We start from the raw sequence: 115343 nt of genomic DNA, 5'->3' as shown, positions 1-115343 counted from the left end.
CCAAGGACATCGCGGTGGAGTTCTTCACCCTGTCCAAGAGCTACAACATGGCCGGCTGGCGCATCGGCTTCATGGTCGGCAACCCGGAACTGGTCAATGCCCTGGCGCGGATCAAGAGCTACCACGACTACGGCACCTTCACCCCACTGCAAGTAGCCGCCATTGCCGCTCTGGAAGGCGACCAGCAATGCGTGCGCGATATCGCCGAGCAGTATCGCCAGCGCCGTAACCTGCTGGTCAAGGGCCTGCACGAGATCGGCTGGATGGTCGAGAACCCCAAGGCCTCAATGTACATCTGGGCCAAGATTCCCGAGGCCTATGCTCACCTGGGCTCGCTGGAGTTCGCCAAAAAGCTGCTGGCCGAGGCCAAGGTCTGCGTATCACCAGGCCTGGGCTTTGGCGATTACGGTGACGACCATGTGCGCTTCGCCCTGATCGAGAACCAGGATCGTACTCGTCAGGCACTGCGGGGCATCAAGGCCATGTTCAGAGCAGATGGATTGTTGCCGGCGAAAAAAGCCAAAGCCGATAACGAGTGAAACGAGGGCGCCGCACAGGCGCCCTTTTCATTTCAGCCGGAATAATCCAGAGCCGTCCAATTGCGACTCAGCGCCTGAGACAACACGCACTGCGGGCTCTCCAGTGCCTCATTGAACACCAGGGTCGTTTCACCCTCGGCCTCGCCATGGCGCTCGGTGAGCCACTGCAACTTGCCGCAGTTAGGGGTCTCGATTACATAGCTGGCCGCCACGGCCGAGTGGTACCCAGGCAAGTGGATGACATCCAGCACCTTGCCCGCCTCTTCTATGCGCCGACCGTCGGAAACCAGGACGGCCCAGGCCTGCTCGCCATCAATGACCAAATAGGCACCATTGGCCTGGGGGCGCTCGACCTGGGGTTGCGCGCACCCACCCAGCATCGCCAATAGCACAATCGTCATGAGCATCTGTTGCATTGCCTGTCACTCCTCTCATCAGGGCGCCCTTCAGGGATCGGGCGGGTCGATGTTGCTGCAGTGACCCAACTATTACTCGATACTGTTTATTTGTACAGTACTTTTAGTTTAGGCTTGAACGACAGATCAATGACCGTTTGCACAGGAGCATCAACATGCTGGACGTATTGCAGGTGAAGCATCAGGTGAACCGCATGCCGCTGGAACGAGTGCGTGGCATGGTCGAGGAACTGCAGCGAGAGGGCCTGGTAATGGAAGGCCGCACGCCCTTCAATCGCCTGCACTTCAATACCTGCTTCGCCGAGATCGAGGCCCTTCTGCAACGTGCCGGCTACCACCGGCAACTCGATGTGGTTGGCTATCAGGGGCAGGCCTATGCCTTGTTCGATCCCGCCCGCTGGGAGGCGGTCGAGGTGCTGCGCTGGCTACGCGACTTCGTCGACGAGGCGCGCAGCGTGCCTGCTTCCTGAAAGCATCTGGAACCCGTCCGCGGCCAGAGGCGAACGCGAGCGTCCATCGCTTGCGCCTTCGAGCAGCTATTGGCCACTATCGAAGCGCTCTAAATCGGGCATGAGCAGCGGAACCAATCGCTTCGCCGAGACACGAAAGGGAGTTTCCGATCCTCAAGAAAGGCCCTCAGCGTGCTCGATCTCACCACCTGGAACCTGTCGATTCCAACCGACTCAACACCGACCACCATTAGCACCGAACGCCTGAACAATGGCTATCAAAGCCAGTATTTCAGGCGCAATGACGACGGTAGCGTCACCTTCTGGGCGCCGGTAACCGGCTCGACCAGCGAGGATGCCATCTACCCGCGCAGCGAATTGCGCGAAACGCAAAGCGACGGTGCCCTGGACAACTGGCTCTACGCCGGTGCCGACAACTATCTCAGCGCCGTACTCACGGTCAATCAGATACCCAGCCGCAGCAAGGTCGTGGTGGGGCAAATCCATAGCACCGACGCCGCAGGCAGCCAGAACGATCCACTCGTCAAGCTGCAGTACTACCGCAACAGCGCCGGAGTCGGCCGCCTGGAGGCGTTGCTGCGTCTACACCCGGGCGACACCCAGGTGAAGAACATCCTGATCGCAGACGGTATCGACCTGAACGAGCGCTTCAGCTACGAATTGCGCCTGACATCGAGCGGTCGCCTGGGCATTCGGGTCGAGAGCGCCGACGGCGACAAAGGCTCGTATTACCGCCAACTGAGCAGCGCCTGGAGCAATGATTTGCTGTATTTCAAGGCTGGCGCCTACATTCAGGACAACAGCGGCCCGAGCAACGAGGGTGGCCGCGTCACGTTTTATCACCTGAACACCTTGCACCGTTGAGCGTAGCGGCGGCTTACAATCGCCACTTTGCCCCGGATAAAACTGAACATGGCCCGTCTGACGCTGGACTTCCCCGAAGATCAATACTGCTACAGCACTCACCTCACCGTACGGGTCACCGATATCAACGGCGCCAACCATCTGGGCAATGATTCGATGATCTCGATGATTTCCGAGGCGCGGGCGCGCTTTCTCTTCGAATTCGGCATCCGCGAGACCGATGGCAGCGGTACCGGCATCATCGTCACCGACCTGGCCACCACCTACCGCGCCGAAGCCCATGCCCGTGACCAGTTGCTGTTCGAGGTCGGCGTGATGGACTTCAACAAGTACGGCGGCGACATCACGTTTCGCATCAGTCGGCCAGCAGACGGCGCACTGGTGGCAATGGCCAAGTCGGGATTCGTCTTCTTCGATTACCAAGCCTCGAAGGTGGTGCCGATGCCGGAAACCTTCAGCGCCAAGTTCCCCAAGGTCAATCGCATAACGGGCTGAGCCACCGCTTGGCCTGACACTTGCTCCGGGGTGCCTGAACACATCAGCACAATGCTCGCCTGATAGGGGCGGGCTCCCTGGGAGCGACAGCAATGCCAGCCATGCGCAAACGAGCTCAACGTGCCGCCCTGATCGCCAGCCTGTCGGCCTGGCCACTTCTCGTCATGCCCCTGCCCACGCACGCAACCGCGACCGCCACCGGCAGCGCAACGGTGCAAACGCAGCGCTGAGCGCCCCAATGCGGAGCAGAAGGCATCGCACATCGACGGCCTGCACATCCAGGAAACCCGCGCCAGCGGCGCTAGCATCTTCTGGCGCGCCTCTTGCTAGATTGGTTTCAAGGTAGCCAACGGCGGCCACCTTCCGCACGACAACGACGTCGCCTCACCCAGCCTCAGGGCTTGTGGTGGAGCGGCGTTTTTTGTGCCTGCCCCAATGCTCGGGGCTGGCGTCGGTCTCCTGATACGAGCCCTCGCCATTCGTTCGAACCTGCCGTGGCCCTGGCCACGAACTGCGCCAATACGCGTAGCTCAGCAGGCAAGGCCGCCGTGTCCACTCTCACGCGTCCCTGTCTGTCGGGCTCATCAAGCTGACGAGGTGATCGATGAACACGAGTTTCTGGAAGGCCGGCCATGCCCCAACCCTGTTTGCAGCATTTCTCTATTTCGACCTGAGTTTCATGGTCTGGTACCTGCTCGGCCCGCTTGCCGTGCAGATTGCCACCGACCTGCAACTGAACGCCCAGCAACGCGGCCTGATGGTGGCCACACCGATTCTCGCCGGGGCGGTACTGCGCCTGCTCATGGGTTTTCTCGCGGATCGACTTTCGCCAAAAACCGCCGGGCTGATCGGCCAGGTGATGGTCATCGTGGCGCTGTTCGGTGCCTGGCGAATCGGCATCGGCAGCTATGAACAGGCCTTGCTGCTGGGGCTGTTCCTTGGCTTCGCGGGGGCTTCCTTCGCCGTGGCCTTGCCACTGGCCTCGCAGTGGTACCCGCCACAGCATCAGGGCAAGGCCATGGGCATCGCCGGCGCGGGCAATTCCGGCACCGTGCTGGCGGCGTTGTTCGCTCCGGGCCTGGCGGCACTATTCGGCTGGCAGAACGTTTTCGGCTGGGCCCTGCTACCGCTGCTGGTGACGCTGGTGGTCTTTGCCTTGCTGGCACGCAACGCCCCCAACCGCCCCAAACCCAAAGCGCTCGCTGACTACCTCAAAGCCCTGGGTGACCGGGACAGCTGGTGGTTCATGTTCTTCTACAGCATCACCTTTGGCGGCTTCATCGGCCTGGCCAGTGCCCTGCCCGGCTACTTCAGCGACCAATACCAGCTCAACCCGGTGACTGCCGGCTACTACACGGCGGCTTGCGTCTTCGCTGGCAGCCTGCTGCGCCCACTGGGCGGCGCGCTGGCCGATCGTATCGGCGGCATTCGCAGCCTGCTGATGATGTATGCCATCGCCTCATCGTGCATTGCCGTCGTTGGCTTAAACCTGCCCAGTTCCAACGCGGCACTGGCTTTGTTCGTCGTCGCCATGCTCGGCCTCGGCGCCGGTAACGGAGCAGTGTTCCAACTGGTGCCACAGCGTTTCAGCAAGGAAATTGGCGTAATGACCGGCCTGATCGGCATGGCGGGCGGCATTGGCGGTTTCTTGCTGGCGGCCGGCCTGGGCGCCATCAAGCAGCATAGCGGTGACTATCAGCTCGGTCTGTGGCTGTTCGCCAGCCTGGGCGTGCTGGCCTGGGTCGGCCTGCATGGCGTCAAACAGCGCTGGCGCACCACCTGGGGCAGTGCCGCCCTCACCGCCGCCAGGGTCTGATGAGCCGCCTGCAACTGGCCACCGGCGAAGCCAGCGCCAGTGGGCCACGCAATGAAAATCAGGATGCCCTGCGCGTGGTCACGCCCGCTCCGGCACTGGCAGCCAGCAAAGGCTACCTCTGTGCACTGGCTGACGGCGTCAGTCAGTGCACAGATGGCGGTCTTGCCTCGCGTGCCACTCTGCAGGCGCTGGCCCTGGACTACTACGCTACGCCGGAAACCTGGCCGGTGCAGCACAGCCTGGATCGCCTGCTGCTGGCCCAGAACCGTTGGCTGCAGGCCAACGGCGGCGGCCAGCCGCTGCTCACGACGCTAACGGCACTGGTGCTGCGCGGGCGGCATTATTTTCTCGCCCATGTCGGCGACTGCCGCGCCTATCTATGGCGCGACGGCCAGTTGTTGCGCCTGACCGAGGAGCATGTGTGGGAACAACCCGGCATGCAGCACGTGCTGACCCGCGCGCTCGGCCTGGATCAGCATTTGGTGGTGGACTACCGGGACGGCGAGCTGCAGCCTGGTGATGCCTTCCTGCTGCTCAGCGACGGCATCTGGGCCACACTCGGCGAACCGGCACTGACCCTCGCCCTGCAGCGCGAGGATGCGCCAGAGGCCATCTGCGCCAGCCTGGTCGAAGAGGCGCACCATGCAGGCAGTCAGGACAACGCCAGCGCTTTGCTGGTCAGGGTCGAACGACTGCCAGACGCCTCTCTCGCCGATACCCTGGCACAACTGGAACACTGGCCGCTGCCCCCAACCCTGCGCGCTGGCCAGCGCTTCGAAGGCTGGCACATCGCGGGCCTGCTCAACGCCTCACGCCAATCGCTCATGTACCGGGTACGCGATGATCAAGGTCAGTCATGGCTGCTGAAGACTCTGCCCGTGGAGCGCCACGATGAGGCCGAAGCCGGCCCCGCACTGCTGCAGGAAGAGTGGTTTCTACGCCGCATCGCAGGCCCCCACTTCCCGCAACTGCACACCTTGCCGCAGCGTCAGCACCTGTACTACGTGCAGCGCGAGTACCCTGGCCAAACCCTAGCTGCACGCTTGCAGAATCAGGGGCCAATGCAACTGGCGGACTGGCGCCTGCTGGCTGCAGACCTGATCAAGGCCATCGGCCTGCTGCACCGGCGCAACATCCTGCATCGCGATATCAAGCCGGAAAACCTGCTGCTCGGCGATGACGGCGTGCTGCGCGTGCTGGATTTCGGCCTGGCCTACTGCCCCGGCCTCTCGACCGAGGACGCTCATGGCGTGCCTGGTACGCCCAGCTATATCGCCCCAGAAGCCTACGCAGGCGCACCGCCAAGCGCTGCGCAGGATCTGTACGCCACCGGCGTGACGCTTTATCGACTGCTGACCGGGCACTATCCACAGGGTGAAGTGGAGGCTTTTCAGCGCCCACGCTTCGGCCAAGCCATCGCCGCCAGCCGCTACCGGCCAGATCTACCGGCCTGGCTTGACGATATCCTTGCACGCGCTCTGGCCAATGATCCGGCACAGCGCTTCGAAACCGCCGAGCAATGGCTGCTGGCCCTGGAACAAGGCGAGCGCCTGTCACTGTCAGTTCGCCCGCGTCCCTTGCTCGAACGTGAACCGTTAAAGGTCTGGCGCACCCTGGCACTCGTCTCGCTGCTGCTGAACCTGAGCCTGGTGATTGCGCTATTGCTCTAGCCGCCACGGCCTGCCTCACCGACAGGAAACGCACCAGCCCTGCGCAAAAAGATTCAAAATAGTGCACGAAAAGCACAATAGCGCCTTCAGTCAGGCAGCAACTCCCTGAAAAAGCGAGGGGATCAGCAACTTGGCACAAGGGCTGCATCGCGATAGGCACAACCGATTAAAGCGCGCTTTCAACGAAGAAAGCGCTCCCCGACAACTCGGGATCTGGACAAAGGCGTCCTCGCTAGGCAACTGGCGGGACGCCTTTTTTGTTCCCGGCGGTTCCTGGCGGCAACCCTTTCTGGCTCGTCATTACGGCGACCAGGTTTCCGTGATTTTTCCTCCAGGAGACAGCCGGCATGCAAAAACTCAAGCTGGTGATGATTGGCAACGGCATGGCGGGTGTGCGCACCCTCGAAGAGCTGCTCAAGCTCGCCCCCGATCTTTATGACATCACCGTGTTCGGCGCCGAACCGCACCCCAACTACAATCGCATCCTGCTCTCGCCGGTGCTGGCTGGCGAGCAGGCATTCGAGGAGATCGTACTCAACGATCTGAACTGGTACGCCGATAACGGCATCAAGCTGCTGCTCGGACGCAAGGTGGTGAAGATCGACCGCAAGGCGCGCCGGGTGATCGCCGACGATGGCAGCGAGGCCGAGTACGACCGTCTGCTCATCGCCACCGGCTCCACACCCTTTATCCTGCCGGTACCCGGCAAGGATCTGGCCGGGGTAATCGGCTACCGCGACATCGCCGACACCCGCATGATGATGGACACCGCCAAGACCCATAAGCATGCCGTGGTCATCGGCGGCGGCCTGCTCGGCCTGGAAGCGGCAAACGGCCTCAAGCTGCGCGGCATGGACGTGACCGTGGTGCACATCGGCGACTGGCTGCTGGAGCGTCAGCTCGACCGCACCGCCGGTGAGCTGCTGCAGAAATCCCTGGAAGATCGCGGCCTGAAGTTCCTCCTGCCCAAGCACACCGCCGAACTGCTGGACAACGGCGAAGGCCGCGTCTGTGCAGTGAAGTTCAAAGACGGTGAGGTCATTCCGGCCGACCTGGTGGTGATGGCCGCCGGCATCCGACCCAACAGCGAACTGGCTGAAAGCGCCGGCATCGCCTGCAACCGTGGCATCCTGGTCAACGACACCCTGCAGACCTTCGACCCACGCGTCTACGCCATCGGCGAATGCGCCAGCCACCGTGGTATCGCCTACGGCCTGGTGGCGCCGCTGTTCGAGCAGGCCAAGGTCTGCGCCAACCACCTGGCCCAGTTCGGCTACTCGCGCTACCAGGGCTCGGTGACCTCGACCAAGCTCAAGGTCACCGGCATCGACCTGTTCTCCGCCGGCGAATTCATGGGCGGCGAAGGCACCGAGACCATCACCCTCTCCGACCCCATCGGCGGCGTGTACAAGAAGCTGGTGATCAAGGACGACGTGCTGGTCGGCGCCTGCCTGTATGGCGACACCGCCGATGGCGGCTGGTACTTCCGCCAGATCCGCGAGGGCCACAATGTCAGCGAAATTCGCGACCACCTGATGTTCGGCGAGGGCGCCATCGGCGACGTCGGTCACCAGGGCGCCGACAAGACCGCCAACATGCCCGACAGCATGGAAATCTGCGGCTGCAACGGCGTGTGCAAGGGCACCATCGTCAAAGCCATCCAGGAAAACGGCCTGTTCTCTGTCGACGAGGTGAAAAAGCACACCAAGGCGGCCAGTTCCTGCGGTTCCTGCACCGGCCTGGTGGAGCAGATCCTGATCAGCACCGTGGGCGGCGCGGCAGACGTCAAGCCCAAGAGCGAGAAGGCCATCTGCGGTTGCTCCGACCTCAACCATGGGCAAATCCGCAAGGCCATCCGCGACGAGCATCTGACCTCCATGGCGCAGACCATGGTGTTTCTCAACTGGAGCACGCCCAACGGCTGCGCCACCTGCCGCCCGGCGCTGAACTACTACCTGATCTCCACCTGGCCAGGCGAGGCCAAGGATGACCCGCAGTCGCGCCTGATCAACGAACGCGCCCACGCCAATATCCAGAAAGACGGCACCTATTCGGTGGTGCCGCGCATGTGGGGTGGCGTGACCAATCCGTCCGAGCTACGGCGCATCGCTGATGTGGCCGACAAGTACAACGTGCCCATGGTCAAGGTCACCGGCGGCCAGCGAATCGACCTGCTCGGCATCAAGAAGGAAGACCTGCCAGCGGTATGGAAGGAGCTGGACATGCCCTCCGGCCACGCCTACGGCAAGTCCATCCGCACCGTGAAGACCTGTGTCGGCAGCGAGTTCTGCCGCTTCGGTACGCAGAACTCCACCCAACTGGGCATCGACCTTGAGCACGACCTGTTCAACATGTGGTCTCCGCACAAGGTCAAGCTGGCGGTCTCCGGCTGCCCGCGCAACTGCGCCGAGGCCGGCATCAAGGACGTTGGCATCATCGGTGTGGACTCGGGCTTCGAGCTGTACATCGGCGGCAACGGCGGGATCAAGACCGAGGTCGCCGAGTTCTTCGTCAAGGTGAAGACCGCCGAAGAGGTACGCGAATACAACGCCGCCTTCCTCCAGCTGTATCGCGAGGAGGCCTTCTACCTCGAACGCACCGTGCACTACCTGCAGCGCGTCGGCATGGAGCACATCAAGAAGGCCGTGCTGGAAGACGAAGCCAACCGTAAAGCCCTGGCTGCGCGCCTGCACTACGCTCTGTCGTTCGAGCAGGATCCGTGGAAGCAGCGCATCGAAACGCCGCAACTGAAGAAGGAATTCGACCCCATCAAGGTCGTGCAACTCGAGGAGGCCACGGTATGAACTGGCTGGATATCTGCGCCCTGGACGAAATCAACCCGCTCGGCTCACGCATCGTCGCCGGGCCTAAAGGCGATATCGCCGTCTTCCGTACTGGCGACGACGAGGTTTTCGCCCTCGACGACCGCTGTCCGCACAAGGGCGGCCCGCTGTCCCAGGGACTGATCTATGGCAAGCGCGTGGCCTGCCCGCTACACAACTGGCAGATCGAGCTGGACAGCGGCACCGCAGTGGCGCCGGACGTGGGCTGTGCCCATCGACACCACGCCCGGGTGGAAAACGGCCGCGTACTGCTGGCCTTCGCCTAACGCCGTGTGGGAGGGGCTTTAGCCGCGACACCTCCCACTCTTTTCCCGTTTTCCGCAGGAACCACGACCATGGCCAGCCCCACCCAAGTCACCGCCTCGACCTGCTGCTACTGCGGCGTGGGCTGCGGCGTGCTGATCGAGCACGACGGCGAGCAGATCCTCGGCGTCACCGGCGACCCCAGCCACCCGGCCAACTTCGGCAAACTGTGCAGCAAGGGCTCCACACTGCACCTGACCGGCGACCTCGACGCCCGCGCCCTCTACCCCGAGCTACGTCTGGGCAAGGGCCTGGCCCGTACCCGCACGGACTGGGACAGCGCCCTCGATCACGCCGCGGCAATCTTCGCTGAAACCATCCGTGAACATGGCCCGGACAGCGTCGCCTTCTACATCTCCGGCCAGTTGCTGACCGAGGACTACTACGCCTTCAACAAGCTGGCCCGCGCCCTGGTTGGCACCCACAACATCGACTCCAACTCGCGCCTGTGCATGTCCAGCGCCGTGGTCGGCTACAAACGCAGCCTCGGCGCCGACGCTCCGCCCTGCAGCTACGAGGACATCGAGCAGAGCGATTGTGTGCTGATCGCCGGCTCCAACATGGCCTACGCCCATCCGGTGCTGTTCCGCCGCCTGGAAGAGGCCAAGGCGCGCCGCCCGGAGATGAAGGTGATCGTCATCGACCCTCGGCGCACCGACACCTGCGAGCTGGCCGATCTGCACCTGGCGATCCTGCCCGGTACCGATGTCGCGCTGTTCCACGGCATCCTGCATATCCTGCTCTGGGAGGGCTGGATCGACCGCGCCTACATCGACGCCCACACACAGGGTTTCGAGGCACTGAAGGATCTGGTGCGCGACTACACCCCCGCCGCGGTCGCCGACATCTGCGGCATCGACCGCGAGGCGCTGCAGACCTGTGCCCGGTGGGTCGGCCAGGCACCCAGCTTTCTCTCGCTGTGGTGCATGGGTCTGAACCAGTCCAGTGCCGGCTCGGCGAAGAACAGCGCGCTGATCAACCTGCACCTGGCCACCGGGCAGATCGGCAAGCCCGGTGCCGGCCCCTTCTCCCTCACCGGCCAGCCCAATGCCATGGGCGGCCGCGAAACCGGCAGCCTGAGCAACCTGCTACCGGGGCACCGTGAGGCCAACAATACCGAGCACCGCGCCGAAGTGGCCCGCTACTGGGGCGTTGACGCCCTGCCGGAGACGCCTGGCCTGTCCGCCATCGAGCTGTTCGACGCGGTGCACGACGGCCGTATCAAGGCGTTATGGATCGCCTGTACCAACCCGGCACAGTCGCTGCCGAACCAGAGCAAGGTGCACGAAGCCCTGGCTGCCTGCCCCTTCGTAGTGGTGCAGGAAGCCTTCTTCACCACCGAAACCTGCCGCTACGCCGACCTGCTGCTGCCCGCCGCCAGTTGGGGCGAGAAGGAAGGGACGGTGACCAACTCCGAGCGCCGCGTCAGCCACGTGCGCCGCGCCGTGCCAGCGCCCGCAGAGGCGCGGCCAGACTGGTCGATCACCTGCGACTTTGCCCGTCGCCTGGAAACTCTTCTCCGCCCCGGCCTGCCCAGCCTGTTCGATTTCGCCGATAGCGAAGCGCTGTTCGAGGAATACAAGCACCTGACCGCTCAGCGCGACTTAGACCTCTCGGGGCTGAGCTACGCGTTGCTGGATGACCAGGGCCCCCAACAATGGCCATTTCCGCCCGGCGCACGCCGGGGCACCGAGCGTCTCTATGGCGACGGCCGCTTCCCCACCGCCAGCGGGCGCGCACAGTTCCATGCCGACCCGTACCACGCGCCGAAGGAGAAGCGCGAGGCGCGCTATTCACTCACGCTCAACACCGGTCGCCTGCGCGATCAGTGGCACGGTATGAGCCGCACCGGCACTGCCGCACGCCTGTTCGGCCATGTCGAGGCTGCCGTGCTCGGCCTGTATCCGGACGAGCTGCGGCGCAGACGCCTCAACGATGGCGATCTGGTCAAGTTGCGCAGCCGTCGCGGCAGCCTGATCCTGCCGGTACAAGCCGACGAATCGGTACGCCCCGGCCAGGCCTGGCTGCCGATGCACTGGGGTGATCGTTTCCTCAAGGGGCTGGGCACCAATGTGCTGACCCAGCCAGCCTTCGACCCGCTGTCCAAGCAACCGGAGCTCAAACATGCCGGCGTCGAGGTGGATAAGGTTGAGTTGCCCTGGCAGCTGTTCGCCCTGGTCGAGGGCGAGGTGCAGACACGCTTCGAGGCCCTGCGCCCGCTGTTCGAAGACTTCGCCTATGCCAGCCTCACCCCTACCGGCCGCGAACGCCCGGCCCTGCTGATCCGCGCCGCCTGTGCCGTGGCGCCTCCGCCCGAGCTGTTGGCGCAGATCGACCGCCTGCTGCGCCTGCACGAAGGGCCGGTTCTAGCCTACGACGACCCGCGTCGCGCAGTCGGCAAGCGTGTGCGCATCGAGGACGGCCGTATCCAAAGTATCCGCCTGGCCGGCGAAACCGCCGCCAGCGAATGGCTCAAGGGACTGTGGCGGGACGGCCAGGCCGATGCCGAACTGCGGCGCTGGCTGCTCGCCTCGGTTTCCGCGCCGCCAGGCAATGCCGAAGCAACCCCGCGCGGCAAGATTCTGTGCAACTGCCTGAACGTCAGCGAAGGCGCGGTGTGCGCCGGCATCGAACGCGGCCTGGATCTCGATGGCCTCAAACAGACGCTCAAGTGCGGCACCAGTTGCGGCTCCTGCGTCCCCGAAATCAAGCGCCTGCTGGCTCGCCAGCCGGTAGCCGTACACGCCTAGAGGAACCTGATATGAGCGCAAAAGTCTGGCTGGTTGGTGCCGGCCCCGGCGACCCCGAACTGCTGACCCTCAAGGCGGTGAAAGCATTGGGTCAGGCCGAGGTGGTGATGATCGACGATCTGGTCAACCCCGTCGTGCTGGAGCACTGCCCCGGCGCACGCATCGTTGCCGTGGGCAAGCGCGGCGGCTGTCGCTCTACTCCGCAGGCCTTCATCCATCGCCTGATGCTGCGCTATGCGCGCCAGGGTAAATGCGTGGTCCGGCTGAAAGGCGGCGACCCGTGCATCTTCGGTCGCGGCAGCGAAGAAGCCGAGTGGCTGCAAGCACATGGCATCGAGGTGGAATTGGTCAACGGCATCACTGCAGGCCTGGCTGGTGCCACACACTGCGGTATCCCCCTGACCTTGCGCAGCGTTGCACGTGGCGTCACGCTGGTCACCGCCCATACCCAGGACGACAGCTCGCTGAACTGGCAGGCCTTGGCCCAGAGCGGTACGACGCTGGTCATCTATATGGGCGTGGCCAAACTGGCGGATATCCAGAGCGGTCTACTCGCAGGCGGCATGAGCCGCTCGATGCCGGTGGCGATGATCGAGAACGCCTCGCTGCCGCAGCAGCGTGAATGCCGCAGCAGCCTCGCAGCCATGCAGGATGACGCCACGGCATTTGCCCTGAAGAGCCCGGCCATCCTGGTGATAGGCGAAGTCGCCCGAGCCAGCACAGCACGTGGCATGCACCAGCGTCTGCATGCCTGAGCAGGTGCAACCATCGTTTGCTCGCCGCCACTTGGCGGGCCGTTTTTCAGCAGAAAAAGAAAAACCCGACCGAGGCCGGGTTTCTCTTTACAGCACCAGAAGCATTACTGCTTGATCTGGGCTTCTACTTCGGCTTCAACGCGACGGTTGATGGCACGACCAGCGTCAGTAGCGTTGTCAGCTACCGGACGGGTTTCGCCGTAGCCGGCAGTGTTCACGCGGCTGCCGTCTACGCCGTACTGGTTGACCAGTACGTTACGCACAGCGTTGGCACGACGCTCGGACAGCTTCTGGTTGTAGGCGTCGGAACCGACGGAGTCGGTGTGGCCTTCAACGGTGGTGGTGGTCTGCGGGTACTGGTTCATGAAGTCAGCCAGGTTCTTGATGTCACCGTAGCTTTCTTCTTTCACGCGATCCTTGTTGAAGTCGAACTTGACGTCCAGCTCAACACGAACGGTTTCCAGAGCCGGTTCCGGAGCTGGCTCAGGCATCGGCTCCGGAGCTGCGGCTACAGGAGCCGGAGCCGGGGCCGGCTTGCTGCCGCCACCGAAGTTCAGACCGACACCGACGCCAGCTTGCCACTCGGTGTCGCCCTGGTCGATGTTGTACAGAGCCTCAACGCCGGTACGGGCGTAGAAGTTCTCGGTGAAGTAGTACTTGGCACCAGCGCCAGCGATGGCCAGCGTCGAGTGGTTACGACCACCGTCGTTGGCATCACCAATGCTCTGATGGCCGAAGCCGGCAGACACGTAAGGACGCAGACCTACACCCGGCTGGCCGAAGTGGTAGATGGCCTTCAGGTCGGTCAGGTTGCCCTTGATGTTCTTGCTGCCAGCAGCGCCTTCGCCACGCAGGTCGTGGTATTCGCCGTAGGACAGAGCCAGTTCGACATCATCGGTCAGGTAGTAGCCAACGCTGCCGCCGAACAGGTTGCCTTCATCGTGAGCGAAGTCACGCTGAGAGTCGGCGAAGTAGCGATTGACGAAGCCCTCCACCTCGACAGCGCCTTGGCCTTGTGCCAGCGCGCCGAAGGAAGTTGCGGCAACGAGAGAGCCAATGACGACGCCCAAGGTGTTTTTTACTTTCATCCGTTAAATCCCCATCTTGGTGGTTAATAAGTCGCCGGATAATGCGGTCGGCAACTTGGCGGCGATTTTAGCAGGGTTCGCCCTCCCCTTAGTGGTCGGAAAGCTGAACTAAGTTTCGGACGTTTCCGAAAAATTATCCCGCAACCGATCCAATGCTCGCTTGTAGCGCATTTTCGTAGCGCTCAAGCCCATGTGCATGATGTCGGCAATCTCTTGGAACTCGAGCTCTGCGACAAAACGTAGCACCAGAATCTCGCGGTCGATCGGGTTGACGTGCACCAACCAGCGATCCAGACCGCCACGCTCCTCGACCTTGGGAGCCTTTTCCTCGGAAGCTTCTTCGAGCGGATCCAGACTTAGCGCGTCGATCAATCGACGCTTTCTGCGCTCTTTCCGATACTGCGTAATGCATTCGTTGTAAGTGATGCTGTAAAGCCAGGTCTTGAACTTGGATTTACCTTCGAAGTTCTTCAGACCATATAAAACCTTCAGCATCACCTCCTGACAGACATCGTCAGCGTCCCTTTCGTTCCCCAAATAGCGCGCGCACACGTTGAACAGGGTGCGCTGGTAACGGCGCATCAACTCTTCATAGGCACGCGTGATATGAAACAGCTCGTCGTGAGCGCGCGCCACCAGCTCCTCATCGGTGAGCTCGCGGGGGTCATAACGCGTGGGCAGGGTTTGAGCGTTGTTCAAAACAGGTCGGGCCGACGGACAGGACGAAAAGTGCCCGGCAGGTCATCCCACCGGGCAGCTGCATAAAATACCAGATTGCTGTCAGCGACTGTTGACGCGTTGCTCGAGCATCACGCGATTGGCCACCGAAACCAGCTCGCCGGAGTCGGTCAGCAGGATGGTTTTCACCGTACCGATCTCCTCGATCTGTCCTTCGACCTCACCCACACGCACTTGTTGCCCGACCTGGAACAACTCGCGCACATAAATGCCGGCCAGAATCTGGCTGGCGATGTCCCGACTACCGAGACCAAGTGCCAAAGCCACCGCCAGGCCCACGGAAATCAGCACGATGGCGATGACGTTGTTGAGCAGGTCGGTCTTGACCTCCAACTGGCCGATGGCCACGGAGATGCTGATGATGATCACCAGACCTTGGGCCACTCGGCCCAGCCCTTGCGCATAGTCCAGCCCGACACCCTCGGCCGCGCCGCGCACCAGGCTGCTGACCAACTGCGCCAGGAGTACGCCTGCCAACAGCACCAGAGCTGCACCAAACACCTTGGGCAGATACAGCGCCAATACGTCCAGGGTCGAGGAAATACGCTGCAGACCGAGCGATTCGGCTGCCGACACCAGGAAGATCAGCAGCACGAACCAGTAGACGATCTTGCCGATCAGGGTCGAGACCGAAACCTGGATGCCAACGCGCGCCAGCATCTTGGTCAGGCCCGTACCGGCCATCAGGCGGTCAAGACCGACCTTGTTAAGCAGTTTCGACAGCAGCGTATCGAGCAGCTTGGCCACGACGAAACCCAGCAGCACCAGCACCAGAGCGACGAACAGATTGGGAATGAACCCCGCCACCTTGGTCCACAGGGCGGTCATGGCGGAAATCAGGCTTTGAGTCCAGGGGTCGAGTTCCATTTCAATCGGCCTTATCAGCAGAAGCAGAGGATGGTGTACGGCGCACCGGCGCCACATGCGCCGAGCCATTGTTCAAAGCGATCATCAGCGCCTGCAGCCAATGGCCCAGCAGACTGAATAGATCACCGGCACCCACCTGACGGTTGGCGGTTTTCAGCACCCGATGCAGGCAGGCGTCATCATCGCGAGCCGACGGCGTCGACTTGAGCAGATCGCGCAGGGATTCTTCGAATGGATCGTGCATGGGCACCTCACAGGATGTCTGGGCTAGACGCCCGAAGCGCGGGACGGGTCACAGTTCATAGCCAACGCCAGCGGCGATAGAGCAGCAATTGCGCAACGGCCAGCAGCACCATCAGGCCGCAGGCAATGAAGAACCCGGTCGGATTGTCCGCGCCCGGTATGCCGCCTACGTTGATGCCCAGCAGGCCGGTGAGGAAGGTCAACGGCAAAAACATGCCGGTGATCACGGTGAAGCGGTACATGATGCGATTCATGCGTTCGCTCATGCGCTGGCTCTCGGCTTCGAGCACCAGGCTGACGCGCTCGCGAACCAGTTCCAGCTCCTCGAGATAACGCGTCAGACGGTTGTTCAGCTCGTTCCAGTAGTCGTCGTCATCTTCGACGAACCAGGGCTGGCGATTGCGCGCAAGCTGCGCATAGAGATCACGCTGCGGCGCCAGAAAGCGCCGCAGACTGGCGGCTCTGCGCCGAACCTGCAGCATCAGGCCGTGATCGGGCCGATAACGCTCGTCATCATCCAGTCGATCTTCTTCAAGATCGAGCTGCTCGCTGAGTTCGGCCACCAGATCGTCGACGCGACTGGTCAGGTGCCTGGCCAATTCCAGCAGCAGTTCGGACGCCGTACGCGGCCCCTTGCCAGCCTGCAGATCGGCAATCAGCGCATCGGTGGCCAGCAATGGGCGCAGACGCAGCGAGATGACCCGCCGCGCATCGGCGAAGATACGCACCGAAACCATGTCCTCGGGCTCGGCGCCCGGATTACGGTTGATGCCACGCAGGAACACCAGCAACTCGTTGTCCGGCAGCGGCAATAGGCGCGGGCGGGTGTTTTCTTCCAGCAGCAGGTCGCAACTGAATTCGTCCAACCCACTGCGCTCGCGCAACCAGCGCTGCGACTGCGGCTGACTTCGATCCCAATGCAGCCAGAGGCTCTCCTGCTCACCGAGCTGGAGATCATCGAGCGACTGTCGCTCGATACTGCGCGCGCCACCGTGCCCGTCGAGCACGAAGGCATGCAGCAGCGCCGAATCCTGATCCACCATAGGTTTAATCCGGCATGCTCAGGGCTTGCGGGGATACGATCACGCCGTTGTTGTCGGCATACAGATAATCGCCCGGCTTGAAGGTTACCCCACCGAAGGTGACCGGTACGTTCAGGTCACCGATGCCGCGCTTGTCGGTTTTCATCGGGTGGCTGGCCAGCGCCTGCACGCCAAGATCGGTCTGAGCGATGACGTCGACGTCACGGATGCAGCCGTACACCAGGATGCCTTCCCAGCCATTCTTGGCAGCCTTCTCGGCCAGCATGTCACCCAGTAGCGCGCGACGCAGCGAGCCGCCGCCATCGACCACCAGTACCTTGCCCTGACCGGGCAGATCCACCTGCTCTTTCACCAGAGAATTGTCTTCATGGCACTTGATGGTGACGATCTGCCCCCCGAAGGAATCGCGACCGCCGTAGTTGGCGAACATCGGCTCAACCACCTGAACCAGGTCAGGATAGGCATCGCACAGGTCTGGGGTGATGTAGTGCATGGCAAGACTCCTCTTGAGCTGGAGCTGGCGAGCGCGAGCGCGAACCAGGTACCTCGATGAGACAGCGATTGGTGAACATCATCCCGACGGCGCGCCCGGAGAATGACCGGCGCCGCGTCGGGCGTCACATCTTACCGGGATGCCGTGTCCGAAGAAACGCCGTCATGCCATGGCCTTCTCGGGAACCTCGAGCGCCTGGGGCAGTTGCAGATGCCTCAGCCAGTACTCGACCTGAGGCCAAACTTCGGACTGCGCCTCCTTGCTGACCAGCATTTCGATGTGACCGAAGTCGCTGGAAAAACCGCTGTCCTTGCCCAGCAGGAGAAATGCCGTAGACGCCTCGCTGAACTGCTGCAAAAGCTTGCGGCAGGCCCAGGCGGGATCCTGCTGATCGCCGGCCGCACTTACCGCCAGAACCGGCAGACGAACCTCCGCCAGTCCCGCCCACCAGTCATGTTCGCGGTCACCGAAACGACCGAACAGCCCCAGCCAACGCATGGTTTCACGCGCAATGCCGATCGGCTCGTCTTCCGGCCCGCGCTTCAAACGCCTGCCGGACAGATAAGGAAAAGCACGCAACGCCAACCGTGCGCCCCATTCCACCAGCGGAATCTTCAACGGCCAGTATTGCCGGCTGATCTGACTGCCGAACAGGGCAGCAGAGCGAACCCGCCTGTCGTCCAGATAGCGACCACCCAGCGCGGCGGCCAGTATCACCCCACCCAGGGAATGACCCAGCCAATGCGCCGTCTGCCCGGTCTGTTCATAGACGAATTCGGCGATGGCCGGCAGGTCGTAGCGCACGTACTGCGCCACGCTGTTGTCACGATAGTTCTGGTTACGCGGCGACAGGCCGTGCCCCCGCATCTCGGCGATCCAGACGTCGAAACCGGCTCGCGCCAGATAGGCGCCAAGACCAATGCCACGAGGCGAATACCAGAAGCGTCGATTGGAAAAGCTGCCATGCAGCAACACGACCGGCACACCGCGCCCCGCCTCCTCAGTGGCTCGACCCAGTCGAGTCAGTGCCAATTCGACGCTGGGGTCGGGGCTGTTATTGGGTTTGAGGCGATAGACATCTTCACTCAGATCTCCGCGCAATTCGGCGCTGATCAGCGCTACGGGGAAAAGCTCACTGCTGCTTTGCATGAATCGGACGACCGCACCGGCGACTTGCCATGAAAAAAACTCGAAACGGGCATTGAGCCCATTACGCCAAGCACGAAAAAGGGCGGGTTAGACCCGCCCTTTTTCGTCACTACCCGCGACGCTTAGGCCGACGCGCCTTCCGCGAGGAAGAACCAGGTATCGAGCACCGAGTCCGGGTTCAGCGACACGCTCTCGATGCCCTGCTCCATCAGCCACTTGGCCAGATCCGGATGGTCGGATGGGCCCTGACCGCAGATGCCGATGTATTTGCCAGCCTTGTTACAGGCAGCGATGGCATTGGCCAGCAGCTTCTTCACCGCCGGGTTACGCTCATCGAACAGGTGCGCGACGATGCCGGAGTCGCGATCCAGGCCCAGGGTCAGCTGGGTCAGGTCGTTGGAACCGATGGAGAAACCGTCGAAGAACTCGAGGAATTCCTCGGCCAGGATGGCGTTGGACGGCAGCTCGCACATCATGATGACCTTCAAGCCATCCTGACCACGGGCCAGACCATTGCTGGCCAGCAGTTCGACCACTTGCGACGCCTCGCCCAGGGTACGCACGAAGGGCACCATGATCTCGACGTTGGTCAGGCCCATCTCGCCCCGCACCTTCTTCAGCGCACGGCACTCCAGCTCGAAGCAGTCGCGGAAGGATTCGCTGATGTAGCGCGAAGCACCACGGAAGCCCAGCATCGGGTTCTCTTCTTCCGGCTCGTACAGCTTGCCACCAATCAGGTTGGCGTATTCGTTGGACTTGAAGTCCGACAGGCGCACGATGACCTTCTTCGGCCAGAAGGCGGCGGCCAGGGTGCTGATCCCCTCGACCAGCTTCTCGACGTAGAAGTCGACCGGATCACCGTAACCGGCGATGCGCTTCTCGACGCTGTCCTTGATCTCCGCCGGCAGGCTGGCGAAGTTCAGCAGCGCCTTGGGGTGCACGCCGATCATGCGGTTGATGATGAATTCCAGACGGGCCAGGCCCACACCTTCGTTCGGCAGTTGGGCGAAGTCGAAGGCGCGATCCGGGTTGCCGACGTTCATCATGATCTTGAACGGCAGATCCGGCATGGCGTCGACCGAATTCTTGCGAATGTCGAAGCCCAGCTCGCCTTCGAAGATGAAGCCGGTGTCGCCTTCGGCACAGGAGACGGTGACGCCCTGGCCATCCTTCAGCACGCTGGTGGCGTTGCCGCAGCCGACCACGGCCGGAATACCCAGTTCACGGGCGATGATCGCCGCGTGGCAGGTACGGCCGCCACGGTTGGTCACGATGGCGCTGGCGCGCTTCATCACCGGCTCCCAGTCCGGGTCGGTCATGTCAGAGACCAGCACGTCGCCCGGCTGCACCTTGTCCATCTCGGATACGTCGTGGATCACGCGCACCTTGCCGGCGCCGATGCGCTGACCGATGGCACGGCCTTCGACCAGCACGGTGCCCTTCTCTTTCAGCAGGTAGCGCTCCATCACGGTGGCGCTGGCGCGGCTCTTCACGGTTTCCGGACGGGCTTGCACGATGTACAGCTTGCCGTCGTCACCGTCCTTGGCCCACTCGATGTCCATCGGGCGGCCGTAGTGTTTCTCGATGATCAGCGCCTGCTTGGCCAGCTCGCTGACCTCGGCGTCGGTGATGCAGAAGCGCGCGCGCTCGGCACGGTCGACTTCCACGGTCTTGACCGAACGACCGGCCTTGGCTTCGTCGCCGTAGACCATCTTGATCGCCTTGCTGCCCAGGTTGCGACGCAGAATGGCCGGGCGGCCGGCTTCCAGGGTCGGCTTGTGCACGTAGAACTCGTCGGGGTTCACCGCGCCCTGCACCACGGTCTCGCCGAGACCATAGGCGCCGGTGATGAACACCACGTCACGGAAGCCGGACTCGGTGTCCAGGGTGAACATCACACCGGCGGTGCCGGTTTCCGAACGCACCATGCGCTGCACACCAGCGGACAGGGCGACCAGCTTGTGGTCGAAGCCCTGGTGCACGCGATAGGCGATGGCGCGGTCGTTGAACAGGGAAGCGAAGACTTCCTTGGCGGCGCGAATCACGTTGTCAACGCCACGGATGTTGAGGAAGGTTTCCTGTTGGCCGGCGAAGGAAGCGTCCGGCAGGTCTTCGGCGGTGGCGGAGGAACGCACGGCCACGGCCATGTTGTCGTTGCCGGCGCTCATGGTGGCGAAGGCTTCACGAATCTGCTTGTCCAGCTCGGCGGGGAACTCGGCGTCCATCACCCACTGGCGAATCTGCGCACCGGTCTTGGCCAGGGCGTTGACGTCATCGACATCAAGGCTGTCCAGCGCTGCGTGAATCTGCGCGTTCAGGCCGCTTTGCTCGAGAAAGTCGCGATAGGCCTGAGCCGTAGTGGCGAAACCGCCAGGAACCGATACGCCGGCGCCGGCCAGGTTGCTGATCATCTCGCCGAGGGATGCGTTCTTGCCCCCCACATGCTCAACATCGTGATTGCCGAGCTTATCGAGGGAAACTACGTACTCTACCAAGGTGATCTCTCCACTAAGATGTTGGAAAAGCTCAGAATTCGCGTAAAGCCAATTGCGCTTCGACCCTGCTGCATTAAAAGCAGGCTCTAGCTCGCAAGCCTTTGCACAAATTCTTGGGGGGCTGGATGCTCTGGCGGCTTACTCCGCAAGATTGTCGCCTTGCCCTTGAATAAGTAACAATGCCGAAACCCATAGGGCCGGCGAAAAACGCGGCCTATCATAGCCAAGAATCGAACTCAGCTTAAGGCCTTTGGCGCAAATGAAACGTACCGCTTTCTTCATCTCCGACGGCACCGGCATCACGGCCGAAACCCTGGGTCAGAGCCTGCTCGCGCAGTTCGAGAATATTCAATTCACCAAACTCACGCGTCCTTATATCGACAGCGTCGATAAAGCGCGCGCCATGGTACAACAAATCGATGCCGCCGCTGAAAGGGACGGCGTGCGCCCGATCATCTTCGACACCATCGTCAACCGCGATATTCGTGCGATCCTCGATACCGCAAATGGTTTCATGATCGACATCTTCTCCACCTTTCTCTCGCCGTTGGAGCAGGAGTTGAGCTCCCACTCCTCCTACTCCGTGGGCAAGTCGCATTCCATCGGCCAGAACTCCAACTACATGGAGCGTATCGAGGCGGTGAACTTCGCCCTCGACAACGACGATGGTGCCCGTACCCATTACTACGACAAGGCGGATCTGATTCTGGTCGGCGTGTCGCGCTGCGGTAAAACGCCCACCTGCCTTTATATGGCCATGCAATACGGCATCCGCGCAGCCAACTATCCGCTAACCGAAGACGACATGGAGCGTCTGCAACTGCCCGAGTCGCTGAAGAAATACCGCGACAAGCTGTTCGGTCTGACCATCGACCCGGATCGCCTCACCGCTATTCGCCATGAACGCAAGCCCAACAGCCGCTACGCCAGCTACGCCCAGTGCGAGTTCGAAGTCCGTGAGGTGGAAGGCTTGTTCCGCCGCGAGAACATCGCCTTCATCAACTCCACGCACTTCTCGGTCGAGGAAATCTCGGCCAAGATTCTGGTGGAGAAAGGTGTTGAGCGACGCCTTAAATAATCACCGCAAGCTCATGTTTTAAAAGAGAAAGGGCTCGAAACTTCGAGCCCTTTCTAGCTTCCGCCGTCAGAAACTTCCGCCCGGCACCCGCACCCAGCCTTCCATCAGGATGCGCGCGCTGCGGCTCATCACCGCCTTGGTCACTGTCCACTGGCCGTCGACCAGACTGGCCTGCGCGCCGACCTGCAAGGTGCCGGATGGATGACCAAAGCGCACCGCCTCGCGCTCACCGCCCCCCGCAGCCAGGTTGACCAGCGTCCCCGGTATGGCCGCCGCCGTGCCGATGGCCACCGCGCAGGTGCCCATCATCGCGTGGTGCAGCTTGCCCATGGACAGCGCGCGCACCAGCAGGTCGACGTCGCCGACCTTGATGTCCTTGCCGCTGGACGTGCGGTAATCCTTGGGCGGACTGACGAAGGCGATCTTCGGGGTGTGCTGACGTGTCGCAGCCTCCTCGGCGCTTTTGATCAGGCCCATGCGCAGGGCACCGGCAATGCGTATCTGCTCGAAGCGCGCCAGTTGCGCCGGGTCACCATTGATGTCCTCGCGCAATTCGGTGCCCTGATAACCGATGTCCTCGGCATTGACGAACACCGTGGGAATACCAGCCGTGATCATGGTTGCCTTGAAGGTGCCGATGCCGGGCACTTCCAGATTGTCTACAAGGTTGCCGGTGGGAAACATCGAACCGCCCTCCTCGCCGTCGTCGGACGGGTCGAGGAATTCCAGCACGATCTCCGCGGCCGGGAAGGTCACGCCGTCTAGCTCGAAGTCACCGGTTTCCTGCACCTGGCCACCCGTGACCGGTACATGGGCGATGATGGTTTTCTGGATATTGGCCTGCCAGATGCGCACCACGCAGGTGCCGCTCTCGGGGATCCGCGCGGGGTCGACCAGGCCGGCATGAATGGCAAACGCGCCGGCTGCGGTCGAGAGATTGCCGCAGTTACCGCTCCAGTCGACGAAAGCCTTGTCGATGGAAACCTGGCCGTAGAGGTAGTCGACATCGTGCTCGGGCTGGCTGCTCTTCGACAGGATCACGCACTTGGAAGTACTCGAGGTCGCACCACCCATGCCGTCGATCTGCGCGGCGTAGGGATCGGGGCTGCCGATCACGCGCATGAACAGCTTGTCGCGCGCCTCGCCCGGCACCTGGCAGCGCTCGGGCAGATCCTGCAGGCGGAAGAACACGCCCTTGCTGGTGCCGCCACGCATATAGGTGGCGGGGATTTTCACTTGCGGCAGATGAGCCATAGATGCAGTCCTGAAGTAGCCCGGATGCAATCCGGGGAGAATCATTCGACCTTGCCCCGGATTTCATCCGGGCTACGCGCTTGTCTCCCCTCTCCCGCTTGCGGGAGAGGGGCCGGGGGAGAGGGTCAATCAGACAACACCGAGCCGCCTGCACCACCCTCTCCCCAGCACTCTCCCATAAATGGGAGAGGGAGCTATCACGCCACCGCGCCCTCGAGGAAGTCCTTGGCGAAGCGCTGTAGCACACCGCCGGCCTTGTACACGCTGACATCGGCAGCGGTATCCAGGCGGCAGGTCACTGGCACCTTGATCGTCTCGCCGTTACGGCGATTGATCACCAGGGTCAGATCGCAGCGCGGTGAGATATCACCCTCGATGTCATAGGTTTCGGTGCCATCCAGACCCAGGGTCAGGCGCGTGGTGCCCGGCTTGAATTCCACCGGCAGCACGCCCATGCCCACCAGGTTGGTACGGTGAATGCGCTCGAAGCCTTCAGCGACGATCACTTCCACACCCGCCAAACGCACCCCCTTGGCCGCCCAGTCGCGGGACGAGCCCTGGCCGTAGTCGGCACCGGCAACGATGATCAGGTTCTGCTTGCGGTTCATGTAGGTTTCGATGGCTTCCCACATGCGCATCACCTGACCTTCCGGCTCGACGCGGGCCAGCGAGCCCTTCTTCACCTGGCCGTCGACCACGACCATTTCGTTGACCAACTGCGGGTTGGCGAAGGTGGCGCGCTGCGCGGTGAGGTGATCACCACGGTGGGTGGCATAGGAGTTGAAGTCCTCCTCCGGCAGGCCCATTTTCGCCAGGTACTCGCCCGCTGCCGAGTCCGCCAGGATGGCGTTGGACGGCGACAGATGATCGGTGGTGATGTTGTCCGGCAGGATCGCCAGCGGCCGCATGCCCTTGAGCGTGCGCTCGCCAGCCAGCGCACCTTCCCAGTACGGCGGGCGGCGGATATAGGTGCTCATCGGGCGCCAGTCATACAGCGGACTCTCGGCCTCCTGCACGCTGCCCAGGTCGAACATCGGGATGTAGATCTGCTTGAACTGCTCAGGCTTCACCGAGGCGGCGACGATCGCGTCGATCTCCTCGTCGCTCGGCCACAAATCCTTCAGCGTGATCGGATTACCCTGAGCATCGGTACCCAGCGCATCCTGCTCGATATCGAAGCGCACGGTACCAGCGATGGCATAGGCCACCACCAGCGGTGGCGAGGCGAGGAAGGCCTGCTTGGCGTAAGGGTGGATACGACCGTCGAAGTTGCGGTTACCACTCAGGACTGCGGTGGCATACAGGTCGCGGTCGATGATTTCTTTCTGAATCACTGGGTCGAGCGCGCCGGACATGCCATTGCAGGTGGTGCAGGCGTAGGCAACGATGCCGAAGCCAAGCTTTTCCAGCTCCGGCAGCAGGCCGGCCTCTTCCAGATAAAGCTTGGCGACCTTGGAGCCCGGCGCGAAGGACGTTTTCACCCAAGGCTTGCGCACCAGCCCCTGCGCGTTGGCCTTCTTCGCCACCAGACCGGCAGCGATGACATTGCGCGGGTTGGAGGTGTTGGTGCAACTGGTGATGGCGGCGATGATCACTGCGCCGTCCGGCATCAGACCTTCGGCCTCTTCGACCTTGCCGCTCTGCAGCTTGGCTTCGTCGGCAATGCCACGCTCGACCAGCGCCGAGGTCGGCAGGCGGCGATGCGGGTTGCTCGGGCCAGCCATGTTGCGCACGACACTGCCCAGGTCGAAGCGCAGCACGCGCTCATACTCGGCGGTTTTCAGTGCGTCGCTCCACAGGCCCAGGGTCTTGGCGTAGGTTTCCACCAGCGCCACCTGCTCCGGCTCGCGGCCCGTGAGCTTGAGGTAGTCGATGGTCTGGCCGTCGATATAAAACATCGAGGCGGTGGCACCGTATTCGGGGCACATGTTGGAGATGGTCGCACGGTCGCCGATGGACAGGCTGTCCGCCCCCTCGCCGAAGAACTCGACCCAGGCGCCCACTACCCTTTCCTTGCGCAGGAATTCGGTGATCGCCAGCACGATATCGGTGGCGGTGATGCCGGGTTGGCGCTTGCCGGTCAGCTCGACGCCGACGATATCAGGCAGGCGCATCATCGACGGATGACCGAGCATCACCGTCTCGGCCTCCAGACCACCGACGCCAATGGCGATCACGCCCAGGGCATCGACGTGCGGGGTGTGCGAGTCGGTGCCGACGCAGGTGTCGGGGAAGGCGATGCCACCGCGCGCCTGGATCACCGGGCTCATCTTCTCCAGGTTGATCTGGTGCATGATGCCGTTGCCGGCGGGGATCACGTCGACGTTCTTGAACGCGGTTTTCGTCCAGTCGATAAAGTGGAAGCGATCCTCGTTGCGGCGATCCTCGATGGCGCGGTTCTTCTCGAAGGCGTCCGGGTCGAAGCCCGGCGCTTCCACGGCCAGCGAGTGATCGACGATCAACTGGGTCGGCACCACCGGGTTGACCTTGGCCGGGTCACCGCCCTTTTCGGCGATGGCGTCACGCAAACCTGCCAAATCGACCAGTGCGGTCTGGCCGAGAATGTCGTGGCAGACCACGCGCGCCGGGTACCAGGGGAAATCCAGATCGCGTTTGCGATAGACCAGTTGCTCCAGCGCGGCGCTCAGGTCCTGCGGGTCGCAGCGGCGCACCAGTTGCTCGGCGAGCACGCGCGAGGTGTAGGGGAGCCTCGCCCAGGCGCCGGCCTGGATCGCCTCGACCGCCTCGCGGGCATCGAAGTAATCCAGCGCGGTGCCGGGCAGGCGCTTGCGGTATTGGCTATTCACGGTTTCAGTCATTTTATTTACGGTCCTTGAGCGGCACGAACTTCAGGTCTTCGGGGCCTGTGTAGTTGGCGCTCGGGCGGATGATCTTGCCGTCGATGCGCTGCTCGATGACGTGCGCCGACCAGCCGGCGGTACGGGCGATGACGAATAGCGGGGTGAACATGGCGGTGGGCACGCCCATCATGTGGTAGCTTACGGCGCTGAACCAGTCGAGGTTGGGGAACATCTTCTTGATGTCCCACATCACGCTTTCCAGGCGCTCGGCGATGTCATACATCTTGGTATTGCCCTGCTCCACGGACAGCTCGCGGGCCACTTCCTTGATCACCTTGTTGCGCGGGTCGCTGACGGTATAGACCGGGTGACCGAAGCCGATCACCACTTCCTTGCGCCCTACCCGCTCGCGGATATCGGCCTCGGCCTCGTCCGGGCTGTCGTAGCGTTTCTGCACCTCGAAGGCCACTTCGTTGGCGCCGCCGTGTTTCGGCCCGCGCAGTGCGCCGATGGCACCGGCGATGCAGGAGAACAGGTCGGAGCCGGTGCCGGCGATCACCCGCGAGGTGAAGGTGGAGGCGTTGAACTCGTGCTCGGCATACAGGTTCAGCGAGGTGTGCATGGCGCGCACCCAGGACTCGCGCGGCTTCTCGCCATGCAGCAGGTGCAGGAAGTGGCCACCGATGGAGTCATCGTCGGTGTCCACCTCGATGCGCTTGCCGTTGTGGCTGTAGTGGTACCAGTACAGCAGTGCCGAACCGAGGGAAGCCATCAGTTTATCGGCGATGTCGCGGGCGCCCGGATGGTTGTGGTCGTCCTTCTCCGGCGCCAGGCAGCCGAGCACGGATACCGCAGTGCGCATCACGTCCATCGGGTGCGCCGAGGGCGGCAGTTGCTCGAGCGCCGCCTTCACCCCGGCCGGCAGGCCGCGCAGGGCCTTGAGCTTGGCCTTGTAGCCGGCCAGCTCGGCCACATTGGGCAACTTGCCGTGCACCAACAGATGGGCGATTTCCTCGAACTCGCAGCGGTTGGCGAAATCGAGCACGTCATAGCCGCGGTAGTGCAGGTCGTTGCCGGTGCGACCGACAGTGCACAGCGCTGTGTTGCCGGCGGCAGTGCCACTGAGGGCGACGGATTTTTTCGGTTTGAAGCCAGGGGTGGTTTCGGTGGCACTCATGGTTATCTCCTCGACTCTTTTTGTTCTGCTGTGCTCTGGGTAGGGTGGGCTTCAGCCAACCGGCAGCGCTGATGCGGTGGGCTGAAGCCACCCTACGACCTCGCTGGTTTTACTTCTTGCCGGCGGCGAACAGCGCATCGAGCTTCTGCTCGAAGGCGTGGTAACCGATGCGGTCGTAGAGTTCGGCGCGGGTCTGCATCAGCTCGATCACGTCCTTCTGGTGGCCATTCTGGCGAATCGAGGTGTAGACACTTTCGGCCGCCTTGTTCGCCGCACGGAAGGCCGACAGCGGATACAGCTGGATGGCCACGCCGACCGAGGCCAGTTCGTCGCGGGTGAACAGCGGCGTAGCGCCGAATTCGGTGATGTTGGCCAGTACCGGCACCTTCAGCGCCTCGACGAAGCGTTTGTAGGTGGGCAGGTCGTAGGCCGCCTCGGCGAAGATTGCATCGGCGCCGGCCTCGACATAGCGCAAGCACCGTTCGATGGCGGCGTCCACGCCTTCAGCCTGGATCGCGTCAGTACGGGCGATCAGGAAGAAATCCGGATCAGTCTTGGCATCAGCGGCGGCGCGCACCCGGTCGCACATTTCCTCGCAAGAGACGATCTCCTTGCCCGGACGGTGACCACAGCGCTTGGCGCCGACCTGATCCTCGATATGCGCGGCGGCGGCACCGGCCTTGATCAGGTTCTTGATGGTGCGTTCGATATTGAAGGCGCTGGGGCCGAAGCCGGTATCGACATCCACCAGCAGCGGCAGATCGCAAACATCGGTGATACGGCGTACGTCGGTCAGCACGTCATCCAGGGTATTGATGCCCAGATCCGGCAGACCCAGGGAGCCGGCCGCGACACCACCACCGGACAGGTAGATGGCGCGAAAGCCCGCGCGCTTGGCCAGCAATGCATGGTTGGCGTTGATCGCACCGATCACCTGCAGCGGTTGCTCTTCGGCGAGGGCCTGGCGGAAACGCTGGCCGGCGGAAAGCTGGGTCATGAATCACCTCGGGTCTGGGATGAAGTGGCGAGCGCTTCGGTGTAGTGGCGCTCGATATTGCGCTTGGAGGCGCCGATGTGACGGCGCATCAGCAGTTCGGCCAGCTCGCCGTCACGTTCGGCGATGGCATCGAGAATGCGGTGATGTTCGGCGAAGGCCTGGTGCGGCCGGTTGGGCGTGGCGGAGAACTGCAGGCGGTACATGCGCACCAACTGGTACAGCTCGTCGCACAGCAGTTTGGCCAGGGTGCGGTTGCCGCTGCCCTGGATGATCCGGTAGTGGAAATCGAAGTCGCCTTCCTGCTGGTAGTAGCCGACGCCAGCCTTGAAGGCAGCGTCCTGCTCGTGCAGCTCCAGCACCCGGCGCAGCTCGTCGATCTCTTTTTGCGTCATGCGCTCGGCCGCCAGGCGGCAGGCCATGCCTTCGAGGGACTCGCGAATCTCGTACAGCTCGATCAGCTCGGCATGGCTGAGCGACACCACCCGGGCACCGACATGCGGTACGCGCACCAGCAGCTTCTGACCCTCCAGGCGGTGGATCGCCTCGCGCAGCGGACCGCGACTGATGCCGTAGGTACGCGCCAGCTCTGGCTCGGAAATCTTGCTGCCGGGGGCGATCTCGCCTCTGACGATGGCAGCCTGGATCAGGCGAAAGACATGCTCGGAAAGTGTTTCCGAATCCACCTGAGGCGCAGCAGCTATATCTGATTCGAGCAGCATGATTGTCGACACTACATCCACTTGATGACCGTAAAGCTACGCCTAAAAGCGAATATCGTCAAAGCAGACCAAAGTATTGTCGACAATGTTTTCAGCAGAACCAGCATCGGTTCTCGCGACCTTACTTGCAGAAAGCTACATAAGCGTCTGTCGGCACGGAAATTCCCCATGTTAGAATCCGCGCCTCGACGCCCGGCCATGCCTTTTGCCGTGCCTGCTAGACTCCAAAGCAGGTAGCGATATGGCAGGATGCCGCCAGACGCTGCCGCCGACCCGCCCCTGGCAATACCTCTCAAGGACACATGAGACTGAAACCCTTCTCCTTCTTGCTCTGCCTGCTCACCTTGTCCTGCCCGGCTTTGGCCATGGGCAAGAGCGTCTATGGCCTCAACGAATACATCCATATCGAAGAGCTCGACCTGATGGTCGCCGCCAAGCTCGATACCGGCGCCAAGACCGCTTCGCTCAGTGCGCGCGACATCAGGCGTTTCAAGCGTGATGGAGAAACCTGGGTCAGCTTCATTCTGGCCATCGACGATACTCACGAACGCACTTTCGAACGCCCGCTGGCGCGCATCAGCAAGATCAAGCGCCGCGCCGCCGACTTCGATGAAGAAGATGGCAAGAGCTACACCGCACGCCCCGTGATCGAGCTGGAATTGTGCATGGGTAACACCCTGCGCAGCATCGAAGTGAACTTGACCGACCGAAGCGCATTCCAATACCCGCTTCTGATTGGCTCCGAAGCACTCAAGCACTTCGAAGCCATGGTCGATCCGAGCCTTAAATATGCAGCCGGCAAGCCTGGCTGCACCAACGACGCAACCCCTGGCGAGTAATTCCCATGCGCTCTCTGAACCTGCATCTGAAAGTCCTGATCACCCTGCTGGTGACCCTGGGCGTTCTGATTACGGCATATCAAATCTTCATCCTCGGCATCCCGGTGACCGAAGACGAGACCGATGACCTGTGGAATATCGACGCCAAGGTCGAATTCCAGGCCAACCCACGTGAGCCGGTGAAGCTGCAGATGTTCGTGCCGCCGCTGAACCAGGACTACGTCAGCCTCAACGAGAGCTTCATCTCCAACAACTATGGCGTCAGCGTCAACCGTGTCGACGGCAACCGTCGCGTGACCTGGTCGGCGCGCCGGGCTAGCGGCAAGCAGACGCTGTACTACCGTCTGGTGCTGACCAAGCGCTACAGCGGTGAGCAGACTCAGGCCAAGGGCCCGATCTTCCGCGACAGCCTGCCGGTCGAAGGTCCGGAGAAGATCGCCGCCGAGGCGCTGCTGGCGCCTATCCGCCAGCACTCGGCAGACGTCGAGACCTTCATCAGCGAGACCATCAAGCGCGTCAACAACAGCAACGACGACAACGTCAAGCTGCTGCTGGGTGGCGACGCCTCCAGCATGAAAAAAGCCAAGGTCGTGGAGCTGCTGCTGTCCATTGCCCACGTGCCGATGGAGCGTGTGCACACCATTCGCTTGCTGAGTGAGGTGGCGCAGTCGCCGGAGCTGTGGCTGCGCAGCTTCAATGGCCAGAAGTGGCTGTACTTCAACCCGGAAACCGGCGAGCAAGGCCTGCCGGTTGACCGCCTGGTCTGGTGGACTGGCGACAGTGACCTGATCAACCTCGAGGGCGGCAAGCAGGCGCAAGTCAGCTTCAGCCTGAACAACAGCGAAATGAACGCCATCCGCCTGGCCAAACTGACCGACGAGAACACCGACGCGACCTTCCTCGAATACTCGTTGTACGGCCTGCCGCTGCAGACCCAGCAGACCTTCATGATCATGGTGATGATCCCGATCGGCGTGCTGGTCATCCTGATCCTGCGCAACCTCGGCGGCCTGCAGACCCTGGGTACCTTCACCCCGGTGCTGATCGCCCTGGCCTTCCGCGAGACCCAGCTGGGCTTCGGTATCTTCCTGTTCACCATCATCACCGCGCTCGGCCTGTCGCTGCGCTCGTACCTCGAACATCTGAAGCTGCAGATGCTGCCGCGCCTGTCGGTGGTGCTGACCTTCGTCGTGGTGCTGATCGCCACCATCAGCCTGTTCAGCCACAAGCTGGGGCTGGAGCGTGGTCTGTCGGTAGCGCTGTTCCCGATGGTGATCCTGACCATGACCATCGAACGCCTGTCGATCACCTGGGAAGAACGTGGCGGCAGCCATGCCTTCAAGGTCGCCATCGGCACCCTGTTCGCTGCCACCATCGCACACCTGCTGATGACCGTGCCGGAGCTGGTCTACTTCGTGTTCACCTTCCCGGCGATCCTGCTGATCCTGGTGGGTTTCATGCTGGCGATGGGTCGCTACCGCGGCTACCGCCTGACCGAACTGTTCCGCTTCAAAGCCTTCCTCAAGGACTAAGACCATGTTCGGCCTGATCAAGACGTGGAAGGCCCTTGAAGCCAAAGGCATCATGGGCATCAACCGACGCAATGCGGACTACGTGCTGAAGTACAACAAACGGCACCTTTACCCCATCGTCGACGACAAGATCATCACCAAGGAACGCGCCATCGAGGCCGGTATCGACGTGCCCGAGCTGTACGGCATCATCGATACCGAAAAAGGCATCGACAAGCTCGACGAGATCATCGCCGGGCACAATGACTTCGTCATCAAGCCGGCGCAGGGCGCCGGCGGTGACGGCATCCTGGTGATCGCCGACCGTTTCGAGGATCGCTTCAAGACGGTGTCCGGCAAGATCGTCAGCCACGAGGAGCTGGAGCAGCAGATTTCCAGCATCCTCTCCGGCCTGTATTCGCTCGGCGGCCATCGCGACCGCGCGCTGATCGAGTACCGCGTGACCCCGGACACCATCTTCAAGAGCATCAGCTACGAAGGCGTGCCGGACATCCGCATCATCGTGCTGATGGGCTACCCGGTGATGGCCATGCTGCGCTTGCCGACTCGCCAGTCCAATGGCAAGGCCAACCTGCACCAGGGCGCCATCGGTGTCGGTGTCGACCTGGCCACCGGCGTGACCCTGCGCGGCACCTGGCTGAACAACAAGATCAGCAAGCACCCGGACACCACCAATGCAGTGGACGGTGTGCAACTGCCGAACTGGGACGGCTTCATGAAGCTCGCCGCCGGCTGCTATGAGTTGTGCGGCCTGGGTTACATCGGCGTGGACATGGTGCTGGATCAGGACAAGGGCCCGTTGATTCTCGAACTCAACGCCCGCCCCGGTCTGAACATCCAGATCGCCAACGATTGCGGCCTGACCCATCGCGCCCATGCGGTGGAAGCACGCCTGGAAGAACTGAAGGCCAAGGGCATTCAGGAAAGCGCCGAAGAGCGCGTGCGCTTCTCCCAGGAGCTGTTCGGCCACGTGGCTGTCAAGCAGGACTAACCGTCCAGACAGGAGCCCATCCGGGCTCCTGCCCCCTCCCCCCAGCGCAGCCTTTCAGCCTGGCGACGTTGCCTAGCAGGCGACAACGCCGCTTAACGCACCACTGCCAGCTCGAACTCGCCCTCATCGCCATGGGCATGGCGCTGCATCCCCGCCTCATCCACTGCCAACGCCTGCAGCGGCCGCTTGAACGGCTTGTTATCGAGCGTCTGCAGGCCACGATCTTCATTGGTGGTCAGCAGCAGTACGTAGCGCTCACCGCGCTCGGCACGCACCTTGACCGTGCCTTCGATGAAGGCGTAGCGGTACCAGGTTTCCGGATACAGCTGGTACACCGCATCGCTGACCAGGCGCGTCGGACGTTTGTTCTCGTCGAGAAACAGCAGCGAGGGGTAGACCACTTGGCGATTGGCGAAGCTGCGAATACGCAGGCCGTAGGTCTGCCTCGAAGCCGGCAAGCGCACGGCTGCGTAGTAGCTGCGCCCCATGGGGAAGTCGAAGCTGGGCGAGTAACGGCCCAGCTCTTCGTAGCGCGGCTCCTCCGCTGAAAGCTCGGTGAAGTCACTCTCGCGCATCTGCCCGCAGCAGCGCGCCAGCAATTCCGCGTACAGGCCCGAGCCGCGTTCCGAACTGCCTTTGAGCAACGCCTGCATGGCCGCTGTCGGCTGGCCATCGAGCATGGGCAAGCCGGGTGTCGCGCGCTCGAAATCGACCTGGCGGCCCTCGCTGTAGCGCACCGTTTGCGTGCCCTCGGCACGTTCGCCCTTGGCACGCGTGGCAACCGGCGAGTTGTGTACCCGCCCCTGCTCGTCGACCCAGGTGTAATAAGGGCTGTCGTACTCGCTCCGGGAAAACCCGCGCCCCTCCAGCTCATCGGCATCGATGTAATCACCGACCCGCTCGCCACTGCCGAGCAGTTGATCGCGCTCGGCGCCTTCGCGCTTGGCGTCGCCGAGGTAGAAGCTGTTGCGCAACTGACCCCCGCTATCGACCCAGGTGTAATAACGGCGCTTGCTCTCGCCAGCGCCCGGGGCATCACCCGCTGTTTTCGCCGCATCGGCCAGACGCGCACGATCGCTCTGTTCGGCACGCTGCTGCGCCAGGCGCTGCTGCTCGGCGAAACGCTCGTCGACGAAGGTGTTGTGCACCCGCCCCAGGTCGTCGACCCAGGTCAGGTAACGGCTGGCGGCCAGCAGCGGCAGGCTGGCCAGGAGCAGTGCGAAGCACAGCAGCAGGCGCATGGCGTCAGAACCTCGAGGTGTAGGTCAGGGCGAAGATGTAGGCCTTCACCGTGGTCTCGATATTGAGCCCGGCATAGGGGTTGTAGACCAGGTTGTCCAAGCCCTCGCAATTGGCGTTGCAACTGCTGCCGGCGGGGATTTTCTGCTTGGAGACGAAGTAGTTGAAGCCGGCATCGATGGTGGTGTCGCGATCCCAGCGATAGCCGAAGCCGAGGCCGTAGAGATCGGCATCACCGACTGGCGCGAGAACATCGGCCTTGTCCTTGGGAATGGCCGAGGGGCGGTATTCGTAGCCAGCGCGCAGCGCCAGGCGGTCGTTGAGGTCGTACTGCACACCAGCACCCCAGCTCCAGGTGGCGCGGTAGCCACGGTCGAGAATGATGCTGCGCTCGGTGGCATTGCCGCCACCGAAGGTCTTGGCGATGCGCAGGATGTCGAGTTCGCGGTCGAACTCGATCTCGAACTTGTTCCAGTCGCTGTAATCGACCCAGCGCAGGTCGAAATTGAATTGCCACTTGTCCCAGGGCCGCAGCTTGATACCGGTGCTGAAGGCATCCGGGTAGGTCAGCTTGAGCGAGGCATTGCCGCTCTCTTCCTTCGCCCCATAAGGGAACAACGGGCTGAAGATGGCGCCGAACAGCGAACTCTGCAGACCGCTCCAGAAGCCCGACCAGTCCTTCGAATACTCGACGCGGTACTTGCCCTGCAGATTCATCCGCGACTCGCTCTGGTAGGTGGCACCCCAGGAGAACCAGTCCGTAGGCTCCCAAAGAACGCCCAGGTTGTAGCTCGGCGCCAAACTCTGCTGCAGATCGAGGTCGAGGTTGGCCAGCGAGTCGAACGGCCCAATGCTGCCGCCGCAGACGTTGAAGAATGATCCGATGACCTCATCCAGGCCGGGCAGGCACAAGGCTTTGTTGAGCATGCGGGTCAGCCCGGTGAGCATGCCGGGGTTGCGAAAATCCTGGTTCAGCGCCATCGCCTGGTGGGAAAAACCGATGGAAAGCCCCAGCGACAGCTCGTCGTTGACCTGGTAGGCCAGCGATGGCGAGAAGTAGGTGATGCGCTGCAGGGCCACCTGGCGCCCCTGGAAGCGCCCCGGATCGCTGTCCGAGTCCCGTGAATAGCCCAGCGCCATCGGCGCATAGACATCGGTGGCGAAGGTGAACTTGGAGCCTGGCGGGCTGATCGACAGACCAGCCATGGGCGCCACCAGCATGGGCAACTCGGTCATGCCGCCCAGGCCGGGCAGGTACATGGTCGGCGTCAGCGTTCGGCTGCTGGAGTTCTTGTAGGGATCGTCGTCATAGCCCATGAAGTTGTAGCCGGCGCGCGGGTCGAAGTCGGCGCGGATGTCCATCACCCCGCTGATCATCTTGACCATGGTCTGGCGCCCCTTGAGCTTGCTCAGCGCGGCCGGGTTGTAATGCACGGCATCGATACCGGTGGTATCGGCCGTGACGGCATTGCCCATGGCCATGGCCTTGGGGTTGCCGATGGTCAGGTTGTTGGCCAGCTGCGCCTGGGCCGGCTGCCAGCCGAGCAGGATGACCCCACCCAGCAGCGAAGCGCGCAGCGTTGCACGAGAATTCATGGCGGTCGCACTCGCTGCTTATTCGGCCTTCAGGCCCTTGATGTCCAGAGGCAGGGAAAAGCCCAGCAAAACGTCGGGCGAATCCTCGGTCATACCGAATCCGGCATTGATGTTGATGATGCGATCAGGCGAGGTGCGCAGGCCCAGGGAGAAGTTCATAACCGCACTGGTCTGCTCGGTGCCCTCCAGCGTGGCGTCCTGGAACTTGAAAGTAGGCGCCAGGTTGTGCGCCATCTGCAGCGAAGTTGCCAGCGATACGTCATAGGACAGCGCATAGGCGAAGCCCATGCTCATGGACAGACTGGAGCCCGGATCCACCTCTTCCAGCAGACGACCGCCGCGCACCTGATCGGCATCGCGAATCGGCAGGTTGTAGGTGTAGCCGAGTGAGCCAAACAGCACGACCGGATCGACCACATAGGACATGTTGGCGCCGACGCCCAGGCTGTAGTAGCCGTTGCCGGTGGCCATGCCATCGTCGACCTTGACGTCGTAAGGGCTTTCGCCAGTGGGCAGGCCGAGGGTAGCGAACAGGGTGGTCACCGGACGCCCACGCACCGAGGACCAGGGCTGCCAGCGCAGGCTGAGCGACAAATCGCCCAGGCTGTTGGTGTTGATGTCGCGCTCGGTGTCGTACTTGGCGACAAAGGGCACGCGCATGCTGAACGTCAGGTTGTCCCAGACGCCGTAGTCGAAGGTGAAGGAGTTGGTGAAGGTATGCTGCGCCTCGCTCTGGCCAATCACGCTGAATACGTTGTTGCCGGTGCGCACCGTCTGGATCTGCATGTCGCGCAGCAGCGAGTAGTCGAAGCCGTAGGTCAGCGTACGCTCGCCCTTCTTGAGCAGCGTGTAGCTCTTCTCCGCCGCCTGGAACACCTCTTCCAGCGCCTTACCGCTGTCGGCATCCTCCTCCTTCTTGGTCAGCGCCTCGCGGGCGTCGTCGACCGAGGTCTGTTCGGCAAGTACCTGCTGCGTCTGTGCTACGGCCAACAGCACGAATGCCAGCCGCGCATACCCCCAAAATCTCATGACGCTATCCCCAGATCGTTATTGTTATGCCGGGTGAATCACTTGCGGCGGATGTACTGGATGTCCCCGTCCGAGCCCAATCGGTCGGCCTGATCCGTCGTGAACTTGGCCACCTGGGGAAACTCGCGAAAAGCCAGCAGACTGATGGTGCGATCATCGATGGTACGCAGATCGCGGTCGTTCAATGCCAACGCGTTGACCGGCTCGTTGCCACTGGGAAAGATCACGAACAGCACGTTCTGATCCCAGATTTCCTCGAAGCGCACTCGGGTGAAACTGATGTTGCCCAACGATGGATCGGCCACGAAGACGTGGTCGTTGTAGACGTCACGCACCACCACGAAATGTTTGAAGCCGGCGTACTCGATCGGCACGATGGCCGGGTGTTCCAGCGCATCGAGATCGCTGAACGCAGCGCGGAAGCCACCGCTCTTGTAGCCCAGCGCGGCAACGAAGCGCTTCATGTCCAGCAACGAAAAGCCACGACGTTCGACGATCTTCTGCGCCTCGCCGAAGCGCAGCAGCCCCTCCATCACCTGGCGTTCTTCAAGATTGCGCCCCAGGTAGTAGTCCAGCAGCGTGGTCAGCGCCGCAGAGCCGCAGCTGTAGTCGTAGGCCTGGCGGATGACGTTGCGAAATTGCAGCTGGCTCATCGGCTCGAGCACCACCGACTCGCGCAGGGGGCCGTTGGGCAGTAGCGGCTGGCTGATGTTCACGGTGCCGGCGGGAGGCGGTTTGGTGTCGACGGCCTCGGTGAAACCGAACAGGCCGATGAGGCTGCCCACGAGAATCTCGATCATATCGCTGTCCGCCTACTGCACATCCGCGAACGGTGGCCCGCCCCCATGGGGAGCGAGCCACCGGCTGCCGGTCAACTCGGGATCAGTGACCCCAGACCTTGACGGTGGAACCCGCCATGTTCAGGTCGTTGATGGCGACGCCACCGATGCTGGTGTTGCCGATGTTGACGGCACCGACCTTGACCTCGCCGTTGATGGTCGGCAGGCCGATCTGCAGCTTGTTGTCAGCCACGTCGATGGTCAACGGAGCGTTCTCGTCGATGTTGAAGCCCGACAGGCTGACGGTGTTGAGGCTGAGGCTGTTGCTGCCATCAGTCACGTTGGCTTCGGTGTCGGTGTAGACGATGGAGCCGATGGTCGCGTTGAAGTTACCGGCGATGCTGATGCCGGCCTGACCGGTCACGTCCGCCAGATCGGTGTCGTCCAGCGCCTTGAGATCGGCGTGAGCGACGTAGGGAAGCGCCATGACAGCAGCGGCAAGAGCGATTTTCTTCAGGGTCATCATTGTTGTTATCTCCACAGTTCGAATGGGGGTTCCCCGGGCTCTGCCGGTGACATCCTGTCACCGCCAGGCGGATCGGCTCGTGCCGACCACCAGCCCTGTCGCGGCTTCCCTAGGAGCGCCAGGCCTGGATTCGCGAAACGCGGTGCGCTGCGCGATGGCTACAAGCTACTAATCCGCGATCACGCTGCCAGCCCATCCAAGGGATGGCGCTTTGACAGCTCAAGCTCGCGGGTTTGCCCTCAGGCCTCACTCAACAGCCCCAGGCTTTTGCCCTTGAGTACCGCCTGGGTACGACTGCGCACCCCCAATTTGGCGAACAGGTTGTGCAGGTGCCATTTGATGGTGGCCTCGGACAGGTGCACGGTCTGCGCGATATCGCGGTTGGACAGCCCCGCCGCCACGAGCCGCAGAATCTCCCGCTCTCTGTGGCTAACCCCTTGATTTTCCTCGAACTCCTGTGGATCTACAGCCAGGCGCCGACACTGCTCACGCAGCAGTTCCGCCACGCCTTGCCAGGCAACGGCCTGCCTGGGATGCGCTGCGCTCCACGCCTCCCAGAGGGGCAGCAGCCACAGAGCGTCGTCCTGGAACAGGCGGCGATACCCCCGTGCCCATGCATCGGCCAGGGTATTGGCGAAAAGTTCGAAGGCCTTGTCGCTGTTACCTTTGCGCCAGTACGCCACAGAAAGTAACAGCGCCAGACGCAAACGTCGGTCACGCTGGTGCTCGGCATTCTGCTTGAGCAGGCAGGTCTCCAGGCTCGACACTGCCTTGTCCACCTGCCGCTCGCTCAGAGCCAGGCGTGCCTGCGCCAGGGCCAGCGCCGTATGCGCATCGCCGTAGCGCTCGATGGGCAACGCGGCGAGGTGCCGTTCCAGTTGCAAGAGGATGCGCTGCGCCTCATTGGGGCGGCGCAGCCACAGCAGAAACTGCACCTTGCAGCCCATGCCGAGGGCAAACACCCGCTCGTAGCCCGGCCCCTGAAGACCGACCAGCCACTCTTCCAGTTGCCCCGGGCCCTGCTCCGCCTCACCGGCGAAGAAACGCGCCCGCGCCATCACCAGTTGTCCACGGCTGATCAGCTCCACCGGCGTCGCCACATCGCGCCAGGTGGTGGCCAACGGCAATTCGGCGAGAATCGCACCATGGCGGTCCTGCTCATACAGCAGATCGGCATAGGCCAGCGCCAGCGGCCCGCCTACCCGGCTGCGCCGGCCGAAGACCTGGGCCACCCGTGCCCGCGCGCTTTCGGCCTGGGAGCGGCCGCGCTCCAGCTCGCCGTACTCCTTGCAGATCAGTGCCTCGATCAGGCTGGCCATGACATGCAGGTATTCACTTTCGCAATCACGCAGGCTTTCACGTGCCACGGCGATGGCCTTGGCGGCCTCGCCGAACTCGCCGAGCAGGGCGAACGCCGCCGCCTGCACGCAGGCCAGGCTGGCGCGGAACACCGGCTGGTTGTGCGGCACCATGGCCAGCCACTGGCCGGCGACCTTGAGGCAGGCCTCGAGCTTGTCCTGGTACAACAGTACCAGCGCCTTGAGCACCTGCGCCGCGGCCATCAACTCGATCAGACCGAAATGCATGCCTTTGCCCCGGCCCTGCGCCAAACGCACGCTGACTTCTTCGATCAGCGCCTCGGACTCGGCGAATTTCTGCTCGAAGGCCAGTTGCCAGGCATAGAAGATCTGGAACACCGGCTGTTCGGCGATCACCAGCGGCGGAATGTCCTTGAGAATGGCGAGGATGCCGTACACCCGGTTGCCGGCGATCAATCTGGCACCCTGGCGCTCCAGCAGTTCGGCGGCGAAGGTGTAGTCACGCGCGCGCAATGCGTACTTGATGGACTTGTCGGCCAGTTCGTGCGCCTCGCACCAGCGCGCAGCGGCATGCAGCAGGTGGGCGGGATCACCGCGCTTGATCACCCGCTCCTGAAGAAACTCGGCGAACAGGTGGTGATAGCGGAACCACTCGCCCTGCTCGTCCAGCGGGATGATGAACAGTTGCTCGCCCTGCAGGCGACGCAGCATGTCGCGCCCATCCTGACGCCCGGTCAGGGCGTTGCACAGCTCGGCATTGAACTCGTCGAGCATCGAGGTCTGGTCGAGAAACAGCTGCAGACTCTCCGGCAGGCTCGCCACCACATCCTCGGCGAGGTAATCGGCGATGTCGCGCTCGGCGCCGGACAAACCGGCGAGAAAGGCGGCGCGATCCCGCTGCCTGGGCAATGCCAGTGCAGCCAGGTGCAGCGCCGTGATCCAGCCTTCGGTGCGGGCATAGAGCTGGTTCAGCTCGCCGTCTTCGAGCTGCATGTGTTTGATGTCACGGAAATAGGCTGCCGTTTCCTCACGATTGAGGCGCAGGTCTTCGGCCAGCAACCAGAACGCCCATTTGCCGAGCACGGGCTGGCCATCGAGAAACCTTGGGTGATAGCGCGTACTGACCACCAGATGCACGTGTTCGGGCAGGTGTTCGAGCATGTAACGCGCGCCCTCGCCCAGCGATGGGTGGCGCACCCGATGGAAGTCGTCGAGCATCAGATGCAGCGGATGGCCGAGGGTCTTGAGATCCTCGATGAAAGCGTCGATCACCGCTTCCAGGGGCCAGTTGATCTCTCCCTGCAGCAGGCTGGCGGTACCGCTGCCGAACCCCGGACAGGTGGCCTCGATGGAAGCGACCAGATACTGCAGAAAGCGCGTCGGCTCGCTGTCTGCCTCATCGCACGACAGCCAGGCGACAGCCGCTCCCTGCTCCAGCAGACGGCGGCGATACTGGCTGAGCACGGTGCTCTTGCCGAAGCCGGCCGGGGCACTGAGGATCACCAGGCGATGATCGCGCGCCGTCATCAATCGTTCGAGCAACGCCACGCGCTCGAGCAGCGGCGTGCCTTCGCCATGATGGGGATGCAGCTTGGTGCGTAGCAGCGCGAAGGCATGCAGACGAGGCTGGGATTGATCGTTCATGGTTCCAGTAGGCTCAGTTCACGGGCGCGACGGATGGCTTGGGTGCGGTTACGCACCTTGAGCTTTTCGTAAATGTTGTGCAGGTGCCATTTGACGGTGCCCAGGGCCAGCGCCAGTTGCTGGCCGATTTCCTCGTTGGACAAGCCCTTGGCCGCCAGGCAGACCACCTCGCGCTCGCGCTCGGTGAGCCCCTCCTCGAGGCTGTCTGTGGCCTGTTGTGCGGCTCGCCCGGGCCAGATCGCCAGCAGGCTGCGCAGGAAATTCTGCAGCGCCGGCTGGCGCTCGGCCGCCTCGAGCTGTTGCAGCAACTGGCGGATCGCCTCCCCCTCTTCGATGAACAGGCTGCGCACCTCCTCGCGCTCGGCACCGATCAGGCATTGCGCCAACAGGCTCTGCGCCCGTTCCTGATATCCCAGGCGCTGGTAACTCAGGGCTGAGAGCAGATCCAGGCGCAGGTGATGCAGATCGTGCATGCCCTGCTGCAACTGGCTGCGCAGTTGCGCGATCTCGTGCAGCGCCTCGCTGTAGTGACCACGCGCCTGCTGCAGGCGGATACGCGACAACCCCTGCACCCAGAGCACCTGATTGAATGCACGGGTGCGGTAATGACCGGCCAGCTTGGCCCAGTCCACCGCCTTCAGGCGTTGCTCAGCGCGTTTGCTGCGGTCGGTGGCCGGTTCCTGCAGGATCAGTGCAACCTCCTCGCCGACCGCCTGCACGTAGAAACGCCACGACTGGTGCCGCGCCGCCAGATTCTGCATCAGCACCAACGTGGCACCCGCCTCCTTGCCGCGCCCCTGCATGCGCTGCACCCGCGCCAGACAGAGCATGGCCTGGGCGTACAAATCGATGGGGTTGATCACATCCACGGTGGCCAGTGCCCAGCGCAAGCGTTCCTCGAGGCCTTCCAGACGTCCCTGGCGGTAATCGATCAGTGCCTTGGTGATGGTGGGCAATACCACCGCCCGCGAACGCGCGCCGAACCAGGGCGTGAAACGCTCGCGCAATTGCTGGAACAACAGCTGCGCCTGCTTGACCCGCCCCTGCTCCAGGCACAGAAGCACCTCGACGTTGGCCAGTTGCATGTCGAGGTAGCGCCCTTCGAGGAAATGGTTGCGCTGCTGCGCCAAGGCCAGCAAGCCACGCGCGGCACTGGCCTGGCCCAGCATCACCAGCGCCATGGCGCCGACGATGAGGATGGCCACCTCGAGAAAGGCGGTGTGCTGCCCCAACTGCGCCTCGATGCGCCGCGCCAGCGCCACGCAGGTGTCGAGATCGTCCTTCTGCAGGGCGATGACGGCCTTGATCGCCAGCGTCGCCAGCAGCCGCTCGCTGAGCGGGCCATTGCCACGGCTATCGCCCCAGCGCTGCAGCAACTCGTCGAGCAGGCGATTGGCTTCGCTCAGCCCCATCTCGGTCGCACGTGTCCAGACATCCGCCAGCACCAGTACCGGATAGCGCGCGGCCACGTCATCGGGCACCTGCTTGCGCCATTTGTAGATCAGGCCGAGCTGGCCGCGATTGATCAGCTCCAGACCACAGCCATCGAGCAGTGCGGCCAACATTTCCGCGTCTTCGGCAAGGCTGGCATGCTCGATGGCAAGGTTCTGCATGTGGTGGTTGGTGAACCACAGGCTGGCGTTGAAATGCAGTTGGCGGAAACGCTCGAGATCGCGCTCGCGCAGGCGGGCCCGCAGGAAATCGGCGAACAGGTTATGGAAGCGATACCACTGCCGTCCGCGATCCAGCGGCAGCAGAAACAGCTGCAGCGACTCCAACTCCTCCAGGAGCCGCTGGCCGTCCGGGCGACCGGTCAGGGCGCTAGCCAGATCGCCACTGAGCTGCTGCGCCACGCCGAGCGCCAGGAGCTGATCCTGGCGCTCGGCCGGCAGTTGTTCGAACACCGAGCGCAGCAGGTAATCCCCCACGACCCGCTGCGGATCGTCCAGCTCCACCATGCCGGTTTCGGTCTGCGGGCGATTGCGCAGCCACAGGCTGGCCAGGTGCACGCCGACCATCCAGCCTTCGGTGTGCCCGTAAAGCGTCTTGAAAGTCTCATCGGCCAGTTGCAGCCCGTCACGCTGCAGGTATTGCCGGGCTTCGTCGGGATCCAGGCGCAGCTCTTCGGCACCCAGTTCGAGCAGCAATCCCTTGGCGCGCAGCGTGGCGACATTGAGCGCAGGCTGCGAGCGACTGCCAATGGCCAGTGTGAAGGTCGGCGGTGCCAGCTTGACCATCCGGTTGAGCGAGGCCAGCAGTTCGCAGTCCTGGATCAGGTGCACATCATCGATCACCAGCAGCAGCGGTTCCTGCAGTTGCCCCAGCTCCATCAGCAGGCTCTCCATCACCGCGGAGGCCGGCACACGCATGGCGTTGCGCAGATAACCGGCGGCATCCTGGCCGAGGCCGGGGATGGCGCAGCCAAGTGCATCGATCAATTGCTGGAAGAAGCGCACCGGCTCGTCGTCATCGACATCCAGCGAGAGCCAGGCCACGTGCGCGCCCTGCTCGCGGCGCTGGGCGTAGAAATCGGCCAGCGCGGTCGTCTTGCCGAAACCGGCCGGCGCGCACACCAGCAGGAGATTGACATGCGGGTTGGCGGCCAGTGCAGCGGCGACACGCGGCCGTGCCAGGTGATCGGCACTGACCGGAGGAGGTGAAAGTCTGGAGCGCAACAAACTTCCGGCAGCAGGATCTCGAACTACGTCCATGGCCTGGGTCCCTTCGTCAATTATTGTTATGGCGCGACCGTTCAACGTCTGGGAAACCTCATACTAATCAGCGCCCGCTGTTCGAGTAAACCGGCAGGAGAAGCTCTAGGATGAATGTTGGCCGCACATTACAATCGCTGCTCCGCCTCCCTTGACCGACACGCATGCCCACCTGCCAGATTCACTCGCTGCCTTATCGATCCGATCCCGGCGACTACTTCGAGCGCATTCGCCAGGCTCCGGGCGCCGTACTGCTGGATGCCGGCCGGCCCACGGCCACACGCGGACGCTATGACCTAATGAGCGCCTGGCCATTGGCAGAACTGGCGCCGCTGGCCGACGAATCGGCCAAGGACTTTCTGCAGCGCCTGCGCAGCGCCCTTGGCGGCCTGGGCCATGCCCAGCCGCCAGCAGCGCTGGAGTTGCCCTTCGTCGGCGGGTTGATCGGTTACCTGGCCTATGACTTCGGCCGTCGCCTGGAGCACCTTGCCGAGGGCAGCCAGGACGACCTGAACCTGCCGGATGCCAGCTTCGGCCTGTATGCCTGGGCACTGGTCAGCGACCACCACCTGGGCACCAGCCAACTGGTCTTTCACCCCCGCCTGCCGGCTGAGGAGCGCCAGCGCCTGCAGGCGCTGTTCGAGCATGCGAGTGAGGCGGCGCCCTCGCCTTTTCGCCTGCATGCGCCTTTCCGTGCGGATCTGCAGCCCAGCGAATACCAGGCCGCCATCGAGCGCATCCAGGCCTACATCCTGGCCGGCGACTGCTATCAGGTGAACTACACCCAGCGCTTCCAGACCACCTGCGAGGGTGATCCCTGGGGTGCCTATCGCGCCTTGCGCCAGGCCTGCCCGACGCCATTTGCCGGCTATCAGCGTCTGGCGACGGGTGAAGCCATCCTCAGCCTGTCGCCGGAGCGTTTTCTCAAGGTCAACCAGGGCCAGGTGGAAACCCGCCCGATCAAGGGTACCCGCCCACGCGGCGAGACCCTGGCCAGCGATCAGGCGCATGCCGAGGCACTGCTCGGGAGCCGCAAGGATCGGGCAGAAAACCTGATGATCGTCGACCTGCTGCGCAACGATCTTGGCCGCAGTTGCCGCACCGGCTCGGTACGCGTGCCCGAGCTGTTCGCCCTGGAGAGCTACCCCAACGTCCATCACCTGGTCAGCAGCGTCACGGGTGAACTGGCAGCGGACAAGGACGCACTGGATCTGATTGCCGGCAGTTTCCCCGGCGGTTCCATCACCGGCGCGCCGAAGATCCGCGCCATGCAGATCATCGACGAGCTGGAGCCGACCCGGCGCGGGCCCTACTGCGGCTCACTGCTCTACCTCGACGTGCGCGGCGAGCTGGACAGCTCCATCACCATCCGCACCTTGCTGGTCAAGGACGGGCGCATCAGTTGCTGGGGCGGCGGCGGTATCGTCGCCGACTCGGACTGGCAAGCCGAATACCAGGAGTCGATCACCAAGGTGAAAGTGCTCCTAGAGACGCTGGAGGGGCTCTAGATACGCAGGGCGGATCCACGCCAAATCGTGATGGCGGGTTGCACCCGCCCTACGTCGACTGATCCAAATGAACAACGCCGCGAAATCGCGGCGTTGTCGTTATAGGCTCAGCTTACGGTTGGAAGCCTTGAGGAACTCCTGCTTGAGGTCTTCATAGGTGTGCACTGCGGGGAATTGGGGGAACTCACGAATCACGTTGTCCGGCGCATGGAACAGGATGCCGGCATGGGCTTCGCTGAGCATGGTGGTGTCGTTGTACGAATCACCGGCCGCAATTACGCGGTAGTAAAGGCTCTTGAAGGCAATCACCGACTGACGCTTGGGATCCTTCTGGCGCAGTTGATAGCTGACTACACGATCGTTCTCGTCGGTGATCAGACGGTGACAGAGCAGCGTCGGGAAACCGAGCTGACGCATCAACGGCTGGGAGAATTCGTAGAAGGTGTCGGAGAGAATCACCACCTGGAAACGCTCGCGCAGCCAATCGACGAACTCGACGGCGCCGTCCAGCGGCTTGAGCGTGGCGATCACGTCCTGAATGTCCTTCAGCTTCAAGCCATGCTCATCGAGGATGCGCAGGCGTTGCTGCATCAGCACGTCATAGTCGGGAATGTCGCGGGTAGTCGCCTTGAGCGACTCGATGCCGGTTTTTTCCGCGAAGGCGATCCAGATTTCAGGAACCAGTACGCCTTCCAGGTCGAGACACGCGATTTCCACAGGACACTCCTCGGTTGAGCTGAAAGATGCGGCACTCTATCGGCTCGCTTTGACGGGTGCAACGCGCCTCTTATAACCATAAGAAAGGTTGGCTGGCTCCTTAGTTATTTAGCCGCATAACCCGCCTTTGCTACCATCGACGCCCTCACGCACACTCGACCTGGAGTCCGCAACATGGAACTCGACCTGGACGCGCTCAACGCCGAATACGGCCGCCAGCCGGAAAAACTGGTGCAATGGGCCATCGGCCTCGGCAAGCCGGCCATCTGCACCACCAACTTTCGCCCCTTCGAAGCGGTGATCCTGCACATGGTCAGCCAGGTCAAACCGGACATTCCGATCGTCTGGATGGACAGCGGCTACAACACCGAAGCCACCTACCGCTTCGCCGATGAAGTGACGCGCAAGCTGGGCCTGAACCTGATCACCTACCTGCCCAAGCGCTCGCGCGCGCACCGCGAAGCCATCGACGGCCCGCTGCCGGGGCTGGACGATCCGCGCCATGCCGCCTTCACCGAAGAAGTGAAGCTCGAACCCTTCGCCCGCGCCCTGCGCGAGACGGCACCGAGCGTCTGGTTCACCGCATTGCGCGCTACCGACACCGCCGTACGGGCGCAGATGGAGCCAATCAGCATCAACCCGGACGGCCTGATCAAGGTCGCCCCGCTGCTGCACTGGACGTCCAAGGATCTGTATCAGTATCTGGTCGCCCATGACCTGCCGAACGAGTTCGATTACTTCGATCCGACCAAGGGCGAAGAAAACCGCGAGTGCGGCCTGCACCTGAGCCACTGATCAGCAGCTCGCAACGAAAAATGGCGCCTGATGGCGCCATTTTTCATGGGATCGAGAAGTCAGTGCATCGGCAACTCGACGCCATCGAACAGCTCTTCCAGCTCGGACTTGTTGTGGCACTGCACCGCCTTGGTCAGCATGTCGCGGGTCAGGTGCGGGGCGAAACGCTCGATGAAATCGCACATGAAGCCACGCAGGAAGGTGCCACGACGGAAGCCGATCTTGGTCACGCTGGGCTCGAACAGATCATCGGCGTCGAGCACCACCAGATCCGGATCCAGCTTGGCGTCGACGGCCATCTTGGCCACGATGCCCACCCCCAGATTCAGGCGCACGTAGGTCTTGATCACGTCGGCATCGGCGGCGGTGAATACCACCTTGGGCGTCAGGCCGCGATGGCTGAAGGCTTCGTCCAGCTTCGAACGACCGGTGAAACCGAACACGTAGGTGACGATGGGATGCTCGGCCAGCGCTTCGAGGGTCAGCTTCGGCAGCTTGGTCAGCGGGTGCCCCTGGGGCACCACCACGCAGCGGTTCCAGCGGTAGCAGGGCATCATGATCAGGTCGTTGAACAGCTCCAGGCCTTCGGTGGCGATGGCGAAGTCGACGCTACCATCGGCGGCCATTTCGGCGATCTGGGTCGGCGTGCCCTGGTGCATGTGCAGGGCGACGTCCGGGTACTGCTTGATGAAGGCGCTGATCACGGGCGGCAAGGCATAGCGCGCCTGCGTGTGGGTGGTGGCGATGGACAGCGTGCCTTTCTTCTCGTTGGAGAACTCCTGGGCGATCTGCTTGATGCTCTCGACCTTGCGCAGGATTTCGCCGGCGGTGGTGATGATGCGCTCGCCCGCCGGAGTAACCCGGGTCAGATGCTTGCCACTGCGAGCGAAAACTTCCACGCCCAACTCGTCCTCCAGCAAGCGAATCTGCTTGCTGATCCCTGGCTGCGAGGTGTAAAGGCTCTGTGCGGTAGCCGATACGTTGAGATCGTGATGCGCGACTTCCCAGATGTAGCGCAGTTGCTGAAGCTTCATAGATTTCCCTCAAAGCTGAACGGCCAGCTCATGACGGCCAGCACTTATATAACCATATTACTGGTTTAGGTCTTAAGCATAGATCATTTCTTTGTGTTGCTCCTGTTTCCCTCTACAACTCACCATGCCCACGATGCTGCAGCATCGGCACCAGGTACACCGGCACCTCGGACAATTGCAGCAACCTGGCTGCCGTGCGCCCCAGCGGCACCGCCAGTTCGGCGCCATGGCTGTGACTGCCTACGACCAGCAGATCGACGCCTAGTTTCTGGGTTTCCTCAAGAATCACCGTGGGTGGATCGCCCTGCAGCACCCGCACGGCACGAATCAGATGAAGATCCGCCACCCCATCGCCCAGTTCGTCGCGAAAGCCTTCCAGCACCCGCTGCTCGATACTCGACATCACGGTACCCAAGCCATTGCGCCGCAGTTCGCCGAGGGTGTCGTCATCCAGATAGGTTTGCAGCACGGATTCGGCGAACAGCCCCATGGGCTCCACCGCGTGCACCACGTAGAGATCGGCGTTGAAGCTGCGCGTCATTGCCAGCGCATGCTGCAGCACGTAGGAGGCATAGAGCCCAAGATCGGTGGCGTAAAGTATCGAGCGGATCATGCGGCCTCCTTGACTGCTGACTAGGGCCCGTATCTGAGCTTAGCAGTACGGCAGACAACGCAAGGTAGGCCGCGCTATTTAGGACGAATGGCTATATGTGCGCCACTCATGGCTGGGGCTCGTTGCTGACCCCATGAGGTACATGGCCGGTGGCCACAACCTGGCGTGCCGCCTCACAGTGGCCGGTCTGGTCATCGAAGAACACATCGGCGGCGAAGGCCTCGAGCACGGCGGACTTGTCCAGGCCACCGAGGAAGAAGGACTCATCCAGACGAATGTTCCACTCGCGCAAGGTGCGGATCACACGCTCATGAGCCGGTGCGGAACGGGCTGTCACCAACGCAGTGCGAATCGGGCAGGCCTCCTCCGGAAACTCCTGCTGCAGTCGGTGCAGGGCCGCCAGGAACGGCTTGAATGGTCCACCCGGTAACGCCTGGCGCGCGGCGTCGCGCTCGTGGCTCTGGAAAGCGTGCAGGCCGCCACTCTGGTAGACCCGCTCGGAGTCATCGGAAAACAGCACGGCATCGCCATCGAAGGCGATGCGCAACTCGTTGCTCGAGGCCCGCCGTGAGCCACCGGAGAGCAGCGTCGCCGCGCCGAAACCGGCCTTCAGCGCACTGCGCACGTCGTCAGCGTGGGTGGAAAGGAACAGGTGGCAACCAAAGGCCGCCAGATAGGGATCGGGGCTGCGCCCGCCGACGAACGCGGCACGGGAGATGCCCAGGCCATAATGCTGGATCGAATTGAAGGCACGCAGACCGGTATCGGCACTGTTGCGCGACACCAGGATCACCTCGACACGCTGATCACTCAGTCGGGCGTTGAGCCCCAGCAGTTTCTCCACCAGGGGGAAGGCGTCGCCGGGCATCAGTACCTCGTCTTCATGCTCGATCTGATAGCGCCGGTAAGCTTCCACGCCCTCTTTCTCGTAGATCTGGTGGCTCTCGCTCAAATCGAACAGTGCTCGTGAGGAAATCGCCAGCACCAGCTTGTCACCCAGCCCCTTGCCCATGTCTAAGCCTCCCGACGGGCCTGAATGAAACGCAGCGCCTGATACAGGGCGCGCACCTTGGGCATATCGCAGCCCACGCTATCAGCCGCCGCCAAAGGCGCTTCGTAGATAGCCTGCAGCTCCGCCGGGCGCCCCTGGGCGAAATCGTGGTACATGCTCGGCAGGTAATCGGGCATGCGATCGGTGGCCGCCAGCAGCTTGTCGGCGTAGTTGTTCGGCATGCCATGGCCAAGCGCCTGGGCCGCCTGCACCACTTCCAGCATCATGTCGCGGATCAGTGTGCGGCTGTCTGGGTTAGCCATCATCGTCCGGGTATCGGCATCCAGCAGCACGGAGAGGCCGTTATAAGGCACGTTCCACACCAGTTTCTGCCAGCGCGTCTGCTCCAGGTTGGCCATGGCCTGCGAATCCAGCCCGGCAGTGCGGAACATCGCCGCGCCCTCTTCAACCAGCGCCTGGCGCACGTCTTCGGCAATCGCAGGCCCGCTGTGATAGGCCAGGTTGATCGCACCCAGGGCCTGATGCTCGACGACGCCGGGAGCACTGCGATGAACGCAGATGTAGCAGAGACCGCCGAGCAGGTGCAGACCGTCGTCCAGCAGCGGCCGCAGCTGCGCCTCCACACCGAGCCCGTTCTGCAGCAACACGACGCGGGCTTCGGGAGCGGCAACCTGTTGAATCAGCGGTGCCAGCTCGGTATTGGCCGTGGTCTTGGCGCCCACCAGCAGCCAGTCGCACGCGGGCATGTCCTCGGCACGGGCGTAGGCCTGCACCGATGGCAGTTGTATCGCCCCGTGCACCAGACTGTTGACCTGCAAACCGTGCTCCGCAACCGCCGAGTATTCGCTGCGCAGCAGAAAGTGCACATCGAAGCCGGCTCGTACCAGCATCGCACCGTAAAAACCGCCAATGGCGCCCGTGCCGATGATGCCGATACGCGGTGGGTTGTTCAGGGACATCAGGGAAGCTCCTCAGCCGGACTGCGCAGGGCGCGGTCGATGGCGGTGATCAGTTCGTTCGGATTGAGAGGCGCGCGCAAGGCGCCATGAAATTGACCATTGCGTACGACAAACAGGGCGGGCAGGTGAAACACCTCGTAGCGCGTCACCAAACCGGCATTATGCCCGGCATCGACCCAGCACAGCCTGTCCACCGGCAGGCCCATGCCTGGCAGGGTCTGACGCGCCCAGCGGCAGCTGGCACAGCCCATGCTTGTGAAGATCAGCAACGATGTGCCGTCGAGGTCGAGCAGACGTCGGTCGGCATCCAGGTCAGTCAGTTCCAGCTGCGCGGCTATACTGGACTCACTGATATCAATTGGCCGGTAGTCGAGGTCGGTGCTCATGCGTAAGTTTCTGCGTCATCCCAGCGACATGCCGGTGGAACTGGTGCTGCGCAAACAGCCCAACGTACCTCGGCAAAGGCTGCACAATATCAGCCTCGGCGGGGTCGCTTGCAACTCGAGCCGCGCCTTTCGCCGTGGTACTTCGGTCGAGATGCGCATTCCACTGCTTGGCGAGCAGGCACGCTACCCCGGCGTGGTCGCCTGGTGCCAGCGCCAGGCCGAAGGCTATCTGGTGGGTATCGCCTTCACCGACGAGGACACGCTGTTTCGCGCGCGCATGGTCGAGCAGGTATGCCAGATCCAGCATTACCGCCTCCTGCTTGAGAAAAACAGCGGCGCCCCGGTCGCCATCGAACACTGCGCCCGCGAATGGATCGCGCAGCATGCCGCGGAGTTTCCCCAGCTGTCCTGAAAGTCCCGTCTATCGGCCTCATTAGACCTCCGGGGCATTGTCGCGCCGCGCCTTACGCGCTAAGGTTCGGCACCCCCTGCGCAAACTGGCCGTGATCACCTCAGGGGAGCGCCGACGGCCTGCACCCGTGACCTGACGACCCTGACCTGATGACTAGCACGATGGCTGATTTACCGATCAACGACCTCAACGTCGCCTCCAACGAAACGCTGATCACTCCCGACCAGCTCAAGCGCGAAATCCCCCTGACCGACGTGGCGCAACAGACCGTCGCCAATGGCCGCCAGGTAGTACGTGACATCCTCGACGGCACGGATCATCGCCTGTTCGTCGTGGTCGGCCCCTGCTCCATCCATGACATCAAGGCCGCGCACGAATACGCCGAGCGCCTCAAGGTGCTGGCTGCCGAGGTCTCCGACACCCTGTTCCTGGTAATGCGCGTGTACTTCGAGAAGCCGCGCACCACCGTTGGCTGGAAAGGTCTGATCAACGATCCCTACCTCGACGACTCGTTCAAGATTCAGGATGGCCTGCACATCGGTCGCAAGCTGCTGCTCGACCTCGCCGAGATGGGCTTGCCCACGGCCACCGAAGCACTGGATCCGATCTCCCCGCAGTACCTGCAGGATCTGATCAGTTGGTCTGCCATCGGCGCGCGCACCACCGAATCGCAGACCCACCGCGAAATGGCCTCGGGTCTGTCCTCGGCTGTCGGTTTCAAGAATGGCACCGACGGCGGCCTGACGGTTGCCATCAATGCGCTGCAATCGGTATCCAGCCCGCACCGTTTCCTCGGCATCAACCCGCAGGGTGGCGTCTCCATCGTCACCACCAAGGGCAATGCTTACGGCCACGTGGTACTGCGTGGCGGCAACGGCAAGCCCAACTATGATTCGGTCAGCGTCGCCATCTGCGAGCAGGAACTGACCAAGGCCGGTATTCGCCCGAACATCATGGTCGACTGCAGCCACGCCAACTCCAACAAGGATCCGGCCCTGCAGCCGCTGGTGATGGAAAACGTCGCCAACCAGATTCTCGAAGGTAATAACTCGATCGTCGGCCTGATGGTCGAGAGCCACCTGGGCTGGGGCAGCCAGTCCATTCCGAAGAACCTGTGCGACCTCAAGTACGGCGTATCCATCACCGATGCCTGCATCGACTGGGATACCACCGAGAAGGCGCTGCGCGGCATGCATGCCAAGCTCAAGGACGTACTGCCGAAGCGTCAGCGCGCCTGACTGCCGGGCAGTAAAGAAAACGCCGGGCAATTGCCCGGCGTTTTCATATCCGCTTTGTCTTCAACTGGCCTGATGACGCTGGCGCCGCTCCAGATAACGCTCGACGTAGGAACACGACGGGATCACCGTGTACCCGAGCGCCTCGGCATAACGCAACGCATGCTCGGTCAGGGCAGCAGCGATGCCGCGACCGCGCAGCGAGTTGGGGACGAACGTACGGTAGATATCCAGCGTCTGCTTGCCCAGATCCATGTAGGCCAGGTAGGCACGATCACCGTCGACGGTGGTCACGAACTGATGACTGGCCTGGTCGTGGTGTATGGATAAACCTTCGCTCATTTCGACTCCTCTGTACTTCGCTGTGGTCTCGTCACAGCGGGTCGGTGCAGCGGCAACCGCTCGGTATTCGTACCGACGCTTCAAACAAAGCGCAAACATTTGCCCTGCAAAAATCTGTAACCAATTGAGCTTATCAGGCAAAAGCGCTAACAGCCATGCGCAATCAATCACTTAGGTCAGACTGACGGGCCTGGCCATTGGCCCGGCTACGCCAGGCTCAACGCCGCGATGCAGGCCAGGCTGGCAATGACCGGAATCAGAACGGTGATCACGAAGATATCCTTGTAGGCCTGCTTGTGGGTCAAGCCCATGATCATCAGCATGGCAATCACCGCTCCGCAGTGCGGCAACGAATCCAGCCCGCCTGCCGCGATATTGGCGATACGGTGCAGCACCTGCGGCTCGATGCCCATTTCCAGATAGCGCGGCGCCAGCGTCTGCATGAAGATCTGCAGACCACCGGATGACGAACCGACGATCCCCGACACCACACTGACCGAGGCGAATACCGAGAGCAGCGGCGGCATCTCCACCGCCACGATCCATTGGGCGAACTGAGTGAAACCCGGTGTCTGCGTGACCACACCGCCAAAACCGATGACCGCAGCGGTGTTGAGTAACGGCATGATCGAGTCATCCGCGCCCTGCCCCAGGGTGTTCAGGGTATTGCGCCGCAATGGCGCGAACATCAGGATCGCCAGCCCTGTCGCCAGCACCAGTGCCAGGCTAGGCCAGAGGATCGGTTGAGTCTGGCTGAATGCCAGCAACTGGCCCAACACCCCTTCGCCAGGGATCGCCAACCCAGACAGCGCCAGCATCCGTGGCAGGAGGATGATCCCCAGCACCGCAACGATGGGCATCGATGCCAACACCCAATGCGGCCCCGCGCCGGGCGCCCCGGCCAACTGCTCCATGCGCACGTCTTGCGCATTGGCCTCGAACCCCTCACCGCGCTCGCGCGCCAGGCGCCATTCGCGCTGCAGATAAGCCATACCCAGCCCAACCATCAGCACGCTTGCAAACAGACCGATCCAGGCGCCGGCGAACAGATCCGTACCCAGCGCGCTGGCGGCAATGACGTTGTGAATCGAGGGCGACCCCGGTAGCGCGGTCATCGTGAAGGTACCGGCCCCGAGGGCCAATGCCGCGCAGAACAGACGCTTGGGCAGGTTTGCCTCACGCATCAGCGAAACGCCCAGGGGATACATGGTGAAAATCACCACGAACACCACCACGCCGCCGTAAGTCAGCACGGCACAGACCAGCATGGCGACCCACAGCGTGCGCTGCGTGCCGAGGCCGCGAGTAATTGCCTGGGCAATACTGTTCGCCGCCTGGCTGGCCGCCATTACCTTGCCAAAGATGGCGCCGCACAGAAACAGCACGAAGAACTTGCCGGCAAAGGTGAATGCACCCAGCGGCCCGAATGGAAAATGCTCCAGCAGCGCCTTGGGCACAGAGACGCCGTTGGTCACGGCCACCAACACTGCACAGAGCAATGCGGCGATGAAGATATTGACCCCGCGCAAGGCCATGACGATCAATAACGCGAGCCCCACTAACAAGCCTAAGTTACCCAGCATTGTTTACGTCCTTTGTTGTTTTTAGTTGGATCGCCGGCAACTGGTCGCTTTGCCCGTAAGCACCCTACTGCAGCGGTTCCAGGGCAAGCCAGTGCTTTTTGTTTGTTTTTTGTACAGAGCGCCCCACACAACCTGTGAAAGCCCTTCGAAGAGTGAAAAAAAACTGCAACTCTTGCCCTCCCTCCGTTTACTTACTAAAAGTAATAGGTAGTATGTAGGCCGGCTAATTTCCCGCAGTTGGGGAATTGCTTTTATGGAAAACTCCACCTCAAGGGGAACACGATGAACAACGTTCTGAAATTCTCTGCTCTGGCCCTGGCCGCTGTTCTGGCTACCGGTTGCAGCAGCATGTCCAAAGAAACCGAAGCTCGTCTGACTGCTACCGAAGACGCAGCTGCTCGCGCTCAAGCCCGTGCCGACGAAGCCTACCGCAAGGCCGATGAAGCTCTGGCCGCCGCTCAGAAAGCTCAGCAGACCGCTGACGAAGCCAATGAGCGTGCTCTGCGCATGCTGGAAAAAGCTAGCCGCAAGTAATAGCGACTGGTCTTTTCAAAAGCCGATCCGGGCAACCGGATCGGCTTTTTTATTGCTCGCGCAAACAGCATTGGCCCACAGCCATTAAAAAGCCCGCCGATGCGAACATGGGCGGGCTCGATGACATGGCTGGCTTAGAAAGCCTGCTGCTCGCTGGCAGCCACCACGCTATTGTCGACCTGGGCGATAGGCACCGGCAGCCCATCTTCGGACGCCACCACTTCACGCACCATATCCCAATCCAGACGCAGCCCGGTCAGATCCTCGCGCTTGAGCAGCGAGTTGATCACCGCCGTATGCTTGTCCACCACCGACGGCTCGCCCTGATCGTTCAGCGGAGCATGCGCCTCCAGATACACCTTGCCGCCACTGACGCCGAACTTGTAGGGCTCGTTGATGATGCGCACCGGCGTATTCACCGGGGCCATTGCCGCTAGTTCCAGGACGTTATGGTTGAACATACGGAAGCAGCCATGACTGACCTGCATACCGATACCGAACTTCTTGTTCGAACCGTGGATCAGGTAACCAGGGAAAGACAAAGACATCTTGTAAGGGCCCAGCGGGTTGTCCGGACCTGGCGGCACGACGGTCGGCAGCGGATCACCTTCGGCAGCGTGCTCCTCACGGATCGACTTCGGCGGATACCACGCCGGATTCGGCGTCTTGGCGGTGATACGCCCCGATCCCAGCGGCGAACCCCAGCCATCGCGGCCGATGCCGAGCGGGAAGGTGTACACCACGTTCTTGTCTTTCGGGTAGTAGTAGAGGCGGTATTCGGCGAGGTTGATCACGATGCCCTCGCGCGGGCCAGGCGGCAGGATGAAGCGCGTCGGCAGGACGACCTCCTTGCCCTCACCCGGCAGCCAGGGATCGACGCCCGGATTAGCCGCGACCATTTCCAGGTAGCCCAGGTTATTGGCCTTGCCCAGATCGGCGAAGGTGTCCTCGTACTTGGCCTTGACTACCTGTACCTGGCCGACGATGTCGTCGCCAGGAGCCGGCAGGGGAAATTCGAGTGCCTGCACCGCGGCACTGGAACACAGCGCCAGAGCAGCGAAACAGCGGCTGACCGCAGAGAATCGCGACAACATCCGGGAATCCTTGATGGGTTGAGGTTGAAAGAAGTCGATTGTACACCGCCGCCGAGCGCGTAGGCAGCCGTCAGGCATCCACCCAGTTCGAACATAGCCCCTGGCGCTGAGCGCGCAACGTCGCCAGACAATCAGGGCACAGACGCCTGTCACGCAACAGCAGGTTATCCAATGCACGCCAGCGCGGCTGCGCCGGCAGCAAGCCGCCACACAGCGTACGGTCAGCATGCCCACCCAGGCGCAACTGCCGAGCCACCAGATGCAGACGCACCTCGCGGCAGGCGAACAGATCGAGCTGTTCATCCGGCTCGATGAGCTGGTAGGCATAAAGGGACCAGACGGGACGCGGCATCGCAGGCTCCAGGGCGGGGCGGCCACATTAGCCGAAAGCCCCAGCCTGGAAAAGAGTCAGAGCAATGGCTGCAACGCAGGCCAGGCGTTCTCCAGCAAAAGAGGTTGCGCCGTAATGTTGGGGTGAATGCCATCGGCCTGCATCATGCCCGGCACGCCGCCCACGCCCTCGAGAAAGAACGGCACCAGAGCCACCTGCTTCGCCTGCGCCACATCGCTGAACACCTGGGCGAAAGCCGTGGTGTAACGCACGCCATAATTGGGTGGCAACTTCATCCCCAACAGCAGTACCTTGGCCCCGGCCTGCTGCGACTTCTCGACCATCAACGCAAGATTCTGTTGCAATTGCATGGGCGGCTGACCGCGCAGGCCGTCGTTACCTCCCAGCTCGATGATCACCACTTGCGGCTGATGCTCTGCAAGCAGCGCCGGCAGGCGCGCCAGGCCGCCTGAGCTGGTGTCGCCACTGATCGAGGCGTTGATCACCTGATGGTCAAAACCTTCGTCCTGCAGGCGTTTTTCCAGCAGAGCGACCCAGCCCTGGCGGCTATCCAGGCCAAAAGCGGCGCTGATACTATCGCCGACCACAAGCAGGGTGCCTGCCCACGCCCCTTGGGCCCAGAACAGCAGGGTCAAGGCACCACTCAGCCACCATGCACGCATTGGAATCTCCATGACTTCGAGCATTCTCGCTGCGCGGAACCTTAGCAAAGTGGTCAGCAGCGCGGAAGGCGAGCTGACCATCCTCCACAATCTCGATCTGAATCTGGACAAGGGCGACAGCCTGGCTATCGTCGGCAGCTCCGGTTCGGGCAAGTCCACCCTCCTCGGCCTGCTGGCCGGGCTCGACCTGCCCACGGGCGGCTGCGTCCTGCTGGCCGGCAAGGATCTGAGCCAGCTCGACGAAGACCAGCGCGCCCGCCTGCGTGCCGAACATGTCGGTTTCGTCTTCCAGTCATTCCAGTTGCTCGACAGCCTCAATGCGCTGGAGAACGTCATGCTGCCCATGGAGCTGGAAGGCCATGCTGATGCCCGCCAGCGCGCCCGCGCCCTGCTCGAACGGGTCGGCCTGGGCCAGCGCCTGTCGCACTACCCGCGCCAGCTCTCCGGTGGCGAACAGCAGCGCGTGGCCATCGCCCGCGCCTTCGCGGCCGATCCGGACGTGCTGTTCGCCGACGAACCCACCGGCAACCTCGACAGCCAGACCGGTGAGCGCATCAGTGACCTGCTGTTCCAGCTCAATCAGGAACGCGGCACGACACTGGTGCTGGTCACCCACGACGAACGCCTGGCCCACCGCTGCCACCGCCTGATTCGCCTGGAAGCCGGCCATCTGATCGATCGCGTGGAGCCCTGATGACACGCATGCCCTTTGCTCGCCTGCTGTCGCTGGCGGCCCGCCAGCTTTCCCGCGATGCCCGTTCGGGCGAACTGCGCGTGCTGTTCTTCGCCCTGCTGGTCGCCGTCGCCGCCAGCAGCGCCATTGGCTACTTCAGCGCACGCCTGAACGATGCCATGTTGTTGCGCGCCAGCGAGTTCCTCGCCGCCGACCTGCGCCTCAGTGGCAGCTCGCCGGCCAGCCCGGAACAGATCGATGCCAGCACCCGCCTGGGCCTGATACATTCCCGCGTGGTCGAGTTTTCCAGCGTGGTCGCCGCCGACCAGGGCATTCAGCTCGCCAGCATCAAGGCCGCCGATGGCGCCTATCCGCTGCGCGGTGAACTCAAGAGTGCCGCCGAGCCTTACCAGGCCGAAGAAGTCGGCCAAGTGCCGGCCGCAGGCGAAGTCTGGGCCGAAGCACGCCTGATGGTCGCGCTGGGCCTGAAGGTCGGTGACCAGATCGAAATCGGCGCCAAGCGTCTGCGTCTGAGTCGCGTCCTGACCTATGACCCGGATACCGCGGGCGACTTCTACAGCCTGACGCCTCGGGTGCTGATGAATCTCGACGACCTGGCCGCCACCGAGGTCGTGCAGCCTGGCAGCCGCGTGCGCTACCGCGATCTGTGGCGTGGCGAAAGCGAAGCCCTGGCCGCCTACCGCCAGGCCGTGGAGCCTGGCCTGCAACCAAACCAGCGCCTGGAAGACGCCCGCGATGGCAACCGCCAGGTCGGTGGCGCCCTGGGCCGCGCCGAACGCTATCTGAACCTGGCCAGCCTGGCTGCCGTACTCCTGGCCGGGGTCGCCGTGGCGCTCTCTGCCAGCCGTTTCGCCGCCCGCCGCTTCGATGCCAGCGCCCTGCTGCGCTGCCTGGGGCTGTCGCGCCGCGAGGCACTGAGCCTGTTCAGCCTGCAACTGGCCCTGCTCGGCCTGCTGGCGTGCGTCATCGGCGCCCTGATCGGCTGGCTCGGCCAGTACGTGCTGTTTCATCTATTGCGCGGCCTGGTGCCCGCCGACCTGCCACCTGCCGGCATCTGGCCGGCACTGGCGGGCATGGCGACCGGCCTGGTAGCACTGGCCGGCTTCGCCCTGCCGCCCCTCGCCGCCCTGGGCCGGGTGCCGCCACTGCGCGTGTTGCGCCGCGACATGCTGCCGGTGCCGGCCAGTTCCTGGCTGATCTATGGCGCCGCGCTGTTGGCCCTGGGACTGATCATGTGGCGACTGAGCCTGGATCTGCGCCTGACCCTGTCGCTGCTGGGCGGCGGCCTGCTCGCCACCTTGCTGCTTGGGGGCTTGTTGCTGGCGGGCTTGCAGAGCCTGCGCCGGTTGCTGCAGCGCTCCGCCCTGCCCTGGCGCCTGGGCCAGTTGCTGCGCTACCCGCTGGCCGCCGCCGGACAATCGCTGGCCTTCGGCCTGATCCTCCTGGCGATGGCTCTGATTGCCCTGCTACGCGGCGAACTGCTCGACACCTGGCAGGAGCAGTTGCCGGCCGACGCCCCCAATCACTTCGCCCTCAACGTGCTGCCGGCCGAGCGTGAGGCCTTCGCCGCGCGCGTGGCCGAACTGTCGCCGCATCCCGCACCGCTTTACCCGGTGGTGCCAGGCCGACTGGTGATGATCAACGACGAGCCGGTTCGGCAGATCGTCAGCAAGGACAGCAGAGGCGAGCGCGCCGTACAGCGCGACCTGAGCCTGACCTGGTCGCAGGAATTGCCGGCAGACAACCACATCGTCGCCGGCGCCTGGTGGTCGCAGCGCAAAGCGGACGAGCTGCCGGGCGTTTCGGTCGAATCGGAGCTGGCGCAGAGCCTGCAACTCAAGCTGGGCGACCGCCTGCGCTTCAACGTCGGCGGCATTGAGCGCGAAGCCCAGGTCACCAGCTTGCGCGAGGTGGAGTGGGACAACTTCCAGCCCAACTTCTTCATGATCTTCGAGCCGCACACTCTGCAGGATCTACCGGCCACCTACCTGACCAGCTTCTACCTGCCGCCGGGTCACGACGCCGATCTGGTCAGCCTCAGCCGCGCCTTCCCCAGCGTCACCCTGTTGCAGGTCGATGCTGTACTGGCGCAACTGCGCAGCATCCTCGCCCAGGTCACCCTGGCCATCGAATACGTGCTGCTGTTCGTCCTGGCAGCGGGCGTCACCGTGCTGCTGGCCGGTCTGCAATCCACGCTCGATGAGCGCATTCGCCAGGGCGCCCTGCTCCGGGCGCTGGGAGCAGAGCGACGCCTGCTGATGCAGGCCCGCCGCGCCGAGTTCGGCCTGCTGGGTGGCGCCGCCGGCTTGCTGGCAGCGCTGGGCTGCGAGCTGGTGAGCTTCCTGCTGTATCGCTATGCCTTCGATATCGCCTGGCAACCGCACCCCTGGCTGCTGGTGCTGCCGTTGATCGGCGCGCTGCTGGTCGGTGCTGCTGGGGTGCTAGGCACCCGCCGCGCACTGAATGCCAGCCCGCTGAGCGTATTGCGCGAAGGTTAAGCCGGATGAAGGGGTTTGCTAGACTGGCGCCCCCTTGATCCTGTCGAGTCACCATGAGCCGCTATCGCCCCCCACGCCCTGCCGGTACTCCACTGATCACGCCTGAAGGCGAAGCGCGCCTGCGCGCCGAATTGCACGAGCTCTGGCACGTGCGCCGTCCGCAGGTCACGCAGTCGGTCAGCGAGGCCGCAGCCCAGGGCGACCGTTCGGAGAACGCCGAATACACCTACGGCAAGAAGATGCTGCGCGAAATCGACAGCCGCGTGCGCTTTCTCACGAAGCGCCTGGAAAAGCTCAAGGTGGTCAGCGACAAGCCGTCCGATCCGAACAAGGTGTATTTCGGCGCCTGGGTCACTATCGAGGACGAGGACGGCGAGCAGTCGCGCTACCGCATCGTCGGCCCGGACGAGCTGGATCTGAAGCAGGGGCTGATCAGCATCGACTCACCGCTGGCGCGCGCCCTGGTCGGCAAGCCCCTGGACGCCGAAGTGCGCGTGCACACGCCCACCGGCGAGAAGACCTGCTACATCGTCGAAATCGACTATCCCTGATCGCGCGACGCCTCGACCACGGCCAGCCACTCGGCGAAGGACTCGGCCAGCCATTGGTTACCCGGTTTCAGGTTGGCCGGATCGTAACGGCGGGCACGGCCGCCGAACCAGTTCCACCAGCCCTGCCCCGGTATCTGGGCCAGAGGCACATCGAACTCCTTGATGTAGAAGCAGGTGCCTGGCGGAAAGTCCGTTTCACGCATAGCAGGATCAGCGACGCGTGATCAGGCCCTGGCGCGCCACGCGCACCAGCTCGGCGATGCGTTGTTGCGCCTGCTCGGCTGCCGGCGCCTGCACCACGGCGAAATCGAAGGCGTCGGCAGGAAAGCGTGCCAGCGACTCGTCGCGCTGGACGAACTGAATGCGGAAGGCGCGCGGGCCGCTCCAGCGCTTGGGCCAACCTTCCAGATAACGCAGCAGCGTCGGCTGGTGGCTACCGGCGAGGAGAATGCGAGGATTGCGCAACGGCAGGCCCGAAGTGATGGGCGCCAGGCGAATGTGCGATTGGGGACAGGTCATGGTCGAGTCTCCGCCTCTTCGTTACCGCTGGGCAGCGGTGGGAGGCGACACCGAACCAGCGCTTTAGCGGAATTTCGGGCGTCTTCGACTCCCTCTGGCGCCCCGCAAGTAGCTGTTTAAATCGGCGCAGAGCGGCATCCTAGAGAAGCGGCGCGGCAGCGTCAAGGGCGCGTCAGGTGGCCGCGCGTACCCAACCTTCGATTGGCTGGAGCCTTTTTTGCGCACACCATCCAATCCGTCAGCGTTCCCCCGGCGCGACCCAGAAGGGCTCGCGACGTTTCGCCCTGTAACAGATCGATAGCAGCACGTTAGCCACCAGAACCTGCACGATTATCGCAAAGCCTTACCCTAGAGCCCTGCTCATCGCTATCGCCACGATGGCACGCTTCCTGCCAATAGCCTCATTGACGTACGCGCAACGGGACGAGCGCGCGAAACCGCAGGATGCGCCCAGACTGCCCCCCAACCACGAGAGCGCCCATGAATAAGAACAAGACCCTGCTCGCCCTCTGCCTCGGTGCCGGCCTACTGGTCAGCGGTCATACCCAGGCTGCCAGCTCCGGCTACACGCAAACCAAGTACCCCATCGTCCTCGGCCACGGCATGCTCGGTTTCGACAGCATCCTCGGCGTCGACTACTGGTATGGCATTCCCACGGCCCTGCGCCGCGACGGCGCCACCGTCTACGTGACCGAGGTCAGCCAACTGGACACCTCCGAGGCACGCGGTGAGCAGTTGCTGGCGCAAGTGGAGGAAATCGTCGCCATCAGTGGCAAACCCAAGGTCAACCTGATCGGCCATAGCCACGGCGGCCCGACCACACGCTACGTCGCGGCGGTGCGTCCGGATCTGGTGGCCTCGGTCACCAGCGTCGGCGCCCCGCACAAGGGCTCGGCTGCAGCGGACTTCCTCAAGAGCGTCAGTGATGGCCCGGTCGGCCCGGTCGCCACACCGATCCTGGTGGGCATCACCAACGGCCTGGGGGCGCTGATCAACTTCCTCTCCGGCAGCTCCAGCACCACGCCGCAGAATGCCCTGGGCTCGCTGGAATCGCTCAACAGCCAGGGCGCCGCGCGCTTCAACGCCAAGTTCCCGCAGGGTCTTCCGACCAGCGCCTGTGGCGAAGGCGCCTACAGCGTGGGCGGTGTGCGCTACTACTCCTGGAGCGGCACCAGCCCGCTGACCAACGTACTCGACCCCAGCGATCTGCTGACCGGCGCCGCTTCCCTGACCTTCGGCAACGAGGCCAACGATGGCCTGGTCGGGCGCTGCAGCTCGCATATGGGACAGGTGATTCGCGACAACTACCGGATGAACCACCTCGATGAGGTCAACCAGACCCTGGGCCTGACCAGCCTGTTCGAGACCGATCCGGTGACGGTCTACCGCCAGCATGCCAACCGTCTGAAGAACGCAGGCCTGTAATCCCTCGCCTCGGTCGGGGTCACTCCCGGCCGAGGCGTTGCTCGGGGAAACTCCGTGAAGAAAGCCCTCCTCCTCATGCCGCCCTTGTTTGCGGCCAGCCTGGCGCTGATGCTGTACCTGCAGCCGCCGTCCGATACACAGCCAAGCAGTATCATGCCGCCCAACTCCGCGCCCGCGCAGCCGGAACGCAGCGAGGCGAAAACCTCTGCACCCGCCACAACGTCGAAGCCCGCCAAACCGGCGCCACCGCTGAACCTGCCGCCCTCGTTCGCCGGCACCGAAGTGGATGGCGGTCTGCATGTCGACGCGAGCGGCCAATTGATCATCGACGAAGACATCCGTCGCCTGTTCGACTACTTCCTGGCCAGCCTCGGCGAGGAGAGCCTCGTGACCAGCGTCGAGCGCCTGCGCAGCTATATCGACAGCCGCCTTGACGAGCCAGCCCGCGCACGCGCCCAGACACTGCTCGACCAGTACCTCGATTACAAACGCGAGCTGGTGTTGCTGGAGCGTGACCTGCCACAACTCGCCAATCTCGATGCTCTGCGTCAGCGCGAAGCCGCCGTACAGGCCCTGCGCGCGCGCCTGTTCGACGCCGAGACCCACCAGGCCTTCTTCGCCCAGGAAGAAGGCTACAACCGCTTCACCCTGGAACGCCTCGCAATCGCCCAGGACGCGGGGCTCGACGCCGACGCCAAGGGCCAGGCCATCGACCGCCTGCGCGCCGGTCTGCCGCCAGAGCTGCAGGACGCCGTACTGCCACAGCTGCAACAGGAACTGCGCCAGCACACCGCGCGCCTGCAGGCAGCAGGCGCCAGCGCCGCGCAGATCCGTCAGATGCGCCAGCAAGTGGTCGGTGCCGAGGCCACCGTCCGCCTGGAGGTGCTGGATAACCATCGGCAGAACTGGCAACGCCGGTTGGACGACTACCTCGTAGCCAAGGCGCGGATCGAGGCTAGCGAAGGGCTCAGCAGTAGCGACCAGCATGCAGCCATCGAGGCGCTGGCAACGGAGCGCTTCGATGAGCGTGAACGTCTGCGCCTGGATGCGGCCGAGCAGCTCGCGGCAGCACGCAAGAACGACTGAGCACACCGTCAGCGAGCCATGGCTGGCACCATGGTCCCGATCCGACTCATCGGTTCCAAACCCACTGCATTCCCGCTAAAGTGACATTCCTGTCCGCCTCGCCGATCTTGAGCGACGAGCGAACCGGCAAAAAAGAACAAGAGGCTGCGAGACAACGCACCACTCGAAGGAGTGCCAATGAGCATCCACACCTCGGGATCCTGCCCCAGTGACCTGACTGCCTTCGTTGCGGATCATTTCCCCGAGCGCAACATTCGACCCGACGCGCCCATCGTCCAGTCCTGGTATCGCAGCGTCATGCAACATCGCCTCGATCCACACGGCATCGGCGAAAAGCATGTGCTCACTGCCAGTGAACTGCGTGAACACCAGCGTCTGCATCAGGATTACCTGAGCATCGCCAGCCAAGGCGTCACCGGTCTGGCCAAGCGCGTGGTACCGGCCGGTTTTGCCGTGTTGCTCAGCGACGAGCATGGTGTCACCCTCGATACCCGCCTGCCCCTGCAATACGACCTCTATACCCAGGCCGGACTGATCGTCGGTGCCTGCTGGGACGAGTCCACGGTCGGCACCAACGGCATCGGCACCGCGCTGGCCTCGCGCCAGGCCATGACCATTCATCACCAGGAACACTTCCTGGTGTCCAACTTTCGCCTGAGCTGCTCGGTGGCACCAATCTATGACGCGCAGAACATCCTACGTGGCTGCCTCAATGCCACCTGCCTGAACAGTGCAGGGCCGAAGGAAACGCAGTACCTCACCCTGCAACTGGTACTCATGTACGCACGGATGATCGAGAACGCCAGCTTCCGCCAGCGTTATCGCGACCGCATGACGCTCTCGGTGAAATCCCACGACGACATCAGCGACCTGGCCAATGAACAGTTGCTGGCCCTGGACGAACAGGGCCGGATCATCGGCGCCAACCATGCAGCCTTCGTCAGCTACCAGCAGGAACGCCAGATCGACCTACTCGGCAGCCGCATCGACCAGTTGCTGCCGGCCAGCGTTGACGAACTGCTGAGCCAGAGCAATGGCGGCGCTCGCAGCCTCAACCTGCGCACGTTGCAGGGTGACGCGCCAGTTGGCGTCAGCCTTCGTATCCCGGCCTTGCAGCCACAGACGCGCACCCGCGCTAAACCTGCCGGCAACAGCGAACATCCGGATCTGCAGCGACTGGGCGGCAGCGATTCACGACTGCAGGAAGGCGTGCGTTGCCTGCGCAAGGTACTCGACAAAGACATTCCGATCCTCATCACCGGTGAAACCGGCACCGGCAAAGAAGCCTTCGCCCGCGCCATTCACCAGGCCAGCGCACGCGCTCGCGGCCCATTCGTGGCGCTGAACTGCGCGGCGATTCCGGAAAGCCTGATCGAGAGTGAGCTGTTCGGCTATCGCGGCGGCAGTTTCACCGGCGCCAACAAGAAGGGCATGAAGGGCAAGCTGGAGTTGGCGAACGGCGGCACGCTGTTCCTCGACGAGATCGGCGACATGCCAGCGCATCTGCAGACCCGCCTGCTGCGCGTACTGGCCGAGCGAGAAATCTTCCCACTGGGTGCCGAAACGCCGGTGCCGCTAGATGTACAGGTGGTTTCGGCAACCCACCAGGATCTGACGCAGATGATCGCCAGCAAGGCGTTTCGGGAGGACCTGTTCTATCGCCTGAATGGCATGCCGCTGGCGCTGCCGGCGCTACGCGAGCGCACCGACCGCATGGAGCTGATCGATGACTTGCTGGCCCGCCATGGTCGTTTTCGCCTCAGCGAGACCGCACGTCAATGCCTGCTCGCCCACCCCTGGCCCGGCAATATCCGTCAGTTGTCCAGCTGCCTGCGCTATGCGGCGGCGCTGGCCGAGAATGGCAGCATCAATGTGGACTGCCTGCCGGCAGAACTGCAGCAGGTCAGCCGCAGCGGCGCGCCGGCGCTGCTGCCCGCCAACCAGTTGGCCAGCCGTGTGGAGAACGACGAAGCCCGTCATTTGCACGCTGCACTGCGCGAGCATCGCTGGAACATCAGCGCGGTGGCCGATGCTTTCGGCGTGGCGCGCTCGACCCTGTACCGCAGGATGAAGAAGTACGGGGTCGTGCAGCCCAACGATCTGTTCTGAGCGCGTGCATGGCTGACGTCTCTACAAGCGCACTAGCTTGCATGTAGTGCCGTAGGAGCGGCTTCAGCCGCGATTGTCGCCGCTAAAGTGCCTCCTACGGGTGTCCGCGCCTCGGAACGGCGCTGCACCTGGCGTCCATCCGTCACCGGTGCGCTGCCGTCGAAACAAAGAGGTTCGCGGACAAGTCCTCTCCCACCGGGAAACTGAGCTGCCAGGGGCAACTTGTGGGGGCGGACTTGTCCGCGAAAACTCGTCCCCCCATTCCTACAAAAAAGAGCGGGCCGACGCTACAGCACCGGCCCGCTCAAGCGTCTCTGGTTACTCCTGCGCGTAGATCACATGGGTATGGGTATATTCGTACAGCCCATGCTTGCCATCCGCGCCACCGATGCCGGACTTGCGCGTACCGGCATGGAAGCCCTGCATCGCTTCAAAGTTCTCGCGGTTGATGTAGGTCTCGCCGAAATCCAGCTCACGGCTGGCCTTGAGCGCAGCACTGAGGTTACGGGTGTAGATCGACGAAGTCAGGCCATACTCGCTGTCGTTGGCGCGCACGATGGCCTCGTCGAGGTCATCGACGATCTGGATCGGCAACACCGGACCGAAGATTTCCTTGCGCATGATCTCCATGTCGGTGGCGCAGCCGGCCAGCACGGTCGGCTGGTAGTGAAAGCCCTGGCCCAGATCGGCAACGTTGCCGCCGGTGATCACCTGCGCGCCCTGCCCGACCGCCGTGCGCACCATCTGCGCCACCTTGTCCAGACCGGCCTGATTGATCAGCGGGCCCATGTCCAGATCGGCCTGAGCGGACGGGTCGCCGTAGCGGGTCTCGGCCATCGCCGAGGCGATCTTGTCGATGAACTGATCAGCCACCTTGCGTTCGACGTAGACGCGCTCGGCGCAGTTGCATACCTGCCCGGTGTTGATCACCCGCGAGGCCTTGATGGCGTTGACTGCCAGTTCCAGGTCAGCGTCGGCCAGGACGATGGCCGGCGCCTTGCCGCCCAGCTCCAGGTTGAGCTTGGTGATGTGCGGAGCGGCAGCAGCCATGATCCGCGAGCCGGTACCGACGCTACCGGTGAAGCTGATCAGGTCGACACCGGCATGGCTGGTCAGCGCGCTACCCGCACCTGCACCCGTGCCGCCAACGACGTTGAACACACCAGTAGGCAGGCCAACTTCCGCCACCAGCTTGGCGAACTCGAAGCAGTTGATCGGGGTTTCTTCGCTGGGTTTGATGACGATGGTGTTGCCGGTCAGCAGCGCCGGCGCCATCTTGCGGGCGATGAGGAAGAACGGGAAGTTCCACGGCAGGATGCCGGCCACCACGCCCAACGGCTTGCGCAGCAGGAAGATGTGCTCGCCGGCGCGGTCGCTGGTCAGCACCTCGCCTTCCAGACGACGCGCCCATTCGGCCATGTAGTCGAGGTAATCGGCGGTGAAGTTAACTTCCACCTCAGCCAGCGCCGGTACCTTGCCGCCTTCGCGGGTGATGATCTGCGCCAGGCGCGGCGCATTGGCCCGCACCTTCTCGGCGATACGGCGCAGATAGCCGGCGCGCTCGATGGCCGGTTTGGCAGCCCAGCCTTTCTGCGCCTTGCGCGCGGCGGCGATGGCGCGGTCGACCTGTTCGTTGCTGGCCTCGGGGATACGTGCCAGCAGTTCGGCGGTAGCCGGGTTGCGCACTTCGATCAGCTTGTCGCTGCCGAAGAAGGCGTTGTCGATGTAGTTCTGATAAATGGTGTCGCTCATGGTCGCTCTCGCTATGCGGAGTGGGCGGACGAGCGCATGCCAAACCGGCATGCGCTCGCATGGGTCAGTTGGCGCTGAATTTTTTCCATGCGTCGCCTTCTTCCTGAAGGTCGTGGGCACGCTTGATCAGGTACTGGTGGATCTGATCGACCTGCTTGGCATCGAAGGCCTCGGCGAACGACGGCATGCCGTCCGGCACGCGGCCGCCATAGAGGATGCCGAGGAACATCTGGTGCTGCTCCGGCGCCAGCTTGCGCAGGTCAGGCAGCACGCCACCGCTGACGGCGTGGATACCGTGACACTGCGAGCAGTAGCTGTCGTACAGCTTGCCGCCGGCCTCTACGGTGGCGGCATCGCCGGTCAGCGCCGGTGGCTTCGGTGCGTCGGCCAGCGGTGCCGGCTCCTGCAGCTTGGCGGTGCCTCCGAGCTTGTAGGTCAGCACCTGGGCGTAAGGCTGTACCCCGGCACGCAGCGACAGGGCACCGGCGAAGGTGGAAAAGGCCCCGCCCCAACCGGCCATGAAGGTCACGTATTGCTCACCGTCCACTGAGTAGGTGATCGGCGCGGCCATCACGCCACTGGCGGCGGGTTGCTCCCAGAGCTTCTTGCCATCCTCGGCGGCGTAGGCGATCACCCGGCCATCGGCGCTACCCTCGAACACCAGGTTGCCGGCGGTACTCAGCGTGCCGCCGTTGAAGATGGTGATGTAGGGCACTTCCCAGGCAGCTTTCTGCTTCACCGGATCCCAGGCGATCAGCTTGCCGGACCAGGTCTTGGCCATCTCCAGCAGGCCGTCCGGGCCTTCCGGCATCATGCCGGTGCGCAGGCCGAGCTGGTACATGCTCTTGAACGGGTTACGCGCCGGCGCCTCCGGGATGTGCTCGTAGTAGGCGGACATGATGTGCGCCGGAATGTAGACCAGGCCAGTCTTGGGGTTGAACGACATCGGGTGCCAGTCATGTGCGCCCCAGAACGCCGGGGTGACCAGCTTGCGCTTGCCGTCCTTCCAGTAGGCGGCGGCCTCGTCGTCGACGATGGGCCGGCCGGTCTGCATGTCGATGCCCCTGGCCCAGTTCACCGGCACGATGTTCTCGGCCGACAGCAGCTCGCCGGTGGCGCGGTCGATGACGTAGAAGAAGCCGTTCTTCGGTGCCTGCATCAGCACCTTGCGCTGCTTGCCGTCGATTTCCAGCTCGGCAAGGATCATGTGCTGCGTGGCAGTGAAGTCCCAGGCGTCGCCCGGTGTGGTCTGGTAGTGCCAGGCGTACTCGCCGGTGTCGGCATCGATGGCGACGATGGACGACAGGAACAAGTTGTCGCCCTTGGCCTGGCTGCGCCATTTCGGATCCCACAGCGAGCCGTTGCCGACGCCGATATAGAGCAGGTTCAGCTCCGGGTCGAAGGCGAAGGAGTCCCACGCGGTACCGCCACCGCCCTGCTCGGCGAAGGCATCGCCGTACCAGGTCTTGGCGGCGATCTCCATGGCCTTGTCTTCCGGCGGCAGTTTGGGATCACCCGGCACGGTGTAGAAGCGCCAGGCCTGCTTGCCACTCTCGGCATCATAGGCGGTGACGTAACCGCGCACGCCGAACTCGGCGCCGCCGTTGCCGATGATGACCTTGCCATTGACCACGCGCGGCGCGCCAGTGATGGTGTAGCTGCGCTTGTGATCGGCACGGGTGTCGACCGACCAGGCAAGTTGGCCTGTCTTGGCATCGATAGCCTCCAGTCGGCCGTCTAGCACGCCAACGTAGACCTTGCCCTTCCACACCGCCACGCCACGGTTGACCGCGTCGCAGCAGGCCTCACCAGCGCGGTTGCGATCGGATTTCGGGTCGTATTTCCACAGCAGCTTGCCGTTGCGCGCATCCAGCGCGTAGACCACCGAGAACGGCCCGGTGGTGTACATCACACCATCGACGACGATGGGCGTGGCTTCCACGCCGCGGTCGATGTCCAGCTTGTAGCTCCAGGCCAGGCCGAGCTGCTCGACGTTCTGCTGGGTGATCTGCTCCAGCGGGCTGTAGCGCTGTTCGTCATAGGTACGCCCGTGGCTCATCCAGTTACCGGGTTCCTGGTCGGCGGCGATGATGCGCTTGCCATCAACATCCGCAGCCTGAGCAGCACTGGCCAGCAGTAGCGCGGCGAGCATAGCGGTACGGGGAAGACGCAGGGTGGGTTGCCAGTCGAGAGTCGAGCGGGCGATAGGCATGTTCAGGCCAATCGAACTCATGGTTTTTCTCCAGTTCTTGTTGTGACCGCGAACTTGATATCGCGGCTTGCAACTGCTGGAGCAACGCCTGTGCCAGTGATAACGAGAACAGCCAGAGCCCTGAACTTGCGGGCCTTACCGTTATTAACCGCTTAATCTAGCGTGCGGATGCAATGCAACACCTGTAGCGTTTTCCGAAACAACTGTTGCACTGGCGCTACAACTTCGTCACACACTTTGCGCAACAGTCTGCAAATAAATTCATCCGTTTGCGCAATAGCCGCACAGCGCTTGCCTGCTAACCTGCGAGCCGCAAGACAGAGGGCTCGAAACCCTCAGAAGGGCACAGGCAAAGGCCGGCGCCCCAAAAATCGGCACCAAAGTACAAGACGCAGGAAACCTTATAAGCATGGCCGTCTGGCAATATTTACTGCACAACTTTCGGCACTGTGCTTATTGCCCCGCAAGTTTCAAGCAAACCTGGCACGACCTATGGATATGAGTGAGTCTGGCGAGTATTCGCGCGCCAGCAAGCGGCCATTCTTGCGGCCGCAACCAACAAGAAGAAGCTGAAAAGGATTGGTGCCATGCGTTTCAAGCTGACCTACATCGCCCTGCTGCCGGGCCTGACACTAGCCGAACAGACGCCTTATCAGATCGACGAACTGGTGATCACCGGCAGCCGATACGAAGCCACCGGCTGGCAACTGCCCTTCTCGGTCAACCGTATCGATGCCGAGCAGGCCACACTGGGCAAGCCAGGGGTCAACCTGTCCGAGGCACTCGGCAGCGTGCCCGGACTGGTGGTGCAGAACCGTCAGAACTACGCGCAAGACCTGCAGATCTCCTCACGCGGTTTCGGTGCCCGTTCGGCCTTCGGCATTCGCGGCATCAAGTTGCTAGCCGATGGCGTGCCGCTGTCCAACCCTGACGGCCAGGGCCAGGCAGCGACCTTCGACATCGACACCCTGAAGCGCATCGAGGTGCTGCGCGGGCCGTTCGCCAGCGTTTACGGCAGCAATTCCGGCGGAGTGATCCAGCTGTTCTCGCGTGATGGCGAAGGCGCGCCCAAGGTATCGGTCGACAGCTCACAGGCCGCCTACGGCACCAGCCGTACCCGCATCGCGGCCGAGGGCGGCAACGACAAGGCCGGCTTCATCATCAACCGCTCGCACTTCGAGACCGACGGCTACCGCGACCACAGCGGCGCCATTCTCGACAAGACCTTCGCCAAGTTGACGCTGTACCCGGACGATGTCAGCAAGCTGAGCCTGAGCGTCAGCGAGCTGGATCAGAATGACACCCAGGATCCGCAAGGCCTGACCTGGGCTCAGGTGCAGAGCGACCGCCGCGCGGCGGCGCCCAGCGCCTTGCAGTTCGATACGCGCAAGACCATCGATCATCGCCAGTTAGCACTCAACTACGAACGCAGCTTCGCCGCCGGCACCTGGCAAAGCACGCTCTACAGCGGCACGCGACGGGTGATTCAGTACCAGTCGATCCCCGTGGTCGTGCAGAATCCGGCTTCGCAATCAGGCGGCGTGATCGATTTCGAGCGCCGCTTCCACGGCATCGGCAACCGCTGGATTCAATCCTTCGACCTGGGCAGTAGCCTGCTGACGGTTACGACAGGGCTGGATTACGACTATTCACGTGACGATCGGCAGGGCTTCGAAAACTTCGTCGGCACCACGCTCGGCGTGAAAGGCAACCTGCGCCGTGACGAACGCAACGAGGTCACCAGTCTGTCACCCTACGTCCAGGCCGCCTGGCAATTGGGCAAGCTCGATCTTCTGGCCGGCCTGCGCCACAGCCAGGTGGCATTCGAGGTGGACGACCGTTTTCTGAGCAATGGCGACGACAGCGGCTCGGTCACCTACCGCGAACTGACGCCGACCCTGGGCGCCAGTTACGCCCTGCTGCCCGACCTCAACCTCTACGCCAGCTGGGGCAAGGGCGTGGAGACGCCGACGCTCAACGAGCTGTCCTACTCCGGCCCCGACAACAGCTTCGGCTTCGACCTGAAACCCGCCACCAGCGAACAGATCGAAGTGGGCCTCAAAGCGCGCCTGGCTGAGGCCACCCGCCTGCAACTGGCACTGTTCCAGATCGATACCGACGACGAACTGGTGGTGGAATCGGCCAGCGGTGGCCGTTCACGCTTTCAGAACGCTGCACAAACGCGTCGTCGCGGCGTCGAGCTGGCCCTAGAAAGCCGCCTGAGCGAAACCCTACACGCCAACCTCGCCTATACGCAGATCGAGGCCACCTACAGCAAGGACTTCACCAGCAACGGCCGCCTGATCGAGTCGGGCAACAAGCTGCCGGGCATTCCCGCGCGCACACTGTATGGCGAACTGACCTGGCAGCCGCTGGGCTGGTTCAGCACCGCCGTCGAGGGCCTGTACCGCAGCCAGCTGTACGTCGAGGACAGCAACACCGCCAAGGCGGCGCCCAGTTATGCGCTGTTCAACTGGCAGGCCCGCTTCGAGCAGAAGGCCGGCGCACTGACCTTCAATCAGGTGCTGCGCATCGACAACCTGCTCGATCGTGAATACATCGGTTCGGTGATCGTCGGTGACGGCAACGGCCGCTATTACGAACCTGGCCCGGAACGCGCCTGGTACGTCGGCGCAGGCGTGCAGTACCAGTTTGATTAAGGGACACGCTGTTGTAGGAGGCGCTTCAGCGGCGAGCTTTTGTCGCGGTTTGAGCACATCCAACGCGCCCCATCACAAGCTCCGCGCAATCACCATGCGCTGCACATCGCTGGTGCCTTCGTAGATCTGACAGACGCGCACGTCGCGGTAGATGCGCTCGACCGGGAAGTCCTTGAGGTAGCCGTAGCCGCCCAGGGTCTGGATCGCTGCCGAGCACACGCGCTCAGCCATTTCCGAGGCGAACAGCTTAGCCATCGACGCCTCGGTCAAACAGGGCTGGCCGGCTTCGCGCAGGTTGGCGGCGTGATGCACCATCTGTCGCGCCACGGCGATCTGTGTGGCCATATCGGCAAGGCGAAACGCCACCGCCTGGTGCTCGATGATCGGCTTACCGAAGGTCACCCGCTCGTGGGCGTAATCGCGCGCCGCCTCGAACGCCGCCCGCGCCATGCCTACTGACTGCGCGGCGATGCCGATGCGCCCGCCTTCGAGGTTGGCCAGGGCGATGCGATAGCCCTCGCCCTCCTCGCCCAGGCGCAGATCGGCCGGGATACGCACGCCGTCGAGCTGGATCTGGCAGGTGTCGGACGCATGCTGGCCGAGTTTGTCCTCCACCCGCACCACCGAGAAACCGGGGGTATCGGTGGGCACGATAAAGGCGCTGATGCCCTTCTTGCCCGCTTGCGGATCGGTAACGGCGAAGACGATGACCATGCCGGCGTGGCTGCCGGAGGTGATGAACTGCTTGGCACCATCGAGCACGTAATGCTCGCCGTCTCGCCGCGCACGGGTGCGCAGGTCGCTGGCATCGGAGCCGGCCTGCGGCTCGGTCAGGGCGAAGGCGCCGAGCATGCTGCCCTCGGCCAGCGGGCGGAGAAAGCGCTGTTTCTGCGCCTCGCTGCCGTACTTGAGGATCGGCATGCAGCCCACCGAGTTGTGCACGCTCATGATGGTGGAACAGGCGCCATCGCCCGCGGCGATCTCCTCAAGTGCCATGGCATAGGCCAGGTTACTGGTCTCGGCGCCGCCCCATTGCTGCGGCACCAGCATGCCCATAAAACCAAGCGAGCCCATCTCGGCGATGGCCTCGGCCGGGAAGCGATGCTCGCGATCCCAGTCGGCGGCGAAGGGTTTCAGGCGCTCCTGAGCGAACTGGCGAGCCATGTCGCGGATAAGGATTTCTTCTTCAGTGGGCAGCATGGCTGGCTCCAGTGATGCGGTTCGATCGATCCGTGGGAGGCGCTTCAGCGGCGACAGTCGCGGCTCAAGCCCCTCCCACAGGTCAGGTGCGTAGATAGTCAGTACAACTCGATGGCCACGGCAGTAGCCTCACCGCCGCCGATGCACACGGAAGCAACACCACGCTTGAGCCCACGCTGTTTCAGCGCCGCCAGCAGGGTCACCAGAATGCGCGCACCGGACGCGCCGATGGGATGCCCCAGGGCACAGGCACCGCCATGCACATTGAGCTTGTCGTGAGCGATGCCCAGTTCACGCATGGCCACCATCGGCACTACGGCGAAAGCCTCGTTGATCTCGAACAGATCGACCGTCTCCAGGGCCCACTCGGTACGCGCCAGCAAGCGCTGGATCGCTGCCACCGGCGCGGTGGTGAACAGATTGGGCGCATGCGCGTGGCCGGCATGGCCGACGATACGTGCCAGCGGCGCAAGGCCGCGTTGCTGAGCCTGGGACAGACGCATCAACAGTAGCGCGGCGGCACCATCGGAAATGGAGCTGGCATTGGCCGCCGTCACCGTACCGCCCTCGCGGAACGCCGGCTTCAGGCCTGGAATCTTGTCCGGCCGCGCCTTGGGCGGCTGCTCGTCGCTATCCACCAGGCGCCGATCACGCCCCTGCGGTGCTTCCACGGCGACGATCTCGCTGGTGAAGCTGCCATCCGCAATCGCCTGCTGAGCACGACGCAGCGACTCCAGGGCGTAGGCATCCTGCTCCTCGCGGCTGAAGCGATACTGCTGCGCGCAGTCCTCGGCGAATGTGCCCATCAGCCGTCCACGCTCGTAGGCGTCCTCCAGGCCGTCGAGGAACATGTGATCGAGCACCTGGCCATGGCCCATGCGATAACCGCTGCGGGCACGGGCCAGCAGATACGGCGCGTTGGACATGCTTTCCATGCCGCCAGCCACCAGCACATCGGCGCTGCCGGCGAGCAACTGGTCATGACCGAGCATCAGCGCCTGCATACCGGAGCCACACATCTTGTTAAGCGTGGTGCACTGCACCGCCTGGCTGAGGCCCGCACCCAGCGCGGCCTGGCGCGCGGGCGCCTGGCCCTGGCCAGCCTGCAGCACGCAGCCCATCAGCACGGTATCCACCGCCTCGGCGGCAAGGCCGGCACGTTGCAGCGTGGCGCGAATCGCCGCTGCGCCCAGTTCGGCCGCCGTCAGCCCGGCCAGATCACCAAGAAAGCCGCCCATGGGCGTACGCGCGGCACTGACGATAACGATGGGGTCGAGTTGCTGGTTCATGATTTTCACCTTTTGATCTGCATTATTCCCGGAGCGCGTCCGGGCCATGTCCTGGCAGTAGGAGCGGCTTCAGCCGCGAAGGCTGCGTCATTTATTTCGCGGCTAAAGCGGAATGCCGCCCAACCGCTCCTACAAAAGCTAAAACGCGCTATTTCGCCGCCATACGCAGCGCGCCATCGAGGCGGATCACCTCGCCGTTGAGCATCGTGTTCTCGACGATATGCCGCACCAGCGCAGCGTATTCGTCGGGTCGCCCCAGGCGCGGCGGGAACGGCACGTTGGCCGCGAGAGAATCACGCACTTCCTGCGGCATGCCGGCCATCATCGGCGTCTCGAACACGCCGGGGGCAATGCACATCACGCGGATACCGGAACGTGCCAGATCACGCGCCGCCGGCAGCGTCAGTGCCGCCACTCCGCCCTTGGACGCGGTATAGGCGGCCTGGCCCATCTGTCCGTCGAACGCTGCTACCGAGGCGGTATTGATAATGACCCCGCGCTCACCGCCAGCGTTCGGCGTGTTTTGCGCCATGGCCTCGGCGGCCAGGCGCAGCAGGTTGAATGTGCCGATCAAGTTGACTTCGACCGTACGCCGGAAGCTATCCAGGCCATGAGCGCCGTTGCGCCCCAGCACCTTCTCGGCCGGCGCGACACCGGCGCAGTTGACCAGCCCGTGCAGGGCGCCGAATGCCGCCAACGCCAGCGCCACGGCTACTCGGCCGTCCTCTTCGCGAGTGATATCGGCACGCACGAAACGCGCGTTGTCGCCAAACTCGTCGACGGCCTGCTGCCCCGCCTCGGCGTTGATATCCAGCAGCACCACCTGGCCGCCCTGCCCGACCAGTTCGCGGGCCGTGGCCAGCCCAAGACCGGAGGCGCCTCCGCTGATCAGGAATACGCCGTGTTCGATTTGCATGATGAAGATTCCTCGAATCAGTGACTGGCGGCCGCCTGGACCTTGGCGATTTCCTGGTTGCGCAGCAAGAAGCGCTGGATCTTGCCACTCGGGGTCTTGGGCAGTTCGCTGACGAACTCGATCTCGCGTGGATAGGCATGAGCCGACAGGCGCTTGCGCACGTACTGCTGCAGCGCCTCGGCCAGGGCATCGTCGGCCGTGTGGCCGGCGTGCAGCACGACGAAGGCCTTGACCCGCTCGGTACGCTCCGGATCGGGCTTGCCAATCACCGCCGCCTCGACGACCGCCGGATGCTCGATCAATGCGCTCTCCACGTCGAAGGGGCCGACGCGGTAGCCGGAGGTGGTGATCACGTCATCGGCACGACCGACGAAGCTGATGCTGCCGTCCTCGTTGAGCTCCACCGTATCGCCACTCAGGTAGTAGTCGCCGACGAAGGCTTTGGTCGCCATGCCGCGATAGCCGGGAAACCAGAAAAGCGGCGAGCGCGACCGATCCAACGCCAGGATGCCGGGTTGCCCAGCAGGCAACTCACGCTGCTGCTCATCCAGCACCACCACGCGATGACCAGGCATGGCAAAACCAGCAGCGCCCAGGCGTACCGGGTGCTGCAAGGCATGGTGGTTGCACAGCACCATGCCCAGCTCGGTCTGCCCGTAGTGATCGTGGATGGTGCAGCCAAGGCCCTCGGCGAACCAGCGGATCACCTCCGGCGTCAGCGGCTCGCCCGCGCTGCTCACGGCGCGCAGGTGCCCCTTGATAGTCGCCTCCACCTCGTCACGCGCGGCCAGCAGCAGGCGGAAGGCCGTGGGTGAGCCGGCCAGGTTGGTGACGCCGTATTCACGGATCACCCGGCAGGTGCTCTCCACACTGAAAGCGCCCTCGTAAAAGGTGGTGGCATGGCCCAGCGCCAGCGGGCCGGTCACGGCGTAGTACAGTCCATAGGCCCAGCCGGGATCGGCCAGGTTCCAGAAGCGATCCTGCGGGCGCAGATCCACCGCTTCACGCATGTAACTGACGAAGGCGACGATGGCCCTGAGCGGCACCTGCAGTGGCTTGGCCAGGCCGGTAGTGCCTGAGGTGAACATCAACAGGAAAGGATCGTCGGCCCGGCGCATCACCGGCTCGAAGCGATCCGACTGCCGCTCCAGCTCAGCCCAGAAGTCTTCACCCACCACCAGCGCCGGCGGTGCCTGCTCTACCTCATCGAGCTTGACGCGGTTGAGCACGTCGGTAACCACCAGCTTCGAGCCGGCCGTATGCACCCGATGCTCGATGGCCTTGGGGCCAAAGGCGGTGAACAGCGGCTGATAGATGGCCCCGGCGCGCCAGGTGCCGAGAATGGTGATCAGCAGCTCCGGGGTACGCGGCAGGATGCCCGAGACACAATCACCAGCGCCGATGCCCCGGCTGGCCAGCAGGTTGGCGAAGCGCGCCGAGGCAGCCTGCAATTGCTCGAATGTCCAGGTGGCGCGCTCGCCATTGCGACCCTCCCAGATCAGCGCCGTACGGCTATTGCCGACATGGCGGTCGCAGCATTCGACACAGGCGTTGAGGGCATCGAGACGGCCGGCCAGGGTATTGGCGACGGCCGCGTCGAAATCGAACTCGCGGGCAGCGGTGAAGTAATCGCGCATCGGGGTGATCTCCCGGATTGTTCTTATTGGATGCGCCGATAGTTACCCCAGGCCGGCCGCGCGGCAATGTCGAAAGGTTTCAACCTGCCTGAGCGGAAATGACAAATCCCCTCGGTCAGGCGTGCTCGGCGTGGATCAAGGCGCGGTACTGGCCCGGCGTCGACCCCGTCCACTTCTTGAAGGCCTTGTAGAAGGCACTGCTGTCAGCAAAGCCCAGCTCGCAAGCCAGGTCAGTGAAATTGCTCTCGTCATGGTTCAGGCTGGCAATGGCCAGATCACGCCGCACCTGATCCTTGAGCCCCTGGTAGGACTGCCCGTGCAGCGACAGCTTGCGCCGCAGGGTCGAGGGCGCGATGTGGAAATGCGCGGCCAGCGCTTCCACATCCGGCCACTGCGCAGGACTGAGGCCGCGCAAATGCGCCTTGACGCGTGCGCCCAGGCTTTGCGGGTCGCGATAGCGCACCAGGATATTGCCCGGCGCCCCGGCAAGAAAGCGCTTGAGCTCATGCGGACTGCGTCGGATTGGCACCTGCAGGCTGTCGGCGTTGAACAGCAGGCGGCTCTGTCCGCGCGCGAACTGCAGGTTACGGGTGAACATCACCTGGTAGTCCTCGATGTAATCCGGTTGCGGGCAGCGCAGCTGAATGCCCAGCACGTCGATGCGTCGACCGGCCAGCCAACAGCCCAGACCATGGATGATCAGCCACAAGGTGAAATAGCCGAAGGCGCGGCAGGCCTGCCCAGGCGCCTCGTCGATGACGATGGCGGCCAGCCCATCGCGCACCTCCAGCCTCGGACTGAAATCATCGAAGACCAGGTGCAGAAAGCGCAGCGCGCCTTGCAAGGCCGCGCCCAGGGTCGGCTCCTTCGCTGCAGCACGGGCCATGAAGGCGAAACTGCCCACCTTCATCCGCCGCCGGTTCATGCCGAAGAATTCATCGTCCATCTGCCGGGCGATGGCCAGCCAGAGCCGGGCATAGGCCTCGGACGACACCCGCCCTTCGGGCTGCGCCAGCAGCTCGCCGTCGATACCGGCCTCGGCCAGCAACGCGGTGTCGTCGACGCCTAGCCGACGCAGCTCACATAGCGCTTCGAGTACCAGGCGCACGGAAATCGTGCCTTTTTCAGCGGACGCGCCTGCCATGAGTTCCCTTGTTCGTGGCTACCGACGAGAGCGGCATTCTAGAGGCTTTGCCGTAGCGCTTGTCCAGCCGAGCTGCTCGCTGCCGGCGGCAGCGACGTTGACAGCCTGCAAAAGCCAACTTAACGTTTACGTAAAGGTAAACAACAAGAACATCGCCATGCCCACCACCTACAGCATCTCCGACCTGGCTCGTGAACTGGACGTGACCCCTCGCGCCATCCGCTTCTACGAGGAACAGGGCATGCTCGCCCCCGAGCGCCGTGGCCAGGAGCGCATCTATCAGCCCAAGGATCTGGTGACCCTGAAACTCATCCTGCGCGGCAAGCGCATCGGCTTTTCCCTGGCCGAATGCAAGGAGCTGATCGACCTCTACGACCCCAGCAGCGGCAATCACAAGCAGCTCAATACCTTCCTCGCCAAGATCGCCGAACGCCGCCAGCAACTTGAACAACAGCTGCTGGATATCCAGCAGATGCAACTGGAACTGGATACCGCCGAGGAACGCTGCCTGGCGGCCCTGGCTGATACGACCGCCTAATCGCCCCACTACAAGAACAATCGCAGGTGACCCCATGAGCTACCCCACCCTCAACTTCGGCCTCGGCGAAACCCTCGACATGCTGCGCGACTCGGTGCACCAGTTCGCCCAGGCCGAGCTGGCGCCGCGCGCCGCGCAGATCGACCGCGACAACGAATTCCCCATGGACATGTGGCGCAAGTTCGGCGACATGGGCCTGCTCGGCATGACGGTCAAGGAAGAGTACGGCGGCACCGACATGGGCTACCTGGCGCATGTGCTGGCCATGGAAGAGATCAGCCGCGCCTCGGCGTCGGTGGGCCTGTCCTACGGTGCGCATTCCAACCTCTGCGTCAACCAGATCCACAAGAACGGCAGCGAGGCGCAGAAGCAGAAATACCTGCCCAAGCTGTGCTCCGGCGAGCATATCGGCGCCCTGGCAATGAGCGAACCCAATGCCGGCTCCGACGTGGTGTCGATGAAGCTGCGCGCGGAGAAGCGCGGCGACCGCTACGTGCTCAACGGCAACAAGATGTGGATCACCAACGGCCCGGACGCCCACACCTACGTGATCTACGCCAAGACCGACATCAATGCCGGCTCGCGCGGCATGACCGCCTTTATTGTCGAGCGCGACTTCAAGGGTTTCTCCCGTCACCAGAAGCTGGACAAGCTGGGCATGCGCGGCTCCAACACCTGCGAGCTGGTGTTCGAGGATTGTGAGGTGCCGGAAGAGAACATTCTCGGCGTCGAGGGCGGTGGCGTACGCGTTCTGATGAGCGGCCTGGACTACGAGCGCACCGTGCTCTCCGGCGGCCCCACCGGGATCATGAGCGCCTGCATGGACGTGGTGCTGCCCTACGTGCACGAGCGCCAGCAGTTCAAGCAGTCCATTGGCGAGTTCCAGCTGGTGCAGGGCAAGCTGGCCGACATGTACGCCGGCATGAACGCCTCCAAGTCCTACCTGTACAACGTGGCCCGCGCCTGTGATCGCGGCGAGGAATCGCGCAAGGACGCTGCGGCGGTGATCCTCTACACCGCCGAGATGGCCACCAAGATGGCCCTGGACACCATCCAGTTGCTGGGCGGCAACGGCTACACCAACGAGTACCCGGCCGGGCGCCTGTTGCGTGACGCCAAGCTCTACGAGATCGGCGCCGGCACCAGCGAGATCCGCCGCATGCTGATCGGCCGCGAGTTGTTCAACGAGACCAAATAAGCCTGCGTAGCCCGGATGCAATCCGGGGAAATCCTGTCCCGGATTGCATCCGGGCTACGAAATGGAGCGCCACCGATGGCCATCCTGCACACCCAGATCAACACCCGCTCCCCTGAGTTCGCCGCCAACCAGGCGGCCATGCTCGCCCAGGTGGACGAACTGCGCGCCCTGCTCGCCCGCGTTCACCAAGGCGGCGGCGCCAAGGCGCAGGAGCGTCACACCTCGCGTGGCAAGTTGCTGCCGCGCGAACGCATCAACCGCCTGCTGGATGCCGGCTCGCCCTTTCTCGAGATCGGCCAGCTCGCCGCCCATGAGGTCTATGGCGAAGACGTACCGGCCGCCGGGGTGATTGCCGGCATCGGTCGCGTCGAAGGCGTCGAGTGCATGATCGTGGCCAACGACGCCACGGTAAAAGGCGGTTCCTACTACCCGCTGACGGTGAAGAAGCACCTGCGCGCCCAGGCCATCGCCCGCGAAAACCGCCTGCCGTGCATCTACCTGGTGGACTCCGGCGGCGCCAACCTGCCGCGCCAGGACGAGGTGTTCCCGGATCGCGAACACTTCGGTCGCATCTTCTTCAACCAGGCCAACATGAGCGCGCTGGGCATTCCGCAGATCGCCGTGGTGATGGGCTCCTGCACCGCTGGTGGCGCCTATGTGCCGGCCATGAGCGACGAGACCATCATGGTGCGCGAGCAGGCCACCATCTTCCTCGCCGGCCCGCCGCTGGTGAGGGCCGCCACCGGCGAAGTGGTGACCGCCGAAGAACTGGGTGGCGCCGATGTGCACTGCAAAACCAGCGGCGTGGCCGACCACTATGCTGAGGATGACGAACACGCCCTGGCCCTGGCCCGGCGCTGCATCTCCAACCTCAACTGGCGCAAGCTCGGCCAGCTCGACGCCCGCGCCCCCATCGCCCCACGCTACCCGGCCGAGGAGTTGTACGGGGTGATCCCCGCCGACGCCAAGCAACCCTTCGACGTGCGCGAGGTGATCGCGCGCATCGTCGACGACTCGCAACTGGATGAATTCAAGGCGCTGTTCGGCACCACCCTGGTGTGCGGCTTCGCCCGCATCAACGGCTACCCGCTGGCGATCCTGGCCAATAACGGCATCCTCTTCGCTGAGGCGGCGCAGAAAGGCGCGCACTTCGTCGAGTTGGCCTGCCAGCGCGGCATTCCGCTGCTGTTCCTGCAGAACATCACCGGCTTCATGGTCGGCAAGAAGTACGAGGAAGGCGGCATCGCCAAGCACGGCGCCAAGCTGGTCACCGCCGTGGCCTGCGCCCAGGTGCCGAAATTCACCGTGATCATTGGCGGCAGCTTCGGCGCCGGTAACTACGGTATGTGTGGCCGCGCCTACGACCCGCGCTTTCTGTGGATGTGGCCCAACGCGCGCATCGGCGTGATGGGCGCGCAGCAGGCCGCCGGCGTGCTGGTGCAGGTCAAGCGCGAACAGGCGCAGCGTGCCGGCCAGCCGTACTCCGACGAGGACGAACAGCGCCTGAAGCAGCCCATCGTCGAGCAATACGAGCAGCAGGCGCATGCCTTCTACTCCAGCGCCCGCCTGTGGGACGACGGCGTGATCGACCCGGCGCAGACCCGCGAGGTGCTGGCCCTGGCGCTTTCGGCCAGCCTCAACGCGCCCATCGAGCCGACCTGTTTTGGCGTGTTCAGGATGTGACCCAACACTCCCAATTAACCGTAGGGCGGGTGCAACCCGCCACTTTCCGGCGGGTTGCACCCGCCCTACGCAGGAGTTCAGATGAACGACTTCACCACCGTACAGCTTGAGAAAGACCCGCGCGGCTTCGCCACCCTGTGGCTGAACCGCCCGGAGAAGAACAACGCCTTCAACGCCGAGATGATCCGCGAGCTGATCCTCGCCCTCGACGCCGTGGGCGAAGACAAGAGCCTGCGCTTTCTCCTGCTGCGTGGGCGTGGCAAGCACTTCTCCGCCGGTGCCGACCTGGCCTGGATGCAGCACGCCGCCACGCTCGATTACAACGCCAACCTGAGTGACGCCCGCGAGCTGGCCGAGCTGATGTACAACCTGCACGGCCTGAAGATCCCCACACTGGCCGTCATCCAGGGCGCTGCCTTCGGCGGCGCCGTAGGCCTGGCCAGTTGCTGTGACATGGCCATCGGCAGCGAGGACGCGCTGTTCTCGCTGTCCGAGGTGCGCATCGGTCTGGCGCCAGCGGTGATCAGCCCCTTCGTCGTGCAGGCCATCGGCGAACGCGCGGCCAAGCGCTACGCGCTGACCGCCGAACGTTTCGACGGCAAGCGCGCCCGCGAACTGGACCTGCTCGCCGAGTGCTACCCGGCCGCTGAGCTGGAGGCGCAGGTCGAAGCCTGGGTTGCCAACCTGCTACAGAACAGCCCGCAGGCCATGCGCGCCAGCAAGGACTTGCTGCGCGAAGTCGGCAGCGGCGAGCTGACCCCAGCCCTGCGCCGCTACACCGAGAACGCCATCGCCCGTCTGCGCGTCAGCGCCGAGGGCCAGGAAGGCCTGCGCGCATTCCTGGAAAAACGCCAACCCACCTGGCAGGAGCCATTCGCATGATCGACACCCTGCTGGTCGCCAACCGTGGCGAAATCGCCTGCCGCGTGATGCGTACGGCAAAGGCCATGGGTATTCGCACTGTGGCCGTGCACAGCGCCATCGATGCCAATGCACGCCATGTGCGTAAAGCCGACGTGGCGGTGAATCTGGGCGGCGCCAAGCCTGGCGAAAGCTACCTGCTGATCGACAAGATCATCGCCGCCGCCAAGGCCAGCGGCGCGCAGGCCATCCACCCCGGCTACGGTTTTCTCTCGGAGAACGCCGGCTTCGCCCGCGCCATTGAGCAGGCCGGGCTGATCTTCCTCGGCCCGCCCGCCTCGGCCATCGAGGCCATGGGCAGCAAGTCGGCGGCCAAGTCGCTGATGGAGGCTGCTGGCGTGCCACTGGTGCCCGGCTACCACGGCGAAGCGCAGGATTATGAAACCTTCCGCGAGGCCGCCAAACGCATCGGCTACCCGGTGCTGCTCAAGGCTGCCGCTGGCGGCGGTGGCAAGGGCATGAAGGTTGCCGAATCCGAAGCCCAGCTTGCCGAAACCCTGGAATCCGCGCAGCGCGAAGCGCAGTCGGCCTTCGGCGACTCGTGCATGCTGGTGGAAAAATACGTGCTCAAGCCGCGCCACGTAGAGATTCAGGTGTTCGCCGACCAGCACGGCAACTGCCTGTACCTCAACGAGCGCGACTGCTCGATCCAGCGTCGCCACCAGAAGGTGGTCGAGGAGGCGCCGGCGCCTGGCCTGAGCCCCGAGCTGCGCCGCGCCATGGGCGAAGCAGCGGTCAAGGCCGCGCAGGCCATCGGCTACGTCGGCGCCGGCACCGTGGAGTTTCTGCTGGATGAGCGTGGCGACTTCTTCTTCATGGAGATGAACACCCGCCTGCAGGTCGAGCACCCGGTCACCGAGGCCATCACCGGCCTTGACCTGGTGGCCTGGCAGATTCGCGTCGCCCAGGGTGAGCCGCTGCCGCTGACCCAGCAGCAGGTGCCACTCAACGGCCACGCCATCGAGGTGCGGCTGTACGCCGAAGACCCGGATCACGATTTCCTGCCCGCCACCGGCACCCTGGCGCTGTACCGCGAGGCTGGCAATGGCGACGGCCAGCGCGTCGACAGCGGCGTGGCCGAGGGCGACAGCGTGTCGCCCTTCTACGACCCGATGCTGGGCAAGCTGATCGCCTGGGGCGAGAACCGTGAGCAGGCACGCCTGCGCCTGCTGGCGATGCTCGACGACACCCTGGTCGGCGGCGTGAAGACCAACCTGGCCTTTCTGCGCCGTATCCTCGCCCACCCGGCCTTTGCTGCGTGCGAGCTGGATACCGGCTTTATCCCGCGTCATCAGCAGCAGTTGCTACCGGCCCCCGCTGAGTTGCCGGAGGCCTTCTGGCAACTGGCCGCTGATGCCTGGATACAGAGCGAGGCAGCGCTACAACGCGACGACGACCCGCATTCGCCCTGGGCTGCCCGCAGTGGCTGGCGCGCCGGTGGCACCGCGCAAATCGACCTGCACCTGAGCTGCCAGGGTGAAAGCCGCAAGGTGCGAGCGGCTAACACTGCCTGCTTGCAAGGCGAAGAACTGCTGGTGGACATCGACGGTAAACGTCAGCGCCTGCGCGCCATTCGCCGTGGCGACACCCTCTATCTGCAGTGGCAAGGCAAGCTGTACGCGATCACCCGTTTCGACCCCATCGCCGCCGCAGAAGCCAGCCATGCCCAGCATGGCGGCCTGAGCGCCCCCATGAACGGCAGCATCGTCCGCGTGCTGGTCGAGCCTGGCCAGGCGGTCGAGGCCGGTACCGCCCTGGTGGTGCTGGAAGCGATGAAAATGGAGCACAGCATCCGTGCGCCCGAGGCAGGTACGGTCAAGGCGCTGTATTGCCGCGAAGGGGAAATGGTCAGCGAAGGCACGGTGCTGGTGGAGTTAGAACCGTAGGGCAGGTGCAACCCGCCAGATGATATAGGCGCGTTGCACCCGCCCTACGACGCCGTGCCGCAGACGACGCACCCTACGATGAAAACGAGGACAACCGATGAACCTGCCCAAATCCGTGCGCCTGGTCGAAGTCGGCCCGCGCGACGGCCTGCAGAACGAGAAGCAACCGATCAGCGTCGCCGACAAGGTGCGTCTGACCGATGACCTCACCGCCGCCGGCCTGAGCTACGTGGAAGTGGGCAGTTTCGTGTCGCCCAAGTGGGTGCCGCAGATGGCCGGCTCCGCCGAAGTCTTCGCCGGCATCGAACGTAAGCCGGGCGTCACCTACGTCGCCCTGACCCCCAACCTAAAAGGCTTCGAGGCCGCACTGGAAGCCAAGGTCGAGGAAGTGGCGGTGTTCGCCGCCGCCAGCGAGGCCTTCTCGCAGAAGAATATCAACTGCTCCATTGCCGAAAGTCTGGCGCGCTTCGTCCCCCTGATGGAGTCAGCCAAGGCCGCGAAGGTGCGTGTGCGCGGCTACGTCTCCTGCGTGCTGGGCTGCCCCTACGACGGCGAAATCGATCCGGCTCAGGTCGCCAGTGTCGCCCGCGAGCTATATGCCATGGGCTGCTATGAGGTGTCGCTGGGCGACACCATCGGCACCGGTACTGCCGGCAAAACGCGCAGGATGTTCGAAATGGTTGGCCGCGATATCCCACGCGACAAGCTCGCTGGACATTTCCATGACACCTACGGCCAGGCCCTGGCCAATATCTACGCCAGCCTGCTCGAAGGCATCAGCGTGTTCGACAGCTCGGTCGCCGGATTGGGCGGCTGCCCTTACGCCAAGGGCGCCACCGGCAACGTCGCCACCGAGGATGTGCTGTACCTGCTGCAAGGCCTGGGCATCGAAACCGGCGTAGACATGGACAAACTGATCGCTGCCGGCCAGCGCATCTGCGAGGTACTCGGCAAAACCAACGGCTCGCGGGTCGCCCGTGCTCGCCTGAGTCAATAAGGAGCCGTAGGGTGGATGACGCCGTTTTCATCCACCGATGTGGTGGATCGATGAAGCGTTATCCACCATACGCCTGGCACCCCGGATTGAATCCGGGCTACGGGCTGTAGGAGCGGATTCATCCGCGATTTTCGCGGCTAAAGCCGCTCCTACAAGGGGTTGCAGCGTATCGAACCGTCGTTTCATCCAGAGATTCTGAACCCCGAAAAGGTCGGGGCGATAGCAGCAAAGGTCGCCTGAGTTGAACGTCAAATGCCACGAACGCACTAAGCTGAAGCCTGGGGATCAGAACGACGAGAACTGAGCATGCAGCAACCTCTGTGGGCGCCTTCCGCCGAACGTGTCGCCGCCAGCCGAATGGATGCCTTCCGCCGTTTCGTCAACAAAGGCCACGGCCTGCAACTGGCCGATTACCCTGCCCTGCATGCCTGGAGCGTCGAGCAACGCGAGGCCTTTTGGCAGGCCATCGTCGATGTCTTCCAAATCCACTTCCACACGCCCGCCGAATGCGTGCTGCGCGAAGGCCCGGCGATGCCGGATGCGCAGTGGTTCCCCGGTGCCACGCTGAATTTCGCCGAGCACCTGCTGCGTCGTCGCGATGGTCATCCGGCACTGGTGGCCATTGCCGAGGATGGCAGCCGCGAGCAGCTCAGCCATGCCCAGCTGGCCGCGCATGTCGCAGGTCTGCAACGAGCCCTGCTTAAAGCTGGCGTAGGCATCGGCGACCGCGTCGTGGCGTTCATGCCCAACACCTGGCAAACCGTGGTGGGCATGCTCGCCAGCGCCAGCCTCGGCGCCACCTGGTCGGGCTGTTCGCCGGACTTCGGCACCCAGGGCGTGATCGACCGTTTTGGTCAGATCGAACCCAAGGTGCTGATCGCCGCCGCCGGCTACCGTTACGCCGGCAAACGAATCGACCTGACCGACAAGCTGAACGAAATCCTCCCGCAACTGCCCAGCCTGGAGCAGCTGGTTATCGTGCCCTACTCCCGCGACGAGGCCAGCCCTACTGATTACAAGTCAGTTGCTCTAACCACCCTCTGGCAGGATTTCTACCAGCCCGGCGGTGCTCCCCAGTTCACCCCGGTGGCCTTCGACCAGCCGCTGTACATCCTCTACTCCAGCGGTACCACCGGCGCGCCCAAGTGCATCGTGCATGGGGTTGGCGGCACCCTACTGCAGCACGTCAAGGAGCATGGCCTGCACACCGACCTCGGCGCTACCGACACCCTGTTCTACTACACCACCTGCGGCTGGATGATGTGGAACTGGCTGGTTTCCGGCCTGGCACAGGGCGCTACCCTGGTGCTCTATGACGGCTCGCCCTTCCATCCCGAGCCCACACGTTTGATCGACCTGATCGACGCCGAGGACATTTCCATCTTCGGCACCAGCGCCAAGTTCATCGCCGCGCTGGAAAAGGCCGGCGTCAAACCGCGGGAAAGCCACAAGTTGAATAGCCTCAGGGCCATCCTCTCCACCGGCTCACCGTTGGCCCACGAAAGCTTCGCGTACGTTTACCGCGACGTGAAACGCGATCTGTGCCTGTCATCGATCTCCGGCGGCACCGATATCGTTTCCTGCTTCGCCCTCGGCAACCCCATCCTGCCCATCTGGCCTGACGAGCTGCAGTGCAAGGGCCTGGGCATGGACGTGCAGGTATGGAACGACAGCGGCCAGACCATGACCGGAGAAAAAGGCGAGCTGGTCTGTGCGCGGCACTTCCCCTCGATGCCGGTGGGATTCTGGAACGACGCTGACGGCGAAAAATTCCGCGCCGCCTATTTCGCCACCTTTCCCGGCGTCTGGGCACACGGCGACTATGCCGAAGAAACCGAGCGTGGCGGCCTGATCATTCACGGCCGCTCCGACGCCGTGCTCAATCCCGGAGGCGTACGTATCGGCACTGCGGAAATCTACCGCCAGGTGGAAAAGGTGCCACAGGTGCTGGAGTCCATCGCCATTGGTCAGGACTGGCAAGGCGACGTGCGTGTGGTGCTGTTCGTGCGCCTACGTGAGGGTATGACGCTGGACGACGCCCTGTGCGAGGAGATTCGCCGAATGATTCGCGCCAACACCACGCCGCGCCATGTGCCGGCGAAGATCATCGAGGTGGCCGACATTCCCCGCACCCTCAGCGGCAAGATCGTCGAACTGGCGGTGCGCAACGTCGTCCATGGCCGCCCGGTGAAGAACACCGATGCCCTGGCCAACCCGCAAGCGCTGGAACTCTATCGCAACCTGCCGGCGCTCCAGGAGTAGCGCGCCAATCACGGCACAGCGCCACTAAGACGCTGCATTGCTCCGGCGCCCTCTATACTGGAATGCATAACCCGGACAGGATGTTCCCGATGCGCATCGTTTTCTGCCTGCTGGTTGCACTGTTTCATGCCGGCTCCGGCGTCGCCGATGAACCCCTGCAATTGCACATGCCAGACGCTCCGCCATTAACCCTGCTGCATTACGAAGGTGGGCATGGCATGGTCGGCGACGTGACCCTTGCCGCGATCGCCTTGAGTGGACGCCTGACCCGAGTCATCGCCGAGCCCTGGCCAAGGGCGCAAGCCCGAGTCGCGACTGGCGAGAACCTGCTGATCATCCCCCTTTCGCGTATCCCCGAGCGCGAGGATCGCTACACCTGGATCGCGCCGATCATGGTGCTCGAACGCGCCTTCTTCAGCCTCGATGAACCCGTCACCAGTTTCGCGCAAGCACGCCAGCGCTATCAGCGCATCGGCGTCGGCCTGGGCACCGCGCAGGTGGACATCCTGCGCCGCGAAGGCTTCGCCGAAGAGCAGATCGTTCAACTCAAGCTTGGCGACAACCCGGCCATCCTTCTGGAGCGCGGGCGCATCGACGCCTGGTTCACCGGCATCCCGGAAGCGCTGTACATCTGGGACAGGTATGCAGAGCGGCAGCAGGCATTGCGCATGAGCCCAACCCTCGCCAGCACCGACCTTTACCTGGCGTGCTCCAAGCTGTGCGACCCGCAGTTGGTCGAGCAACTGCGAGCGGCACTTGCGGATCTGGAAGCACGTGGGATCAGCCAGCGCTTGCGCCAGGCCTACTTGCCCGAACTGCCCAAGCCCTGAGCGGCTTCAGATACCTGGCCGACCAGGATCCTCGGGCGGCGCGTCCTCCTCGATGTCCTCGAGTTTCAGCTCCAATCCCCAATCTGCCGCTGCCGGCTGGGGCGCCGCCACCGGCGCGGCGGCCGGGGCAGACACAGGCGCCGCCCGAGTAGCCGCCGGGTTATCACGGTAGAGCTTGAGTTTCAGACGCACGTTGTTCGCCGAGTCGGCGTTCTTCACCGCCTCTTCCTCATCGATGACGCCTTCGTGCACCAGGTCGATCAGCGCCTGGTCGAAGGTCTGCATGCCGAGGTTCTTGGACTTCTCCATGATCTCCTTGAGCTCGGAGAATTCGTTACGCTTGATCAGATCACGCACCGTCGGCGTACCCAGCATCACCTCCACCGCCGCCCGGCGCTTGCTGTCGACGGTACGAACCAGGCGCTGGGAGACGAACGCCTTGAGGTTGTTGCCCAGGTCGTTGAGCAGTTGCGGCCGGCGCTCCTCGGGGAAGAAGTTGATGATGCGATCCAGCGCCTGGTTGGCGTTGTTGGCATGCAGCGTGGAAATCGCCAGGTGCCCGGTATCGGCAAAGGCCAGGGCATGCTCCATGGTTTCGCGGTCGCGGATTTCGCCGATCAGGATCACGTCCGGCGCCTGGCGCAGGGTGTTCTTCAGCGCCGCATGAAAGCTGCGGGTGTCCACACCCACCTCGCGCTGGTTGATGATCGACTTCTTGTGCCGGTGCACATACTCCACCGGGTCTTCGATGGTGATGATGTGCCCGCCGCTGTTGCGGTTGCGGTAGTCGATCAGCGCCGCCAGGGAAGTCGACTTGCCTGAGCCGGTGCCGCCAACGAACAGCACCAGGCCGCGCTTCTCCATCACCGTGCTGAGCAGCACTTCGGGCAGCTTGAGGTCTTCGAAGCGCGGGATGTCCAGCTTGATGTTGCGCGCGACGATGGACACCTCGTTGCGCTGCTTGAAGATATTGATGCGGAAGCGCCCGACGCCGGACAGGGAAATCGCCAGGTTCATCTCCAGCTCGCGCTCGAATTCCTCGCGCTGCGCGCTATCCATGATCGAGTCGGCAATGGCCGCCACGTCGCCGGACTTCAGGGGTTCCTGACTGAGCGCCTTGAGCACGCCGTTGAACTTGGCGCAGGGCGGCGCGCCGGTGGACAGGTAGAGATCGGAACCGTCCTGGCTGGACAGCACCTTGAGCATTGCATGGAGATCCATGGCGACGTTCCCGTGAAGGCGGTTGAATTACCATAGCCAAGATTTGCGGCCATCAGACCGGCGAATCTCGTCTTGAAATTGGCGCCATTCTGCTGGCGCAACGATTACTGGCACAATACGCGCCCGCCGAATTTGAGGAACCCATCAATGGCAAAGGCAATGGCCCGCCACATCCTGGTCAAGACCGAAGCGGAAGCTGCCGCCCTGAAGAAGCGCATTGCCGCCGGCGAAGCCTTCGACGTACTGGCCCGCAAACACTCCACCTGCCCCTCCGGCAAGAAAGGCGGCGACCTCGGCGAAGTGCGCCCCGGGCAAATGGTGCGCGCCGTGGATCAGGTGATCTTCAAGAAGGCCCTGCGCGAAGTGCATGGCCCGGTGAAAACCCAGTTCGGCTACCACCTGATCCAGGTGTTCTACCGGGACTGATCAGCTAATGGCACATGGCCTTTACTGACGCGTTATCATGGCGCCCCTATTTCGCCTGACTCTGGAGCCTGCATGAACGCCAGCCGCCCGCCCGTCTTCGCCCGCGAGTGCGACCTGGTCATGAAGGGCGGCATCACCAGCGGCATCGTCTATCCGCTGGCGATCAGCGAAATCGCCAAGGCCTTTCGCCTGCGCAGCATCGGCGGCACCAGCGCCGGGGCGATCGCTGCGGCAGCGGCAGCAGCGGCAGAACTGGGGCGCCAGCGCCACCTGGCAGGTGAACTGAGCGAAGATCCGCAGGGCTTCGCCGAGATCGAACGCTTGCCCGCTCACCTGTGCACGCCGGCGTCGAGCGGCCAGGGCACCAAGCTGCTGGCGCTATTTCGCCCGGTTCCCAGGCTACGCGGCCTGTTCGACACCTTCATCGCCGTACTCGACGCCAAACGCAACCCCATTGGCCTGTTGCGCGCCGTGCTGCGCCATTATGGGCTGGCGGCCGGTCTCGGCGCGCTGCTGGGCGGCGGCCCGCTGTGGCCGCTGGCGTTCGCCAACCATGGCCTGCTGATCTGGCTGTGGTTGCTGCTGGCCGCCAGCACCGGTGCTCTGGTCGCCGTGGTCATCTGCCTACTGCGCCAGGTCAGCCGAGAACTGCCAGGCAACGGCTTCGGCCTGTGCAGCGGCATGCCCGCTACGCACGAGCCGGCACCGGAGGAAGCGCTGACGCCCTGGTTGAGCGCCTACCTGGATCGTCTCAGCGGCCAGCGCCAGGCCTGTGCGAGCGCTGCTGAGGCGTTTGAACGTGCGCGTCCTCTGACCTTCGGCGATCTGCGCCGGCACGGCATCGACCTGCAGATGATCACCACCTGCGCCAGCATGGCCCGGCCGTTCCGTCTGCCCTTCGGCAACGACGGCAAGGTGCGCGAGAACAACCAGTTCTATTTCTCCGAACAGGAGTTTTCGGCCCTGTTCCCGCAGCATGTGGTGAGCTGGATGTGCGCTCGCCAGCGCCCGGCGCAACAAGGCGAGCGCAGCGATGGCCTGTACCGCCTGCCGCTGCCGGACGACCTGCCAGTGGTGGTGGCCGTGCGCATGAGCCTGAGCTTCCCGCTGCTGCTCAGCGCCGTGCCGCTGCATGCGGTGGACTACCGCAGCACGCACAAACGCCTGGAGCGCTGCTGGTTCACCGACGGTGGCCTCGCCTCGAACTTCCCCATCCACTTCTTCGACCAGGCCCTGCCGACCCGCCCCACCTTCGGCCTCGACCTGGGCAGCACCGAGGATGCCGATGGCCCGCGCGTGCACTTCCCCGCGCGCAACGGTGACGCGCGCCTGGCCTACTGGCGGCGCTTTCCCGACACGGGCCTGGGCGCGCTTGGCGGCTTCCTACGGATCGTGATGAACGTGGCCAAGGACTGGAACCACGAAACCCTGTCACTGCTGCCGGGCTTTCGCGACCGCATCGGCCTGATCCAGCTGACCCGCGAGGAAGGCGGCCTGAACCTGACCATGCCGCCCGAGCGCATCGCCCGCCTGACCGAATACGGACGCCAAGCCGGTATCGAGTTCGTGCGTCGTTTCGGCAATCCGGACTGCTGGCAGACCGGCGCGCAGCCCAGCAAGATGAACTGGGAGAACCACCAGAGCATTCGCCTGCGGCTGATGCTGGCCAGTGTTGCCGAGCAGTTGGCGAGTCTGGAGCGTGCCTGCAGCCGGCTAGCGCAGACGCCCGAGGACTACCGGCGCTTCTTCAGCGAACGCCACAGCTACTCGCTGCAGGGCCTCGGCAACCTCGATGCCGACGAGCACGGTCAATACTCCACCCAGGCCGCACTCGCCCTGGCGCAACTCGACGCCCTGCGCGAGCTGGCACAACTGATAGAAAATCACGCGCAGACCAGCCCTGCCCTGCATCCAGCCGAGGGCGCACCGAAGCCGACGCCGGAGTTGAAGTTGCGCCCGCGTGTCTGAAATCTAAGCAAGGCGGCCAGCGCAATATCGATGCTGGCTCTATGAAACAGGCGAAACAACCGGGGGATTCATACCGGACTGGCAAGTTTGTGTGTTGGCTTGTGTTGGTATTCTAGACGCCGCTTTGGGTGTCTTCAGATATTCCGGGTTTCGCCCCCTCGGGCGACTTACTTTTCTTTGAAATGCGCAAAGAAAACTAAGCAAAAGAAAGCGCACCCCATCATCCGGCCCTGGCTACGCCAGGGTTCGTTCGCTCCATCGTTGCTCCGAGGGTCGGCTTACAAGGGCCATCCCTGGCCCTTTAAGCCTCTCGCGGCATCCATGCCGCTCGCCCCTCTACGCAACGATTCCACTCACCCTCCTGAAGGGGACATTCGCGCGCCTGAACGAACTGGCATTCCAAGGTACGCCCGGCGTGTTCTGGTAGCTGTGAAGTTGTGATGTGGCCGTCGAGTTAAACCAATACTTTCATTCACGTAGTTTTAGCTTGTCGGCTTTCAGCAGGCATTCCGGTCAGCCCTAAGGCTGACACATGTTCAAGCACTCCACGCTAATTCTGGGTTACCTAGGGTTCAGGCGCGTGCAGAGCCCGCCCAGGAGGGCGAACGGAATCGTCGTGGAAGAGGTTGAGCGGCATAGATGCCGCGAGAGCCGCGATGGGCCAGGGATGGCCCACCGCGGCGGGCCTCTGGAACGATGATGGAGTGAGCGAACCCTGGCGCAGCCAGGGCCGGATGAACGGGCGGAAGGGTTTGGTTACTTTGCCCGCAAAGTCACTCGCCCGGGAGGGCGAAACCAAAAGCATCCGCAAAATCGCGGCAATCCGGAACAGACATCGGACAACACTCCAACAAACAGACTTGCCAGTCCGGTATCAACCAAGCTTTCCCCCAAAATCCGAAGACCCCGTTTTAACACCGCGATAGCAATGCACGACTACATGGATACAAGAGGTAGAACACCGAGGCCGCTCTTAGAAGTGCTCTTGAAACTGCCCATCGACCACTCAAATCCCCTAGAATCACCGGCTGCCTACGGGATGAATACCACGAGTCACTGTCGCCCATGCCCACCATCACCCATGACATCGAGCGCTGCGCGCAGCAGCTACAGAGCGGCGAGCTGGTCGCCATGCCCACCGAGACCGTCTACGGCCTGGCCGCCGACGCCCGCAACGGCGACGCCGTGGCCAAGGTGTTCCAGCTCAAGCAGCGCCCGGACAGTAACCCGCTGATCGTCCACCTGGCCGATGCCAGCCAGGCCGCCAATTGGGTCAGCCAGATCCCGCCGCATGCCCAACAGCTGATGGATGCCTTCTGGCCCGGCCCACTCACCCTGGTGCTGCCGGCACGCGACGAGGTGCTGCGCAGCGTCACCGCCGGGCAGGACAGCGTCGCCCTGCGCGTGCCCGCCCATCCCGGCGCGCGAGCGCTGCTGCAGGCATTCGGCGGCGGCCTGGTAGCACCCTCGGCCAACCGCTACATGTCGATCAGCCCTACCAGCGCCGCCCACGTCGCCCAGCAGTTCGCTGACAGCGAGCTGCTGATCCTCGACGGCGGCGCCTGCCAGGTCGGCCTGGAGTCGAGCATCGTCGCCCTGCTCCCCGGCGACGCCCCGCGCCTGCTGCGCCACGGCATGCTCGACCAGCAGCGCCTGCAACAGGTACTCGGTCAGGAGCTGGAAACCCGCGACGGCGGTCTGCGCGCCCCGGGCCAGCACCGCCGCCACTATGCCCCTGGCACCCTGGCCAGCACCTTCGTCGAGGTGCCCGAGGCGGCGCTGGACGCACCCGACTGTGGCTGGATCTGGTGCGGCCAGGCCCGACCAACCCGAGGCCCGGCCATAGATCTGAGTGCAGACCCTGAGCGCTACGCCGCCGGCCTGTACGCGGCCCTGTACCAACTCGACGCCCTGCGACTGCGCCACCTGCATATCGCCCTGCCACCGCAGGGCGCTGCCTGGGCCGCCGTGCACGAACGCCTGCAGCGCGCGACCACCCAGTAGCGCTGCTGCCTGCTCAGCCTGCGTCCAGCGACCGCCAGCCCCGCGCATCGCGAACCTGCAACGGCGCGCCGGGCTGATCGTCCAAACGCAGCAGGTGCAGCCAGTCGTTCTCCACCAGTTCACGCACCACCTGGTGCTCGGCGATGACCCGGTCGATCATCGCGCAAGGCGCGGCGATCACCACACTCAGGCGCAGCGGCCGATGCAGCCAACGCTGACCGTCGTGCAATGACTGCCGTGCCAAGCCGATGCGCAGGTCGCCGCCGTTACCCTCGAACACGCCGATATGCCCGCCCACCACGTTGTGCAGCACCTTGTTGCCGCTGCCGAAGCGCTGGTTGTCGGTGGTCGAGGTCAGGTACTGCAGGTTGATCCAGTGCGCCACCACCATGGGCGCGGTCATGATCAGTTCCAGCACCTTGCCGCCCTCGTCCAGACGCCAGTCATAGTCATGCAGGAAAGCACGACCCTGCAGGTCGAGGCCACGGCTGCGTGCGCGTGGTGCGGCGATAAAGGCAGCGTTGCCGGCCAGGCCCCACTCTGGCCGCGTCTGCGACCAGTCGTTGGCGCGCCGGCGCAGCGCGGCGAACAGCCGCCCAGGGCGCTCGACCAGGTGCTCCAGACCCAGGCGCGCAGCGCGCTCCTGACGCACTTGCACCGCGGCGGCATCAAGCGCTTCACGCAGCCGCAGCCAGTTGGGTGCCAACGCGGCGGGCAAGGCCTGGCTGTCGAATACCTGCACCTCGTCGGTGGTGGTGTTGTGCAAGCCGGCCAGCACGCGGCACTCGGCCGGCAGCTCGATACCCTGCCCGACCAGCCCCTGACGCACCTGCGGATCATTGAGCAGGTCGGCCAGCACGCGGGCGTTGACCTCCCCGCTCTGCCCGCAGCAGGCGCCACAATCGAGCCCGGCTGCCTGCGGATTGTTGGCACTCTGGCTGCCATGGCCGAGCAACAGGATCAGCGGTGGAAAGTCCCGCGTCAGGCTCATCGCCCGCAGGATACGCGCAGCCAGTTCGACCCGCTGGGCATCGGCCTGGGGCGCCAGCACCGGGCGCAAGCGTTGCCACTCGCTGGGCTTCCAGCCCACCTGCTCGGCCGGCAGGCCTGCGCTCAGCAGGCCGCTGGTACGCCCGAGCAGGCTGGCGGCGTAGCCCAGGCCGAGCGACTCGACCAGAGTGAAACCGGAGGCCGGCAAACGCTCGAACAGGCGCCAGCGCCCCTGGCGGGTCAAGCGGGTCTGACGCCGCTCGGCCAGTTGCGCATTGCAGGTTGCATCTGCGCAGCTGTCGCTGATGGTCAGTTGCGGCGCCAGCAAACCGGGCAGCTGCGGACGCGTGGCGCTGGTGCCCAGCGGCGTGTAGGCGATGGGCAGGCCGAAGAAGCCGGCGAAGCCGCCGGTCTGCAACTGCGGGCAGACGGACTCCAGCGCACGGCGCAGCGGCTCGGAGCGCACGTCGATGCAGAAGTACACCTTGGCCAGCGGCGTCTCGATTGCCTGCTGCGCCGACTGGCTGCCCAGCAGCCTTTGCAGATGCGCCTGCCAGGCCAATTCCTCGGCGCGCTGCCACAGTTGCAGCGCCTGCCAGGCCGCTGAGGGTGCCTGGCTGCGTGCACCCTGCCAGGCCCGGCGCCAGTTATCCCAGCGACTGCCCGGCTCACGCCGGCGATCATCCACCAGCCATTCCCAGGCGGCGCGGATGGCCAGCAGATCGAACAGCGTGGCATCGTCGCCACCACCTTGCCGAGCCTGCCAGCGCTGGTAGGCGCACCACGAGGCCCAGCCCAGGTTGCGCAGCAGCAGGCAATCGAACCACTCCTCCAACTCCGCCGCCTCCAGCCCCAGGCGCTGCACCGCCACTTCCAGGGCTGCCTGGGGTTGCTGCGGCAGTTCAGCAATACGGGCGCCCAGTTCCGGGCAGGCACTGAGCACGCTGAGGCCCCGGTCATCCTGCATGGCCTGGCGCCAGGCCTGGTAGAGCCCCCCTTGACGATCCACATGCCAGTCCGCCTGGCTGTCGTCGAACCAGGCGGCGCAGCACTGGCCGATCTGCTGGGTGATCAGCGTCGGCCAGCCCGGCAGCGCGATCTCCGCGTCGGCGATGTCCTCCAGCAGCAGCAGGCCGCGCGTGTATTCATCCATGTCCTGCAGCGCCTGCACAAGCTGCGCCACCGTCCAGCCATGAGCCTCGTCGGCCAGCACCTGCTGCAGGTGGTGCTCGCCAATCTCGCCGCTGGCCCAGGCCTGGCGATAGTCTGCAGCGGCCAGGGTCAGGCGGCTGCCGGCGCGGCGCCAGAGTTGCTCGGCCACTTCGCCCCAGCGCTGCTGGCGGCGCTCCCACAGGGGGCTGACCGCGATCAGGCGATCCAGCGGCCAGGTCGGGGCAATCCGTTCGCAAGCCCGCGCAGCAGCGGCCTGCAGGGTGTCCCGGTCGATCACGGCGAAGTATTCGATAGCGGTCATGAGTGCTCTCCATTAACGGCGACGGTGGACTGCAGTGGGCGTACCGGCATCAGGCGTACCGGCCACAGGCGAAAGGTCAGGCGAGTGAAGTGTTCGTCGAGGAAGAAACCGGCAAATGCCGCCGGATACAGCCGCCGCGCAAGCGCACCGTGCGGCCGCGCGACGATCCAGGCCTGCAGCAGGTACAGGGCAAGGAACAGGCCCAGGGCGACCAGGCTCAACGCCAGCGGCGCGCCCGGCAGCTGCGTGCCGCTGGCGAGAATCCAGCTCGCCGCCAGGTGCCACAACAGGTACAGCCCCAGCAGCAACGCGAGGGTGATGCTGGCGTACAGCGTGCTGCCACGCCGCAGGCACCAGGGCGCCAGGCCCACGGCGAGGATGACCAGTGCCTCCAGCGGCAGCGGATGCTGCGGCAGCACTTGGCGCCACAGCTGATCGAGCCCCACCACCGCCAGCGCTGCCAGTGCCAGCGCCAGCAGCAACGCGCCCAGCCCCGGCGCCGGGCGCGCCGGCTGCAAAGCCTGGTGACGCACCTGCAGCACCGTCTCGCCGGACGCCAGGAAGGCATGCGCCTTGTACAGCGAGTGCGCCAACAGGTGCACCAGCGCCAGTTCGTAGAGGCCCAGGCCGCATTCAAGGAGCATGAATCCCATCTGCGCGCAGGTCGACCAGGCCAGGCGCACCTTGATGCTGATCCGGGTCATCATCACCAGCGCCGCGAGCACGGCCGTCAGGCCGCCGACCAGCACCAGCAGGGTCTGTGCGACCGGCGCAGAGGACAGCAAGGGCGCAAAGCGCAGCAGGACGAAGCCGCCCAGATTGACCACCCCGGCATGTAACAGCGCCGATACCGGCGTCGGTGCCTCCATCACCTGGATCAGCCAGCCGTGCACCGGCAACTGCGCGGACTTGAGGATCACCGCCAGCACCAGCAGTACGGCCGCCAGGTGCAGCTCCCAGCCCAGTGCGCCGCTGCCCTGCTGCACCGCCACCTGCTCGAGAATCGCCGTCAGTTCGCTACTGCCCGCCGCCCGCACCAACAGCACGCTGGCCAGCAGCAGGCAAACGTCAGCCAGGCGACTGGCGAGGAATTTCTTGTGCGCCACCACCAGCGCCATGGGCCGGTCGCGGTAGAAGGTCAGCAACTGGTGCAGGCACAGACTGGAAACGATCCAGGCCGCGACCAGCGCATACAGGTCGCGGCTGGTGACCACCAGCGCCACCGCTGCCAAGGTGCCGAGCAGCGCCAGCAGGTAACGACGCTGGCCGGGTTCACCCTGCAGGTAGCGCGCGGAAAACTGGATGATCACCAGCGCCAGCAAGCTGATCAGGCTGGCCATGGCCAGCCCGAGACGGTCGGCCGGTTGATCATCCAGTCCAGCCTGCAACAGCGCAGCCAGCACCAGCGCGAGACCCGTGATGGCGGCCAAACGACCCGGCCACCAGAGGCTGGCCTGCCGACTGCGCGGCCACAGTGCCACGGGCAGCAGCGCCACGGCGTACAACCAGGGCAGCCAGGTGGCCAGTTGAGAAAACAAAGGGAGCATGAGCGATCTCCGGAGATGAGCGATGACGATAGTCTCCGGTAGTGCTTTATTTATTTAAAATAGATTGATAAGAATCTAACGTTCACTTTTAGAGAACCACCCATGCGCCGTCTCAATTTCCATCATCTGCACTACTTCTGGGTCGTGGCCAAGGAAGGCAATCTGACCCGCGCCGCGCAATCCCTGCATGTGGCACAGTCGGCGCTGTCGACGCAGATCCGCGCGCTCGAGGAGCAACTCGGCCACGCCCTGTTCATCCGCTCCGGGCGCAACCTGCTGCTGACCGAGGCCGGGCAACTGGTACTGGATTACGCCGACAGCATCTTCGCCCTCGGCAGCGAGTTGCAGATGACTTTGCAAGGTGCGCTGCAGGCCAATCAGCAATTACGCATCGGCGCTGTCGCCACGCTGTCGCGGAATTTCCAGGAGAACCTGCTGCGGCCCTTCCTCGGTCGCGGCGAACTGCGCATCGTGCTGGAGTCGGGCAGCTTGGGCGAATTGCTGGAACGCCTGGCCCTGCACAAGCTGGATGTGGTGTTGACCAACCAGGCGGTGAGCAGCGATGCCCAGCGCTCCTGGCGCTGTCGTTTGCTGGATCGGCAGAGCGTGTGTCTGGTCGGCCCGCCGCGCGCCGGCGAGTTCGACCTGCAGCGCGACCTCCAGCAGGCGCGTCTGATCGTGCCGGGGCGCAGCAGCGACATCCGCAGCCAGTTCGACCTGTTCTGCGACAGCCGAGGTCTGCGCCCGGACATCTGCGCCGAAGTCGACGACATGGCCATGCTGCGTCTGCTCGCGCGCGACTCCGGCGACATGGCGCTGTTGCCGGCGGTGGTGGTGCAGGACGAACTGCAAGCTGGCGTGCTGCAGCTCTATGCCGAGATTCCGGAGATCGCCGAACAGTTCTTCGCCGTGACCCTGCAGCGCCATTTCAACCTGAGCATTCTCGAAGAGCTGCTGGCCTGACGAGTCCGTTGCACCGCTACGACGATGCGAGTGCCTGGTGAAACGCCCGCACGTTGGCGAAGGCCTCGCCGAAATAGGCCTCGTAGCTGTGTTTCTCGACATAGCCCAGGTGCGGCGTGCAGAGCACGCGCGGATGGGTCAGCAGTGGATGATCAGCCTGCAGGATAGGCTCCTGCTCGAACACATCCAGCGCGGCCTGGCCTGGCCGGCCGCGATCCAGCGCCTCGAGCAGCGCCCCCGGTGCGATCAGCTCGGCACGGCTGCTGTTGACCAGCAGCGCGTCGGACTTCATCCGCGTCAGGTCGTCGGCAGTCACGCAATGCCGCGTGGCGTCCACCAGGCGCAGGTGCAGGCTGACGATATCGGCCTGCGCGAAGAAAGCCTCGCGCGTCGGCGCGGCCTCATGGCCATCAGCGACCGCTGCCTGGCGCGACGTCTCGCTGCCCCACACCAGTACCTGCATGTCGAAGGCCCGCGCATAGCGCGCCAGGCGCTGGCCGATCTTGCCGTAGCCCCAGATACCCAGCGTCTGGCCGTACAGACGTTGCCCCAGGTTGACCTGCCATTGCCCGGCATATAGCCCGTTCATGGCCTCGCGCAACCTGCGTCGGGCGTTGAGAATCAACGCCCAGGTCAGCTCGGCGGCGGCAATCGGCGAGCCGGTGCCTTCAGCGACCGTCACGCCACGTGCGCGACAGGCCTCAAGATCGAGATGCGGCCCTGCCCGCCCGGTCTGGCTGATCAGCTTGAGCCTGGGCAGACGCTGCAACAGCGCGGCGTCGATGCGTGTGCGCTCGCGGGTCAGCACCAGTGCGTCGGCCTCGGCGAAACGCTCGGCCAGCACGTCCGGGTCACTGACGGGATCGTGATACACGCGGACATCGAAGCCTTCCAGCAGGCGGAAACACTCCAGCTGCTGCACGACGTGCTGATAGTCATCGGGTATCACGATACGCATGCAGCTTCTCCTCCGTCGGTATCAGGCGACGCTGGGGGCGCCAGCCTTCTGACCGCGCGCACGCCAGGCGCGCCAGAACGGCAGCACGGCCATCACCGCCACCAGCGCCCAGACCACCCAGGTAATCGGGCTGGCGAAGAGGATACCGATATCACCGCTGGACAGCGACAGCGCACGGCGCAGGTTCTGTTCCATCATCCCGCCGAGGATGAAGCCCAGCAGGATCGCCGATAGGGGGAAATCCAGCTTGCGCAGCACGTAGCCGAACAGGCCGATGGCGATCATCAGATAGAGGTCGAAGGTGGTCGCGTGCACCGCGTACACGCCGATGGCAGTAATGATCGCCACCGCCGGCACCAGCGCCCAGTAAGGCACGGCGAGCACCTTGGTGAAGATCTTGATCATCGGCACGTTCATCACGATCAGCATAATGTTGGCGACGAACAGCGAGGCGATCAGGCCCCAGACGATGTCCGGCTGATGCTGGAACAGCAGCGGCCCGGGCGTGATGTTGTACAGCGTCAGGGCGCCCAGCATCACCGCCGTGGTGCCCGACCCCGGTACGCCGAGGGTCAGCATCGGCACCATGGAGCCACAGGCCGCGGCGCTGTTGGCGGTTTCCGGTGCAGCCAGGCCGCGCAGGTCACCGTTGCCGAACTTGTTGTCCTTGACCGCCATGCGCTTCTCGCTCATGTAGGACACCGCACTGGCCAGGGTCGCGCCGGCACCCGGCAGCACGCCGAGGACGAAGCCGACCACGCCACTGCGCAGGTTGGTGGCGAGCACGAAGCCGCCCTCCTTGAGGTTGAACAGCATGCGCCCACTGGCCTTGATCGCCTTCTGGCCATGGTGGGTACGCTCGAGCAGCACCAGCAGCTCACTGACCGAGAACAGCCCCAGCACCAGTACCACGAACTGGATGCCGTCGGCCAGCCCGAGGCTGCCGAAGGTGAAGCGGTAGACGCCGCTGTTGGCGTCGATGCCCACGCACGACAGCAGCAGGCCGAGCAGTGCCGCCACAGCGGTCTTCAGCGGCTTGCTGCCGGCCATGCCGGCTAGGCAGGTAATGGCGAAGACCATCAGCACGAAATACTCGGCCGGACCGAAGGCCACCGCCCATTTCGCCAGCAGGGGCGCGAACAGCACCACGCCGATGGTGGCGATCACGCCGCCGATGAACGAACTCCAGGCCGACAGCGACAGCGCCACGCCGGCCTGGCCCTGACGCGCCAGTGGGTAACCGTCCAGGGTGGTCATCACCGCGGACGCCTCACCCGGAATGTTGAGCAGGATCGAGGAAATACGGCCGCCGTACTCGCAGCCCAGATAGACAGCGGCGAGCAGGATCAGCGCCATCTCCGGCGGCAGGCCGAGGGCGAAGGCGACCGGAATCAGCAGCGCCACGCCATTGATCGGGCCCAGGCCCGGCAGCAGACCGACCACGGTGCCGATCAGGGTTCCGCACAGTGCGGTGATCAGGTTGTAGGGACTCAGCGCCACGCCGAAGCCATGGCTGAGATAACCGAGCGTTTCCATGGATCAGCTCTCCAGATTGGCGAGAATGCCGAGCGGTAGCGGTACCGCCAGGGCTTTGTCGAACAGCAGGTACAGGCCGATGGCGAGTACCACGCCACTGATCAGGCTGTGCAGCCAGCGGCCGCCATACAGGCGCGCCATGCCAATACCGAACAGCACGCTGGCGAGGATGAAGCCGAGCGTTTCGAACAGCATCGCGTAAGCGAGCATCAGTCCGAGGAAGGTCAGCGACTTGAGCAGCACCGCCCGATTGAGCGGCGGCTCCTCACCTTCGGCTGGCGCTGGCGGTTTGATCAGCAGCTGCACGCAGCCGAATGCGATCAGCAACAGCAGAAGCAATGGGAAGGCTTTCGGCCCGACCGGTTCATAGGAAAAAGGCGCGCTGTAGCCCCAGGCCAGAACGGCCAGCCCACAGCACAGCAGCAGGGTGATACCTGCAAAGATACGATCTTGCATGGTGTTGCTCCGCAGCGATGCGCCACCCGCAGGCGGCGCATGGGACTATCACTCAACCAGGCCGAATTCTTCGCCCAGCTTGCGGTATTCCTGTACCTGCGCCTTGACCAGCTTCTCCAGCTCCGGGCCGGTCACGTAGTCGGGCAACACATCACGATCAGCCAGGTAGGCCTGGAAGTCCTTGGAGGCGTTGAGCTTGTCGAACTGCGCGTGCCACCAGGCCACGTCTTCGTCCTTCACATCCGGGCCGAGGAAGTAGCCACGGATCAGCGGCCACTGAATTTCGTAACCCTGCTCACGCGCGGTGGGGATCGACGCCAGGTCGCCGTCCAGACGTTTCTCGCTGAAGATCGCCAGGGTGCGAATCTTGTTGCCCTTCTGCGCGCGAATCTCGCTGGCACTGCCAGTAACCAGATCGACGTGCCCGCCCATCAGCGCCATGTAGTGCTCGGCACCACCTTCGAACGCGGCATAGCGCAGTTCACGCGGATCGACGCCAGCGGCACGGGCCAGCAGTGCGATCTTCATCCAGCCCTGACCACCGATGCTGCCGCCACCGCCGACGATGACGCTCTTGGGATCTTTCTTCAGCGCCTGAACCACGTCATCAAGGTTCTTGTAGGGCGAGTCCTCACGCACGGCCAGGGTGCCGTAGTCGTTGCCGATCACGGCCAGCCACTTCACCGCGTTCTCATCGAAACGGCCGTACTTGCCCAACGCCAGGTTGAGCAGCGAGGCGCCGGAGAAGGCCACCAGGGTGCCAGGCTCGGCACGGCGGTTGGCCGCGATGGAGTTGTAGGCCACGGCGCCGATGCCGCCTGGCATGTAGGTCACGCGCATGGGGGCCTTGAGCAGCTTTTCATCCTTGAAACCGGCCTGGGCCAGCTTGCAGGTCAGGTCGAAGCCACCGCCCGGCTTGCTCGGGGCGATGCACTCAGGACGCGCCGGCTCGTTGGCCAGCACGGAGGCACTGGCCAGCAGCGCAGCCAGGGAGAGCGGCAGGATACGGCGAATGGAACGGGTGATCATGATGGGTTCCTCTTATTAGATTTGTAGGCAAAGACGCTGGGTTACCAAATCGGCACGATGTAGCTAAGGATCAGGCGATTCTCGTCCAGATCACGGACGAAGCTGGAGCGATAGGTCGCGTTGCGCCAGGTCACGGTCAGGTTCTTCAGGGCACCCTGGCCGAAGGTGTAGGCGATATCGGTGTTGCGCTCCCATTCATGGCCCTCGCCTGCGGCGAGGTCGACCTGGTCGCCACGCACGTAGCGGGTCATGAACTTCAGGCCAGGCACGCCGACGCTGGCGAAGTCGAAGTCGTAGCGCAGTTGCCAGGAACGCTCATCCGGCCCGGCGAAATCGTTGATCTGCACGAAGTTGGTCAGATACGGCGTGGCGCCATCGACATAGGTGAACGCATCGTCACCGCGCATCTTCTGGTAACCAAGCCCCAGTGCATGACCGGCAAGGCTGTAGGTGAACATACCGTTGAGCGCCTGGTTGTCGATCTTGCCGGCGCGCTCCTGCCCTGCCTCGGCGTTGTTGAAGTAGCGCAGATCGCTCTTCAGCTTGCCTGGGCCCAGCGGCAGGGTGTGCTGCACGCCCGCAAAGTGCTGACGGTAGACGTCGCTCAGCTCGGCGTAGTGGTAGCTGACCACCAGTTGCGGATTGATTGCATAGTCGACACCGCCGAAGCGCAGTTCATCGCTCTCCGGGCTGCCACCGAAACGGCCATTCTTGTTGTTCAGGGCGAGCTTGTCCGAGCCGGACACTTCACGCTGCACCACACGATTGATTTCACCCAGGGTAAAGGTGGCACGTTCGAGATCCTTGCTCTGCAGCTGCCAGCCCTCGTACACCTGCGGCAGCAGGCGCGAGTTGCTGAATTGCAGGTATGGCATTTTCGGCATCAGCGTGCCGACGCGCAGTTGGCTCTCGGCGAACCGCACCTTGCCGGTCACGCCCAGCTTGCTGTAGTCGTCCTCGGGGCGATTCTTGCTGTCACTCGGCAACAGGTCGGTACCGATACGATCCTTCGAGGAGTCGAGCTTCAGGCCGAGCATGCCGATGGCGTCGACACCGAAACCAACCGTGCCCTGGGTAAAGCCGGACTCCAGGTTGAGGATGAAGCCCTGAGCCCACTCCTCGCGCTTGTTTTGTCCCGGAAACTGACGGAAATCCCGGTTCAGGTAGAAGTTGCGCAGCTCCAGGCTGGCCTTGCTGTCTTCGATGAAGCCGGCCGCCTGCAAACTGGGCAGCGACAGTGCCGACACACCGCAAGTGGTCAGCGTCAGGAGGGTCTTTCTTGTCATTATGGTCAAGCCCTTGATGTGGTGGTGAGTGAAGCGGTGTCAGGTTCCGGTTCTACGGCTGACCGGGACGTACACCTCGCCGGAGAACAACCGGCGCGCGGTGCGCACCAGGGAGGCGCGCATGTTCTGGGGCTGCCCGTCTGCTGCGGGCTGCAGGGAGACTTCGATCTGCCCGCCGGGATGTTCGAGGCGCACCAGCGCCTCACCGGAGATGGGGGCGATGTCCTGAGCGATGCTGCCGGCCACCGCACAGGCAGTCGCGAGGCCGATGGCACCGGTCGCGGCCACCGAACGGTGGCAGTTGTGCGGCATGAAGTAGCGCACGCTCAGGGTGCCGCCATGGCGTGCCGGCGCCAGCAGCACCGGCTTGGGAATCACCATCTGCGAAACATCACCGAGGCCCATGGCCAGGCCGGCCTGCAGGCGGATGCGCTCCAGACGCTGGAGAAACGCTGCATCGGCGTCCAGCTCGGCCGGCGACTCGTAACCGGTTTTGCCCAAGGCCTCGGCATGCAGCAGCACCATCGGCATGGCCATGTCGATGCAGGTGGCCTCCACCCCATCGAACTGGTCACGGCAGCGGCCGGTGGGCAACAGGCTGCCGGTCTTGGCACCAGCGGCATTGAGGAAAGTCAGCTGGATCGGCGCGGCCGTGCCCGGCACACCGTCGATGGCGGTGTCGCCGTCGTAACGCACACGGCCACCCGGCGTCATCACGTCGGAATCGACGAAGGTGTTGGTGTTGAGGTTGCGGATACGCACACGGGTCATCGGCGAGCCGGCGTTGACCAGGCCGTGCTCGATGGCGAACGGGCCGATGGCGCAGAGCATGTTGCCGCAATTGGGCGCGGTATCGACACGGCGCTGGGTGACCATGACCTGCACGAACAGGTAATCGACATCGGCATCCGGATGAGGCGAGCGGCTGACGATCGCCACCTTGCTGGTCTGCGGGCTGCCACCGCCGATGCCATCGATCTCCAGCTCATGACCCGAGCCCATGAGGTTGATCAGCAGCTCGTCGCGTTGCTGCGGGTCACTGGGCAGGTGGTTGGCCAGAAATACCGGGCCCTTCGAGGTGCCGCCTCGCATGAGTACGCAAGGTACCGTCCGCATGATGCCTCCAACGCATTAAAACTGTTGATTGTTGCTTTGAGTTGATTATGAGGAGCCTTTGTTTCTTCTGTAAAATGCATATATTTCGCTATTTATTCCAAAATATGCATTAATGCATGAGTCAGCTGCCCTGACTTGCCAGCCATAAGGAGAAAGACTAGGGTTCATTGGTAAAATTCAGGCAAAAATACAGACGACTAATAACGAGCACGCATGAATTACGAACTCCAGGACATCCGTGCTTTCGTGAAAATTGCCGAATTCGGCAACTTTCACGAAGCCGCCAACGCCATTCATCTGTCTCAACCCGCCCTGACTCGGCGCATGCAGAAGCTCGAAGAGAGTCTGGGCACGCAACTGCTCGACCGCACCACGCGGCGTGTCAGCCTGACCGCAGTAGGCCGCGACTTCCTGCCCAAGGCGCAGCGTCTGCTGGACGATTTCGAGCGTTCAATCCTCGGCATTCGCGAACTGGCCGAGCGCCAGTCAGGCCAGGTCACCCTGGCCTGTATCCCGACTGCGGCGTTCTACTTCCTGCCCACGGTAATCCGCGCCTTCAACCTGCAATACCCGAAGATCCGCATCCGCATCCTCGACCTCAGCGCACACGAAGGCCTGGAGGCGGTGATCCGTGGCGAAGCGGATTTCGGCATCAACATGCAGAGCGGCCAAAGTGCGGAAATCGACTTCACTCCGCTGGTCAACGAACCCTTCGTGCTGGCCTGTCGACGTGACCATCCACTGGCCAAGCAGCCGGAAGTGGCCTGGCGCGAACTAAGCGACTATCGCCTGATCGGCGTCGGTCGCCTCAGCGGCAACCGGGTGCTGCTCGACCATGGCCTGGCCCATCTGGACTGGCGGCCGAGCTGGTTCTACGAGGTGCAGCACCTGTCGACGTCACTAGGCATGGTCGAAGCCGGGCTCGGCATCGCCGCCCTCCCCAGCCTGGCCATGCCCGCCGAAGACCACCCGATTCTGGTCAGACGGCCGCTGGTCGACCCGGTCATCAGCCGCACGTTGGGCCTGGTACGACGCCGAGGTTCGTCGCTGTCGCCTGCCGCCGAGCAGTTCGTCGAAACCCTGCTCAGGCAATGGCCAAGCTATACATCGCTGGGTACCGATAGCGAATCGGGTTGAGCAGCCGCGCCCGCTCGGTTGAGCGGGTGCGACGAGCCGGCTCAGAGGTGGGTGAACACGCGCTCGGCCGGCAGGCGCGATTTCGGCAGCGCGGCATTGAAATCGCTGTCGCTGCGATAGCCCAGCGAAACCATCACCAGGCTGCGCAGACCGCGATCAGCCAGGCCCAGCTCGCGATCCAGTGTGTTACGGTCGATGCCTTCCATCGGCGTGGCATCCAGGCCAAGGCTGGCTGCGCCCAGCAGCAAAGTACCCAATGCCAGATAAGCCTGCTGCTCCATCCAGTGCTGCGTATCGCCCGCTTCGCGATGCAGGTTCACGTAGCCACCGCGGACGTTCTGTTGAGTCGTGCGTGCCGCCTCGTCACGGAAGCGTCCGTCGGCGCCCTCCTGATCCAGCACGGTGGCCAGATGCTCGTCACTCAGTTCACTCAGGGTGCAGATCAGAATCACGTGCGAAGCATCGAGCACTTTCCCCTGGTTGGCGGCGAAAACGCCCTGCGTACCCTTGGCCAGGCGCGCCTTGCCCTCGGCGGTGCTGGCCACGACGAAGTGCCAGGGCTGCGAGTTGACCGACGACGGCGCCAGGCGCAACAGCTCCAGCAGTTCGTCGATGGTCGTCTGATCCACCTGGCGCGTCGCATCGTAGGCCTTGGTGGTGTAGCGCTTGCGGGCGAAGGAAACGAGGCTCATGAAACTTCTCCTGAATCAGTGGGTGAAAAAAGATGGCCACTAGTCTGAACCAAGCAGGTAAGTGAAAACAGCCTGCAGGCACGGCAGGAGTTTCAACGCCAACACGAAAATCGCCCCACTGGTCTGAGGGCGATTGGTCAGTGACGACAGGTTCCTGCAAATCGGTCCAACGTGCGCGCCAGGAAGCGGGAAGCCGGCGCCACGATCTGCTCCTGCGCCGCCACCAGCGGCAGGTCACGCGCGCCCTCGGCGGTCTGTTCGACCAGCGCATAGAGCGTCGCGGTCGCCAGTTCCAGGGCCTGCGGCAATGCCTGCCCCGCCAGCAGACGGCCAAGCAAGGTCGCGGAGAACACATCGCCCATGCCATTGGGCAAGGGATGCAGGGCCAGACGCGGCGTACTCACCAGCCAGGCGCCCTCGCCATTGACCGCCAGGGTGCCCAGCTCGCTCTCGGGGATATCCGGCGTCGCCAGGCTGGTGATCACCACGACATCCGGCCCCCGGCCACGCAATTGCCGAGCGATCTTCACCGCCTCCTGCAGGCTGCCCAGCTTCGTGCCGGTGAGCAGCTCGAACTCGAACTGGTTGGGCGTGATGATGTTGGCGAAGGGAATGGCCTGGTCACGCAGAAAGTCCGGAATCGCCGGATTGACGAACACGCCCCGACCGACATCGCCCATCACCGGGTCGCACAGGTAACGCACGTTTGGGTTGTGCTGACGAATCTCGCCGACCGCTTCGAGGATGACTCGACCACTGTCGGCATCGCCCAAGTACCCGGACAGAACCGCCGACAGGCGCGGCAAAACACCACGCTCACGCAACCCCAGCAGCACTTCGCGCACGTGCTCGGCACCGAATACCTGGCCGCGAAATTGCCCGTATCCGGTGTGGTTGGAGAACTGCACGGTATGAATCGGCAGCACCTCGAAGCCCAGGCGCTGCAAGGGAAATACTGCCGCGGCATTACCGACGTGGCCCCAGGCGACATGGGATTGGATCGATAGAACCAGCGGCGGCAAGACGGCACTCATCAGGAGCTCCGGCAGTGAAGGAAGGAGCGGCGATTATTCGTCAAATCGAGGCGGCGTGGCCACTGCCGGCTCGTCCTGCTCTACCCACAGGGTGCTTAGTCCAGCAAGGCCCGACACTAGGTCGGGTCTGCAAGATCAGTCACTGACAAGCGGTTTGATCGCCGCAGCTCATCTACAGCGACAGTAGCCCCAGACAGAGTATCGGGAAGGCCACCAGTAGCACTACGCGCAGCAGATCGGAGGCGATGAAGGGCATGATTCCGCGAGCGGTTTCGACGAAGGGCACGTTACCGGACGCCTTCTGCACGATGAACAGGTTCATGCCCAGCGGCGGTGTGATCAGTCCAATTTCCACCACCATCAACACCAGAATGCCGAACCAAACCGACTTTTCAGAAGCATCGAGCCCGTAGAAGTCCAGGCCCATGATCAACGGATAGAAAATTGGGATGGTCAGCAGGATCATCGCCAGCGAATCCATGACGCAACCCAGCAGCAGGTACAGCACCAGGATCGCCACCAGCACCAGCATCGGGGCCAGGCCCGCCTCGCTGACCCAGCTCGCCAACTCGGCCGGCATCTGCGTCAGGGCCAGGCCGGAGTTGAGCAGGTCAGCGCCCAGCAACACCAGGAAGATCATCGCCGTGGTTTGCGCCGTGCCGAGCAGGCTGACACGCATGCCCGCCCAGCGCATACCACCTTGCAAGACCGCGAGAATGCCGCAGGCTGCCGCGCCGATCGAAGCGGCTTCGGTCGGGTTGGCCCAACCGCCATAGATGCCGACGATGACCACGAGAAACACCCCGATTACCGGCAGCACCTTGACCAGGGCGCGCACGCGCTCAGCAGTACTGGCCTTGGGCACCGACTCGATGCTGTCCTGATCGCGGGCCACCATGATGCGCAGCACGATCATGTAGCCGATCACCGCCAGGATGCCGGGAACGACCGCCGCCACGAACAGCTTGGCAATCGACTCCTGGGTCAGCACCGCATAGATGATCAGCGGCACCGACGGCGGAATCAGGATGCCCAGCGTACCGCCAGCCGCAACGGTGGCGGTGGCCAGGCGCCCCGAATAATGGTGGCGACGCAGTTCCGGCAAGGCGACATGGCTCATGGTCGCCGAGGTCGCCAGGGACGAGCCGCAGATCGCGCCAAAGCCGGCGCAGGCGCCGATGGCCGACAGCCCCAGACCGCCGCGCAGGTGCCCGACGAAAGCCGACGCACACTGGAAGATCAGCCGCGACAGCCCACCGTGCGTGGCGAACTGGCCCATCAGCACGAACAGGGGGATCACCGCCAGGTCATAGTTCGACAGTCGTGAGTAGGCCAGGTTGTTGAGGGTGAACAGCAGCGAACTCCAGTCACCATCGTTCACCGCCCAATAGCACAAGGCGCCACCGAGCAGCATGGTGATGCCGATATGCACCCTCAGCACCAACAACACCATGGTCAAACCAAGAGCCAGAAGCCCCAGAGACAAGCCACTCATTCGGTTACTCCCCGCCCACACGAAATATCGGTAATACGTACCAGCGCACAGATCGCCAGCAACACCAGACTCGGCACGATCATCGCCAGCGGCATCCACAGCGGAATGGCGAGCAAGGTGGTCATGTCGCCGTACTCCTTGCTGTCGAGCATCTGCAAGCCTGTACGCCAGGCCAGCAGGAGGGCGAAGGCACAGCACAGCAGATGCGCCAGCCAGTCGAGGCACAGCTTGACGCGGCGCGGCGCCCACATGGTGAAGGCATCGGCTTTCAGGTGATTGCCGCGCAATTCGCACATCGGCAGGAAGGCGGCGATCGCCACGGCGGCGCCCACCTCCATCAACTCCATGTCGCCGCGAATGGGTGAGGAAAACAATTTGCGCCCGACAATGGAGATCAACGACATGTTCACCAGCACCAGCAACACGCCCCCGCCCGCCAGGGCGAACAGATAGGTCAGGCGCTCGATGGCGCGACGCAGCAAGCTATGTTCCGTAGACTCATCCGCGCTGACGATCAACGACTCTTTCATGACTGCTTACCTGCCCACACTGGAGAGCTGACGGACACCCTCGACCAGCGCCTTGCCGTCGATGCCGCGACCGTCCATTTCGGCGATCCATTGCTCGGATACCTGTTGGGCAGCCGCTTCGATAGCCTGATAGGCCTGCGGTTCGATGACCGTAATGGACGCCTCGGGCGACGCTGCGCGGGCATCGGCGATGTACTTGTCCCAGGCCGTGCTGAAGCGCTCGACCAGTGCCGTACCGCTGTTGCGATCCAGGATGGCCTTGAGATCCGCCGGCAGGCTGTCGTACTTGCGCTTGTTCATCAGCATCGTCAGCACCGTGTAGCCGAACGCCGGCTGCCCTGCCTGATCACTGTGAAAATGGGTCACTTCGTTGAGTTTGGTCGGCGGCACCACCTCCCAGGCGGCCATGGCGCCATCGACGACGCCCTTGGAGATGGCCTCGGTCATCTGCGCGGGTGGCATGCTCACCGGCGTCGCGCCAAGTGCCTCGATGGTCTTGGCAATGGTGCGGCTCGACGCCCGCAGCTTGAGCCCGCGAAAGTCTTCCAGCGTCTTGACCGGCTTGTCGCGGGTATGCACATCCATGCCGCCATCGCCGAACAGTGCCAGCACCTTGAACGCTGCGAAGTCTTGTTTGGCGAAACGCTCGTAGTAGTTCCAGATCACCTCGTTGCCGGCCTGGCCGCCGTATGGCAGCAGGAAGGGCAACTCGAGCGCCTCGACACGGGGGAATTTGCCTGGGGAATAGCCAGGTGCCGTCCAGACGATATCGGCCACGCCGTTACGCGCCATGTCCGCCAGGGTTGCTGGCGTGCCGCCCAACTGCATCGAGGGATAGAGCTGGCACTGGATACGGCCCTCGGACTCCTCGCTCAGGTGCTGGCACCAGGGCTCGATGACATTGGCATGGGCATTGGAATTGGCAGGCAGGAAGTGAGCGATCTTGAGGGTGACGGTCTCGGCTTGCGCAGTGGCACTGAGCAACAGGCAAGCGAAGAAAAACGAACGCGTCGCTGATTTCATGGGGAGGTACTCCGTTTTGTTGTTATCGCCGCACCCAGGAGCTCCCACCCCCAGTCAGTCATTAATTAATAAGTTAACGTTTGTGCGACCGGTGTCAACCTGCAAAATTGCCGACCCATTTCGGCAAGCTGCACGAATACGCCAGGTCACTCGGTTCGAGGCCCACACGCAGTCGCTTGCAGTGCCGTTTTTCAGCGGCTGCCCAAGCCTTTCAGCAGGTTGAAAACCTGCCCCGGCAGCCACTTGAGTCACCCCAGGAGCGTGAAAAAAGAAATAACCACCCCGGATGCTATGCCTTTTGTGACCGAGGCAGGTCTTGCAGGAAATCGTTAATTCATTAACCTGTTCGGGAGTTTCTCATAACAACAAAAGCGAGAACCGCCCCATGCTTAGTCGCGCACGGTCACTGGATCTGCCCCGCTCCCCAAACCTTCCCGGCGTTCTCCTCCCCGGACAGAGCGCTTTGCGCACGGGCAAGGAACTGCTGATACGCGATAGCGAAGAGGCTTCGAGCTATCTCGGCGCACGCTACAGCGCCAACCACCTGCAACTCATCGGCAAGCCGGCCGATTTCGCCATGGAGTTGCGCACCCTGCCCATCGGCGATCTGGAGCTGGCCAGCCTGCGCTTTGGCGCGGAGGTTCACCTGCGGCAGGAGCCTTCACAGCGCACACTGCTGATCAGCACGCAAACCCAGGGCTGGGCCCGGATCCAGACCGGCGCCACCTGCCGTGATGGCGGCACCGGCCTGATCGTGATCGACCCGATGGACGACAGGGTGTGCAAGCGCTTCAGCGCCGATAGCCGGCGCATCCATGTACGCGTCCCTTTCGACGCCCTCGAGCGCAAATGCGCGGAACTGCTTGGCCATCGCCTGCAACGACCGCTGCTGTTCGCCCCCTTCGTCGGCGGCAGCGCCCAGCAACACTGGCTCAACCTGCTGCAGGTGCTGCTGGGGCATCTCGAGTCGCCCATCAGCATCGGCGCTGCGGCCATGCACCGGGCGCTCGAAGAGATGGTGCTGCTGACCCTGCTGACCGAACAACCTCACAACCATCGGGAAGCGTTGCTCGCCAGCACCATGAGCCTGGCGCCACGTCACGTACGCAGGGCCGAAGAGTACATGCGCGAACACGCGACATCGCCCCTGACGCTGAGTGATATCGCCAATGCCGTGGGCGTCAGCGTGCGCACGCTCAGTGACGGCTTCCAGCGCAGCCGCCAGCAAAGCCCCATGCAGTTTCTTCGCGACATTCGCCTCAATGGCGTGCACGCGGAACTGCGCCAAGCCGCACCGGACACCAGCGTCGCCGCAGTCGCCGAACGTTGGGGGTTCAACCACCCGGGCCGCTTCTCCAGCGCCTATCGCACACGCTTCGGGCAATTGCCGTCGCAAACCCTGCGCAAACCCTGAAAACCCTGAAGCCAAGTTTTCGCCGGATCTGGATAGCCATCGCCAGATTCGGCTGCCTGTCAGGCACACGCCTGCTTAATCTGGCCTGCAGATACCTACAACAACAATGAGACGGAGCCCGTTCATGTCCTGCATGCCCAAAGCACTGACACTGACGATCGCCATGAGCCTCTGCGGTGTGGCCAATGCCGCAGACAGCGTCACCTTGAAGATCGCGCACTTCCTGCCTGCCACCTCGAACGTGCAACTGAACGTCCTCGAGCCCTGGTGCAAAACCCTCTCCGACGAGTCCCAAGGTCGCATCAAGTGCCAGCTCTACCCGTCCATGCAACTGGGCGGCACCCCGGCGCAACTGGTCGATCAGGTACGCAACGGCGTGGCCGACATCATCTGGACCGCGCCGGGCTACTCCCCAGGCCGCTTCCCCAAGACCGAGGTCATCGAGCTACCCGGCATGATTCCACTGGGCGGCGTTGCCGGTAGCCAGGTCATCTGGAACTTCTACCAGCAGCAACTGCAGGACGAGTACCGCGACTTCAAGGTGCTGGCCATGCATGCCGATGGCGGCATGAACCTGCACACCCGTGATCGCAGCATCCAGAGTCTGAGCGACTTCCAGGGGCTGAAGCTGCGTGCGCCGAACCGCACCATCTCCAATATCCTCTCGGCGCTCGGCGCTCGGCGCGGTTCCGGTGGCCATGCCGCCGGCACAAACCACCGAAGCGATCTCCAAAGGCGTGGTCGATGGTGCTTCGGCCGTGTGGGAAAACGTGGTGCCCACCAAGATCGACGAAGTGACCCGCTACCACACCGACAGCCCTGCCGATAAGCCGGCTCTGGGTGCAACCGCACTGGCCGTGCTGATGAACAAGCGCAAGTTCGACGCCATGCCCGCCGAGCTGCAAGCCATCATCGATCACAACAGCGGCTCGGCGCTGGTGACCCGTTTCGGCGAGGCCTGGGATGTGCAGATCGAAAAGGCCAAGGCCAAGGTGACCGCCGACGGCGACACCATCACCGTGCTCTCTGACGACGCCTACCAGCAGATCATGCAGCGACTCAAGCCCGAAGAAGAGCGCTGGATCGCTCAGGCCAAGGGCTTCGACGGCAAGGCACTGGTCGACGCCGCGCACGCCCTTTACCCCACCCCATGATTTCCCTCCGCGAGCCGCGCAAGGCGGCTCGCCCCATCACCGCACAAGCAGGAGTAGCCAATGTCCGACACGGCTAAATATTACGAGCGCCCACTCAAGTACAGCGAAGCCGAATGGAAGGCTCGGGTAAAACTGGCCGCTGCCTATCGCATCTTCGACCACCTGGGCTGGTCGGAAGCGATCTACAACCACATTTCGCTGCGCGTTCCGGGGCCGGACAATCATTACCTGATCAACCCCTTCGGCCTGCACTACTCGGAAGTGCGCGCCTCCAATCTGGTCAAGGTCGACGTCGACGGCAACATCATCGGCGAATCCGACTGGCCGATTAACCCGGCAGGCTTCACCTTCCACGGTGCCATCCACAAGAACGTGCCCGACGGTCACTGCGTCATGCACCTGCACACCACCGCCACCCTGTCCGTGTGCTGCCTGGAGGAAGGCCTGTCCTATACCAACTTCTATGCGGCCCAGCTCTATGGCCGGGTGGGCTATCACGAGTTCGAGGGCATCACCACCGATCCGACCGAGGGCGATCGCATCGTCGCTGACTCCGAGGGCAAATCCGTGCTGCTGCTGCGCAACCACGGCCCGGTAGTCATCGGCCACACCCTGGAGCAAGCGCTCTCGCTGATGTGGCTGGTCAACCGCGCCTGCGAAATTCAGGTCTGCTCGATGTCGATGGGCAAACTGCGAGCGATTCCGGAAAGCGTTCTGCAAAGGTGCTCGCGCGACTCCTTGAACTTCGACCCGAAATACGGCGCCGGGGAAGACGTGTTCGCGGCCATGACCCGCATCATCGATCGCATCGATTCGAACTACCGCTACTAAATAGCGGCTTGCACATCCGGGCCAGGCCACCGGCAGTTTCAAACCGGCCTGGCCCCTATAGCCAAACCAACACCTGCAAACCAAACGCAAGACAACAGCGGAGAACCACGCCTTATTAGTTAACAAGTTAACTTTTACTCATTACCGACACACCTGCCATCGATACACATGCCAAAGGAAATAAAAACAATGACCCGGCAAACAGTCCGTTACGCGTTGCTTAGCTTGCCCAGCATGATCGCACTCGCCAACAGTGGCCATGCCTCGGCGGATTTTCTCGCCGACAGCAAGGCGTCACTCGAGCTGCGCAACATGTACATGAACAGAGATTTCCGCCAATCCTCGGCTCCCGCCACCCAGGAAGACTGGGGCCAGGGCTTTACCCTGCGTGCGCAATCGGGCTTTACCGAAGGCGTCGTCGGCTTCGGCGTCGATGCCATGGCGCAACTTGGCGTCAAGCTCGACTCCACCCCTCGTAACAGCGGCACTGGCGTACTGGCCGTCAACACCTCGGGCGAGCCGGAAGACTCGTGGAGTGAACTGGGG

General features: G+C 63.6%; 99 protein-coding genes (2 of these 99 cut by a window edge). 44 read left to right on the top strand and 55 right to left on the bottom strand.

Going from position 1 to position 115343, the window contains the following annotated elements:
- A protein-coding gene (gene alaC, locus VC352_RS00735) for an alanine transaminase (protein WP_322977673.1) crosses the window boundary here: on the top strand, positions 1 to 539 show its 3' portion. The gene continues 691 nt to the left of window position 1, outside the view; the window shows 539 of its 1230 coding nt (coding positions 692-1230); its start codon lies off the left edge, out of view; its stop codon occupies positions 537 to 539.
- 32 nt (positions 540 to 571) lie between these two features.
- Here alaC and VC352_RS00730 read toward each other — a convergent pair whose 3' ends face one another.
- Positions 572 to 955 carry a hypothetical protein gene (locus VC352_RS00730; protein ID WP_322977672.1) on the bottom strand — a complete coding sequence of 128 codons (384 nt, stop codon included), beginning with the start codon at positions 953 to 955 and terminating at the stop codon, positions 572 to 574.
- Between the two features lie 155 nt (positions 956 to 1110).
- On the opposite strand from VC352_RS00730, the gene VC352_RS00725 reads away from it, so the two are divergent.
- The 9 genes from VC352_RS00725 (at position 1111) to cobA (ending at position 12921) form a co-directional block, all read left to right on the top strand.
- On the top strand, positions 1111 to 1425 hold the full coding sequence (locus tag VC352_RS00725; protein WP_322977671.1) for a transcriptional regulator: 315 nt from the start codon (positions 1111 to 1113) through the stop codon (positions 1423 to 1425).
- A gap of 171 nt (positions 1426 to 1596) precedes the next feature.
- Positions 1597 to 2289, top strand: coding sequence for a polysaccharide lyase family 7 protein (locus VC352_RS00720; protein ID WP_322977670.1), 693 nt, complete (start codon positions 1597 to 1599; stop codon positions 2287 to 2289).
- A gap of 48 nt (positions 2290 to 2337) precedes the next feature.
- Positions 2338 to 2784 carry a thioesterase family protein gene (locus VC352_RS00715; protein WP_322977669.1) on the top strand — a complete coding sequence of 149 codons (447 nt, stop codon included), beginning with the start codon at positions 2338 to 2340 and terminating at the stop codon, positions 2782 to 2784.
- Between the two features lie 604 nt (positions 2785 to 3388).
- Positions 3389 to 4600 (top strand): nitrate/nitrite transporter, encoded by a 1212-nt coding sequence (locus VC352_RS00710; RefSeq protein WP_322977668.1) that lies wholly within the window; start codon positions 3389 to 3391, stop codon positions 4598 to 4600.
- On the top strand, positions 4600 to 6270 hold the full coding sequence (locus tag VC352_RS00705; protein ID WP_322977667.1) for a bifunctional protein-serine/threonine kinase/phosphatase: 1671 nt from the start codon (positions 4600 to 4602) through the stop codon (positions 6268 to 6270). Before VC352_RS00710 ends, VC352_RS00705 begins: the two co-directional genes overlap by 1 nt.
- A gap of 347 nt (positions 6271 to 6617) precedes the next feature.
- On the top strand, positions 6618 to 9074 hold the full coding sequence (nirB, locus tag VC352_RS00700; protein WP_322977666.1) for a nitrite reductase large subunit NirB: 2457 nt from the start codon (positions 6618 to 6620) through the stop codon (positions 9072 to 9074).
- Positions 9071 to 9379 carry a nitrite reductase small subunit NirD gene (nirD, locus tag VC352_RS00695; protein WP_322977665.1) on the top strand — a complete coding sequence of 103 codons (309 nt, stop codon included), beginning with the start codon at positions 9071 to 9073 and terminating at the stop codon, positions 9377 to 9379. The genes nirB and nirD overlap by 4 nt, the downstream gene beginning before the upstream one ends.
- A gap of 69 nt (positions 9380 to 9448) precedes the next feature.
- Positions 9449 to 12166 (top strand): molybdopterin-dependent oxidoreductase, encoded by a 2718-nt coding sequence (locus tag VC352_RS00690; RefSeq protein ID WP_322977664.1) that lies wholly within the window; start codon positions 9449 to 9451, stop codon positions 12164 to 12166.
- Between the two features lie 11 nt (positions 12167 to 12177).
- Positions 12178 to 12921 carry a uroporphyrinogen-III C-methyltransferase gene (gene cobA, locus VC352_RS00685; RefSeq protein WP_322977663.1) on the top strand — a complete coding sequence of 248 codons (744 nt, stop codon included), beginning with the start codon at positions 12178 to 12180 and terminating at the stop codon, positions 12919 to 12921.
- A 104-nt stretch (positions 12922 to 13025) separates the two neighbouring features.
- Here the strand turns inward: cobA and VC352_RS00680 are convergent, their stop codons facing one another.
- From VC352_RS00680 to ppsA, 8 genes are all read right to left on the bottom strand, one after another.
- Complete coding sequence (locus tag VC352_RS00680) at positions 13026 to 14009, bottom strand: OmpA family protein (protein ID WP_322977662.1); 984 nt, start codon at positions 14007 to 14009, stop codon at positions 13026 to 13028.
- A 108-nt stretch (positions 14010 to 14117) separates the two neighbouring features.
- Positions 14118 to 14708, bottom strand: coding sequence for an RNA polymerase sigma factor SigX (gene sigX, locus VC352_RS00675; RefSeq protein ID WP_322977661.1), 591 nt, complete (start codon positions 14706 to 14708; stop codon positions 14118 to 14120).
- Positions 14709 to 14789: 81 nt separating this feature from the next.
- Positions 14790 to 15614, bottom strand: a complete 825-nt coding sequence (locus tag VC352_RS00670; RefSeq protein ID WP_322977660.1) for a mechanosensitive ion channel family protein — start codon at positions 15612 to 15614, stop codon at positions 14790 to 14792.
- A 1-nt stretch (position 15615) separates the two neighbouring features.
- A complete protein-coding gene (locus VC352_RS00665; protein WP_322977659.1) occupies positions 15616 to 15858 on the bottom strand; it encodes a CrfX protein in 243 nt (80 codons plus the stop codon).
- A gap of 55 nt (positions 15859 to 15913) precedes the next feature.
- On the bottom strand, positions 15914 to 16900 hold the full coding sequence (locus tag VC352_RS00660) for a zinc transporter ZntB (RefSeq protein ID WP_322977658.1): 987 nt from the start codon (positions 16898 to 16900) through the stop codon (positions 15914 to 15916).
- Between the two features lie 4 nt (positions 16901 to 16904).
- Complete coding sequence (gene rraA, locus VC352_RS00655) at positions 16905 to 17393, bottom strand: ribonuclease E activity regulator RraA (protein WP_322977657.1); 489 nt, start codon at positions 17391 to 17393, stop codon at positions 16905 to 16907.
- 162 nt (positions 17394 to 17555) lie between these two features.
- On the bottom strand, positions 17556 to 18542 hold the full coding sequence (locus VC352_RS00650) for an alpha/beta fold hydrolase (protein ID WP_322977656.1): 987 nt from the start codon (positions 18540 to 18542) through the stop codon (positions 17556 to 17558).
- A gap of 122 nt (positions 18543 to 18664) precedes the next feature.
- Positions 18665 to 21037, bottom strand: a complete 2373-nt coding sequence (ppsA, locus tag VC352_RS00645; RefSeq protein ID WP_322977655.1) for a phosphoenolpyruvate synthase — start codon at positions 21035 to 21037, stop codon at positions 18665 to 18667.
- A 259-nt stretch (positions 21038 to 21296) separates the two neighbouring features.
- On the opposite strand from ppsA, the gene VC352_RS00640 reads away from it, so the two are divergent.
- Positions 21297 to 22115: a pyruvate, water dikinase regulatory protein gene (locus VC352_RS00640; RefSeq protein ID WP_322977654.1), complete on the top strand. Its 819-nt coding sequence runs from the start codon at positions 21297 to 21299 to the stop codon at positions 22113 to 22115.
- Positions 22116 to 22181: 66 nt separating this feature from the next.
- Here the strand turns inward: VC352_RS00640 and prpF are convergent, their stop codons facing one another.
- From prpF to VC352_RS00615, 5 genes are all read right to left on the bottom strand, one after another.
- Entirely contained in the window at positions 22182 to 23369 is a 1188-nt protein-coding gene (prpF, locus tag VC352_RS00635) for a 2-methylaconitate cis-trans isomerase PrpF (protein WP_322977653.1), read from the bottom strand.
- A 197-nt stretch (positions 23370 to 23566) separates the two neighbouring features.
- Complete coding sequence (acnD, locus tag VC352_RS00630; RefSeq protein ID WP_322978135.1) at positions 23567 to 26176, bottom strand: Fe/S-dependent 2-methylisocitrate dehydratase AcnD; 2610 nt, start codon at positions 26174 to 26176, stop codon at positions 23567 to 23569.
- Between the two features lie 13 nt (positions 26177 to 26189).
- Positions 26190 to 27347, bottom strand: a complete 1158-nt coding sequence (gene prpC / locus VC352_RS00625) for a 2-methylcitrate synthase (RefSeq protein WP_322977652.1) — start codon at positions 27345 to 27347, stop codon at positions 26190 to 26192.
- A gap of 109 nt (positions 27348 to 27456) precedes the next feature.
- On the bottom strand, positions 27457 to 28344 hold the full coding sequence (gene prpB / locus VC352_RS00620; RefSeq protein ID WP_322977651.1) for a methylisocitrate lyase: 888 nt from the start codon (positions 28342 to 28344) through the stop codon (positions 27457 to 27459).
- Positions 28341 to 29063, bottom strand: coding sequence for a GntR family transcriptional regulator (locus VC352_RS00615; protein ID WP_322977650.1), 723 nt, complete (start codon positions 29061 to 29063; stop codon positions 28341 to 28343). The genes prpB and VC352_RS00615 overlap by 4 nt, the downstream gene beginning before the upstream one ends.
- A gap of 302 nt (positions 29064 to 29365) precedes the next feature.
- Here VC352_RS00615 and VC352_RS00610 point away from each other — a divergent pair, with 302 nt between their 5' ends.
- From VC352_RS00610 to VC352_RS00600, 3 genes are read left to right on the top strand one after another with little or no spacing between them, the layout of a single operon-like run.
- Positions 29366 to 29902 (top strand): ATP-dependent zinc protease, encoded by a 537-nt coding sequence (locus VC352_RS00610; RefSeq protein ID WP_322977649.1) that lies wholly within the window; start codon positions 29366 to 29368, stop codon positions 29900 to 29902.
- Between the two features lie 5 nt (positions 29903 to 29907).
- A complete protein-coding gene (locus tag VC352_RS00605) occupies positions 29908 to 31434 on the top strand; it encodes an inactive transglutaminase family protein (protein WP_322977648.1) in 1527 nt (508 codons plus the stop codon).
- Between the two features lie 4 nt (positions 31435 to 31438).
- Positions 31439 to 32425, top strand: a complete 987-nt coding sequence (locus tag VC352_RS00600; protein ID WP_322977647.1) for an alpha-L-glutamate ligase-like protein — start codon at positions 31439 to 31441, stop codon at positions 32423 to 32425.
- Between the two features lie 92 nt (positions 32426 to 32517).
- Here the strand turns inward: VC352_RS00600 and VC352_RS00595 are convergent, their stop codons facing one another.
- The 7 genes from VC352_RS00595 to VC352_RS00565 all read right to left on the bottom strand — a co-directional run bounded on the left by VC352_RS00595 (position 32518) and on the right by VC352_RS00565 (position 43268).
- Positions 32518 to 33666: a MalM family protein gene (locus tag VC352_RS00595; protein ID WP_322977646.1), complete on the bottom strand. Its 1149-nt coding sequence runs from the start codon at positions 33664 to 33666 to the stop codon at positions 32518 to 32520.
- A 4-nt stretch (positions 33667 to 33670) separates the two neighbouring features.
- Positions 33671 to 35260 (bottom strand): outer membrane protein transport protein, encoded by a 1590-nt coding sequence (locus VC352_RS00590; protein ID WP_322977645.1) that lies wholly within the window; start codon positions 35258 to 35260, stop codon positions 33671 to 33673.
- Between the two features lie 18 nt (positions 35261 to 35278).
- Positions 35279 to 36289: a transporter gene (locus VC352_RS00585; protein WP_322977644.1), complete on the bottom strand. Its 1011-nt coding sequence runs from the start codon at positions 36287 to 36289 to the stop codon at positions 35279 to 35281.
- Between the two features lie 38 nt (positions 36290 to 36327).
- Entirely contained in the window at positions 36328 to 37089 is a 762-nt protein-coding gene (locus VC352_RS00580) for a C39 family peptidase (protein WP_322977643.1), read from the bottom strand.
- A gap of 82 nt (positions 37090 to 37171) precedes the next feature.
- Positions 37172 to 37594, bottom strand: coding sequence for a DUF6160 family protein (locus VC352_RS00575; RefSeq protein ID WP_322977642.1), 423 nt, complete (start codon positions 37592 to 37594; stop codon positions 37172 to 37174).
- Positions 37595 to 37833: 239 nt separating this feature from the next.
- The gene (locus VC352_RS00570) at positions 37834 to 40557 is read right to left on the bottom strand and encodes a helix-turn-helix transcriptional regulator (protein ID WP_322977641.1); all 2724 of its coding nucleotides are present in this window, start codon (positions 40555 to 40557) and stop codon (positions 37834 to 37836) included.
- The gene (locus tag VC352_RS00565) at positions 40554 to 43268 is read right to left on the bottom strand and encodes a LuxR C-terminal-related transcriptional regulator (RefSeq protein WP_322977640.1); all 2715 of its coding nucleotides are present in this window, start codon (positions 43266 to 43268) and stop codon (positions 40554 to 40556) included. Before VC352_RS00565 ends, VC352_RS00570 begins: the two co-directional genes overlap by 4 nt.
- A 164-nt stretch (positions 43269 to 43432) precedes the next feature.
- Between VC352_RS00565 and pabB the strand changes: the two genes are divergently transcribed.
- Positions 43433 to 44776, top strand: coding sequence for an aminodeoxychorismate synthase component I (pabB, locus tag VC352_RS00560; protein WP_322977639.1), 1344 nt, complete (start codon positions 43433 to 43435; stop codon positions 44774 to 44776).
- A 99-nt stretch (positions 44777 to 44875) separates the two neighbouring features.
- On the opposite strand, the gene thrH is transcribed toward pabB, so the two are convergent.
- On the bottom strand, positions 44876 to 45493 hold the full coding sequence (thrH, locus tag VC352_RS00555) for a bifunctional phosphoserine phosphatase/homoserine phosphotransferase ThrH (protein ID WP_024308402.1): 618 nt from the start codon (positions 45491 to 45493) through the stop codon (positions 44876 to 44878).
- A gap of 174 nt (positions 45494 to 45667) precedes the next feature.
- Between thrH and VC352_RS00550 the strand changes: the two genes are divergently transcribed.
- Positions 45668 to 46288 carry a phosphoadenosine phosphosulfate reductase family protein gene (locus VC352_RS00550; protein ID WP_322977638.1) on the top strand — a complete coding sequence of 207 codons (621 nt, stop codon included), beginning with the start codon at positions 45668 to 45670 and terminating at the stop codon, positions 46286 to 46288.
- A gap of 59 nt (positions 46289 to 46347) precedes the next feature.
- Here VC352_RS00550 and cysB read toward each other — a convergent pair whose 3' ends face one another.
- The 5 genes from cysB to VC352_RS00525 all read right to left on the bottom strand — a co-directional run bounded on the left by cysB (position 46348) and on the right by VC352_RS00525 (position 50292).
- Positions 46348 to 47322 carry an HTH-type transcriptional regulator CysB gene (gene cysB / locus VC352_RS00545; RefSeq protein WP_322977637.1) on the bottom strand — a complete coding sequence of 325 codons (975 nt, stop codon included), beginning with the start codon at positions 47320 to 47322 and terminating at the stop codon, positions 46348 to 46350.
- A gap of 112 nt (positions 47323 to 47434) precedes the next feature.
- Positions 47435 to 47935, bottom strand: coding sequence for a universal stress protein (locus tag VC352_RS00540; protein WP_322977636.1), 501 nt, complete (start codon positions 47933 to 47935; stop codon positions 47435 to 47437).
- 106 nt (positions 47936 to 48041) lie between these two features.
- Positions 48042 to 48947, bottom strand: coding sequence for a 5'-nucleotidase (locus VC352_RS00535; RefSeq protein ID WP_322977635.1), 906 nt, complete (start codon positions 48945 to 48947; stop codon positions 48042 to 48044).
- 2 nt (positions 48948 to 48949) lie between these two features.
- Positions 48950 to 49906, bottom strand: a complete 957-nt coding sequence (locus VC352_RS00530; RefSeq protein WP_322977634.1) for a putative 2-dehydropantoate 2-reductase — start codon at positions 49904 to 49906, stop codon at positions 48950 to 48952.
- Positions 49906 to 50292 carry a thioredoxin gene (locus VC352_RS00525; RefSeq protein ID WP_322977633.1) on the bottom strand — a complete coding sequence of 129 codons (387 nt, stop codon included), beginning with the start codon at positions 50290 to 50292 and terminating at the stop codon, positions 49906 to 49908. Before VC352_RS00525 ends, VC352_RS00530 begins: the two co-directional genes overlap by 1 nt.
- Here VC352_RS00525 and VC352_RS00520 point away from each other — a divergent pair.
- Together VC352_RS00520 and VC352_RS00515 are read left to right on the top strand one after the other, a co-directional pair.
- On the top strand, positions 50291 to 50704 hold the full coding sequence (locus VC352_RS00520) for a PilZ domain-containing protein (protein ID WP_322977632.1): 414 nt from the start codon (positions 50291 to 50293) through the stop codon (positions 50702 to 50704). The two genes, VC352_RS00525 and VC352_RS00520, sit on opposite strands and share 2 nt — an antisense overlap.
- Positions 50705 to 50865: 161 nt before the next feature.
- Positions 50866 to 51942, top strand: a complete 1077-nt coding sequence (locus VC352_RS00515; RefSeq protein WP_322977631.1) for a 3-deoxy-7-phosphoheptulonate synthase — start codon at positions 50866 to 50868, stop codon at positions 51940 to 51942.
- Between the two features lie 60 nt (positions 51943 to 52002).
- On the opposite strand, the gene VC352_RS00510 is transcribed toward VC352_RS00515, so the two are convergent.
- Together VC352_RS00510 and VC352_RS00505 are read right to left on the bottom strand one after the other, a co-directional pair.
- Positions 52003 to 52281: a GNAT family N-acetyltransferase gene (locus VC352_RS00510; RefSeq protein ID WP_322977630.1), complete on the bottom strand. Its 279-nt coding sequence runs from the start codon at positions 52279 to 52281 to the stop codon at positions 52003 to 52005.
- 206 nt (positions 52282 to 52487) lie between these two features.
- The gene (locus tag VC352_RS00505; RefSeq protein ID WP_322977629.1) at positions 52488 to 53864 is read right to left on the bottom strand and encodes a GntP family permease; all 1377 of its coding nucleotides are present in this window, start codon (positions 53862 to 53864) and stop codon (positions 52488 to 52490) included.
- Positions 53865 to 54146: 282 nt separating this feature from the next.
- On the opposite strand from VC352_RS00505, the gene oprI reads away from it, so the two are divergent.
- Positions 54147 to 54398 (top strand): outer membrane lipoprotei OprI, encoded by a 252-nt coding sequence (oprI, locus tag VC352_RS00500; RefSeq protein ID WP_003239826.1) that lies wholly within the window; start codon positions 54147 to 54149, stop codon positions 54396 to 54398.
- Between the two features lie 134 nt (positions 54399 to 54532).
- On the opposite strand, the gene VC352_RS00495 is transcribed toward oprI, so the two are convergent.
- The 3 genes from VC352_RS00495 to VC352_RS00485 form a co-directional block, all read right to left on the bottom strand.
- A complete protein-coding gene (locus VC352_RS00495) occupies positions 54533 to 55492 on the bottom strand; it encodes a L,D-transpeptidase family protein (RefSeq protein WP_322977628.1) in 960 nt (319 codons plus the stop codon).
- A 70-nt stretch (positions 55493 to 55562) separates the two neighbouring features.
- Entirely contained in the window at positions 55563 to 55844 is a 282-nt protein-coding gene (locus VC352_RS00490) for a hypothetical protein (RefSeq protein WP_322977627.1), read from the bottom strand.
- Positions 55845 to 55900: 56 nt separating this feature from the next.
- A complete protein-coding gene (locus VC352_RS00485) occupies positions 55901 to 56506 on the bottom strand; it encodes an arylesterase (RefSeq protein ID WP_322977626.1) in 606 nt (201 codons plus the stop codon).
- A 10-nt stretch (positions 56507 to 56516) separates the two neighbouring features.
- On the opposite strand from VC352_RS00485, the gene VC352_RS00480 reads away from it, so the two are divergent.
- From VC352_RS00480 to greB, 3 genes are read left to right on the top strand one after another with little or no spacing between them, the layout of a single operon-like run.
- The gene (locus VC352_RS00480) at positions 56517 to 57200 is read left to right on the top strand and encodes an ABC transporter ATP-binding protein (RefSeq protein WP_322977625.1); all 684 of its coding nucleotides are present in this window, start codon (positions 56517 to 56519) and stop codon (positions 57198 to 57200) included.
- Positions 57200 to 59698, top strand: a complete 2499-nt coding sequence (locus tag VC352_RS00475) for an ABC transporter permease (protein ID WP_322977624.1) — start codon at positions 57200 to 57202, stop codon at positions 59696 to 59698. The genes VC352_RS00480 and VC352_RS00475 overlap by 1 nt, the downstream gene beginning before the upstream one ends.
- Before the next feature lie 53 nt (positions 59699 to 59751).
- The gene (gene greB / locus VC352_RS00470; RefSeq protein ID WP_322977623.1) at positions 59752 to 60249 is read left to right on the top strand and encodes a transcription elongation factor GreB; all 498 of its coding nucleotides are present in this window, start codon (positions 59752 to 59754) and stop codon (positions 60247 to 60249) included.
- On the opposite strand, the gene VC352_RS00465 is transcribed toward greB, so the two are convergent.
- Positions 60240 to 60452 (bottom strand): hypothetical protein, encoded by a 213-nt coding sequence (locus tag VC352_RS00465; protein WP_322977622.1) that lies wholly within the window; start codon positions 60450 to 60452, stop codon positions 60240 to 60242. The genes greB and VC352_RS00465 overlap by 10 nt on opposite strands.
- Positions 60453 to 60459: 7 nt before the next feature.
- Entirely contained in the window at positions 60460 to 60768 is a 309-nt protein-coding gene (locus tag VC352_RS00460) for a class I SAM-dependent methyltransferase (RefSeq protein ID WP_322977621.1), read from the bottom strand.
- A gap of 480 nt (positions 60769 to 61248) precedes the next feature.
- Here VC352_RS00460 and VC352_RS00455 point away from each other — a divergent pair, with 480 nt between their 5' ends.
- From VC352_RS00455 to VC352_RS00445, 3 genes are all read left to right on the top strand, one after another.
- Positions 61249 to 62193: a triacylglycerol lipase gene (locus VC352_RS00455; protein ID WP_322977620.1), complete on the top strand. Its 945-nt coding sequence runs from the start codon at positions 61249 to 61251 to the stop codon at positions 62191 to 62193.
- A gap of 54 nt (positions 62194 to 62247) precedes the next feature.
- Entirely contained in the window at positions 62248 to 63279 is a 1032-nt protein-coding gene (locus tag VC352_RS00450; protein WP_322977619.1) for a lipase secretion chaperone, read from the top strand.
- A gap of 177 nt (positions 63280 to 63456) precedes the next feature.
- Entirely contained in the window at positions 63457 to 65388 is a 1932-nt protein-coding gene (locus VC352_RS00445) for a sigma-54-dependent Fis family transcriptional regulator (RefSeq protein WP_322977618.1), read from the top strand.
- A gap of 318 nt (positions 65389 to 65706) precedes the next feature.
- Here the strand turns inward: VC352_RS00445 and aldA are convergent, their stop codons facing one another.
- Complete coding sequence (gene aldA, locus VC352_RS00440; RefSeq protein WP_322977617.1) at positions 65707 to 67140, bottom strand: aldehyde dehydrogenase; 1434 nt, start codon at positions 67138 to 67140, stop codon at positions 65707 to 65709.
- A 64-nt stretch (positions 67141 to 67204) separates the two neighbouring features.
- Entirely contained in the window at positions 67205 to 69373 is a 2169-nt protein-coding gene (locus tag VC352_RS00435) for a PQQ-dependent dehydrogenase, methanol/ethanol family (RefSeq protein WP_322977616.1), read from the bottom strand.
- A gap of 566 nt (positions 69374 to 69939) precedes the next feature.
- Here VC352_RS00435 and VC352_RS00430 point away from each other — a divergent pair.
- On the top strand, positions 69940 to 72012 hold the full coding sequence (locus VC352_RS00430) for a TonB-dependent receptor (RefSeq protein ID WP_322977615.1): 2073 nt from the start codon (positions 69940 to 69942) through the stop codon (positions 72010 to 72012).
- Between the two features lie 72 nt (positions 72013 to 72084).
- Here the strand turns inward: VC352_RS00430 and VC352_RS00425 are convergent, their stop codons facing one another.
- The 5 genes from VC352_RS00425 to VC352_RS00405 form a co-directional block, all read right to left on the bottom strand.
- Positions 72085 to 73212 (bottom strand): acyl-CoA dehydrogenase family protein, encoded by a 1128-nt coding sequence (locus VC352_RS00425; protein ID WP_322977614.1) that lies wholly within the window; start codon positions 73210 to 73212, stop codon positions 72085 to 72087.
- A 98-nt stretch (positions 73213 to 73310) separates the two neighbouring features.
- Positions 73311 to 74501, bottom strand: coding sequence for an acetyl-CoA C-acyltransferase (locus tag VC352_RS00420; RefSeq protein ID WP_322977613.1), 1191 nt, complete (start codon positions 74499 to 74501; stop codon positions 73311 to 73313).
- Positions 74502 to 74649: 148 nt separating this feature from the next.
- A complete protein-coding gene (locus tag VC352_RS00415; protein WP_322977612.1) occupies positions 74650 to 75417 on the bottom strand; it encodes a 3-hydroxyacyl-CoA dehydrogenase in 768 nt (255 codons plus the stop codon).
- A gap of 17 nt (positions 75418 to 75434) precedes the next feature.
- A complete protein-coding gene (locus tag VC352_RS00410) occupies positions 75435 to 77054 on the bottom strand; it encodes an acyl-CoA synthetase (protein ID WP_322977611.1) in 1620 nt (539 codons plus the stop codon).
- A gap of 115 nt (positions 77055 to 77169) precedes the next feature.
- On the bottom strand, positions 77170 to 78198 hold the full coding sequence (locus tag VC352_RS00405; protein ID WP_322977610.1) for an AraC family transcriptional regulator: 1029 nt from the start codon (positions 78196 to 78198) through the stop codon (positions 77170 to 77172).
- Between the two features lie 157 nt (positions 78199 to 78355).
- On the opposite strand from VC352_RS00405, the gene VC352_RS00400 reads away from it, so the two are divergent.
- The 8 genes from VC352_RS00400 to VC352_RS00365 all read left to right on the top strand — a co-directional run bounded on the left by VC352_RS00400 (position 78356) and on the right by VC352_RS00365 (position 88513).
- Positions 78356 to 78736, top strand: a complete 381-nt coding sequence (locus VC352_RS00400) for a MerR family DNA-binding transcriptional regulator (protein WP_322977609.1) — start codon at positions 78356 to 78358, stop codon at positions 78734 to 78736.
- Between the two features lie 34 nt (positions 78737 to 78770).
- Positions 78771 to 79934, top strand: coding sequence for an isovaleryl-CoA dehydrogenase (locus VC352_RS00395; protein WP_313406833.1), 1164 nt, complete (start codon positions 78771 to 78773; stop codon positions 79932 to 79934).
- Positions 79935 to 80009: 75 nt separating this feature from the next.
- The gene (locus tag VC352_RS00390; protein WP_322977608.1) at positions 80010 to 81617 is read left to right on the top strand and encodes a carboxyl transferase domain-containing protein; all 1608 of its coding nucleotides are present in this window, start codon (positions 80010 to 80012) and stop codon (positions 81615 to 81617) included.
- 81 nt (positions 81618 to 81698) lie between these two features.
- Positions 81699 to 82499 (top strand): gamma-carboxygeranoyl-CoA hydratase, encoded by an 801-nt coding sequence (locus VC352_RS00385; RefSeq protein ID WP_322977607.1) that lies wholly within the window; start codon positions 81699 to 81701, stop codon positions 82497 to 82499.
- Positions 82496 to 84424, top strand: coding sequence for an acetyl/propionyl/methylcrotonyl-CoA carboxylase subunit alpha (locus tag VC352_RS00380; protein WP_322977606.1), 1929 nt, complete (start codon positions 82496 to 82498; stop codon positions 84422 to 84424). Before VC352_RS00385 ends, VC352_RS00380 begins: the two co-directional genes overlap by 4 nt.
- 97 nt (positions 84425 to 84521) lie before the next feature.
- Complete coding sequence (locus VC352_RS00375) at positions 84522 to 85421, top strand: hydroxymethylglutaryl-CoA lyase (RefSeq protein WP_322977605.1); 900 nt, start codon at positions 84522 to 84524, stop codon at positions 85419 to 85421.
- A gap of 306 nt (positions 85422 to 85727) precedes the next feature.
- On the top strand, positions 85728 to 87683 hold the full coding sequence (locus VC352_RS00370; RefSeq protein WP_322977604.1) for an acetoacetate--CoA ligase: 1956 nt from the start codon (positions 85728 to 85730) through the stop codon (positions 87681 to 87683).
- An 80-nt stretch (positions 87684 to 87763) separates the two neighbouring features.
- Entirely contained in the window at positions 87764 to 88513 is a 750-nt protein-coding gene (locus VC352_RS00365; protein ID WP_322977603.1) for a transporter substrate-binding domain-containing protein, read from the top strand.
- Between the two features lie 6 nt (positions 88514 to 88519).
- Here VC352_RS00365 and VC352_RS00360 read toward each other — a convergent pair whose 3' ends face one another.
- Positions 88520 to 89734 (bottom strand): PilT/PilU family type 4a pilus ATPase, encoded by a 1215-nt coding sequence (locus VC352_RS00360; RefSeq protein WP_322977602.1) that lies wholly within the window; start codon positions 89732 to 89734, stop codon positions 88520 to 88522.
- A 147-nt stretch (positions 89735 to 89881) separates the two neighbouring features.
- Here VC352_RS00360 and VC352_RS00355 point away from each other — a divergent pair, with 147 nt between their 5' ends.
- The 3 genes from VC352_RS00355 (at position 89882) to VC352_RS00345 (ending at position 94132) form a co-directional block, all read left to right on the top strand.
- A complete protein-coding gene (locus tag VC352_RS00355) occupies positions 89882 to 90160 on the top strand; it encodes a peptidylprolyl isomerase (protein ID WP_017362973.1) in 279 nt (92 codons plus the stop codon).
- 72 nt (positions 90161 to 90232) lie between these two features.
- Positions 90233 to 92128, top strand: a complete 1896-nt coding sequence (locus VC352_RS00350) for a patatin-like phospholipase family protein (protein ID WP_322977601.1) — start codon at positions 90233 to 90235, stop codon at positions 92126 to 92128.
- Between the two features lie 1065 nt (positions 92129 to 93193).
- Positions 93194 to 94132: an L-threonylcarbamoyladenylate synthase gene (locus tag VC352_RS00345; RefSeq protein ID WP_322977600.1), complete on the top strand. Its 939-nt coding sequence runs from the start codon at positions 93194 to 93196 to the stop codon at positions 94130 to 94132.
- A gap of 13 nt (positions 94133 to 94145) precedes the next feature.
- Here the strand turns inward: VC352_RS00345 and VC352_RS00340 are convergent, their stop codons facing one another.
- Entirely contained in the window at positions 94146 to 96596 is a 2451-nt protein-coding gene (locus tag VC352_RS00340) for a DUF2309 domain-containing protein (RefSeq protein WP_322977599.1), read from the bottom strand.
- Positions 96593 to 98143 (bottom strand): NADH-quinone oxidoreductase subunit L, encoded by a 1551-nt coding sequence (locus VC352_RS00335; RefSeq protein ID WP_322977598.1) that lies wholly within the window; start codon positions 98141 to 98143, stop codon positions 96593 to 96595. Before VC352_RS00335 ends, VC352_RS00340 begins: the two co-directional genes overlap by 4 nt.
- Before the next feature lie 102 nt (positions 98144 to 98245).
- On the opposite strand from VC352_RS00335, the gene VC352_RS00330 reads away from it, so the two are divergent.
- The gene (locus VC352_RS00330) at positions 98246 to 99106 is read left to right on the top strand and encodes a LysR family transcriptional regulator (RefSeq protein ID WP_322977597.1); all 861 of its coding nucleotides are present in this window, start codon (positions 98246 to 98248) and stop codon (positions 99104 to 99106) included.
- Between the two features lie 16 nt (positions 99107 to 99122).
- On the opposite strand, the gene VC352_RS00325 is transcribed toward VC352_RS00330, so the two are convergent.
- The 6 genes from VC352_RS00325 to VC352_RS00300 are packed head-to-tail and all read right to left on the bottom strand — an operon-like array spanning position 99123 to position 105487.
- A complete protein-coding gene (locus VC352_RS00325; RefSeq protein WP_322977596.1) occupies positions 99123 to 100064 on the bottom strand; it encodes a D-2-hydroxyacid dehydrogenase family protein in 942 nt (313 codons plus the stop codon).
- Between the two features lie 21 nt (positions 100065 to 100085).
- On the bottom strand, positions 100086 to 101600 hold the full coding sequence (locus VC352_RS00320) for a tripartite tricarboxylate transporter permease (RefSeq protein ID WP_322977595.1): 1515 nt from the start codon (positions 101598 to 101600) through the stop codon (positions 100086 to 100088).
- Between the two features lie 3 nt (positions 101601 to 101603).
- Entirely contained in the window at positions 101604 to 102056 is a 453-nt protein-coding gene (locus VC352_RS00315) for a tripartite tricarboxylate transporter TctB family protein (protein ID WP_322977594.1), read from the bottom strand.
- Positions 102057 to 102104: 48 nt separating this feature from the next.
- Positions 102105 to 103085: a tripartite tricarboxylate transporter substrate binding protein gene (locus tag VC352_RS00310; RefSeq protein ID WP_322977593.1), complete on the bottom strand. Its 981-nt coding sequence runs from the start codon at positions 103083 to 103085 to the stop codon at positions 102105 to 102107.
- Positions 103086 to 103126: 41 nt separating this feature from the next.
- Entirely contained in the window at positions 103127 to 104371 is a 1245-nt protein-coding gene (locus VC352_RS00305) for an OprD family porin (RefSeq protein ID WP_322977592.1), read from the bottom strand.
- A 39-nt stretch (positions 104372 to 104410) separates the two neighbouring features.
- Positions 104411 to 105487, bottom strand: coding sequence for a 4-oxalomesaconate tautomerase (locus VC352_RS00300; RefSeq protein ID WP_322977591.1), 1077 nt, complete (start codon positions 105485 to 105487; stop codon positions 104411 to 104413).
- A gap of 213 nt (positions 105488 to 105700) precedes the next feature.
- Here VC352_RS00300 and VC352_RS00295 point away from each other — a divergent pair, with 213 nt between their 5' ends.
- Positions 105701 to 106624 (top strand): LysR family transcriptional regulator, encoded by a 924-nt coding sequence (locus VC352_RS00295; protein WP_322977590.1) that lies wholly within the window; start codon positions 105701 to 105703, stop codon positions 106622 to 106624.
- 41 nt (positions 106625 to 106665) lie between these two features.
- Here VC352_RS00295 and nfsB read toward each other — a convergent pair whose 3' ends face one another.
- The 5 genes from nfsB to VC352_RS00270 all read right to left on the bottom strand — a co-directional run bounded on the left by nfsB (position 106666) and on the right by VC352_RS00270 (position 111398).
- Positions 106666 to 107316, bottom strand: coding sequence for an oxygen-insensitive NAD(P)H nitroreductase (gene nfsB / locus VC352_RS00290; protein ID WP_322977589.1), 651 nt, complete (start codon positions 107314 to 107316; stop codon positions 106666 to 106668).
- Positions 107317 to 107453: 137 nt separating this feature from the next.
- A complete protein-coding gene (gene pdxY, locus VC352_RS00285) occupies positions 107454 to 108350 on the bottom strand; it encodes a pyridoxal kinase PdxY (RefSeq protein ID WP_322977588.1) in 897 nt (298 codons plus the stop codon).
- 172 nt (positions 108351 to 108522) lie between these two features.
- On the bottom strand, positions 108523 to 109845 hold the full coding sequence (locus VC352_RS00280) for a TRAP transporter large permease (protein WP_322977587.1): 1323 nt from the start codon (positions 109843 to 109845) through the stop codon (positions 108523 to 108525).
- Positions 109842 to 110375 (bottom strand): TRAP transporter small permease, encoded by a 534-nt coding sequence (locus VC352_RS00275; RefSeq protein ID WP_322977586.1) that lies wholly within the window; start codon positions 110373 to 110375, stop codon positions 109842 to 109844. Before VC352_RS00275 ends, VC352_RS00280 begins: the two co-directional genes overlap by 4 nt.
- A gap of 6 nt (positions 110376 to 110381) precedes the next feature.
- Positions 110382 to 111398 carry a TRAP transporter substrate-binding protein gene (locus tag VC352_RS00270; RefSeq protein WP_322977585.1) on the bottom strand — a complete coding sequence of 339 codons (1017 nt, stop codon included), beginning with the start codon at positions 111396 to 111398 and terminating at the stop codon, positions 110382 to 110384.
- Between the two features lie 463 nt (positions 111399 to 111861).
- Here VC352_RS00270 and VC352_RS00265 point away from each other — a divergent pair, with 463 nt between their 5' ends.
- The 5 genes from VC352_RS00265 to VC352_RS00245 form a co-directional block, all read left to right on the top strand.
- Positions 111862 to 112812 carry an AraC family transcriptional regulator gene (locus VC352_RS00265; protein WP_322977584.1) on the top strand — a complete coding sequence of 317 codons (951 nt, stop codon included), beginning with the start codon at positions 111862 to 111864 and terminating at the stop codon, positions 112810 to 112812.
- 124 nt (positions 112813 to 112936) lie between these two features.
- Entirely contained in the window at positions 112937 to 113641 is a 705-nt protein-coding gene (locus VC352_RS00260) for a hypothetical protein (RefSeq protein WP_322977583.1), read from the top strand.
- Complete coding sequence (locus VC352_RS00255; RefSeq protein ID WP_416340035.1) at positions 113550 to 113966, top strand: hypothetical protein; 417 nt, start codon at positions 113550 to 113552, stop codon at positions 113964 to 113966. The genes VC352_RS00260 and VC352_RS00255 overlap by 92 nt, the downstream gene beginning before the upstream one ends.
- Before the next feature lie 60 nt (positions 113967 to 114026).
- Positions 114027 to 114797, top strand: a complete 771-nt coding sequence (locus VC352_RS00250) for a class II aldolase/adducin family protein (protein WP_322977582.1) — start codon at positions 114027 to 114029, stop codon at positions 114795 to 114797.
- Positions 114798 to 114986: 189 nt separating this feature from the next.
- Positions 114987 to 115343, top strand: partial view of an OprD family porin gene (locus tag VC352_RS00245; protein ID WP_416340034.1) — the beginning only. Its footprint extends 891 nt past the window's final position; the window shows 357 of its 1248 coding nt (coding positions 1-357); its start codon is at positions 114987 to 114989; the stop codon falls past the right edge of the window.

This window comes from Pseudomonas sp. C11 (assembly GCF_034683865.1).
Taxonomy (GTDB): Bacteria; Pseudomonadota; Gammaproteobacteria; order Pseudomonadales; family Pseudomonadaceae; genus Aquipseudomonas.
Note: the sequence above shows the minus strand (reverse complement) of the source record. Positions and strands in the feature narration are given on the sequence as shown.

Coding starts and splice junctions, on each gene's coding strand:
- VC352_RS00430 (WP_322977615.1), top strand. CDS start 69,940: ATGCGTTTCAAGCTGACCTACATCGCCCTGCTGCCGGGCCTGACACTA.
- VC352_RS00650 (WP_322977656.1), bottom strand. CDS start 18,542: ATGCAAAGCAGCAGTGAGCTTTTCCCCGTAGCGCTGATCAGCGCCGAA.
- VC352_RS00490 (WP_322977627.1), bottom strand. CDS start 55,844: ATGCCGCGTCCCGTCTGGTCCCTTTATGCCTACCAGCTCATCGAGCCG.
- VC352_RS00680 (WP_322977662.1), bottom strand. CDS start 14,009: ATGAAAGTAAAAAACACCTTGGGCGTCGTCATTGGCTCTCTCGTTGCC.
- VC352_RS00605 (WP_322977648.1), top strand. CDS start 29,908: ATGCGCTCTCTGAACCTGCATCTGAAAGTCCTGATCACCCTGCTGGTG.
- VC352_RS00390 (WP_322977608.1), top strand. CDS start 80,010: ATGGCCATCCTGCACACCCAGATCAACACCCGCTCCCCTGAGTTCGCC.
- cysB (WP_322977637.1), bottom strand. CDS start 47,322: ATGAAGCTTCAGCAACTGCGCTACATCTGGGAAGTCGCGCATCACGAT.
- VC352_RS00580 (WP_322977643.1), bottom strand. CDS start 37,089: ATGATCGAGATTCTCGTGGGCAGCCTCATCGGCCTGTTCGGTTTCACC.
- pabB (WP_322977639.1), top strand. CDS start 43,433: ATGCCCACCTGCCAGATTCACTCGCTGCCTTATCGATCCGATCCCGGC.
- VC352_RS00595 (WP_322977646.1), bottom strand. CDS start 33,666: ATGCGCCTGCTGCTGTGCTTCGCACTGCTCCTGGCCAGCCTGCCGCTG.
- VC352_RS00270 (WP_322977585.1), bottom strand. CDS start 111,398: ATGAAATCAGCGACGCGTTCGTTTTTCTTCGCTTGCCTGTTGCTCAGT.
- VC352_RS00370 (WP_322977604.1), top strand. CDS start 85,728: ATGCAGCAACCTCTGTGGGCGCCTTCCGCCGAACGTGTCGCCGCCAGC.
- VC352_RS00410 (WP_322977611.1), bottom strand. CDS start 77,054: ATGCGCGATTACTTCACCGCTGCCCGCGAGTTCGATTTCGACGCGGCC.
- VC352_RS00315 (WP_322977594.1), bottom strand. CDS start 102,056: ATGCAAGATCGTATCTTTGCAGGTATCACCCTGCTGCTGTGCTGTGGG.
- VC352_RS00325 (WP_322977596.1), bottom strand. CDS start 100,064: ATGCGTATCGTGATACCCGATGACTATCAGCACGTCGTGCAGCAGCTG.
- VC352_RS00340 (WP_322977599.1), bottom strand. CDS start 96,596: ATGACCGCTATCGAATACTTCGCCGTGATCGACCGGGACACCCTGCAG.
- VC352_RS00465 (WP_322977622.1), bottom strand. CDS start 60,452: ATGCGTGAAACGGACTTTCCGCCAGGCACCTGCTTCTACATCAAGGAG.
- VC352_RS00610 (WP_322977649.1), top strand. CDS start 29,366: ATGAGACTGAAACCCTTCTCCTTCTTGCTCTGCCTGCTCACCTTGTCC.
- VC352_RS00475 (WP_322977624.1), top strand. CDS start 57,200: ATGACACGCATGCCCTTTGCTCGCCTGCTGTCGCTGGCGGCCCGCCAG.
- nirB (WP_322977666.1), top strand. CDS start 6,618: ATGCAAAAACTCAAGCTGGTGATGATTGGCAACGGCATGGCGGGTGTG.
- VC352_RS00640 (WP_322977654.1), top strand. CDS start 21,297: ATGAAACGTACCGCTTTCTTCATCTCCGACGGCACCGGCATCACGGCC.
- VC352_RS00515 (WP_322977631.1), top strand. CDS start 50,866: ATGGCTGATTTACCGATCAACGACCTCAACGTCGCCTCCAACGAAACG.
- VC352_RS00565 (WP_322977640.1), bottom strand. CDS start 43,268: ATGGACGTAGTTCGAGATCCTGCTGCCGGAAGTTTGTTGCGCTCCAGA.
- VC352_RS00540 (WP_322977636.1), bottom strand. CDS start 47,935: ATGATCCGCTCGATACTTTACGCCACCGATCTTGGGCTCTATGCCTCC.
- VC352_RS00525 (WP_322977633.1), bottom strand. CDS start 50,292: ATGAGCACCGACCTCGACTACCGGCCAATTGATATCAGTGAGTCCAGT.
- VC352_RS00435 (WP_322977616.1), bottom strand. CDS start 69,373: ATGAGTTCGATTGGCCTGAACATGCCTATCGCCCGCTCGACTCTCGAC.
- prpF (WP_322977653.1), bottom strand. CDS start 23,369: ATGGCTCATCTGCCGCAAGTGAAAATCCCCGCCACCTATATGCGTGGC.
- prpB (WP_322977651.1), bottom strand. CDS start 28,344: ATGACCCAGCTTTCCGCCGGCCAGCGTTTCCGCCAGGCCCTCGCCGAA.
- VC352_RS00275 (WP_322977586.1), bottom strand. CDS start 110,375: ATGAAAGAGTCGTTGATCGTCAGCGCGGATGAGTCTACGGAACATAGC.
- VC352_RS00305 (WP_322977592.1), bottom strand. CDS start 104,371: ATGACAAGAAAGACCCTCCTGACGCTGACCACTTGCGGTGTGTCGGCA.
- VC352_RS00330 (WP_322977597.1), top strand. CDS start 98,246: ATGCGCCGTCTCAATTTCCATCATCTGCACTACTTCTGGGTCGTGGCC.
- VC352_RS00350 (WP_322977601.1), top strand. CDS start 90,233: ATGAACGCCAGCCGCCCGCCCGTCTTCGCCCGCGAGTGCGACCTGGTC.
- VC352_RS00530 (WP_322977634.1), bottom strand. CDS start 49,906: ATGTCCCTGAACAACCCACCGCGTATCGGCATCATCGGCACGGGCGCC.
- VC352_RS00585 (WP_322977644.1), bottom strand. CDS start 36,289: ATGAGATTTTGGGGGTATGCGCGGCTGGCATTCGTGCTGTTGGCCGTA.
- VC352_RS00705 (WP_322977667.1), top strand. CDS start 4,600: ATGAGCCGCCTGCAACTGGCCACCGGCGAAGCCAGCGCCAGTGGGCCA.
- aldA (WP_322977617.1), bottom strand. CDS start 67,140: ATGAGCGACACCATTTATCAGAACTACATCGACAACGCCTTCTTCGGC.
- VC352_RS00405 (WP_322977610.1), bottom strand. CDS start 78,198: ATGGCAGGCGCGTCCGCTGAAAAAGGCACGATTTCCGTGCGCCTGGTA.
- VC352_RS00360 (WP_322977602.1), bottom strand. CDS start 89,734: ATGGATCTCCATGCAATGCTCAAGGTGCTGTCCAGCCAGGACGGTTCC.
- VC352_RS00385 (WP_322977607.1), top strand. CDS start 81,699: ATGAACGACTTCACCACCGTACAGCTTGAGAAAGACCCGCGCGGCTTC.
- VC352_RS00460 (WP_322977621.1), bottom strand. CDS start 60,768: ATGACCTGTCCCCAATCGCACATTCGCCTGGCGCCCATCACTTCGGGC.
- VC352_RS00335 (WP_322977598.1), bottom strand. CDS start 98,143: ATGCTCCCTTTGTTTTCTCAACTGGCCACCTGGCTGCCCTGGTTGTAC.
- greB (WP_322977623.1), top strand. CDS start 59,752: ATGAGCCGCTATCGCCCCCCACGCCCTGCCGGTACTCCACTGATCACG.
- VC352_RS00715 (WP_322977669.1), top strand. CDS start 2,338: ATGGCCCGTCTGACGCTGGACTTCCCCGAAGATCAATACTGCTACAGC.
- VC352_RS00260 (WP_322977583.1), top strand. CDS start 112,937: ATGTCCTGCATGCCCAAAGCACTGACACTGACGATCGCCATGAGCCTC.
- VC352_RS00280 (WP_322977587.1), bottom strand. CDS start 109,845: ATGAGTGGCTTGTCTCTGGGGCTTCTGGCTCTTGGTTTGACCATGGTG.
- VC352_RS00550 (WP_322977638.1), top strand. CDS start 45,668: ATGGAACTCGACCTGGACGCGCTCAACGCCGAATACGGCCGCCAGCCG.
- VC352_RS00425 (WP_322977614.1), bottom strand. CDS start 73,212: ATGCTGCCCACTGAAGAAGAAATCCTTATCCGCGACATGGCTCGCCAG.
- VC352_RS00495 (WP_322977628.1), bottom strand. CDS start 55,492: ATGTTGTCGCGATTCTCTGCGGTCAGCCGCTGTTTCGCTGCTCTGGCG.
- VC352_RS00730 (WP_322977672.1), bottom strand. CDS start 955: ATGCAACAGATGCTCATGACGATTGTGCTATTGGCGATGCTGGGTGGG.
- VC352_RS00250 (WP_322977582.1), top strand. CDS start 114,027: ATGTCCGACACGGCTAAATATTACGAGCGCCCACTCAAGTACAGCGAA.
- VC352_RS00600 (WP_322977647.1), top strand. CDS start 31,439: ATGTTCGGCCTGATCAAGACGTGGAAGGCCCTTGAAGCCAAAGGCATC.
- VC352_RS00660 (WP_322977658.1), bottom strand. CDS start 16,900: ATGGTGGATCAGGATTCGGCGCTGCTGCATGCCTTCGTGCTCGACGGG.
- VC352_RS00535 (WP_322977635.1), bottom strand. CDS start 48,947: ATGGGCAAGGGGCTGGGTGACAAGCTGGTGCTGGCGATTTCCTCACGA.
- VC352_RS00520 (WP_322977632.1), top strand. CDS start 50,291: ATGCGTAAGTTTCTGCGTCATCCCAGCGACATGCCGGTGGAACTGGTG.
- VC352_RS00455 (WP_322977620.1), top strand. CDS start 61,249: ATGAATAAGAACAAGACCCTGCTCGCCCTCTGCCTCGGTGCCGGCCTA.
- VC352_RS00400 (WP_322977609.1), top strand. CDS start 78,356: ATGCCCACCACCTACAGCATCTCCGACCTGGCTCGTGAACTGGACGTG.
- VC352_RS00510 (WP_322977630.1), bottom strand. CDS start 52,281: ATGAGCGAAGGTTTATCCATACACCACGACCAGGCCAGTCATCAGTTC.
- oprI (WP_003239826.1), top strand. CDS start 54,147: ATGAACAACGTTCTGAAATTCTCTGCTCTGGCCCTGGCCGCTGTTCTG.
- VC352_RS00295 (WP_322977590.1), top strand. CDS start 105,701: ATGAATTACGAACTCCAGGACATCCGTGCTTTCGTGAAAATTGCCGAA.
- VC352_RS00725 (WP_322977671.1), top strand. CDS start 1,111: ATGCTGGACGTATTGCAGGTGAAGCATCAGGTGAACCGCATGCCGCTG.
- VC352_RS00420 (WP_322977613.1), bottom strand. CDS start 74,501: ATGAACCAGCAACTCGACCCCATCGTTATCGTCAGTGCCGCGCGTACG.
- VC352_RS00300 (WP_322977591.1), bottom strand. CDS start 105,487: ATGCGGACGGTACCTTGCGTACTCATGCGAGGCGGCACCTCGAAGGGC.
- cobA (WP_322977663.1), top strand. CDS start 12,178: ATGAGCGCAAAAGTCTGGCTGGTTGGTGCCGGCCCCGGCGACCCCGAA.
- VC352_RS00310 (WP_322977593.1), bottom strand. CDS start 103,085: ATGATCACCCGTTCCATTCGCCGTATCCTGCCGCTCTCCCTGGCTGCG.
- VC352_RS00590 (WP_322977645.1), bottom strand. CDS start 35,260: ATGAATTCTCGTGCAACGCTGCGCGCTTCGCTGCTGGGTGGGGTCATC.
- VC352_RS00445 (WP_322977618.1), top strand. CDS start 63,457: ATGAGCATCCACACCTCGGGATCCTGCCCCAGTGACCTGACTGCCTTC.
- VC352_RS00485 (WP_322977626.1), bottom strand. CDS start 56,506: ATGCGTGCATGGTGGCTGAGTGGTGCCTTGACCCTGCTGTTCTGGGCC.
- rraA (WP_322977657.1), bottom strand. CDS start 17,393: ATGCACTACATCACCCCAGACCTGTGCGATGCCTATCCTGACCTGGTT.
- VC352_RS00575 (WP_322977642.1), bottom strand. CDS start 37,594: ATGATGACCCTGAAGAAAATCGCTCTTGCCGCTGCTGTCATGGCGCTT.
- VC352_RS00365 (WP_322977603.1), top strand. CDS start 87,764: ATGTTCCCGATGCGCATCGTTTTCTGCCTGCTGGTTGCACTGTTTCAT.
- VC352_RS00615 (WP_322977650.1), bottom strand. CDS start 29,063: ATGCTGCTCGAATCAGATATAGCTGCTGCGCCTCAGGTGGATTCGGAA.
- VC352_RS00395 (WP_313406833.1), top strand. CDS start 78,771: ATGAGCTACCCCACCCTCAACTTCGGCCTCGGCGAAACCCTCGACATG.
- VC352_RS00505 (WP_322977629.1), bottom strand. CDS start 53,864: ATGCTGGGTAACTTAGGCTTGTTAGTGGGGCTCGCGTTATTGATCGTC.
- VC352_RS00710 (WP_322977668.1), top strand. CDS start 3,389: ATGAACACGAGTTTCTGGAAGGCCGGCCATGCCCCAACCCTGTTTGCA.
- VC352_RS00320 (WP_322977595.1), bottom strand. CDS start 101,600: ATGGAAACGCTCGGTTATCTCAGCCATGGCTTCGGCGTGGCGCTGAGT.
- VC352_RS00345 (WP_322977600.1), top strand. CDS start 93,194: ATGCCCACCATCACCCATGACATCGAGCGCTGCGCGCAGCAGCTACAG.
- pdxY (WP_322977588.1), bottom strand. CDS start 108,350: ATGAGTGCCGTCTTGCCGCCGCTGGTTCTATCGATCCAATCCCATGTC.
- prpC (WP_322977652.1), bottom strand. CDS start 27,347: ATGAGTGCCACCGAAACCACCCCTGGCTTCAAACCGAAAAAATCCGTC.
- VC352_RS00380 (WP_322977606.1), top strand. CDS start 82,496: ATGATCGACACCCTGCTGGTCGCCAACCGTGGCGAAATCGCCTGCCGC.
- nfsB (WP_322977589.1), bottom strand. CDS start 107,316: ATGAGCCTCGTTTCCTTCGCCCGCAAGCGCTACACCACCAAGGCCTAC.
- VC352_RS00670 (WP_322977660.1), bottom strand. CDS start 15,614: ATGGAACTCGACCCCTGGACTCAAAGCCTGATTTCCGCCATGACCGCC.
- VC352_RS00480 (WP_322977625.1), top strand. CDS start 56,517: ATGACTTCGAGCATTCTCGCTGCGCGGAACCTTAGCAAAGTGGTCAGC.
- VC352_RS00355 (WP_017362973.1), top strand. CDS start 89,882: ATGGCAAAGGCAATGGCCCGCCACATCCTGGTCAAGACCGAAGCGGAA.
- VC352_RS00415 (WP_322977612.1), bottom strand. CDS start 75,417: ATGCAAATCGAACACGGCGTATTCCTGATCAGCGGAGGCGCCTCCGGT.
- VC352_RS00570 (WP_322977641.1), bottom strand. CDS start 40,557: ATGAACGATCAATCCCAGCCTCGTCTGCATGCCTTCGCGCTGCTACGC.
- VC352_RS00375 (WP_322977605.1), top strand. CDS start 84,522: ATGAACCTGCCCAAATCCGTGCGCCTGGTCGAAGTCGGCCCGCGCGAC.
- VC352_RS00690 (WP_322977664.1), top strand. CDS start 9,449: ATGGCCAGCCCCACCCAAGTCACCGCCTCGACCTGCTGCTACTGCGGC.
- nirD (WP_322977665.1), top strand. CDS start 9,071: ATGAACTGGCTGGATATCTGCGCCCTGGACGAAATCAACCCGCTCGGC.
- VC352_RS00665 (WP_322977659.1), bottom strand. CDS start 15,858: ATGCACGATCCATTCGAAGAATCCCTGCGCGATCTGCTCAAGTCGACG.